General features: G+C 67.9%; 105 protein-coding genes and 23 pseudogenes (1 of these 128 cut by a window edge). 60 read left to right on the forward strand and 68 right to left on the reverse strand.

Features of this window, described 5'->3' with window-relative positions; translation table 11 throughout:
• Together EJ357_RS46855 and EJ357_RS46860 are read right to left on the reverse strand one after the other, a co-directional pair.
• Window positions 1-579: pseudogene (locus EJ357_RS46855) on the reverse strand (SDR family oxidoreductase) (its annotated part extends 156 nt beyond the left edge of the window); the annotation flags it as partial.
• A 214-nt stretch (window positions 580-793) separates the two neighbouring features.
• Window positions 794-1,621, reverse strand: a complete 828-nt coding sequence (locus EJ357_RS46860) for an alpha/beta hydrolase (protein ID WP_126398845.1) — start codon at window positions 1,619-1,621, stop codon at window positions 794-796.
• 661 nt (window positions 1,622-2,282) lie between these two features.
• Here EJ357_RS46860 and EJ357_RS46865 point away from each other — a divergent pair.
• Together EJ357_RS46865 and EJ357_RS46870 are read left to right on the forward strand one after the other, a co-directional pair.
• Window positions 2,283-3,257 (forward strand): alpha/beta hydrolase, encoded by a 975-nt coding sequence (locus EJ357_RS46865; protein WP_126398847.1) that lies wholly within the window; start codon window positions 2,283-2,285, stop codon window positions 3,255-3,257.
• Between the two features lie 84 nt (window positions 3,258-3,341).
• Window positions 3,342-3,779: a hypothetical protein gene (locus EJ357_RS46870; RefSeq protein ID WP_126398849.1), complete on the forward strand. Its 438-nt coding sequence runs from the start codon at window positions 3,342-3,344 to the stop codon at window positions 3,777-3,779.
• Window positions 3,780-3,833: 54 nt separating this feature from the next.
• Here EJ357_RS46870 and EJ357_RS46875 read toward each other — a convergent pair.
• Window positions 3,834-4,958 (reverse strand): annotated as a pseudogene (locus EJ357_RS46875) (IS630 family transposase).
• A 104-nt stretch (window positions 4,959-5,062) separates the two neighbouring features.
• Here EJ357_RS46875 and EJ357_RS46880 point away from each other — a divergent pair.
• The 3 genes from EJ357_RS46880 (at window position 5,063) to EJ357_RS46895 (ending at window position 8,804) form a co-directional block, all read left to right on the forward strand.
• Window positions 5,063-5,863 carry a phosphotransferase gene (locus EJ357_RS46880; protein WP_126398851.1) on the forward strand — a complete coding sequence of 267 codons (801 nt, stop codon included), beginning with the start codon at window positions 5,063-5,065 and terminating at the stop codon, window positions 5,861-5,863.
• A 1,455-nt stretch (window positions 5,864-7,318) separates the two neighbouring features.
• Window positions 7,319-7,936 carry a dihydrofolate reductase family protein gene (locus EJ357_RS46890; protein ID WP_126398853.1) on the forward strand — a complete coding sequence of 206 codons (618 nt, stop codon included), beginning with the start codon at window positions 7,319-7,321 and terminating at the stop codon, window positions 7,934-7,936.
• Window positions 7,937-7,940: 4 nt separating this feature from the next.
• Window positions 7,941-8,804: an alpha/beta fold hydrolase gene (locus EJ357_RS46895; RefSeq protein ID WP_126398855.1), complete on the forward strand. Its 864-nt coding sequence runs from the start codon at window positions 7,941-7,943 to the stop codon at window positions 8,802-8,804.
• 254 nt (window positions 8,805-9,058) lie between these two features.
• Here the strand turns inward: EJ357_RS46895 and EJ357_RS50020 are convergent.
• Window positions 9,059-9,256, reverse strand: a pseudogene (locus EJ357_RS50020) (transposase family protein); the annotation flags it as partial.
• A 7-nt stretch (window positions 9,257-9,263) separates the two neighbouring features.
• On the opposite strand from EJ357_RS50020, the gene EJ357_RS50025 reads away from it, so the two are divergent.
• Window positions 9,264-9,701, forward strand: a complete 438-nt coding sequence (locus tag EJ357_RS50025; RefSeq protein ID WP_267132835.1) for a DUF6000 family protein — start codon at window positions 9,264-9,266, stop codon at window positions 9,699-9,701.
• Window positions 9,640-10,164, forward strand: a pseudogene (locus tag EJ357_RS50030) (DUF5958 family protein). The gene EJ357_RS50025 and the pseudogene EJ357_RS50030 overlap by 62 nt, the downstream one beginning before the upstream one ends.
• Before the next feature lie 71 nt (window positions 10,165-10,235).
• On the opposite strand, the gene EJ357_RS46910 reads toward EJ357_RS50030, so the two are convergent.
• Window positions 10,236-10,697, reverse strand: a complete 462-nt coding sequence (locus EJ357_RS46910; protein ID WP_126398859.1) for a hypothetical protein — start codon at window positions 10,695-10,697, stop codon at window positions 10,236-10,238.
• A gap of 76 nt (window positions 10,698-10,773) precedes the next feature.
• Here EJ357_RS46910 and EJ357_RS46915 point away from each other — a divergent pair.
• Together EJ357_RS46915 and EJ357_RS46920 are read left to right on the forward strand one after the other, a co-directional pair.
• Window positions 10,774-11,047 (forward strand): annotated as a pseudogene (locus tag EJ357_RS46915) (IS481 family transposase); the annotation flags it as partial.
• A 353-nt stretch (window positions 11,048-11,400) separates the two neighbouring features.
• Window positions 11,401-14,538: an NACHT domain-containing protein gene (locus tag EJ357_RS46920; protein ID WP_407698459.1), complete on the forward strand. Its 3,138-nt coding sequence runs from the start codon at window positions 11,401-11,403 to the stop codon at window positions 14,536-14,538.
• A gap of 141 nt (window positions 14,539-14,679) precedes the next feature.
• On the opposite strand, the gene EJ357_RS48790 is transcribed toward EJ357_RS46920, so the two are convergent.
• On the reverse strand, window positions 14,680-14,826 hold the full coding sequence (locus EJ357_RS48790) for a hypothetical protein (protein ID WP_175647786.1): 147 nt from the start codon (window positions 14,824-14,826) through the stop codon (window positions 14,680-14,682).
• Between the two features lie 306 nt (window positions 14,827-15,132).
• Between EJ357_RS48790 and EJ357_RS46925 the strand changes: the two genes are divergently transcribed.
• Complete coding sequence (locus tag EJ357_RS46925; RefSeq protein WP_126398864.1) at window positions 15,133-15,624, forward strand: DUF2975 domain-containing protein; 492 nt, start codon at window positions 15,133-15,135, stop codon at window positions 15,622-15,624.
• On the forward strand, window positions 15,624-15,845 hold the full coding sequence (locus EJ357_RS46930) for a helix-turn-helix domain-containing protein (RefSeq protein WP_030724363.1): 222 nt from the start codon (window positions 15,624-15,626) through the stop codon (window positions 15,843-15,845). Before EJ357_RS46925 ends, EJ357_RS46930 begins: the two co-directional genes overlap by 1 nt.
• A 350-nt stretch (window positions 15,846-16,195) precedes the next feature.
• Here EJ357_RS46930 and EJ357_RS46935 read toward each other — a convergent pair whose 3' ends face one another.
• Window positions 16,196-16,738 (reverse strand): GNAT family N-acetyltransferase, encoded by a 543-nt coding sequence (locus tag EJ357_RS46935; protein ID WP_126398866.1) that lies wholly within the window; start codon window positions 16,736-16,738, stop codon window positions 16,196-16,198.
• 103 nt (window positions 16,739-16,841) lie between these two features.
• On the reverse strand, window positions 16,842-17,267 hold the full coding sequence (locus EJ357_RS46940; protein ID WP_126398868.1) for a MarR family winged helix-turn-helix transcriptional regulator: 426 nt from the start codon (window positions 17,265-17,267) through the stop codon (window positions 16,842-16,844).
• A 91-nt stretch (window positions 17,268-17,358) separates the two neighbouring features.
• Here EJ357_RS46940 and EJ357_RS46945 point away from each other — a divergent pair, with 91 nt between their 5' ends.
• Both EJ357_RS46945 and EJ357_RS48795 read left to right on the forward strand, forming a co-directional pair.
• Window positions 17,359-18,090, forward strand: coding sequence for an SDR family NAD(P)-dependent oxidoreductase (locus EJ357_RS46945; protein ID WP_126398870.1), 732 nt, complete (start codon window positions 17,359-17,361; stop codon window positions 18,088-18,090).
• Window positions 18,091-18,541: 451 nt separating this feature from the next.
• A complete protein-coding gene (locus EJ357_RS48795; protein WP_175647787.1) occupies window positions 18,542-18,700 on the forward strand; it encodes a hypothetical protein in 159 nt (52 codons plus the stop codon).
• Between the two features lie 11 nt (window positions 18,701-18,711).
• Here EJ357_RS48795 and EJ357_RS46955 read toward each other — a convergent pair whose 3' ends face one another.
• Window positions 18,712-19,884 (reverse strand): UDP-N-acetylglucosamine--N-acetylmuramyl-(pentapeptide) pyrophosphoryl-undecaprenol N-acetylglucosamine transferase, encoded by a 1,173-nt coding sequence (locus tag EJ357_RS46955; RefSeq protein WP_126398872.1) that lies wholly within the window; start codon window positions 19,882-19,884, stop codon window positions 18,712-18,714.
• A 326-nt stretch (window positions 19,885-20,210) separates the two neighbouring features.
• On the opposite strand from EJ357_RS46955, the gene EJ357_RS50655 reads away from it, so the two are divergent.
• The gene (locus tag EJ357_RS50655) at window positions 20,211-20,333 is read left to right on the forward strand and encodes a hypothetical protein (protein WP_323377739.1); all 123 of its coding nucleotides are present in this window, start codon (window positions 20,211-20,213) and stop codon (window positions 20,331-20,333) included.
• A 15-nt stretch (window positions 20,334-20,348) separates the two neighbouring features.
• The gene (locus EJ357_RS46960; RefSeq protein ID WP_323377741.1) at window positions 20,349-21,002 is read left to right on the forward strand and encodes a hypothetical protein; all 654 of its coding nucleotides are present in this window, start codon (window positions 20,349-20,351) and stop codon (window positions 21,000-21,002) included.
• Window positions 21,003-21,021: 19 nt separating this feature from the next.
• Here the strand turns inward: EJ357_RS46960 and phoU are convergent, their stop codons facing one another.
• The gene (gene phoU / locus EJ357_RS46965; RefSeq protein ID WP_126398874.1) at window positions 21,022-21,696 is read right to left on the reverse strand and encodes a phosphate signaling complex protein PhoU; all 675 of its coding nucleotides are present in this window, start codon (window positions 21,694-21,696) and stop codon (window positions 21,022-21,024) included.
• Between the two features lie 1,466 nt (window positions 21,697-23,162).
• On the opposite strand from phoU, the pseudogene EJ357_RS46975 reads away from it, so the two are divergent.
• Window positions 23,163-24,373: pseudogene (locus tag EJ357_RS46975) on the forward strand (RNA-guided endonuclease InsQ/TnpB family protein).
• A gap of 71 nt (window positions 24,374-24,444) precedes the next feature.
• Window positions 24,445-25,116: a formylglycine-generating enzyme family protein gene (locus tag EJ357_RS46980; protein WP_126398876.1), complete on the forward strand. Its 672-nt coding sequence runs from the start codon at window positions 24,445-24,447 to the stop codon at window positions 25,114-25,116.
• Between the two features lie 105 nt (window positions 25,117-25,221).
• On the opposite strand, the pseudogene EJ357_RS46985 reads toward EJ357_RS46980, so the two are convergent.
• Both EJ357_RS46985 and EJ357_RS46990 read right to left on the reverse strand, forming a co-directional pair.
• Window positions 25,222-26,222, reverse strand: a pseudogene (locus EJ357_RS46985) (IS481 family transposase); the annotation flags it as partial.
• 37 nt (window positions 26,223-26,259) lie between these two features.
• Complete coding sequence (locus EJ357_RS46990) at window positions 26,260-26,625, reverse strand: VOC family protein (RefSeq protein ID WP_126398878.1); 366 nt, start codon at window positions 26,623-26,625, stop codon at window positions 26,260-26,262.
• A gap of 254 nt (window positions 26,626-26,879) precedes the next feature.
• Here EJ357_RS46990 and EJ357_RS46995 point away from each other — a divergent pair, with 254 nt between their 5' ends.
• The 3 genes and pseudogenes from EJ357_RS46995 to EJ357_RS51030 all read left to right on the forward strand — a co-directional run.
• On the forward strand, window positions 26,880-28,049 hold the full coding sequence (locus EJ357_RS46995) for an IS110 family RNA-guided transposase (protein ID WP_407698541.1): 1,170 nt from the start codon (window positions 26,880-26,882) through the stop codon (window positions 28,047-28,049).
• A gap of 103 nt (window positions 28,050-28,152) precedes the next feature.
• Window positions 28,153-29,118, forward strand: a complete 966-nt coding sequence (locus EJ357_RS47000; protein ID WP_126398882.1) for a helix-turn-helix transcriptional regulator — start codon at window positions 28,153-28,155, stop codon at window positions 29,116-29,118.
• Window positions 29,119-29,187: 69 nt separating this feature from the next.
• Window positions 29,188-30,031: pseudogene (locus EJ357_RS51030) on the forward strand (winged helix-turn-helix domain-containing protein); the annotation flags it as partial.
• Window positions 30,032-30,057: 26 nt separating this feature from the next.
• Here the strand turns inward: EJ357_RS51030 and EJ357_RS47015 are convergent.
• Window positions 30,058-31,011, reverse strand: coding sequence for a LysR family transcriptional regulator (locus EJ357_RS47015; protein WP_126398886.1), 954 nt, complete (start codon window positions 31,009-31,011; stop codon window positions 30,058-30,060).
• Window positions 31,012-31,183: 172 nt separating this feature from the next.
• Here EJ357_RS47015 and EJ357_RS47020 point away from each other — a divergent pair, with 172 nt between their 5' ends.
• Complete coding sequence (locus tag EJ357_RS47020) at window positions 31,184-32,302, forward strand: PrpF domain-containing protein (RefSeq protein ID WP_126398887.1); 1,119 nt, start codon at window positions 31,184-31,186, stop codon at window positions 32,300-32,302.
• A gap of 108 nt (window positions 32,303-32,410) precedes the next feature.
• The gene (locus EJ357_RS47025) at window positions 32,411-33,664 is read left to right on the forward strand and encodes an SLC13 family permease (RefSeq protein WP_228472849.1); all 1,254 of its coding nucleotides are present in this window, start codon (window positions 32,411-32,413) and stop codon (window positions 33,662-33,664) included.
• A 290-nt stretch (window positions 33,665-33,954) separates the two neighbouring features.
• Here the strand turns inward: EJ357_RS47025 and EJ357_RS51035 are convergent.
• Window positions 33,955-34,667 (reverse strand): annotated as a pseudogene (locus EJ357_RS51035) (transposase).
• Between the two features lie 197 nt (window positions 34,668-34,864).
• Here EJ357_RS51035 and EJ357_RS47040 point away from each other — a divergent pair.
• Window positions 34,865-35,250, forward strand: a pseudogene (locus tag EJ357_RS47040) (IS630 family transposase); the annotation flags it as partial.
• 67 nt (window positions 35,251-35,317) lie between these two features.
• Window positions 35,318-36,049, forward strand: a complete 732-nt coding sequence (locus EJ357_RS47045) for a dienelactone hydrolase family protein (RefSeq protein ID WP_126398891.1) — start codon at window positions 35,318-35,320, stop codon at window positions 36,047-36,049.
• Window positions 36,050-36,256: 207 nt separating this feature from the next.
• Here the strand turns inward: EJ357_RS47045 and EJ357_RS47050 are convergent, their stop codons facing one another.
• Window positions 36,257-37,093 carry an alpha/beta fold hydrolase gene (locus tag EJ357_RS47050; protein ID WP_126398893.1) on the reverse strand — a complete coding sequence of 279 codons (837 nt, stop codon included), beginning with the start codon at window positions 37,091-37,093 and terminating at the stop codon, window positions 36,257-36,259.
• A 72-nt stretch (window positions 37,094-37,165) separates the two neighbouring features.
• Here EJ357_RS47050 and EJ357_RS47055 point away from each other — a divergent pair, with 72 nt between their 5' ends.
• Window positions 37,166-38,131 carry an ArsR/SmtB family transcription factor gene (locus tag EJ357_RS47055; protein WP_126398895.1) on the forward strand — a complete coding sequence of 322 codons (966 nt, stop codon included), beginning with the start codon at window positions 37,166-37,168 and terminating at the stop codon, window positions 38,129-38,131.
• A gap of 19 nt (window positions 38,132-38,150) precedes the next feature.
• Window positions 38,151-39,219 (forward strand): IS630 family transposase gene (locus tag EJ357_RS51040; RefSeq protein WP_456114830.1). Its coding sequence is split into 2 segments (ribosomal slippage): window positions 38,151-38,638 and window positions 38,637-39,219, totalling 1,071 coding nucleotides; the frame shifts between segments, so codons are not numbered across the junction.
• Between the two features lie 344 nt (window positions 39,220-39,563).
• On the opposite strand, the pseudogene EJ357_RS47070 reads toward EJ357_RS51040, so the two are convergent.
• From EJ357_RS47070 to EJ357_RS47080, 3 genes and pseudogenes are all read right to left on the reverse strand, one after another.
• Window positions 39,564-40,274, reverse strand: a pseudogene (locus tag EJ357_RS47070) (IS110 family transposase); the annotation flags it as partial.
• Window positions 40,275-40,925: 651 nt separating this feature from the next.
• On the reverse strand, window positions 40,926-42,215 hold the full coding sequence (locus EJ357_RS47075) for a vanadium-dependent haloperoxidase (RefSeq protein WP_126398899.1): 1,290 nt from the start codon (window positions 42,213-42,215) through the stop codon (window positions 40,926-40,928).
• A 39-nt stretch (window positions 42,216-42,254) separates the two neighbouring features.
• On the reverse strand, window positions 42,255-42,503 hold the full coding sequence (locus tag EJ357_RS47080) for a transposase domain-containing protein (RefSeq protein ID WP_126398901.1): 249 nt from the start codon (window positions 42,501-42,503) through the stop codon (window positions 42,255-42,257).
• Window positions 42,504-42,928: 425 nt separating this feature from the next.
• Here EJ357_RS47080 and EJ357_RS47085 point away from each other — a divergent pair, with 425 nt between their 5' ends.
• Window positions 42,929-44,032 (forward strand): IS630 family transposase, encoded by a 1,104-nt coding sequence (locus tag EJ357_RS47085; protein WP_228473250.1) that lies wholly within the window; start codon window positions 42,929-42,931, stop codon window positions 44,030-44,032.
• A gap of 88 nt (window positions 44,033-44,120) precedes the next feature.
• On the opposite strand, the gene EJ357_RS47090 is transcribed toward EJ357_RS47085, so the two are convergent.
• Entirely contained in the window at window positions 44,121-44,858 is a 738-nt protein-coding gene (locus tag EJ357_RS47090) for an SDR family oxidoreductase (protein WP_126398903.1), read from the reverse strand.
• 94 nt (window positions 44,859-44,952) lie between these two features.
• Between EJ357_RS47090 and EJ357_RS47095 the strand changes: the two genes are divergently transcribed.
• The gene (locus tag EJ357_RS47095; protein WP_126398905.1) at window positions 44,953-45,792 is read left to right on the forward strand and encodes a LysR family transcriptional regulator; all 840 of its coding nucleotides are present in this window, start codon (window positions 44,953-44,955) and stop codon (window positions 45,790-45,792) included.
• Between the two features lie 246 nt (window positions 45,793-46,038).
• Here the strand turns inward: EJ357_RS47095 and EJ357_RS47100 are convergent, their stop codons facing one another.
• Window positions 46,039-46,614: a TetR/AcrR family transcriptional regulator gene (locus EJ357_RS47100; protein ID WP_126398907.1), complete on the reverse strand. Its 576-nt coding sequence runs from the start codon at window positions 46,612-46,614 to the stop codon at window positions 46,039-46,041.
• A 99-nt stretch (window positions 46,615-46,713) separates the two neighbouring features.
• Here EJ357_RS47100 and EJ357_RS47105 point away from each other — a divergent pair, with 99 nt between their 5' ends.
• Window positions 46,714-47,544: an oxidoreductase gene (locus EJ357_RS47105; protein ID WP_126398909.1), complete on the forward strand. Its 831-nt coding sequence runs from the start codon at window positions 46,714-46,716 to the stop codon at window positions 47,542-47,544.
• A gap of 173 nt (window positions 47,545-47,717) precedes the next feature.
• Here EJ357_RS47105 and EJ357_RS50405 read toward each other — a convergent pair whose 3' ends face one another.
• The gene (locus EJ357_RS50405) at window positions 47,718-47,891 is read right to left on the reverse strand and encodes an IS3 family transposase (RefSeq protein WP_175647789.1); all 174 of its coding nucleotides are present in this window, start codon (window positions 47,889-47,891) and stop codon (window positions 47,718-47,720) included.
• A 103-nt stretch (window positions 47,892-47,994) separates the two neighbouring features.
• Window positions 47,995-48,846 (reverse strand): IS5 family transposase, encoded by an 852-nt coding sequence (locus EJ357_RS47115; RefSeq protein ID WP_126398546.1) that lies wholly within the window; start codon window positions 48,844-48,846, stop codon window positions 47,995-47,997.
• A gap of 740 nt (window positions 48,847-49,586) precedes the next feature.
• Here EJ357_RS47115 and EJ357_RS47120 point away from each other — a divergent pair.
• From EJ357_RS47120 to EJ357_RS47130, 3 genes are read left to right on the forward strand one after another with little or no spacing between them, the layout of a single operon-like run.
• Window positions 49,587-49,946, forward strand: a complete 360-nt coding sequence (locus EJ357_RS47120; RefSeq protein ID WP_175647790.1) for a hypothetical protein — start codon at window positions 49,587-49,589, stop codon at window positions 49,944-49,946.
• 46 nt (window positions 49,947-49,992) lie between these two features.
• The gene (fxsT, locus tag EJ357_RS47125) at window positions 49,993-52,206 is read left to right on the forward strand and encodes an FxSxx-COOH system tetratricopeptide repeat protein (RefSeq protein WP_228472854.1); all 2,214 of its coding nucleotides are present in this window, start codon (window positions 49,993-49,995) and stop codon (window positions 52,204-52,206) included.
• Window positions 52,207-52,229: 23 nt separating this feature from the next.
• Complete coding sequence (locus EJ357_RS47130; RefSeq protein ID WP_323377749.1) at window positions 52,230-52,580, forward strand: class I SAM-dependent methyltransferase; 351 nt, start codon at window positions 52,230-52,232, stop codon at window positions 52,578-52,580.
• Window positions 52,581-52,974: 394 nt separating this feature from the next.
• Here the strand turns inward: EJ357_RS47130 and EJ357_RS51045 are convergent.
• A pseudogene (locus EJ357_RS51045) lies at window positions 52,975-53,367 on the reverse strand (winged helix-turn-helix domain-containing protein); the annotation flags it as partial.
• Window positions 53,368-54,163: 796 nt separating this feature from the next.
• A pseudogene (locus tag EJ357_RS51050) lies at window positions 54,164-54,487 on the reverse strand (hypothetical protein); the annotation flags it as partial.
• Window positions 54,488-54,922: 435 nt separating this feature from the next.
• Between EJ357_RS51050 and EJ357_RS50940 the strand changes: the two are divergent.
• From EJ357_RS50940 to EJ357_RS47155, 4 genes are all read left to right on the forward strand, one after another.
• On the forward strand, window positions 54,923-55,255 hold the full coding sequence (locus EJ357_RS50940) for a DUF6415 family natural product biosynthesis protein (RefSeq protein WP_407698542.1): 333 nt from the start codon (window positions 54,923-54,925) through the stop codon (window positions 55,253-55,255).
• Window positions 55,256-55,332: 77 nt separating this feature from the next.
• Window positions 55,333-55,596, forward strand: coding sequence for a hypothetical protein (locus tag EJ357_RS47145; RefSeq protein WP_126398919.1), 264 nt, complete (start codon window positions 55,333-55,335; stop codon window positions 55,594-55,596).
• A 150-nt stretch (window positions 55,597-55,746) separates the two neighbouring features.
• Window positions 55,747-55,935, forward strand: coding sequence for a hypothetical protein (locus EJ357_RS47150; RefSeq protein ID WP_126398921.1), 189 nt, complete (start codon window positions 55,747-55,749; stop codon window positions 55,933-55,935).
• An 87-nt stretch (window positions 55,936-56,022) separates the two neighbouring features.
• A complete protein-coding gene (locus tag EJ357_RS47155; protein ID WP_407698543.1) occupies window positions 56,023-56,283 on the forward strand; it encodes a radical SAM protein in 261 nt (86 codons plus the stop codon).
• Window positions 56,284-56,289: 6 nt separating this feature from the next.
• On the opposite strand, the gene EJ357_RS47160 is transcribed toward EJ357_RS47155, so the two are convergent.
• From EJ357_RS47160 to EJ357_RS51055, 4 genes and pseudogenes are all read right to left on the reverse strand, one after another.
• Window positions 56,290-57,039, reverse strand: coding sequence for a transposase family protein (locus EJ357_RS47160; protein ID WP_126387557.1), 750 nt, complete (start codon window positions 57,037-57,039; stop codon window positions 56,290-56,292).
• Between the two features lie 182 nt (window positions 57,040-57,221).
• A complete protein-coding gene (locus EJ357_RS50660; RefSeq protein WP_175647792.1) occupies window positions 57,222-57,401 on the reverse strand; it encodes a hypothetical protein in 180 nt (59 codons plus the stop codon).
• A gap of 521 nt (window positions 57,402-57,922) precedes the next feature.
• Entirely contained in the window at window positions 57,923-58,225 is a 303-nt protein-coding gene (locus EJ357_RS47170) for a hypothetical protein (RefSeq protein ID WP_126398923.1), read from the reverse strand.
• A gap of 202 nt (window positions 58,226-58,427) precedes the next feature.
• A pseudogene (locus tag EJ357_RS51055) lies at window positions 58,428-58,593 on the reverse strand (IS701 family transposase); the annotation flags it as partial.
• 265 nt (window positions 58,594-58,858) lie between these two features.
• Here EJ357_RS51055 and EJ357_RS47175 point away from each other — a divergent pair.
• The gene (locus tag EJ357_RS47175) at window positions 58,859-59,110 is read left to right on the forward strand and encodes a hypothetical protein (RefSeq protein ID WP_126398925.1); all 252 of its coding nucleotides are present in this window, start codon (window positions 58,859-58,861) and stop codon (window positions 59,108-59,110) included.
• 613 nt (window positions 59,111-59,723) lie between these two features.
• Here EJ357_RS47175 and EJ357_RS47180 read toward each other — a convergent pair.
• Window positions 59,724-60,812 (reverse strand): amidohydrolase family protein, encoded by a 1,089-nt coding sequence (locus EJ357_RS47180; protein ID WP_126398927.1) that lies wholly within the window; start codon window positions 60,810-60,812, stop codon window positions 59,724-59,726.
• Between the two features lie 94 nt (window positions 60,813-60,906).
• On the opposite strand from EJ357_RS47180, the gene EJ357_RS47185 reads away from it, so the two are divergent.
• Window positions 60,907-61,653, forward strand: coding sequence for a TetR/AcrR family transcriptional regulator (locus EJ357_RS47185; protein ID WP_126398929.1), 747 nt, complete (start codon window positions 60,907-60,909; stop codon window positions 61,651-61,653).
• 20 nt (window positions 61,654-61,673) lie between these two features.
• Here the strand turns inward: EJ357_RS47185 and EJ357_RS50090 are convergent.
• Together EJ357_RS50090 and EJ357_RS47200 are read right to left on the reverse strand one after the other, a co-directional pair.
• Window positions 61,674-61,835, reverse strand: a pseudogene (locus EJ357_RS50090) (IS110 family transposase); the annotation flags it as partial.
• Between the two features lie 683 nt (window positions 61,836-62,518).
• Complete coding sequence (locus tag EJ357_RS47200; RefSeq protein WP_126398933.1) at window positions 62,519-62,794, reverse strand: hypothetical protein; 276 nt, start codon at window positions 62,792-62,794, stop codon at window positions 62,519-62,521.
• Between the two features lie 206 nt (window positions 62,795-63,000).
• On the opposite strand from EJ357_RS47200, the gene EJ357_RS50095 reads away from it, so the two are divergent.
• On the forward strand, window positions 63,001-63,090 hold the full coding sequence (locus EJ357_RS50095; protein WP_126398935.1) for a transposase: 90 nt from the start codon (window positions 63,001-63,003) through the stop codon (window positions 63,088-63,090).
• 8 nt (window positions 63,091-63,098) lie between these two features.
• On the opposite strand, the gene EJ357_RS47210 is transcribed toward EJ357_RS50095, so the two are convergent.
• Window positions 63,099-64,556 (reverse strand): NF041680 family putative transposase, encoded by a 1,458-nt coding sequence (locus EJ357_RS47210; protein ID WP_126400967.1) that lies wholly within the window; start codon window positions 64,554-64,556, stop codon window positions 63,099-63,101.
• A gap of 213 nt (window positions 64,557-64,769) precedes the next feature.
• On the opposite strand from EJ357_RS47210, the gene EJ357_RS47215 reads away from it, so the two are divergent.
• Window positions 64,770-65,249 carry an NUDIX hydrolase gene (locus tag EJ357_RS47215; protein WP_126398937.1) on the forward strand — a complete coding sequence of 160 codons (480 nt, stop codon included), beginning with the start codon at window positions 64,770-64,772 and terminating at the stop codon, window positions 65,247-65,249.
• 7 nt (window positions 65,250-65,256) lie between these two features.
• Here EJ357_RS47215 and EJ357_RS47220 read toward each other — a convergent pair.
• Both EJ357_RS47220 and EJ357_RS47225 read right to left on the reverse strand, forming a co-directional pair.
• A pseudogene (locus EJ357_RS47220) lies at window positions 65,257-66,135 on the reverse strand (IS5 family transposase).
• Between the two features lie 137 nt (window positions 66,136-66,272).
• Window positions 66,273-66,615 (reverse strand): annotated as a pseudogene (locus EJ357_RS47225) (IS701 family transposase); the annotation flags it as partial.
• 148 nt (window positions 66,616-66,763) lie between these two features.
• Here EJ357_RS47225 and EJ357_RS47230 point away from each other — a divergent pair.
• From EJ357_RS47230 to EJ357_RS47245, 3 genes are all read left to right on the forward strand, one after another.
• Window positions 66,764-67,459 carry a hypothetical protein gene (locus EJ357_RS47230; RefSeq protein WP_126398939.1) on the forward strand — a complete coding sequence of 232 codons (696 nt, stop codon included), beginning with the start codon at window positions 66,764-66,766 and terminating at the stop codon, window positions 67,457-67,459.
• A 321-nt stretch (window positions 67,460-67,780) separates the two neighbouring features.
• Window positions 67,781-68,176, forward strand: a complete 396-nt coding sequence (locus tag EJ357_RS47240; protein ID WP_126398941.1) for a MerR family transcriptional regulator — start codon at window positions 67,781-67,783, stop codon at window positions 68,174-68,176.
• Between the two features lie 149 nt (window positions 68,177-68,325).
• On the forward strand, window positions 68,326-69,207 hold the full coding sequence (locus EJ357_RS47245; RefSeq protein WP_228472856.1) for an NADP-dependent oxidoreductase: 882 nt from the start codon (window positions 68,326-68,328) through the stop codon (window positions 69,205-69,207).
• 623 nt (window positions 69,208-69,830) lie between these two features.
• Here EJ357_RS47245 and EJ357_RS47250 read toward each other — a convergent pair.
• Window positions 69,831-70,496 (reverse strand): TetR/AcrR family transcriptional regulator, encoded by a 666-nt coding sequence (locus EJ357_RS47250; protein WP_126398945.1) that lies wholly within the window; start codon window positions 70,494-70,496, stop codon window positions 69,831-69,833.
• Window positions 70,497-70,605: 109 nt separating this feature from the next.
• On the opposite strand from EJ357_RS47250, the gene EJ357_RS47255 reads away from it, so the two are divergent.
• The gene (locus EJ357_RS47255; protein ID WP_126398947.1) at window positions 70,606-71,526 is read left to right on the forward strand and encodes an SDR family NAD(P)-dependent oxidoreductase; all 921 of its coding nucleotides are present in this window, start codon (window positions 70,606-70,608) and stop codon (window positions 71,524-71,526) included.
• Between the two features lie 184 nt (window positions 71,527-71,710).
• Here EJ357_RS47255 and EJ357_RS47260 read toward each other — a convergent pair.
• Window positions 71,711-72,174 (reverse strand): annotated as a pseudogene (locus tag EJ357_RS47260) (IS5 family transposase); the annotation flags it as partial.
• A gap of 160 nt (window positions 72,175-72,334) precedes the next feature.
• Between EJ357_RS47260 and EJ357_RS47265 the strand changes: the two are divergent.
• The 4 genes and pseudogenes from EJ357_RS47265 (at window position 72,335) to EJ357_RS47280 (ending at window position 76,838) form a co-directional block, all read left to right on the forward strand.
• Window positions 72,335-73,119 (forward strand): annotated as a pseudogene (locus EJ357_RS47265) (hypothetical protein).
• Window positions 73,120-73,916: 797 nt separating this feature from the next.
• A complete protein-coding gene (locus tag EJ357_RS47270) occupies window positions 73,917-74,888 on the forward strand; it encodes a quinone oxidoreductase family protein (RefSeq protein WP_126398949.1) in 972 nt (323 codons plus the stop codon).
• 155 nt (window positions 74,889-75,043) lie between these two features.
• On the forward strand, window positions 75,044-76,030 hold the full coding sequence (locus tag EJ357_RS47275; RefSeq protein ID WP_126398951.1) for an IS481 family transposase: 987 nt from the start codon (window positions 75,044-75,046) through the stop codon (window positions 76,028-76,030).
• Between the two features lie 325 nt (window positions 76,031-76,355).
• Window positions 76,356-76,838 (forward strand): GNAT family N-acetyltransferase, encoded by a 483-nt coding sequence (locus tag EJ357_RS47280; RefSeq protein WP_126398953.1) that lies wholly within the window; start codon window positions 76,356-76,358, stop codon window positions 76,836-76,838.
• 45 nt (window positions 76,839-76,883) lie between these two features.
• On the opposite strand, the pseudogene EJ357_RS47285 reads toward EJ357_RS47280, so the two are convergent.
• The 3 genes and pseudogenes from EJ357_RS47285 to EJ357_RS47295 all read right to left on the reverse strand — a co-directional run bounded on the left by EJ357_RS47285 (window position 76,884) and on the right by EJ357_RS47295 (window position 78,610).
• A pseudogene (locus EJ357_RS47285) lies at window positions 76,884-77,638 on the reverse strand (transposase family protein).
• Window positions 77,639-77,756: 118 nt separating this feature from the next.
• Window positions 77,757-78,119, reverse strand: coding sequence for an alpha/beta hydrolase (locus EJ357_RS47290; RefSeq protein ID WP_126398955.1), 363 nt, complete (start codon window positions 78,117-78,119; stop codon window positions 77,757-77,759).
• A gap of 107 nt (window positions 78,120-78,226) precedes the next feature.
• On the reverse strand, window positions 78,227-78,610 hold the full coding sequence (locus EJ357_RS47295) for an alpha/beta hydrolase family protein (RefSeq protein WP_126398957.1): 384 nt from the start codon (window positions 78,608-78,610) through the stop codon (window positions 78,227-78,229).
• 353 nt (window positions 78,611-78,963) lie between these two features.
• Here EJ357_RS47295 and EJ357_RS47300 point away from each other — a divergent pair, with 353 nt between their 5' ends.
• The gene (locus EJ357_RS47300) at window positions 78,964-79,536 is read left to right on the forward strand and encodes a DUF4328 domain-containing protein (protein WP_228472857.1); all 573 of its coding nucleotides are present in this window, start codon (window positions 78,964-78,966) and stop codon (window positions 79,534-79,536) included.
• Window positions 79,537-79,882: 346 nt separating this feature from the next.
• Here the strand turns inward: EJ357_RS47300 and EJ357_RS47305 are convergent, their stop codons facing one another.
• The 3 genes from EJ357_RS47305 to EJ357_RS47315 form a co-directional block, all read right to left on the reverse strand.
• Entirely contained in the window at window positions 79,883-80,089 is a 207-nt protein-coding gene (locus tag EJ357_RS47305) for an ATP-binding protein (protein WP_228472858.1), read from the reverse strand.
• Window positions 80,090-80,160: 71 nt separating this feature from the next.
• Window positions 80,161-80,820, reverse strand: a complete 660-nt coding sequence (locus EJ357_RS47310; RefSeq protein WP_126398961.1) for an AAA family ATPase — start codon at window positions 80,818-80,820, stop codon at window positions 80,161-80,163.
• A 102-nt stretch (window positions 80,821-80,922) separates the two neighbouring features.
• Entirely contained in the window at window positions 80,923-81,234 is a 312-nt protein-coding gene (locus EJ357_RS47315; protein ID WP_267132836.1) for an ATP-binding protein, read from the reverse strand.
• 166 nt (window positions 81,235-81,400) lie between these two features.
• Here EJ357_RS47315 and EJ357_RS50100 point away from each other — a divergent pair.
• Window positions 81,401-81,523, forward strand: a pseudogene (locus EJ357_RS50100) (IS481 family transposase); the annotation flags it as partial.
• Between the two features lie 541 nt (window positions 81,524-82,064).
• Here the strand turns inward: EJ357_RS50100 and EJ357_RS47320 are convergent.
• Together EJ357_RS47320 and EJ357_RS50410 are read right to left on the reverse strand one after the other, a co-directional pair.
• Entirely contained in the window at window positions 82,065-82,703 is a 639-nt protein-coding gene (locus EJ357_RS47320) for a hypothetical protein (protein ID WP_126398965.1), read from the reverse strand.
• Window positions 82,704-83,069: 366 nt separating this feature from the next.
• Window positions 83,070-83,195, reverse strand: coding sequence for a hypothetical protein (locus EJ357_RS50410; RefSeq protein ID WP_267132837.1), 126 nt, complete (start codon window positions 83,193-83,195; stop codon window positions 83,070-83,072).
• A gap of 20 nt (window positions 83,196-83,215) precedes the next feature.
• On the opposite strand from EJ357_RS50410, the gene EJ357_RS50105 reads away from it, so the two are divergent.
• Window positions 83,216-83,542 (forward strand): hypothetical protein, encoded by a 327-nt coding sequence (locus EJ357_RS50105; protein WP_228472860.1) that lies wholly within the window; start codon window positions 83,216-83,218, stop codon window positions 83,540-83,542.
• A gap of 60 nt (window positions 83,543-83,602) precedes the next feature.
• The gene (locus EJ357_RS50110; protein WP_228473253.1) at window positions 83,603-84,187 is read left to right on the forward strand and encodes an SMI1/KNR4 family protein; all 585 of its coding nucleotides are present in this window, start codon (window positions 83,603-83,605) and stop codon (window positions 84,185-84,187) included.
• 77 nt (window positions 84,188-84,264) lie between these two features.
• Here EJ357_RS50110 and EJ357_RS47330 read toward each other — a convergent pair whose 3' ends face one another.
• The 9 genes from EJ357_RS47330 to EJ357_RS50420 form a co-directional block, all read right to left on the reverse strand.
• Window positions 84,265-84,597 (reverse strand): hypothetical protein, encoded by a 333-nt coding sequence (locus EJ357_RS47330; RefSeq protein WP_126398967.1) that lies wholly within the window; start codon window positions 84,595-84,597, stop codon window positions 84,265-84,267.
• Window positions 84,598-84,807: 210 nt separating this feature from the next.
• Window positions 84,808-84,978 (reverse strand): hypothetical protein, encoded by a 171-nt coding sequence (locus EJ357_RS48805; RefSeq protein WP_175647793.1) that lies wholly within the window; start codon window positions 84,976-84,978, stop codon window positions 84,808-84,810.
• A gap of 337 nt (window positions 84,979-85,315) precedes the next feature.
• On the reverse strand, window positions 85,316-85,726 hold the full coding sequence (locus EJ357_RS47335; RefSeq protein ID WP_126398970.1) for a MerR family transcriptional regulator: 411 nt from the start codon (window positions 85,724-85,726) through the stop codon (window positions 85,316-85,318).
• Entirely contained in the window at window positions 85,713-87,194 is a 1,482-nt protein-coding gene (locus tag EJ357_RS47340; protein WP_126398972.1) for a DHA2 family efflux MFS transporter permease subunit, read from the reverse strand. Before EJ357_RS47340 ends, EJ357_RS47335 begins: the two co-directional genes overlap by 14 nt.
• Entirely contained in the window at window positions 87,191-87,775 is a 585-nt protein-coding gene (locus EJ357_RS47345) for an NADPH-dependent FMN reductase (protein ID WP_126398974.1), read from the reverse strand. Before EJ357_RS47345 ends, EJ357_RS47340 begins: the two co-directional genes overlap by 4 nt.
• Before the next feature lie 130 nt (window positions 87,776-87,905).
• Window positions 87,906-88,835, reverse strand: a complete 930-nt coding sequence (locus EJ357_RS47350) for an IS5 family transposase (RefSeq protein ID WP_323378098.1) — start codon at window positions 88,833-88,835, stop codon at window positions 87,906-87,908.
• Window positions 88,836-88,869: 34 nt separating this feature from the next.
• Window positions 88,870-89,100, reverse strand: a complete 231-nt coding sequence (locus tag EJ357_RS47355) for a hypothetical protein (protein WP_126398978.1) — start codon at window positions 89,098-89,100, stop codon at window positions 88,870-88,872.
• A 188-nt stretch (window positions 89,101-89,288) separates the two neighbouring features.
• Window positions 89,289-89,531, reverse strand: a complete 243-nt coding sequence (locus EJ357_RS50415) for a DUF6192 family protein (protein ID WP_175647794.1) — start codon at window positions 89,529-89,531, stop codon at window positions 89,289-89,291.
• A gap of 31 nt (window positions 89,532-89,562) precedes the next feature.
• Entirely contained in the window at window positions 89,563-89,979 is a 417-nt protein-coding gene (locus EJ357_RS50420; protein ID WP_267132874.1) for a DUF6192 family protein, read from the reverse strand.
• Window positions 89,980-89,992: 13 nt separating this feature from the next.
• Here EJ357_RS50420 and EJ357_RS50945 point away from each other — a divergent pair, with 13 nt between their 5' ends.
• Window positions 89,993-90,760 (forward strand): IS701 family transposase, encoded by a 768-nt coding sequence (locus EJ357_RS50945; RefSeq protein WP_456114831.1) that lies wholly within the window; start codon window positions 89,993-89,995, stop codon window positions 90,758-90,760.
• A 228-nt stretch (window positions 90,761-90,988) separates the two neighbouring features.
• Here EJ357_RS50945 and EJ357_RS47380 read toward each other — a convergent pair whose 3' ends face one another.
• From EJ357_RS47380 to EJ357_RS47390, 3 genes are all read right to left on the reverse strand, one after another.
• Window positions 90,989-91,294: a hypothetical protein gene (locus tag EJ357_RS47380; RefSeq protein ID WP_126398984.1), complete on the reverse strand. Its 306-nt coding sequence runs from the start codon at window positions 91,292-91,294 to the stop codon at window positions 90,989-90,991.
• Between the two features lie 522 nt (window positions 91,295-91,816).
• On the reverse strand, window positions 91,817-92,524 hold the full coding sequence (locus EJ357_RS47385) for a LysE family translocator (protein WP_228472861.1): 708 nt from the start codon (window positions 92,522-92,524) through the stop codon (window positions 91,817-91,819).
• Window positions 92,525-92,550: 26 nt separating this feature from the next.
• A complete protein-coding gene (locus EJ357_RS47390; protein WP_126398986.1) occupies window positions 92,551-93,294 on the reverse strand; it encodes a metallophosphoesterase in 744 nt (247 codons plus the stop codon).
• Window positions 93,295-93,462: 168 nt separating this feature from the next.
• Here EJ357_RS47390 and EJ357_RS47395 point away from each other — a divergent pair, with 168 nt between their 5' ends.
• The gene (locus tag EJ357_RS47395; RefSeq protein WP_126398989.1) at window positions 93,463-94,089 is read left to right on the forward strand and encodes a CGNR zinc finger domain-containing protein; all 627 of its coding nucleotides are present in this window, start codon (window positions 93,463-93,465) and stop codon (window positions 94,087-94,089) included.
• Window positions 94,090-94,541: 452 nt separating this feature from the next.
• On the opposite strand, the gene EJ357_RS47400 is transcribed toward EJ357_RS47395, so the two are convergent.
• Window positions 94,542-95,183 carry a CGNR zinc finger domain-containing protein gene (locus tag EJ357_RS47400; RefSeq protein WP_228472862.1) on the reverse strand — a complete coding sequence of 214 codons (642 nt, stop codon included), beginning with the start codon at window positions 95,181-95,183 and terminating at the stop codon, window positions 94,542-94,544.
• Between EJ357_RS47400 and EJ357_RS47405 the strand changes: the two genes are divergently transcribed.
• Entirely contained in the window at window positions 95,154-96,428 is a 1,275-nt protein-coding gene (locus EJ357_RS47405) for an MFS transporter (RefSeq protein ID WP_228472863.1), read from the forward strand. The two genes, EJ357_RS47400 and EJ357_RS47405, sit on opposite strands and share 30 nt — an antisense overlap.
• A gap of 26 nt (window positions 96,429-96,454) precedes the next feature.
• Here EJ357_RS47405 and EJ357_RS47410 read toward each other — a convergent pair whose 3' ends face one another.
• Entirely contained in the window at window positions 96,455-96,964 is a 510-nt protein-coding gene (locus EJ357_RS47410; protein ID WP_126398991.1) for a transposase, read from the reverse strand.
• A 356-nt stretch (window positions 96,965-97,320) separates the two neighbouring features.
• Window positions 97,321-98,178, reverse strand: a complete 858-nt coding sequence (locus tag EJ357_RS47415; protein ID WP_126398993.1) for an alpha/beta hydrolase family protein — start codon at window positions 98,176-98,178, stop codon at window positions 97,321-97,323.
• Between the two features lie 312 nt (window positions 98,179-98,490).
• On the opposite strand from EJ357_RS47415, the pseudogene EJ357_RS47420 reads away from it, so the two are divergent.
• Both EJ357_RS47420 and EJ357_RS47425 read left to right on the forward strand, forming a co-directional pair.
• Window positions 98,491-98,913, forward strand: a pseudogene (locus tag EJ357_RS47420) (IS110 family transposase); the annotation flags it as partial.
• A gap of 215 nt (window positions 98,914-99,128) precedes the next feature.
• Window positions 99,129-99,491 carry a hypothetical protein gene (locus tag EJ357_RS47425; protein WP_126398995.1) on the forward strand — a complete coding sequence of 121 codons (363 nt, stop codon included), beginning with the start codon at window positions 99,129-99,131 and terminating at the stop codon, window positions 99,489-99,491.
• 32 nt (window positions 99,492-99,523) lie between these two features.
• On the opposite strand, the gene EJ357_RS47430 is transcribed toward EJ357_RS47425, so the two are convergent.
• The 4 genes from EJ357_RS47430 to EJ357_RS47450 all read right to left on the reverse strand — a co-directional run bounded on the left by EJ357_RS47430 (window position 99,524) and on the right by EJ357_RS47450 (window position 103,811).
• Window positions 99,524-101,116, reverse strand: coding sequence for an ISL3 family transposase (locus tag EJ357_RS47430; protein WP_228472864.1), 1,593 nt, complete (start codon window positions 101,114-101,116; stop codon window positions 99,524-99,526).
• A 218-nt stretch (window positions 101,117-101,334) separates the two neighbouring features.
• The gene (locus EJ357_RS47435; RefSeq protein WP_126398999.1) at window positions 101,335-101,766 is read right to left on the reverse strand and encodes a DUF4259 domain-containing protein; all 432 of its coding nucleotides are present in this window, start codon (window positions 101,764-101,766) and stop codon (window positions 101,335-101,337) included.
• Window positions 101,767-101,836: 70 nt separating this feature from the next.
• Entirely contained in the window at window positions 101,837-102,586 is a 750-nt protein-coding gene (locus EJ357_RS47440; RefSeq protein WP_126387557.1) for a transposase family protein, read from the reverse strand.
• Window positions 102,587-102,968: 382 nt separating this feature from the next.
• A complete protein-coding gene (locus EJ357_RS47450) occupies window positions 102,969-103,811 on the reverse strand; it encodes a helix-turn-helix transcriptional regulator (protein WP_228472865.1) in 843 nt (280 codons plus the stop codon).
• Window positions 103,812-103,914: 103 nt separating this feature from the next.
• On the opposite strand from EJ357_RS47450, the gene EJ357_RS47455 reads away from it, so the two are divergent.
• Window positions 103,915-104,625, forward strand: coding sequence for an SDR family NAD(P)-dependent oxidoreductase (locus tag EJ357_RS47455; protein WP_126387537.1), 711 nt, complete (start codon window positions 103,915-103,917; stop codon window positions 104,623-104,625).
• Window positions 104,622-105,146 (forward strand): nuclear transport factor 2 family protein, encoded by a 525-nt coding sequence (locus tag EJ357_RS47460; protein WP_126387535.1) that lies wholly within the window; start codon window positions 104,622-104,624, stop codon window positions 105,144-105,146. Before EJ357_RS47455 ends, EJ357_RS47460 begins: the two co-directional genes overlap by 4 nt.
• A 184-nt stretch (window positions 105,147-105,330) precedes the next feature.
• On the opposite strand, the gene EJ357_RS47465 is transcribed toward EJ357_RS47460, so the two are convergent.
• Both EJ357_RS47465 and EJ357_RS47470 read right to left on the reverse strand, forming a co-directional pair.
• The gene (locus tag EJ357_RS47465) at window positions 105,331-105,549 is read right to left on the reverse strand and encodes a hypothetical protein (protein ID WP_126387533.1); all 219 of its coding nucleotides are present in this window, start codon (window positions 105,547-105,549) and stop codon (window positions 105,331-105,333) included.
• 561 nt (window positions 105,550-106,110) lie between these two features.
• A complete protein-coding gene (locus EJ357_RS47470; protein WP_175647246.1) occupies window positions 106,111-106,608 on the reverse strand; it encodes a DUF6415 family natural product biosynthesis protein in 498 nt (165 codons plus the stop codon).
• Window positions 106,609-107,152: 544 nt separating this feature from the next.
• Between EJ357_RS47470 and EJ357_RS47475 the strand changes: the two are divergent.
• Window positions 107,153-108,317: pseudogene (locus tag EJ357_RS47475) on the forward strand (helix-turn-helix domain-containing protein).
• Here EJ357_RS47475 and EJ357_RS47480 read toward each other — a convergent pair.
• From EJ357_RS47480 to EJ357_RS47490, 3 genes are all read right to left on the reverse strand, one after another.
• On the reverse strand, window positions 108,298-108,960 hold the full coding sequence (locus EJ357_RS47480; protein ID WP_175647245.1) for an HAD family hydrolase: 663 nt from the start codon (window positions 108,958-108,960) through the stop codon (window positions 108,298-108,300). The pseudogene EJ357_RS47475 and the gene EJ357_RS47480 overlap by 20 nt on opposite strands.
• Before the next feature lie 112 nt (window positions 108,961-109,072).
• Window positions 109,073-109,315 (reverse strand): hypothetical protein, encoded by a 243-nt coding sequence (locus tag EJ357_RS47485; protein WP_126387531.1) that lies wholly within the window; start codon window positions 109,313-109,315, stop codon window positions 109,073-109,075.
• A gap of 26 nt (window positions 109,316-109,341) precedes the next feature.
• Window positions 109,342-110,271, reverse strand: a complete 930-nt coding sequence (locus EJ357_RS47490; protein WP_126387529.1) for a hypothetical protein — start codon at window positions 110,269-110,271, stop codon at window positions 109,342-109,344.
• Window positions 110,272-111,115: the final 844 nt, after the last annotated feature.

Consider the following 111,115-nt stretch of genomic DNA (forward strand, 5'->3'; position numbering starts at 1 on the left):
TCCGGAACCGCTCGGGCCCGGAAGACCTCGACCCTGCCGTTCAGCGGCGACCCGGTCGAGATTCGGCCCACCGCCTGTGCGACGTCGTCGCCCGCGATGGGTTGGAAGAGCACCGGGGCCAGCCGTACCGTGCCGCCGACGGTGGCGTGGCGTCGTCGGCGATGCTCCCGACGCACTCGAAGAACTGTGTCGCGTGCACGATCGAGTACGGGATCGAGGATTCTCGATCAACTGCTCCTGAGCGAGCTTCGCCTGGAAGTAGCCACTCTCGGGCAATCGCTCGGTCCCCACCACCGACAGTGCGACGTGGTGGGCGATGCCGGCTGCGGCTTCGGCGGCGAGCAGATTGCGCGCGGCGGTCTTGAAGAACCTCATCACCGCGCTGTCCTCGAAGGAGGGCGAGTTCGATACATCGATCGCCACGGATGCGCCGGCCAGCGCGTCGGTGAGCCCTTCGCGGGTGAGGGTGTTGACCCCTGGCGCCGGTGCTGCCGCCACCGTCTCGTGGCCGTGCTGGGCGAGTTGCGACACGAGTCTGGAACCGATGTTGCCGGTGCCGCCGATTACGACGATCTTCAAGGCAGAGCTTTCCGTTCGCCGGGCACCGGCCGCCGTTAAGACCGGGCAACCCTGTGGGGGTTGGCGACCCCGGCGAACTTCTTCACGTCGTCAGTTGAGGGAGTGAGGTACGGGGGGATCAACCGGGGGTGGCGCAGCCATCCCGTCTGATCGCTTCCCGCCAGGTCGCCGGGCGAACGATAAGGCGTCGTGGGTTGTCGTTGTCGGTGGTTTGTCAGCCTTGCGGGGTTCGGGCGTGGCTGGTCGCCCATTCGAGCGCGTAATCGGCCACCTGTTCCCAGCCAGGCTCGACACCGGTGAAGTGTGAGCGGTCCGGGAACTCGTAGGTCTCGGTCAGCGCCTCGGAGTTGCGGTACTTCTTCGCGTTGGAGCGGATCACCGAGGGCGGCATCAGGTGGTCCTTGCCGCCCATGATGAACAGCAGCGGCGCCCGGTCGTCCAGGTCGTAGTCGACCCAGGTCTCCTGGTGGCCTGGCTTCCAATTGGCTATCAGGCCGTAGGCCCACACCCAGCTGCCGGGCGCCGGGATGTGGAGGCGGTCGTACGCCGCGTCGGACTCCTCCCGGCTGCACGTGTTGGCGAACGCGTAGTGGAACTGCTCCTTGGTGAAGCCCACCGCGCGGTGCCGGTTGGCCGGGTTGGCGAGGATCGGGAACAGGGACTTGATCTGGGACGGCGGGTTCACCCGCACACCCTCGGGTGGCGCCGAGTCGATCGTCACGGCGGCGGCGCCCAACCCTCGGTTGACCAGGAGTTGGGTGAAGGTCCCGCCGAAGGAGTGGCCCATGATGATCGGCGGACGGTCCAGGCTCTCGACCACGTCGCTGAGATGGTCGAGGGTTTCCGGGACGGATGCCGTGGCGATGATCTCGGGCTTTTCGCGCAGCGCCTCCACCTCGATCTCGAACCCCGGGTACGTCGGCACGACCACCTCGTAGCCCTTCGCCCGGTAGTACTGCGCCCAGCGATCCCAGCTTCTGGCGGTCATCCAAAGCCCGTGGATCAGCACGATCGGCGGGGCATTGGTCGTCGGCTCGCTCATGGCCCTCCTTCCGATTGCCGGGCTGTAACAATCGTCGACCTCGAACAGCGGTCGTACAACCGCAGCGATGAAGTGGCGGCCCACCGGCGCACGCTCTGCACCGCCGCCCCTTCCGGGGGCGCCGATCGCTTCCGTGACTTCCTGGCCGTCCGCACATCGGCACGACCGGACGCCAAGTGTCGCGAAGGTCGGTTACGGTGCGTGCTGCTCGATCCCCGGCAGATGAGGGCGAAACTGAACCAATCCTGGGGCGCACGCCGGGGACCTGGACCGGTGCCCCGGACAGTCGCTTCGACAACGGGGCGTACCCAGGCTGAGCCCGTGATGGAGGCAGATCCGATGGAAGGGGCCGCCTGGCCAACGGTGTCCGGAAGACTCGCATCCGATGATCTGCCCGAGATCGCGACCGAGGTGCCGGACCGGTCTGGGCCCCGCAACCTGCCCTCCACCTGCTTCGGCCTCGGCTCGGGCGGCAGCAGCGCAATGGTGGTACGGGCCGGGGTGTGCGACTGCACGGATGCGATCATGCCTCGGAGGGGCGAGGCTGTTGCTTGTGGCAATGCTGCGCTGTCTGCCCAGTGGCGGGGCGCATTGACGCTCCGTGGTCAGGCCGTGCAGGAGTCCTCAGCATCTCTCAGCCCCAGACCTCACGGAGTTCGCCATGACCGCTCCCTCTGGCTCCATCGTTCTGGAGCCCGCCGCCCAGCAGTTCGCAGATGCCACGTCCCAGCCGCCGTTCTTGTACGAACTGGGGCCCGAGAAGGCCCGCAAGGTGCTGGACGACCTTCAAGCGGAACCGATCGAGAAGCTCGATGTCGACTCAGAGTGGGTCACTGTTCCTGCCGATGTCGGCGATGTACGTGTCCGCATCGTCCGGCCCCGCGGCGCCGCGTCGCCCCTCCCCGTGGTTCTCTATATGCATGGCGGTGGCTGGATTCTGGGCAACGCCGACACCCATGATCGACTGGTGCGCGAGCTCGCGGACGGGGCACAGGCTGCGGTCGTGTTCGTCGAGTACACCCGCTCTCCCGAGGCGCACTACCCGGTGGCGATCGAGCAGGGCTACGCCACCGCTCAGTGGATCGTCCGAGAAGGCGCTGCCCACGGCCTCGATCCGGACCGCATGGCGGTGGCGGGCGACTCGGTCGGCGGAAACATGACGGCTGCTCTCGCCTTGATGGCCAAGGAGCGCGGCGACGTCCGTTTCGTGCATCAGTCCATGTACTACCCAGTCACCGACGCCGAAATGAACACCAAGTCCTACGCCGATCTCGCCACCGGCTACTTCCTCACCGCCCAGGCCATGGAATGGTTCTGGAACGCCTACATTCCCGACCGCGCGCAGCGCAGCGAGATCACCGCCTCTCCTCTGAAGGCCGACATCGATCAGCTCGCCGGTCTACCATCGGCCTTCCTCCTTGTCGACGAGGCAGATGTCCTACGCGACGAGGGCGAGGCGTACGCGGCCAAGCTCCGCGCCGCGGGCGTAGATATCACCACCGTGCGTTACGACGGCATCACCCACGACTTCATGATGCTCAACCCTCTCAGCGACACCCATGCCACCCGTGCGGCCGTTGCCCAGGCCGTCGCAGTGCTGCGCGACGCGCTGAGAAGTAGTGCCGCTCCGTCTTGATCTGACGTTCCGTGACTCGGTCGGTGCTTCGTAGGCCGACGGTCGTTCTCCAGGGGCCAACTGCCTCACTTCGGCAGGCTCGGCATGGCATCCGATTCCATCTGGCGATCCGCAGCGCGGCAGTTGCCGCTCAGGCTCCCCGTCGGCACGTTCTTGCTCAACTCCGCGCTGTCGAAACGCAGCGCGGACCAGGCCACCGCTGAGGGACTGCAGCAGTTCGCCACCACCGCCTACCCCTTCTTGGGCAAGCTCGATGCCCAGCAGTTCGTCCGGCTGCTCTCTGCCGGGGAGACCGCCGTAGCCGCCGCACTGCTCCTTCCGGTGGTCCCTGCCGCTGTTGCCGGAGCCGCGCTGACCGCGTTCTCTGCCGGCACCCTCGGGCTATACCTGCGCGCGCCGGGCATGCGCAAGGAGGGCAGCCTGCGACCCACTGAGCAGGGAACCGCGCTGGCCAAGGATGTCTGGATGCTGGGCATCGGCATCTCCCTCATCGTCGAGGGCGTCAGCGATCACCGGTGGTAACGAGGCGGATACGGTGTCGGCCAGGGCTCTGACCGCATAGGTCCGCCAGGTTGTTCAGGCCACAGCGGCGAAGGGGCGTCCGCCCCAGCGGATGCCCTTCTCGCTTCGGATGCGGGCGCGTTCCTTGCGTTGGGCGGCGAGTACGGCGGCGTGGCGGGCGTTGGCATTGCGCCATCGAAGGTAGGCGTGCGGGGCCCGGGTCTGTGCGGGGTGGCTGTAGTGGTGGGAGTTGGCCAGGGTGAACTGCCGCAGCGGACCGAAGTGGGCGTCGATCGGGTTGGCCCAGGAGGCGTAGGTCGGCGTGAAGCACAGCTCGACTTTGTTTTTCTTCGCCCAGCGGCGGACGTCCTCTCCGGCATGGGCGGAGAGGTTGTCCAGGATGATGTGGATCGGGGCGCCGTCGGGTCGGGCGGCGCGGATCGACTTCAGCGCGGCCAGGGTGTTGGCGGTGCTCTTGCGGCGGCGGTTGACGCCCCACAACCGGTCGTCGCCGACGGAGTAGCAGCCGTGCAAGTACGTGACGCCGTGCGTGCGGCTGTAGGTCGCCGGGAGCCGGTCGGGCTTGCCCTGCTTGGCCCAGCAGGAGCCTGCGGTGGGCCGGAGGATGCCCAGGGGCCCGAACTCGTCGAAGGCGAACACCCGGTCCGGGAAATGCTCCAGCACGTGCTCGATGCGCTTGAGCTTGGCGTCGCGCTCGGGATCGGGCGACTCCGTCCAGGTCTTGGTCCGCTGGAAAGTGATGCCGCGGCGCTGGAGCGGGCAGCGTAAGGCTTCCCGGCCGATGCGGATGATACGTTCGTGCACTTTCCGCAGGTAGGAGGCGAGTTTGCGGATCGATCAGCGGGTGAAGGGCTGGCCGAGCTTGGCAGGGCGGGTCGTGGCCGTCTGGATGACGAAGTCCTCGTCGTCAGGGTCGAGCAGGCGGGGACGGCCTCCCGCCCACTGAGGGTCCAGGCAGGCCAGGCCAATCTCGTTGAATCGGTGGATCACGTCCCGGACGGTGTCCTCGTCGGCCTGGAGCAGCTGGGCGATCACCGGGACCCGGTTCCCGCCCGCCGAGGCCGGCAGCATCATCGCGCGTCGGTAGCGCACCGAACTGGTGCCGCCTCGGCGCACGATCTGCTGCAGCTTCTGTCCTTCCGGGCCGGTCAGTCGGCGTACACGGACAGGCTCGGCCACTCGCACCTCCAGCGATCGAAACGAATGTGACCGTCCATCCAACCGCCCCAGCCGCCAACTCGGCGAACCTTCCCGGTCACCGCACTAGCGATAGCGTGACCCTCATGAGGGCTGAGGGCGAGGCGCTGGTCGGCGGCATGGCGAACGCGGGGGCGGTCTTCCGCCGGGGTGCTCTGGTGGAGCGGCCGGCGCCCCGCAACGCACCCGCCCTGCACGCCTATCTCCGTGCGCTGAAGGAGCGCGGATTCGAGGCGGCGCCGACCCCTGTCGGTCTCACCGAGGATGGCCGTGAGCAGCTGTCTTTCATTCCCGGCGACGTGGCTTTGCCGCCGTTCCCGGACTGGGCGATGACGAAGACCGCCCTGGAATCGGTGGGGCGCTTGCTGCGGCGTCTGCATGAGGCCAGCGGTGCCGTCACTGTCGAGACCAGCGCCGGTTGGCCGAGGGGTCTCGCCGACCCGGAGGGAGGGACGATGCTGTGCCACAACGACGTGTGCCCGGAAAACGTCGTCTTCCGCGACGGCCGTGCCGCCGCCCTGATCGATTTCGATCAGGCGGCCCCGGGCCGTCCCCTCTGGGACGTCGCCATGACCGCCCGCTACTGGGCGCCCATGCTCGATCCCGCATCGGCAGCCGCCCTCCATCCCACCGGGCTGGATGTGCCCGCGCGGCTGCGGATCCTTGCCGACAGCTACGGCCTCTCCCCGCAGGACCGCACTGAGTTGCCTGGCGTTGTCGAGCAGGCCACCGAGGTTTGTCGGGCCTTCGTCGCCCGCCGTGTGGCTGACGGCGATCCTGTCTATCTCCAGGCGCTGACCGAGCATGGCGGATGGGAACGCTGGGACCGCATGCAGGCCTGGCTGGCCGACCGCCGCGAGACGTTCACAGCCGCCCTGCTGAACTGACCCTCCCAGACGTTCAAGTGGCGTCTGGCCGCGCGTAGCCGTAGGCGACGTCGCGGAGTTCGGCTGCTGCGAGCCCGGACGCCCGGCCAGAGCAGCCCGACCATCCAGGCCGGGCAAGCACCGCTATGCCGTCGAGCAGACGCGCGTGCATCCCTCGCATGCCGACCCATTGGCTGGCGACAACTCCGGAAGCAGGGTGCAGGAGGACCGCCTCCAGCACTTCGGTAGTCTCCGCCCCTGCGACGACGGGAGACAGACGATGGTGGAAGCTGGGCCGGCGAAGCCTGCGAGACCCTGGTCCAGGGGGATTCTGTGCGGCGTCCTCTTCGGAGGTCTGGCCTCGGTGGTCTCCCTCGTCACTATCGGGAGGGTGTGGGCTGCGTGTGATGTCGGTGTCAACGCAGCGGCCAGCAGCATGACGTTGCTGTTCCTCGCCCCTCTCATATGGATTGGCGTAGCCATTTCCTGGGTCCTCCTGTACGGCACCCTCGGCAGACGTCACCGCAGCGCAGCACTGACCACAGGGCTCATCCTCACCGTGTGCGTCACGTGGTGCCTGGTGACGCGGCTTGGCATGGTGGACTCCTACCCTGCCCCGCGATGCGCCGGAAACGTCCCGCCCTGGTGGCCGAGCTTCATCCCAACATGACCACGAGGCCACGCCGTGAGGCGAACCCGGCCCAGGCAGGAGGCGGTTGCGGCCGCTCCGCGACCGGACGTGGAGTCCAGGACGACCCATCACCTCCAGAGCGCTGATCCCACGGCTGGTGAAGCCCCGGTAGCACAGGATCGATGAGCTGACGTCCGGGCGTGCGCCAACGCCACACGGATGTCGGTGAACTGGCTGCTGTGGGGCTGTCCCTCAGCGCCCGCGGCCGTCGCCTGCAACTGAACCGCAACATCGTATGGAGCTCTACCACGAGTTGCTCGCGCCTGCTGCAACGGTGGATACCAGGTCCTGAACCTCGCACCTTGACGTCGTGGATCATGAACCCGCAGGAGGAGCTACGTCCCTCGGATGCCACGCATCTGGAAGTCACACTGAACGCCTGGCCGGAGATCGCCGCCGCCCACACCCTCTCCTACAGCTCGTGCGCCGTCGAGGGGCACGTCAACAGAATCAAGACGATCAAGCGCCAGTTGCACGGCCGAGCCTCCTTCACCTTGCTGAGAGCCCGCCACCTCCTGCAGCCGTGGCCGTCACGGAGGCACGGTCACAACCCTCCAATTGGTTGTGCCCGCGCTCCACGGCGAACGGCGTAGCCCTCACGGAAGCGCGGCCGCAACCGTTCAGCGGCCATTCCGAGCACCAAAGAGCCCTCTCTGAGGTACTCAGGGGCGATCATCCGCTGTACGTCCGCGCGCCGCCTCGCACGGCGTGCTATCGAGTTCGCCTCCGCCACACGCTTCAGGCGTGAGCGATGAGTTTGGGCGCCGGATCGGGTCTGCCCTGGCATGACTCGAATTATCGCTGACATCTCGGTCTCTCTCGACGGCTTCGTCACCGGGCCCGACCCCAGCCCGGACAACGGTCTGGGCACCGGTGGCGAGGCCCTGCACACGTGGGCGTTTTCCGACGACCCCGACGACCGCCGGGTCCTGCGTGAGGGGACCGCCCGCTCGGGCGCCGTCGTCCTCGGCCGCCACCTCTTCGACGTTGTCGACGGGCCGAAAGGCTGGGACGACACATCCGGCTACGGCGCCGGCGAGGTCGGCAAGCCAGCCTTCGTCGTCGTGACGAGTTCGCCGCCAGCGTCGGTGCGGACAACCAACCTCGACTGGACGTTCGTCACCACCGGCCTGCCCGATGCCGTCACCGCCGCGCGCGAGCGAGCCGAGGCGGCGTCGTCGGACAGCGGCAAGGACCTCGACGTCATCCTCATGGGCGGCGGCGCCACGGTCGCCTCGGCGCTCGACGCCGAGCTGGTCGACGCACTGACGCTGCACCTCGCGCCCGTCGTGCTGGGCGCCGGGACACCACTGTTCACCGGCGCGGCGCCACGCACGCTGGTGCAGCGGAGCGTGATCTCGACATCGACCGCGACGCACCTGACCTACGACCTCTTCCGGTGATGGCATGACCACGATCAACGCCAATGACATCGCCTTGGGCATCGAGTCGTTCGGTGACGACGACGCGCCACTCGTCCTGCTCGTGGGCGGGACGACGATGCTCTCCTGGCCCGACGCGTTGTGCGAGCGCCTCGCCGCCGACGGGCGCCGCGTGGTGCGCTACGACCTGCGCGACAGCGGGGAGTCGACGACGACGGATCCGGCAGCGCCCGCCTACACCTTGCGCGACCTCGCCGCCGACGCGGCGGCCCTTGCTGGCGCGCTCGGCGGGGGGCCTGCGCACCTCGCGGGGACCGGCGTCGGCGGGATGGTCGCCCAGCTGGCCGTGCTCGACCATCCTGGCGCGTTCTGCGCTCTCACCCTGGTCGGCACCCGCGCGGTTGCCCCTGGCCCGCCCGACGATGACCTCCCCGACCATGACCAGGCGACGATGAGCCGGCTGTTCGCGCGTCCGATGCCCGATTGGACCGACCGCGAGGCGGTTGCAGAGTTCGCCGCCGCCGGCGCGGAGATCCTCGGCGACGACCCCGTCGCCGCACGCGCAATCGCTGCGCGCGTCTGGGACCGCACGCCCGGCACCGCACCCACGGTCCAGATGGCCAACCAGATGGGCATGGTGTTTTCCAGGCTCGACTGCACACCCCGCTGGCGCGAGCGCCTGCCCGAGATCGAGGTCCCCACGCTCGTCGTCCACGGCCGCCGCGACCGGTTCTTCCCCGTCGGCAACGGGGAGGCGATCGCGCGCGAGATCCCCGGGGCACGGCTGCTCGTCCTCAAAGAGGCCGCCACTGCCATCCCCGATGCGGCGGTCGGCGAGGTCACCGAGGCGATGCTCACGCTCGGATACTGGCGACCAGTCCTGCGGTAGAGCACCTCCTGGCCTCCACAAACATCGCCTGCCCCTCATCTGTTACCGGCGGCTCGCCCGTTGATGTGGGCCCGCAGCAGCTCCACCGACAGATCGTGGCCGTAGTGATCGGCCAGATCCATGGGGGAGTGCCCGTCTGGATCTGCCAGCCCCGGATCAGCCCCGAAGACCAGCAGCACAGCAGTGATATGCACAGTCAACGGCTTCCCGCTCTGCAGGGAGCGGTCGCCCTCGACATCGATCGCGTGCGTCAGCAGCGTCGTGTTGCTGAAGACCTCATCGGGATCGGCCTCGCGCAGGACCTTGAGCACGCCCGGCGCAGCTGCTGCGCGCAGGCTGATCACGGTGGTTGTGTAAGCGTGGGCGGTGCCCACCGAGATACCGAAGCCGGCGGCAATCTGGGCCAGGGTGTCGTGTCGGCGCAGGTTCACCAGGCCGACCGTCGAGCGCTCCGCGTTCGTGCGGGATCTGGCTCAGTCTGCCTACGAAATCACTCCGGCGGAGCTTGGCATCCTGTTGGAGGGTGGGTGGCGCGAGCGCAAGACGGCTGCCTGGCTGGTTGCTGTGGCCCATAGGACCGAGTTCCGCGACCTCGTAGGCCGGCTTTTATCGGCCGGCGAGGGGCCATATGCGGGCGCGGCATACTGCGTCGCCCTTGCGAAGTTCGGCAGTGCAGCGGATGCCGCACTGCTCAGCGCATACCTTGATCATTACTTGTCGCGTCCCGACCTCGACTATGACCAGGCAGTCGTCCCTGGGACGCTCCTGTGCCTCGATGGGATTCTCGGCCCTGAGTACACAACACGGTTCCTAGCCCCGGGCGGCCCTGGAACCGATGGCTCGAAGTCCGCGCCGTGGTCCCTCGACCCGCAGTACTGCCGGCAGGCCGTGCAGTGACTCTGCACTTTCGTCGACGAGACCACTGAGGTCTTCGTCTCGCTGGAATGCGGGAGCTGATCATGACCGAGCGAGACGTCATCCTCAACGAACTCGCCCAAGGCCTGCGCCCGATGTCACAGGGCATCGAGTGGTTCGACACCCAGGCCCCGAGGAGCAGGCTGAGGTACTCCTGTTCCTGCGCCATCACTGCATACAAGCCCGCGCCGTCACCGAAGACGGACCAGAGCGCATCCGGCGTGCCGGGTTGCGCCCGACGCACACGCCTGCCGTTCTGGTCATCCGCGGCCCGATCGACCAGTAACTGGGGAAGATCGCCGGCCTCACCCCTGTCGATGAACGCCGCAAGGCGTTCCGGCTGTTGGTCGCGGTACTCGCGGTCGCGGACGAAAGGCGCCGCGAACGCTTCTGCTCCGGCGGATGCGGTCACTGGTGGCATGACCTGCCCGTCATCGAAGGGTGACGACGAATCCACCGCGCCGCTGTTCTCCGCCCCTGGACTTCATATGCGGCAAGACGGGCTGACGGCAGTGCTCATGCGCGCCTGCCGTCGGCGTCGGATCCGATCACCGCGCTCAGGGCCCGCAAGGCGTCGTCGTATCGGTGACGGTCGAACTGGAACGGACCGAATGCCACGTAGTCGCGGGTCTTGCGGTGCGGTTGCTCAAAGGCGTCCCAGACTACGAGGTCCGCCGTCGCGGTGATGCGGGCCATGAGCGGCCAGCATCCCCACTCGCCGCATTCACAACCGAGAACGGGTGTCTTCGGCCCCATCGCGCTAGTGGACCGTCCGAGAAAGTGCTCCTGCATCGGGCCGAACCGGAAGAACTCCGGGATCAGACCACCGTAGGCATCACCCGCAGGCTGCATGCCAGCCGCGATCTCGAACCCGTCGATCAGCTCGGTGAGCGGTGTTCGATCGATGTGGGGGACGACCACGAGCGGACCGCCGTCGCCACGGTGGTGGCAGTTGAACCCGATCTCATTGCTGATCATTCCGTGATTGTCTCAGGGACGCTGCTCCCTCCTTTCGGGCGGGCTGAGCCGAGACCTTGCGCGGCATGCCGAGGTTGATCGACATGCCGCCGGATGCGGAGTCGATCTGAGGCAGCGTCCTGCTTTCGCACGCATCGAGCGGGTGATGACCGACAATGCCTGGTCCTACCGCAAGAGCTTCGCCTGGCGGCGAACCCTGGCCGGCCTCGGCGCGAGCCGAAAGCTGACTCGCGGCTACCGGCCACAGACCAATGGCAAGGTCGAATGCTCAACCACACCCCCTGCTCGGCGAATGGGCCTGTCTACGGCCCTACGCCAACAACGACGAACGCACCGCCGCACTGGCGCACCGCGCCGAGCTGGGGCCATCCGGCCGCACGGGCGGTCGGCCCCGTCATATGCCGCATCCAGGCTGGGGTTATCTTCTGCAGGCGTCGCCCGCTGCTCGACGGTGGGCCCGGCAAGCACCGGGGGCGCGGAAGCTGCCCGGGTGGGCCGGCACCAATGCGGGCTCTACCCCGTCGTCAGAGCCCAGGCTTGGGCTGCCTTGATCGATGACCACAGGGGGGTAAGGAGCACGGCCGTAAGGTGCCCGCGCCGGCTCGATTGCGGAGCAAGTGATTCACTCCCGCGGGAGAGCCGAGTGCGGATACGGTTTTCTTCCGGACGGTGATGAAGGCTCCTCGGGGTACGGGGGCGTGGTGTGGGGCTGAGTTATCGGGATGCTGTTCGCCTGCTGGGCGGGTCGCAAGAGGGTACGGTCCAGGCATTGGACCGGCTGACGGGAGGGCTGCTGCTCGCGACCTCGGCCACGGGCATCGGTTTGCTTTCCAATCTGTTCGACGTCCGGGGCGAGTTGGCCCGGCTGAGCGCCGGTCTGGTGCGAGGGTTTGCTGAACAGGCGCGGGGGCTGGGCCGGTTCGATCGCAGCGAACGCCTGACTGCGGCCCACGCGGTGGTGGTTCTCTGCGCCTACTTCGAGGCCCTCTCCGAGACGGACCTCCCGTGCGATCCGCGGGACCTTGAGCTGACGGCTGCCGAACAGGCGAACCTGGCCGGGGGCGATACGGGGGCCTCCCGACGGCTGGGTTCTCTCGCCGCCGGCCTGCTGCAGGCCGAGGTTCCGATGCCCGTGCCGCAGCGGCCTTACGAAAAGACCTTGGAAGCCCTCTCAGAGTTCTACCGGCGCCTGTCCGGCGAGGTGACCCGGTTCGTGTCGGGCCTGGCCTTGTGGGACAGCCTCGACGACACGCGCAAAGAGCGTTTCGCGCACACCCTCTCGAACGATCTTCCTCGAGCCGCGGTCAATCGCTATGAGGAACTCTTCGGGCAACTGGCGCTGGACTGCCCGGAGGTCGCCTTCTGGGCCAATTTCGTCGATCACCAGGCCACACGGGCGCAGCTGGAGACGGTGAGCGCCTCCCTGGAGGGGCTGCAGGTGGCCCTCGGGCAGATCGCACAGCGCAGACCTGCCGATGCCTGGATCACCGGTCTGGCGCGTGCTCACGCGGCGGTGCTTGACCGGCCGATCCTCACCTCCCGCGATGCCCTGGACGGAACGAGCCTGCCGACCCTGGGGGCCGCGTACGTCAACCCGGACTTCCGGGTCTGCGAGGTGGGCCCGTCCGACCCGTTCGCCACCGAGAGCTGGTGGCAGGAGCTGCCGGTGCGCGGCGACCTGGACGCCTTCTTGCTGGGGCACCTGACGTCGCTGCAGGCCGTGCGTGCCCCGCTGATCGTGCTCGGCCAGCCCGGCTCGGGCAAGTCGGTGCTGACGCAGGTTCTGGCGGCCCGTCTGCCTCCCGCCGACTTCCTCGTCGTACGCGTCGCTCTGCGGGAAGCCGCAGCCGACGCCGACCTGCAGACCCAGATCGAGCAGGCGGTCCGTTCCTCCACCGGCGAGTCCGTGCACTGGCCCGAGCTGGTACACCGCGGCCGGCACGCGCTTGCGGTGATCATGCTGGACGGCTTCGACGAGCTGCTGCAGGCGACCGGCACCAGCCAGACGGATTACCTGCTGCGGGTGGCCGCATTCCAGGCACGCGAGGCCGGCCAGGGGCGCCCCGTCGCCGTCCTCGTCACCAGCCGCACGGCGGTCGCCGACCGGGCGCGTCCCGCACCGGGCATGATCGCTTTACGGCTGGAGCCCTTCAACGACCGCCAGGTGACACAGTGGTTGGAGGTGTGGAACACCACCAACACGGCCGGCTTCGCCGCCCGCGGCCTGCAACCCCTCGCCCCTGACACCGTACTCGCGCACCGTGCGCTGGCGTCCCAGCCGTTACTGCTGCTGATGCTGGCGCTGTACGACTCCGACCGCAACGCACTGCAACTCCGCAGCGCCGCACTGGGCCAGGCCGAGCTCTACGAACGCCTCCTCACCAGCTTCGCCGAACGGGAGGTCCGCAAGAGCGCGGCCGCGCTGACCGAGGAACAATTTGGTGAGGCGGTGGAAGAAGAACTCACCCAGTTGTCGATGGTGGCGTTTGCGATGTTCAACCGCGGCCAGCAGTGGATCGGCGCGGCCGACCTGAACACCGACCTTGCCGCCCTCGCACCGGATCTCGACAGCCGCTCCGCCCACACGGGCTTGCGCGCACACTTGACCGCCGCCCAATTGCTCTTGGGCCGGTTCTTCTTCGTCCACGAGGCGCGCGCGAGCCGCGAAGGCCGGACCTTGAGCACCTATGAATTCCTCCACGCCACCTTCGGCGAGTACCTGGTCGCCCGGCTCGCCACACAGGAACTGCACGACCTGGCCGAGTTGGTGCGCCACCCCTCACGCCGTAGCCGGCCGTCCACTTTCGACGATGCGTTCCTGTACGCGCTCCTGTCCTTCATGCCCCTGACCACACGAGCAACGGTTGTTTCCTTTCTCGTGGAACGGCTGCGAGGCTGGCCTCAGTTGCTGCGGACGCAGACGCTCACCGTCCTGCTCGGCCTGTTCCACCGTGCGCTGCTCCCACGCCACGACACCCGCTACGAGGCTTACACTCCGCAGCGCGTGACGGTGCCGGCCAGGCCGGCGACGTACTCACTCAACCTGATGCTCCTCGCGGTAGCCACGACGACTACTGAGGGCCTCAGTGGCGAGGACCTCTTCCCAGACACCGGCGAAACGGTTGCCGCCTGGCGCCGGCTGGCGCTGCTGTGGCGTTCGCAGTGTCCATCGGAGGGCTGGAGCGGTCTGATCGCCGGCGTGGCGATCGACAGGTTCTGGGATGACGGCCGTCGGCAGATCCGGGTGCGTTTGCAAGACGGTGCGCAAGCTGAGCCGTGGAGCCTGGACCCGTTCTGGACGTACGGCTTCGGGCCCGACCACGAGTACCGGCCCCGGACGGACAACCAGTGGTTCGCCTGGATCACGGACGACCATCGTGAGTTGCAGCAGCAGGCGAAGTTCCTCTGCGACGTGGCCGACGACGTCTTCGCGCATGGGCTGCAACCGTGGGCCGGTGCGTGGGACACGGCCGTCGTCAGTTTCCACGCCACCCGCGAGCACCCCGCCGCATCCGCTGCCAACGCGCTCGTCCGGCTGTGGCTGACCAGCGATCAGGACAGCACACCTGCGGATCTCACTGCCACCTTCGACCTCTGCCTCCAAGCCGCTCTCAACGGCTTCGCCCCCTTCGACACGGACACGAGACGGCGCTTTCGCCTGGTGTTCCTGCGCCGCCTCGCTGCGGATTGGGAAAGACTCGAACACGCCTGGGTGGAGCGGGCCATGCGGGCCATTCACGACGGCGGGAAAGACGCCATTGACGAAGGCGCACAGTTCCTCGATGCGGCCCGAGAGATCCTGCCCGCCCCACTGACCGCTCTATGGCCCGACCGGCAGTAGCGGAAAACTCCCGCCGTACCCGCACTGACAGCGCAGCAGTCGACGCGGGGCGCCGGACAGTTCGAGGTGCGGCTGCGCTGCTACCTGGAACTGCGCCAGCAGGTCACCCGCCGCATCGACAGAGCCATCCGCGATCTGCGCTCAGCGGCGGAGCGGACTGGCCCCGGTGCTGCCCTTGGCCGGGCTCGCCGAGCACGCCGGGACGGGGGCCTGGTCGTACTGCTCGGATCGATCCCCGGTGGACGGCGGGCCGCCGGCCACGAACTGGAGGTGGACCAGGTGCGTCACGACACTCGACCGATGGCGTGGGTCTGGCGGCGCAGCGCCACCCGCGCGCCGGGCACCCGGCCAACTGAGCCGCGCCCTGCACTGCGGGACGATGTCAGACCAGAGCCTCGGCACGGTCAGGGGCGTCCGATTTTGCCTTCACGTGAGGCCGCCTTCGACAAGATCAAGACGGTTCACGCGACCGCCACGCCATGAGGGACGGCGCCGTCCGCCATGGTGCGAACCTGCCACCACTCTCCGCCCAACCCTTGCTTCACCTATCGAATGTCGATAGATTCTCATCGTCATTCGATGGAAGGATAGGTCGTGGGAAAGCTGACAGTGCATGTGCTGCGCGCCGTGCTCGTGGTGGTGCTCGCCGGCACCGTGTTCGTACAGGCAGGGATGGTGTGGGCGTTGGTCAGCGGGAGCGACCCGGAGGACGGGTCGCTCCCGCTGACCCCTTTGCGCGTCATCACGATCCTGGGCATGGTGTCGGTCCAGGTCGCCCTGGTCTGTGTATGGCGGCTGGTGGCGATGGTGCGACGCGGAACCGTGTTCTCCCACGCCGCCTTCCGGTACGTGGACGGCGTGATCGGCGCGATCGTGGCGGCCGCCCTCGTGTGGTTCGCGGTCACGGCCCTCAATGCGCCGGGCCAGCGGGACGACCCGGGCGTCACCGTCATCATGGGCGGAATTGGCGTGGCCATCCTGGGGGTCGCGCTCATCGTGCTCGTGCTGCGGATGCTGCTCGCCCAGGCCGTCGCGCGCGACGTCGAAGCGGCGCAGATGCAGGCCGAGTTGGACGAGGTGATCTGATGCCGATCGCCGTCGACATCGACGTGATGCTGGCCAGGCGGAAGATGTCCGTGGGCGAGCTCGCGGACCGCGTAGGGATCACGCCCGCCAACCTGGCGGTACTCAAGAACGGCCGCGCCAAGGCGGTGCGCTTCGCGACACTCGCTGCGCTCTGCGAGGTGCTCGAGTGTCAGCCGGGCGACCTGCTGCGCTGGGAGGCGGAGGACGCCGCGGGCGGATGACGTGCCCTTCCAGGATCATGGACTTCTCGACGGCCCGGGAACCGAGTGGAAGACCGTGCCTGACGACGCGTCATCGCCGATCCCACCTGTCTTTCGCCCCAACTCCGCGAGCACCCCCGGGCTGTGCCCGAAGGGGATCCCGGGCCTGCTGGAGCGGCTGACCGAGGCACCCGACCTCGCGATCCGCGCGGCGTACGGCACGCTCGCTGGTGGCATGTTCGGTCGGGTCTCGGATCCGCCAACTATCGTGGACGGGTTTCGCCAAGCGCGATGAACAGAAGTGCCATGACCTGTGAGGGCTCCACGGGCGAACCGTCACCCCTTGCGAACGCTTACACCCGTTGCCGCCATCAACGGGTGGTTGTGAGGTACTGGTCCGACGACAACGCGAACACCCGTACTCGCCGACCGCAGGTGGGATTGACGGTCTCACGGACCGGATGCATCCCCAGTTTCGTCATGATCCGTTCGGAGGCGTCGTTGCCCACTTGCGTGATGCTGATGATCCGTTCCAGCCCTCGCTCTTCGAACCCGAACCGTACGGTGGCCGCAGCGGCCTCGGTGGCCAAGCCCTGCCCCCAGTGGGAACGTCCCAGCCGCCAGCCGATCTCAACCGCCGGCAGTACCTCCGGCAAGTAGTGGGGCACCGAAAGGCCGGTGAACCCGGCAAGCTCGCCACTGGACCGGATCTCCACGGCGAACAGGCCGAAGCCCTGTGACTCCCACTCGCTCTCCCATACCTGGATTCCGCTGCGAGTCTGCTGTTCGTCACGGACGCTGCCGTCACGGATCCACCGCATGACCTCGGGGTCGGCATTGACGGCAGCCATGGGCGCAACGTCTTCCTCGCGCCAGCGACGCAGGATCAAACGGGGAGTCTCAAGCGTGACCATCCAGTCATTCTGTATCGCAAATGGGCTCTCCGTCGTCGGTGGCGTCCGGAGTCCGGTCTAAACGAGGGCGAGGGTTCCGGCGCTTCATGGAGGTGCTGAGGGTTCAGGGGCGTAGTGCTGTGGTGGCGGATTGGAGGAGGCGGACGAGGCTGTCGCGTTGGACGGCGGGCCAGGAGCTGAAGCGGGTGGTCAGGGCGGTGTGGATGGCTTGCTGGAACTGGCTGGTGACCCTTTCACCTTCGGGGGTGAGGTGGACGCGGGTCATCCGGCGGTCGTCGGGGTCGGGTTGGCGGGTGAGCAGGCCGCGTCGCTGGAGCCGGTCGACGAGGCCGGTGATGTTGGTCTTGTCGCAGTGCAGCAGGGTCGCCAGCTCACCCAAGGACGGCTGCAGATGTTGGGCGAAGCACAGCATCTGCGCCTGCTGCGGGGTCAGGCCCAGCTGGCGACTCGCGGTGCTGAACTGGCCGTCGACCTCCATGAAGACGCCGATCAGCGACTCGACGAGTTCGTCATTGGATGCGGCGGCCATGCCAGGCAGTCTACTCCCTCGACAGTTGACTCCCTCCACCAAATTAGTCGATGATATGGACTATCCATAGAATCGACTAATTGGAGGGGCCATGCGTGTCGAGGAGCGGGTCGCGGTCGTCACCGGCGGATCGCGCGGCATCGGGCGGGCGATCAGCGATCGGCTTGCCGCGGCGGGAATGCGCGTCGTCATCGGCTCCCGCGACCAGGAAACAGCGGCGCGGGCCGTGGCCCAGATCAAGGAAGCGGGCGGGCAGGCCACTGCGGTCCGCGCCGACATCACCCGGCCGGAGGCGGTCAAGGAGCTGTTCGATGCATCCGAGAGCCAGTACGGCCGGGTGGATGTGTGGGTGAACAACGCGGCCACGGCAACCGCGGTGCCGCTGGCTCGCGCCACCGATGACGACTTCGACCAGTACCTGCACGCCAACGTGCGGGCCACGTTTGTGGCGCTGCGCGAGGCCGCGCAGCGCATCAGCGACCACGGCCGGATCATCTTGATCTCATCCGCGCTGACCGCGTCGCCGCTGCCCGGCATGGCGCTGCTGGCTGCCAGCAAGGCCGCCGGTGACCAGCTCGCCCGTACGCTGGCCTGGGAGGTGGGCTCCAGATCCGTCACGGTTAACAGCGTCCTGCCGGGCCTGACCCGTACCGATGTCATCGCCACCGTGCCCCCGCAGGTCATTGACGACGCCCAGGCCCGCACACCGCTGGGCCGCCTGGGTGAACCAGCCGACATCGCCGACATCGTCGCCTTCCTGGCCTCCGACGCCGGCCGATGGATCACCGGCCAGACCATCCACGCCGCCGGAGGCATGATCTGAGGAATCGGCGCCGGGCCAGGGCTGGATGGTGCAGCCCTCAACGACCTGGGCAAAGATCATCAGACCGTCCCGCAGACTGGCTACGCGATTGCGGTGACGGTCTTGTGATCGACGGGGTGGAGCGGTGCGGCGTGTCGGGGCCGGAGCTGGTGGGGTCGGTCGAGCAGGGAGCGGCGCAGGTCCTGCAGGAGCCGGAGTCCGGTGGGGGGCATGGTCAAGCCGCGCCAACCGCGGGAGGTTCGGCGAGACCCGCCGCCGCGCCAAGGTCATCGGCCGCTTCCCCGGCGAGAGCTCCTCCATCGGCATCGCCTGTCCGCGCCGACGACCTCGGCCACGCGCTCCCGCCCGTCCCCGACAGCGATCACCTGCGCCGGATCGACGGCTATCTCGTCGTAGGCGTCCTGTAGTCCCGGGGGAGGAGAGGCTCACCCGCGACAAGCCCGCCACCGGTATGCCCCCGCGGCCCGAGGCACAGCACAAACTCGTCCTCCACCCCCCAGCCCGTGACGTCCCCGGCCCGATGGGCCAGGGCGATGACGACCTGTTCAACGACTTCGACGTGCTGATCAAGGCGGGCACGGCGTTGCACGTCGGCCGCACCGGCCCGTGACTTCGCGCTGGTCAGCCGGATACGGCGGACAGGATCACGTCGACGAGCCTGTCCGCCGCATCCGGCCTCCCGTGTGCCAGGGCCCGCCGGGCCATCTCTTCCCGCCGCGCGGGATCGGCGAGGAGCGGGCCCACCGCGTCCCGGAGCCGGGCTGCGGTGACGTCACCGAGCAGGGCGACGGCGGCCCCGGCCTCTTCCAGGTGGCGGGCGTTGTGCGCCTGCTCGTTGCCTGCCGAGGAGGCAAGCGGGATGAAAACGGCCGGCTTGCCCAGTGCGGTGAGCTCGGCCAGGGTCCCGGCCCCACTTCTCGACACGACGACGTCCGCAAGCGCAAAGACGTCAGGTAGCTCGGGGCCCATGAACCCGGCGAGGTGGTACCGGCCGACCGTTGCTGCCAGCAGGGTCGCCGCATACTGCCGCAGCTCTTCGACGTTGTCCGGGCCGCACTGGTGGATCACGTTCGCCCTCTCCAACAGCCAGGACAGGGCGTCCCGCACGACGCCGTTGATCTGCTGAGACCCCTGCGCACCGCCGGTGACGTACACGGTCGGCAGCCGCCGGTCGAAGCCGTGGAGACCCAGAGCCTGCACCGCCTTGTCCGGGTGACCGGCCAGAACCTCCGGCCGGATCGGATTACCGGTGACGACCGCAGCACCGCGCACCTCCTCCGGTAGAAGAGGCACCGTCGACTCGGAGGACACCGCGATCCGCGTCGCCGAGCCGGCCAGCTTCCGATTGGCCAGACCCAGACGCACCGTCTGCTCGTGCAGCACCAGCGGACGCCGGCACATACGCGCGGCCAGCCCCGCAGGGACCGCGACGTAGCCGCCGGTGGCGAGGACTACGTCCGGCCGGAAGTCCGCGACCAGCTTCCTCGCCTGGGCCACGCCGAGAGGGACCCGGGCCATGTCCCGCATGTTCGCCGCGGACATTATCTTCAGCGGGTTGTTCGAGCGGCGGATCTTCCCCGTGGCCACCGAGGCGAACGCGATCCCCTCAGCCGGCGCGATACGCGCCTCCAAGCCCTCGGCAGTACCAATCCACAACACGTCCAGGGCCCTCCCCTCCGCAGCGAGACGCTTCTGCAGCGCGCGGATCGCAGTGAGCGCCGGATAAGTGTGACCGCCGGTGCCCCCTCCCGTAACGATGAGACGGAAGGCGTTGGCACGGTCGGGTTCTTTCATCACCCGGCGCACCCTACTGGCGTGAGGCGGGACTGCCGTGTAGCTGCAGTACCGGTCAAAAAGCAGCCCTGCACGGGGGAGGCTGAACTGCCTGACGGCTGCTGCCGCTCACCGCCGGGGTGTGGGGCGTCGCTGCGGTGAGCGTGGGTGCCGCTGCGGGCCGCCGAGCTCGCGAAAGAGGTGGTGAGTGAGTGAGCACGATGTACCGGCCCGGGACCGGTCCGTATGGCGTGGGAGGGAATCCAGCGACGGCTGTGGTAGTGAGCCGGTGGGTGCTGTCGTTGGCGGAGTGCCAATGGTGGTGGGGGAGATGATGGACAGCCGGAGTGGACAAGACTCTGGACTTCTCCGGTCTGCTGCGGATGATCGGCGAACGGTCGGCCGCTTTCCGTGCCGCGGTCGCCTCGGCGCCCAGCCTGGGCGTGGAGGTGCCGACCTGCCCCAGGTGAACGCCATTCGATCTGGTGAAGCATCTGGGGGAGGGGCGCCGTTCCTGGGCCGCTACCGTCGCCGCAGGGCCCGCCGCGGCGGGCAAGTCCGCATCGCAGGGCCGGCCGCGCCCCGGGAGCGCGAGCCGCTGCTGGCCTGGTCGGCTGCGTCGGCGCAGGAGCTGCTGGACGCTCTGCGACAGGCAGGTGCGGATCGCGGTTGCCGGACGTTGGGGTGCGTCGCAGTCGCCGCAGACCTGCGGTGCCGTCGCCCGGCACCAGCTGCAGGAGATTGCGGTGCACACCTACGATGCACAGCTCACCGTGGGCGTGCCGCGGCCGCTGCCGGTCGAGGTGGCACTCGATGGTGTGGAGGAGCTTTTGTCCACGTGCTGCGCTACGCCGAGCGCCTGGCCGCACAAGCCCACTGCCTTCGATTTCCACACAGCCGAGGGCCGCTCCTGGCGCCTCATGGTCGACGGTGCCGGCGCACGCTCCGCCCGTCTGCCCGCGCCCGGAGAGACACCCACTTCTGCCGGCGAGAGCCCGGAGGCGGCCGGCACCTGCGTCCGTGGCACGGCCGCTGAGCTGCTCTTCTTCCTGTACGACCGTACCCGGGCGGACTCCTTGCGGATCGGCGGAGACGCGGACCTGTTCGACCTGCTCCGTGCCTGGGAGCCGGATGAGTAGGACGTGACGGTGCGCCGTGTCACGCAGTGGCGGGCGGGTCGGCGGCCGCTTCGTCCGTGTGTTCGCCGGTGACGAGGTAGACCACGCGGTGGGCGATGGATACGGCGTGGTCGGCGAACCGCTCGTAGTAGCGGCCGACCAGCGTGACGTCGACGGCCGTCTCCACGCCGTGGTGCCAGCGCTCGTCCAGCAGGTGATGGAAGATCAGGCGATGCAGTTCGTCCATCCGGTCGTCGTCCCGCTCCAGCTGGAGGGCGGCGTCGATGTCGTGGGTGACGAGCACCTCGGCGGCCTGCGCCATCAGACGCTGCGCGAGCTGGCCCATCTCCAGGACGGTGCGGCGCAGGTCCCGCGGTACCGCTTGGTCGGGAAAGCGCAGCCGGGCGAGTTTGGCCACGTGCTGGGCCAGGGCACCGCAGCGCTCCAGGTCCGCACTCATGCGCAGCGACGTCACCACGATCCGCAGATCCGTGGCCACCGGCTGTTGTCGCGCCAGGACCGCGATCGCACGGTTCTCCACATCCCGCTGCAGATCGGCAACCTTGTCGTTGGCGGAGATGACACTCTCCGCCAGCTGAAGATCCGCATCGAGCAGAGCGCTGGTGGCCCGGCCCATGGCGGAACCGACCAGGTTCGCCATCTCCACCAGGCCATCACTGATCGAAGCCAGCTCTTCGTGATACGCCTCGCGCACGGGATCTCACCCTCCCAGGCCGCAGCCGGTCACCACCTGCTGCCAGACTCGCACAACCCTGCGTGCGGGGCTGGGGCAGCCCGCTGCTCTCCCGAGAGCAAGATCGCGCCGATCGGGTCGACGGACCAAGGCCGCATCCGGCGCCTGACCGTCGCCCTGGCGCCCCGCTGCGCTGCCCGGCTCTTCGATACGCAGGAGGCCGGCGCCACCGAGCTGCAGCTGAGGGACCTCGCGGCCGAAGCTCCCACAGGGCGTGTACGTCCAGGACAGCGGGCGCCGTGCTGGCCGGCTCGAGTGGCTGGGGCCTCCCGTTTCGGGCTCCGGCACAGATCTCGTAGAGCGGTCGCGGAGGGTAACCGCGGAGCTCGAGTGCATGGGGTCGCTCTCTCATGAGACCGCGTGCGCCGTACTGCCGGGCTGTGGTTACTGATGCCCAATCAGGTAGGTGCACGACCATCGCGCTCCGCGACAGTCGTGTACGACGGTGCCGGTCATACAGCCCGTCATCGCACGCCAACTGGGCTGGAGGCGACACACCGTCCAGCGGTATACCCGGCCGCCCGCTGGCAGGACATGGTCAGCGGGCGCCATACCCGCCCCAGCCGCCTCGACGTGCACCCGCCCTTTTTGCAACGACACATCGACGAGACCGACGGCACGCTCACCATCAAGGAGCTGCGCGAAGAACTCGCTGCCCGTGGCCACCGCGTGCCCTGCACCAGCCTGCGGGACTGGGCCCGCAGCCGCCTGAAACGGCCTGACTCACCGGAGCCTGCCGCCGCGACGCCGTCCGTGCGCACCGTGGATCACCCGCCACCCCGACACACTCACCGAAGACGAAACCCGCCCAGCTGAAGGCCGCTGCCGACATCTGTCCCGAGCCGGATCAACCCACGGCCTCGTACGGGCCTTCACTCGGATGCTCGCCCACCGAACCGGCGCTGACCGACCGGACTGGATCGACACCGCCCACGTCGCACAGCTCCCCGGGATCACCGGCTTCGCCCACGGGCTCGCCACCGACTTGGAAAGCGTGATCGCCCCCACTCACCGCGCACTGGAGCTCCCACGGCACCGAGGGTGCAGTGCACGGGGTGAAAAAGATCAAGAGGCAGTCGTACGGGCGAGCCGAATTCGAACCGCTCCGCACGATGATCCTGCTTCAGGAGCTGTCCCATCTCAGACGATCTGGCCGGCCTGCGGGCGGAGTCCTGACCTGCGCAACCTGTCCGGTTGGGACGCCTGGCCGCCAGGAATCCCAGTTGATCGCACCCGGGGCACGTGGCGCCGGGTGCTGTCTTCAGTCATCGAGATTCCTCCGTGGATACCCCGGCCTTCAGGCCGGGGAGGAAACGGACTCCTGCGGAGCAGGGCAGTGAAGGCCGCAACGCCGCCAGGGCGGTTCGGCGTCCGCCGACCGCTGGCCGACTTCCTTTGCCCATATGGAAGTTGATAGAAAGTGAGGCGTGATGCGGCAGGTCAAGCGGGCGTTCAAGTACCGCTTTTATCCCACCGGCGAGCAGGCAGCTGAGTTGTCGCGCACGTTCGGGTGTGTCCGTCTCGTGTACAACAGGGCGCTGGAGGAGCGCACGCGGGCCTGGTATGGCGAGCAGCGCCGGATCTCCTATGTGCAGTCGTCCGCTGCGTTGACGGAGTGGAAGAAGACCCAGGAGCTTGCTTTTCTGGCTGAGGTGTCCTCGGTTCCGCTCCAGCAGGCGCTCCGCCATCTTCAGGCAGCGTTCGGGAGCTTCTTCGCCAAGCGTGCGAAGTACCCGCGCTACAAGAGCCGGAAGAAGTCCCGCGCGTCGGCCGAGTACACCCGCAGCGCCTTCAAGTGGCGCGACGGGCGCCTGACTCTGGCGAAGATGTCCGAGCCGTTGGACATCCGCTGGTCGCGTCCGCTCCCGCAGGGTGCGCAGCCCACGACAGTGACCGTGTCCCGCGACGCCGCGGGGCGCTGGTTCGTGTCCCTGCTGTGCGAGGACACCATCGCCCCCGCCCCTACCACGGCCAACGCCGTCGGCATCGACGCGGGCGTGACGTCTCTCGTGACATTGTCCACCGGGGAGAAGATCGCCAACCCCCAGCACGAGCGCCGCGACCGCGCACGGCTGGCCCGTGCGCAGCGAGAGCTGTCCCGCAAGGTCAAGGGGTCCGCGAACCGGGAGAAGGCCCGCCGGAAGGTCGCCGAGGTGCACGCACGGATCGCCGACCGGCGCCGCGACTTCCTTCACAAGTTGTCGACTCGACTCGTCCGTGAGAACCAAACGGTCGTGATCGAGGACCTCACCGTCCGCAACCTGCTGAAGAACGGCAGGCTCGCGCGCGCCGTCTCGGATGCGGCCTGGACGAACCTGCGCATGATGCTGGAGTACAAGTGCGCCTGGTATGGGCGCGAACTCGTCGTGATCGACCGCTGGTTTCCCAGCTCGAAGCTGTGCGGGCACTGCGGCACAGTCCGGGAGAGATTGCCGCTGAACATCCGCGAATGGACGTGCGACGACTGCGGCACCGTGCATGACCGTGACGTGAACGCGGCACGCAACATCCTGGCCGCCGGGCTGGCGGCCTCTGCCTGTGGAGACGGTGTAAGACCTCAACGGGAGTCCCCCGGACGGGGCAATCGTCGGTGAAGCAGGAAACCCAGCGGGCGACCGCTGGAATCCACCGCCTTTAGGCGGGGGAGGAAGTCAATCTGCCTCGGTTCCGCCGTTGCGCCCGGGCAGGTCTCGTTAGGATTTCCAGATCATGGACGTGATGACGGGGAACGAGTTGATCGCCATCCCGCCGGGGCAGCTGACGCTGTCGGACCGGCGGACACAGCGCAGTTGGTCGGTCGAGGTTGCGCCCTACAGGCTTGCGGCGCTCCCGGTCACCCAGGCGTTGTACGCACAGATCACAGGCCGGCGGCCGAGCACCGCCCAGGGAGACCGGCTGCCCGTCGAGTCCGTCTCCTGGTGGGATGCGGCGCGGTTTTGCAACGCCCTGTCCCAGCGCGACGGATTCACGCCTGCGTACCACTTCCTGGCCGACGGCGAAGGCATCGAGTGGGACGCATCCGCCGACGGGTACCGGCTGCCGACCGAAGCGGAGTGGGAGCACGCCTGCCGTGCGGGTACGACAGGACCGCGTTACGGAAAACTCGACGAAATCGCCTGGTACCGCGGCAACTCGCACGAGCGCCTCCACGACGTGGGCGGGAAACGCCCCAACGCGTGGGGGCTCTACGACATGCTCGGCAACGTCTGGAACTGGTGCTGGGACGTCTACGACGCCGAGGTATACGGCACCTACCGGGTGCTTCGTGGCGGTGGCTGGTTCGATGAGCACTGGAGTTGCCGGGCCTCCGCGCGGCGCCGCAGCCACCCGACCTTCCAGGTCGACGACGTCGGATTCCGCATCGCACGTTCCTTCGGGTGACGAGCGGTTCAGGCCCGTCCACGGACGCAATGCCGGCCGATCAAAGGGCCTGGGGAACTGGCGCCAGCCGGGGCTGTCAGCGGGTGGTGATGGGTGCAAGGAGTGGATGTATGAGGGCTCGACGTTTGTGACGCTCTCGCGGAGGCGTGCTGCTGGCGGCTTTCCGGCGGCAGCGCTATGAGGGCGGGTAGTTGTAGTGGATGTTCCACACTGCGATCGCGGCTGACCGGGCGTCCGCGCTGGTGAACTCGCGGGCGTAGAGGACTTCCTCGGCCATGATGCGCTGGTAGCGCTCCACCTTCCCGTTGTGCCGAGGCATGTATGGCTTGGTTCTCTGATTCCGGGTGCTTGCCCGACGATGCGGGCGAAGTCGCCGGAGCGGTAGCAAGCGTCATTGTCGGTAACGACCCGGTGGATGTGGTTGATGCCGTGGGCGGTGAACCAGACCTTCGCACGGGCGAGGAAAGCAGCAGCCCTCGCGCCCGTCTCATCGCCCAGCGGTTCTGTGTAGGCGAGCCGTGAGAAACCATCGACGACGGAGTGCAGGTAGACGTAGCCACGCTTCGCCCCGGTCGACTTCGCCCGACCAGCGACCTTGGCCTGATCGCTGACCCGGCCGTGGATCCGCCACCCGCCGCTATCAGGGACCCGGCCGACCTTCTTCACCTCCAGGTGCACCAAATGTCCGGGCCAGCGGGCGGTGATCTTCCCCGGCTTCCGGTTGCTCGCACCGCCTGGGCCGATGAAGCGGCGTTCGCCGAGGCCGAGCCGGGTCAGGTGTCGGCTGACAGTTCGCCGGTTTGATCACATAACCGATTACTCACAAGTTCGTCGGTGATCCGTTGCGCTGACCACTTGAACTCGCGGCGCCAGGACTCGATCTGCTTGATGCCCCATCCTGGAGTCGCGTTCGGACTCCGGTGCGGACTCGACGACCGGTCTTGCAATCCCGCATCACCGTGTAGCCGTCAGCGATTTACCCACTTGCCGGCGCATGCGCGAGAGGTTCCCATTTCAGCGGCGACGTGGGCGATGGGACGTGTCTGGCACCGCTTCACGAGCCGCCTACGGCCCTCGACGCTCAGGGGCGCATTCGCGTGGGGCACTCGTCGTCCGCGTGCGCGCCTGCCGCAGTGCGGCCTTTCAGTCCCGCGGTGCGACGCGGATACGGTTCCCGTCAGGATCGGCTGCGAGGAAGGTCAGCCCGAACCCCGCATCATGAGGCTCGCGCAGGATCGTGACCCCCTTGGAATTCCACTGCTCAAAGGTCGCGTTGAGCTCGTCCGGTCCGCCGTCGATGGCCAGGCACACCTCACTGGTGCGCGGGACGTCCGGTGACAGATCTTCGAACTGGCCCGACCACAGAGCGAGGTCAGCGCCTGGCCCGAGGTCGAAGGTGATGTATCCCGGAGTCTCGAACGAGGGGCTCATGCCGAGGAGGTCGCCGTAGAAACGTGCTGCGGCGGGAGCGTCATTCACGTAGACGATCGACACGACGGATGTGGTCATGGCGTCCTACCTTCTTGGTGGGTTTGAACTGGTCATTCGTAAGATCGGTGGGGCCCAGGGGCTCCGGGTATGGCTGTCATGGTTGAGCCGATGAAATGGCTTAAGGAACATGGCCGCCCGGAGCCCCGCGACGACTCGACCGCCCATTGGGATTTGCGACTTGATCGCTTCGTAGGACTACGTCGGCGAGGTCGTCTGCGGGATGGACCGACGACGAGCTGACGGAGGTGACCGTGCCCCGGATCTGGGCCGGAATGGACATCGGCAAAGAGCATCACCACTGCGTGGTGATCAACGAACGGGGCGAGCGTCTGCTGTCCCGCCGGGTCCTGAACGACGAAACAGCCCTGCTGGAGCTGATCCGCGACGTCCTGGACATCGACCGGGACGTGTTGTGGGCGATCGACATCAACCACGGCGTTGCCGCCCTGGTGATCGGTCTGCTGCTCAACCACGACCAGCCGATGGCCTACCTCACCGGCCGGGCCGTCCACCACGCTTCCGGCACCTACCGGGGCGAAGGCAAGACCGACGCCAAGGACGCCCTTGTCATCGCCGACCAGGCCCGCATGCGCCGCGACCTGGGCCAGCTGCGACCCGGCGACGAGATAGCCGTCGAGCTGCGCATCCTCACCGGGCGCCGCACCGACCTGGTGGCCGACCGCACCCGGCAGATCAACCGGCTCCGCGCCCAACTGCTGGAGATCTTCCCGGCCCTGGAGCGTGCCCTGGACATGACCAACAAGGGTCCGGTGGTCGTCCTGACGGGCTACCAGACGCCGGCTGCCATCCGCCGAAGCGGTGCGAAGCGCATCGAGACCTGGTTGCGCAACCGGAAGGTCCGAGGCGCGGCAGCTCTGGCGAAGACCCTCGCTGAGGCAGCCGAGGCCCAGCACACCGCACTGCCCGGCGAGAAGCTGGCCGCCGCCATGGTGGCCCGCCTCGCCAAGGGGGTGATGGCCCTGGATGAGGAGATCAGCGAGCTCGACGCGCTCATCGAGGGCCGGTTTCGCGAGCACCCGCAGGCCGAGGTGATCCGCAGCCTGCCGGGGATGGGAAGCCTGCTCGGAGCCGAGTTCCTGGCTGCCACCGGCGGTGACATGGACGCCTTCGACAGCGCCGACCGCCTCGCCGGCTACGGCGGTGTTGCTCCCGCGCCACGGGACTCCGGACGCGTCAGCGGCAACCTTCACCGCCCCCGGCGCTACCACCGCGGCCTGCTGCGGGTCTTCTACCTCTCCGCGATGGCCAGCCTGAAATCCTGCCCGGCCTCGAAAACCTTCTACGACCGCAAGAGAGCCGAAGGCAAGGGGCACAAGCAGGCCCTGATCGCCCTCGCCCGCCGACGGGTGAACGTCCTCTGGGCAATGCTGCGTGACGGACAGCGCTACCACGAGTCACTTCCCGTCACGGCAGCAGCTTGACTTCAGCATTGGGATGTTCCTTCTCGCAGGTCGTAGGTACGCATCCGCCAGCCTGACCGGGATATGCGCCGCATCGTGTCGCAATTCCTGGAAAAATTGGTGGGTGACCCCAGATCGCTTCTTCACCCTGATGCTGCTCCTCACATCGAGGGATGCCGTGACCACACAGGAACTCGCCTCAGCGCTCGGGGTGTCCCTTCGAACCATCACCCGAGATCTGAACTGGCTCCGCGACGCCGGTCTGCCGGTGACCGCACACCGGGGCCGCCTCGGAGGCGTGACCATGCTGCCCGGGTCCGGGCTCGACCTCACGCGACTCACACCGGGCGAGCGTGATCATCTGTCGCTCACTGGGCTGGATGAGAAGCAACGCGCGGAGCTCAACGCATCAGGCGAAAGCCGGCGCGCGCTCTCCAAGATCGCCGCTACACAGCCACGTCGAGTTCATGAGCTCCTGCCGCTCACCGACGTAGTGCACGTGGACAGCCGTCCCTGGCGTCAGGCACGAGCCTCCGGCACGACTCCGGCTTCGCTTATCGGCGCATTGCGGCGAGGTCGCCGGCTACGGATCGAGTACGACAGCCCACGCGAGTCATGCCCACGCGACCTGGTCGTGGATCCCTACGGGCTGTTCGCCAAGGCCGGCATCTGGTACCTCGTCGCCGACTGTGCCCGAGTGCCACGGTTGTACCGACTCGAACGGATCACCACGTGGAAAGAAGTCGACCAGCCACGACGGATCCGCGAGAGCCAGACCCTGGCCACCGTCGCTGCGGCGCTCGTTGATCAGTGGGAACACAACCATGCGATAGAGGTCAGCGCCACCATCGACCAGACCCAGATCGAGCGAGCGCAACGGATCTTTGGCCTACGACTCATCCAGGACGACCATGAGGAATCCACCACCGGCCACAGGGTGAGGATCCGCTTCCTGCATCTGGAGGACGTGCGAGCACTGCTGCCGTTCGGGAGCGCCATCACTGTGCACGGCCCCACCGAAGCCAGGGCTCACCTCCGCGACCTCGCCACCAATCTTGCCCACCACTATGCGCCGTCACCAACGTCCTGACCCGCAACGGCTACTGAGATTTTCGGCCTAGGGCGACAGTGATCTCGCGGGTGGGTGTGTCCCTGGAGGATGCGGTATCCCGATGGGGGTGGCCTGACCGCGAAGCATCGGGCCCGGCGGGAGCCAGTGCGGTTTGAGGCTGCCGAGTATTCGCGCACGGGGTGACACCGCCGCAGGTCGCGCGGCGGTTACGGGTGTCACGCAAGTCCGCTTGTGCCTGGCATGCCCGCTGGTGGGACAGCGGTGTTGAGGCCCTGCGGAGCAAAGGGCCGTCCGAGTGTCCGTCACGGACGAAGCCGGAGTGGCGGGCCTGGATGGCGGCGGAGCTGGAGAAGGGGCCGGCCGCGCACGGCTGGACGGAGGACCAGCGCTGGACCCTGGCCCGGGTGGCCACGGTGATCGCCCGGCGCTTGCATGTGCGCTTCAGTTCGGCGCAGACCCGGCGCATTCTGCACAGGTTGGGTTTTTCGGTGCAGGCGCCGGTGCGCCGGGCCGCCGAGCGTGACGAGAAGGCCGTGGCCAGGCGGATCAAGGAGACGTGGCCGCAGGTGGAAAGACGGTGAGGGACCAGGACCCCCGGCTGCGCTTTGCCAACGAGGCAGGACAGCTGCTGCGGCCGCCGAAGGCTTGCACCTGGTCCCGCCGAGGCTGTCCGCCCCTCGTCCGGGTCCGGGCGGCCGGCTCGGGCCGTATCTCCATGGCGGGACTGGTCTGCCGCAAGGCCGGTCAGCGCACCCGGCTGGTCTTCCGGATGCTGGTCCACCACGGCCGTAAGGGTGAGAAGAAGGGCTTTCGGGAGAGAGACTTCGCCTCGTTGCTGGACTCCGCCCACCAGCAGCTCGGCGGCAACATCGTGCCGGTCTGGGACAACTACAGCCACCACGTCGACGTGCAAGGCAACTCGCGGCTTGGCTGGGGGCGCAGCTCGTGGCCGTAGCGTCAGCCCCGCCGGACCGCCCCGAGCTGGGCCCGGTGCAGGTCTGGGGCGGTGAATCGCTGCGCCACCGTGCGCAGAACGCGGGCCATCGCCTGGGCGGGTGGGGTGGCAGGGCGTGCCGCGGCGCGGGCGAGGAGGATGCGGCGGGTGGGGGCCGGGACGTCGGAGGCGAACGGCAGGAGGCGTACGTCGCTGCGTCGGCTGGTGAGGGCCAGGCGGGGTGCGAGGGCGATGCCGAGACCGGCGGCGACCATGGCCTGCGCCTCCTGGTAGTCGTGCGAGGAGTACGCGATGCGTGGCTCGAATCCCGCCTGGCGGCAGCTTCGGCGCAGGACGTCGGCGACGGGGTGGTTGTCGGCGCGGATGATCCACTCCTGGTCGGCGAGGTCACCGAGGCGCACGGAGGGATGGGTACGCAGGGGTGAGTCGGCAGGGACGACCAGCACCGTGGGGTCGTCCAGCAGGTGGGTGAGGGCGAGCGCCGGATCGTCGAGGCGGTTCCATTCGTAGTCCCAGAGCAGCCCCTGCTCCACCTCGCCGGTGTGCAGCATCTCGCGGAGCTCCGCGAGGACCCCGGCGCGCACCTCGATGCGGATTCCGGTGTGGCGGCGGCGGAAGCGGGTGAGCACGAGCGGCAGCAGGGACGCGCTCGCCGTAGGGAAGGAACCGAGCCGCAAGGTGCCCTGGTCGAGGGCCGTGAACGAGTCCAAGTCAGCTTGTGCTGCGCGCAGTTCACGGCGGATCGCCTGACCTCGCTCGGCGAGCGCGGCACCCGCCGGGGTGGGGCGGATACCACGCGGCAGCCGCTCGATGAGGGGCTGCCCTGCCTCCTGCTCCAGCAGGGACATCTGCTGGGAGGCGGCGGAGGTGGTCATGCCGAGGGCTTCCGCCGCGGCAGTGAGTGATCCGCGTTCGGTGGCCTCGGTGAGCAGCAGCAGGCGACGCACGTTGAGCATGCCGTCGACTTTAGCTGAGCTAAACCCAGGTGAAGCGAACTGCGATTGTTCCGAAGTCATGCCTCTGCGAAGGTCTCCGCAATCGCCGAGCGGTTCACGGGCCCGCAATGCGCCCGTAACCGCTGCCTCGGCCCTTTTCCCTACCTCCGTTGACCCAGGAAGAGCCTCAGACGTGCACATTCCCGCGACCCTGGTGCGTGGCGGCACAAGCAAGTGCTGGCTGTTCAACCAGGTCGAAGTCCCGACCGACCGTGGCGACCTCGAAAGGCTGCTGGTCGCCGCGTACGGCGCCACTGATCCCGTGGAGCTGGACGGTGTGGGCGGGGCGACCCCCACCACCTCGAAAGCGGCCGTGGTCAGCGCCTCACCCGAGCCCGGCGTCGACGTCGACTACCTGTTCGCCCAAGTCGGCATCGGGACGGGCTCGGTGGAGTGGACGAGCAACTGCGGCAACTGCGCCACCGGCGTCGCCCTGTACGCGGTGACCAAAGGAATGGTTCCGGTCACCGGCGACCGGACGCGCGTGGTGATGCGCAACACCAATACCGGCGCGGTCCTCGAAGGGATCGTCGAGACCCCCGGAGGCGTGGTGCAGCACTTCGGCCGCCAGACGGTACCCGGCACCCGTGCAGGCGGGGTCGCGGTCGGCCTCACCTTCCGCGACCCCGCCGGTAGCACTGCCTTACTGCTCCCCACCGGCCAGGCCGCCCAGGACCTGCGGGTCGGCGACGCCGAGCCGGTACGCGTGAGCATGGTGACCGCGGGAGCGCCAGTCGTCCTTGTCGACGCCGCCGGTGCCGGGCGTACCGGTGCCGAGTCACTGGAGCGGATGACCGCAGACGTCTCCTGGCTGCGCACCGTCCGTCATACCGCCGCACCCCTGATGGGGCTGCTCCGGCCGGGCGAGGAACCGGGCGACGCGGTGCCCAAGGTGGGCCTGGTCGGCCCGCCGGTTCCGTACACCACCACCCTCGGTGAACCGATCGGTGCCGAGGACTACGACGTGTCGGTGCGCATGCTCAGCATGAACGCCCCGCACCCCGCGATCGGCCTGACCTCTGCCGTCGCCGTCGCGGCGGCCGGGCTGCTGCAGGGGTCCGTGGTCTCCAGGATCACGGGCGGCCCGACCGACGAGTGGTTGCGCCTCGGCACGCCCGCCGGCGTCGTCGCGGTCCGCTGCACCGATGTGAGGGACGGCGTGCCGAGCCGGGTCACCGTGCAGCGCGCGGCCCGTCTGCTCGCCGACGCCCGCATCTACGTACCGGAAGCAGGCAGCCCGCAAGCCGCCTGAGCCGCGACGAACATCACCTCGGTCGGGCCGGCTCCCAGCCGTCCGCACCGGGATACTCTCGCGCCCCGCGGGGCGCGCCACCCCGTCCCCACCGCACCAAGGACAAAGATGTCTGCTGAAGTGATCTCCATAGGCGCCCTGTTGGTGATGTTCGTGGTCGGCACCGTGCTGCCGATCAACCTGGGCATCCTCGCCTTCGTCGCCACCTTCGCGGTCGGGACCGCCTCGCTCGGCCTCACCGAGGACGAGATCTTCGAGGGGTTCCCGGCGAAGCTCTTCGTCACCATCGTCGGAGTCACCTACCTGTTCTCCGTCGCGCGCCGCAACGGCACCATCGACTGGCTCGTCGCGGCCGGGGTGCGGCTGGTACGCGGCAAGGTGCAGCTCATCCCCTGGGTGCTGTTCCTGGTGGCCGCCCTGCTGACGGCGTTCGGTACGTTCACCCCGGCCGCGGTCGCGATCCTCGCACCGATCGGCATGAACTTCGCCTACCGCTACAAGCTCAACCCGCTGGTCGTCGGCATGATGGTGATCAGCGGCGGACACGCGGGGGCGTTCTCCCCGCTGGCCGTCTCCGGAGCGCTGGTGCTCGGCCTCGTCGACAAGACCGATCTGCAGGTCTCCGCCGTCGCGCTGTTCAGCGCCAGCTTCGTGATCAACCTGCTGCTCTCGATCCTCACCTACGCCCTGCTCGCCAAGCGTCCCGCCCCGCTGGTCGAGGGCGCCGCGGAGGCAGCCGACGACGAGGACCTCGATGTCTCCGGCAGGCCCGATTGGCGGCAGTGGCTCACCCTTGCTTCTCTGGTGGCCCTCGTCGTCGGCGCGCTCGGCTTCCACCTGGAGATCGGCTTCCTTGCGCTGGCTGCCGGCGCCCTGCTGGCCCTGGTGGACATGAAGCGGCAGGAGAAGGCCGTGGACGGCGTCAGCTGGTCCACCCTGCTTCTGGTCGCGGGGATGATGACGTACATCGCGATGCTGGAGAAGGCCGGCATCATCGAGGAGATCTCCGAACATGCCGCCAACCTGGGCGCCCCGCTCGTCGTCGCCCTGCTGCTGTGCTTCACCGTGGCCATCACCTCCGCCTTCGCCTCCTCCACCGCGATTCTCACAGCGATCATCCCCATCGCCGTACCGCTGCTGCTCTCCAGCCACCTCAGCGCCGCCGGACTGATCGCCGCGCTCGCCGTCTCCACGACGATCGTCGACACCTCGCCCTTCTCGACCAACGGAGCACTCGTCCTCAGCAACGCCCGTGGGGTGGACGCCCGTCGCTTCTACCGCCAGGTCATCGGCTACACCGGCGGAATCGTCGCCCTCGGCCCCGTCGTCGCCTGGGGCGCCCTGGTCCTGCCCTGGTCATAGCGCAAAAGGCCGACGACGGACAGCGGAGGGCGCCGAACTGGACCACGCACGGCGCCCTCCGTGCTGATTCTGTGTGCAGAACCAGGGGGATACAGACGCAGTCGGCGACGGGCAGCGTGTACCGAAGCGACGCTTTCGACGCAGTGCGGGTAAGGCCCTCACGCGGAGGTCAAGCGACCGCCGCTTCCGCATCGGGACTATCGCACCGGACCCCGCCCGCCGTCGCGGGCCGTCCCGCGCCTCTGCGGCCTGTCGCATGCTGGGCTACTGAGGTTTTCGGTTGGGTGACGTCATGGTGGCGTCGTGATCAGTCCGATGTCGGCGATGAACCCGTCGAGCAGGTCGGGCCGGTACTGCATCCGTTTGAGGCGGGTGCGGACGAGCCCGGCGAGGTCATTGATACTGCACGGGGCGAGGTTGCCCAGGCTCTTCTTCAAGTGCGCCCACGCCCTCGGCCGGGTTGAGGTCGGGGGTGTAGGTCGGGAAGCGGAAGGCCGTCAGCCACGGCCGTTTCCCGGTCAGTTCGCGCATGGCGGCGTCGACGTGGTGGCTGTAGTTGTCCCAGACCAGCACGATGTTGCCGCCGAGCTGCTGGTGGGCGGAGTCCAGCAACGAGGCGAAGTCTCTCTCCCGAAAGCCCTTCTTCTCACCTTTACGGCCGTGGTGGACCAGCATCCGGAAGACCAGCCGGGTGCGTTGACCGGCCTTGCGGCAGACCAGGTCCGCCATGGAGATACGGCCCGAGCCGGCCGCCCGGACCCGGGCCAGGGGCGGACAGCCTCGGCGGGACCAGGTGCACGTCTTCGGCGGCCGCAGCAGCTGCCCCACCGCTGTCCCACCAGCGGGCATGCCAGGCATAAGCGGACTTGCGTGACACCCGTAACCGCCGCGCGACCTGCGGCGGTGTCACCCCGTGCGCGAATAACTCGGCAGCCTCAAACCGCACTTGCTCCCGCCGGTCCCGCTGCTTCGCGATCAGGCCACCCCCATCGGGATACCGCATCCTCCAGGGACACACCCACCCACGAGATCACTGTCACCCTAGGCCGAAAATCTCAGTAGCCGTTGCACGTACCGGGCAAGGATCCGGTTACCCGCAAACGTTGTCCGACCTGCTCAACCTGCACACCGGGACCGCAACCGCCTGGAACGAAACCGCGGGCAACACCCGCTCCGGTTACACCGCCGAACTGTCCCAACGCGATCGCCGACGGCGAGGTCATACCTGAGGAGGGCGCGCCCGAAGTCATCTTCTGCATGGACGAGTTCGGGCCGATCAACCTGATGCCTCACCCGGGCCAGCAGTGGGCCGAACGCGGAGGCAAACACAAGGACCCCGACCGCGAACCGCGCCGCGGGCGGCGGGCGACCTACACGTCGAGATCGCCTACACCCCGACCAACAGTTTCTGGCTCAACCGCATCGAAGCCCAGTTCACCGCCCTGCGCCACTGCACCCTCGACGGTACCGACCACGCCAGCCACGAGAAACAGGGCAGCATGATCCGCCGCTACAACATCTGGCGAAACCGTTACGCCGACGACCGGCGCCTACGCGCCGTCGTGGACAAGGCCAACGTCGCCTGACTCGTGATTTGCGGCGCATCACACTAGAAAGCGCCCGCAGCAGGCATACCGAAAGGTCCGAAACGCTATGCGCTTTACCTCTGAGGCGTCGTCCGACGGCGTCTTTGAACAGCTATTTCTCCTCGGCGACATCCCTGGCGTGCTATGGACGCCACGAGGGGCCGACGGGACCCGCCCCCTGATTTTAATGGGGCACGGCGGCGGTCAGAACAAGAAGGCCCCCAGCATCGTGGACCGTGCGTGCCGTTTCGTGGCCGAATGCGGTTTCGCCGTGGTGGCGGTCGATGCGCCCAGCCACGGTGACCGGCCAGAACATGAGGAGTTCACCCGGATCGCAACCGAGTACGAGGCCCGACTTGACGCCGGTGTGGGACTGGCTCCGCTGATCGCCAGCTTCCAGGCGCTCGTCGTCCGCCAGATTGTGCCGGAATGGCAGACAGTCCTCAACGCGATCCAGAAGCTCAGTCATGTTGGCATCGGCCCAGTTGGCTACTGGGGTGTGTCGCTGGGCTGCGTGATTGGGGTCCCGCTTATTGCCGCCGAGTCCCGGGTCCGGGCGGCGGTGCTGGGCCTGGGCGGTGCTGAGGTGCCAGCCGAGACCGCCGCGCGGATTACTGTCCCGGTGGAGTTTCTCGTGCAGTGGGATGATGAGCGAGTGCCACGGACCCAGAGCCTGGCACTGTTCGACGCCTTCGCCTCAACCGAGAAGACGCTGCACGCCAACCCCGGCCAGCACGGTGAGGTCCCGGCATTCGAGATAGACAGCACGCTGCGGTTCTTCGCTCGGCACCTTGGCTGATACCTCCGCCTGTACTCCGTGACTCGCCGACCGGGATCCGTCCCGGATGGGAACGTTCAGCGCGCACTGGCCAGAGTGCCGACAAAGTTCAGGCTCGGACACGTAACCGTTCCGGTGCCAGTAAGGACATCACCAGGGCGAACGTTGCCTGACGCGGCACTAGAGATTGGATTTTTGACGGCGGAGGTTATGGCGCCGCGTGATGGCTTATCCCAGGAACGCCACGGTGGCTGCCACGAACCGGTCCGCGTCATCGAGCCACGGGAAGTGTCCGGCTCCTGGCTGGACGGCGAACTCGGCGTTCAGGAACAGCCCGGCAAATTCGGCCATCACGGGCGGAGGGGCACCCGGATCGACCTCGCCGGCGAGCACGAGCACCGGTGACTCGAGCCGGGCGAGCGCCGCGCGGGTGGCGTCCGGGGCGTAGGCGCCTTCGGCATTGAAGGCAGCCACGACCTCCATGTTCATCTGCTCGTCCTCAGCAGCCTTGTGGGCCCGAGCCGCCTCGTCCCAGCGGCCGTAGGAGAACGGCGCGATGGCCTGCCAACTGTCGGCGGTGGCCTGGCCCGCCCCGATTGCCTCCAGGGCCGCGAACGCCTCCGGGAACCACGGCTCGTCCCGGCGCGGCTGGACGGTCTCGCGCCGCAGTTCTCCGGTGATCGCGATCCCGACGGCCCGGACGCTCGGCGTGATCAGCGCGAGCCTGCCTACGTGTTCCGGATAGCGGCCCAGGTACTGCACGGCCAGATTCGCGCCGCCGGAATGTGCGAGCAGGTCCATCCGGTCCAGCCTCAGATGCTCGCGAAGGGCCTCTACGTCGTCGACGAGCCGGTCGCAGCGGCAGGAGGTGATGTCCGCAGGCATCGCGGACCGCCCGGTGCCGCGAAGGTCCAGCGTGATCAACTGTCGGTGCGCGGACAGGCCGCCGAGCTCGCCCAGGTAGGCCGACTCCTGTGGTCCGCCCGGTAGGCAGACCACAGGCAGGCCGTCCCCGACTACGCGGTAGGCGAGCTTGGTTCCGTCGTATGAGGTGAAGATTTCCATGCCGGACAGCGTGGGGGTGACGACTGGTGTCGGCCTATCGTTTAGCTACAGCTACATGATGGGGCGGCACGGATGGCGGTCGAGATCAGGTTCACCGCGGCGTCGGTCGCAAAGGTACGGTTCGCCATCTCGCCACTGGGCGAGACGGTGCTGTCGCTGCGGATCCTGTTGGGTACGGGCGGGCATGCGGTGCATCAGCCGTGGGTGCGCAGGGCGCGTCCGCTACTGGCAGGTGAGCGTGAGTTGCCGCTGCTGCGGGCGCTGATCGCTGGGGCGCTGCCGTCGTTCCTGTTCCCGGTGCCACAGGAGCGGCTGCCTTCCATGGCGACGGAGCTGGACCTGCTGCGGACCACGGAAGAGGCTTTCTTCCGGCAGGAGTACGGCGCCGTCGTGGGCGTACCAGCCGAGGAGATCCCCGGGCCGGCAGCGGTGCTGCCGCGGCTAGCGGAGGCGCTCCACCGCTGCCACGAGCTGCTGATCGCTCCGCAGTGGGGTCGGATGCGCGCGGTGCTGGAAGCCGACGTCGGTAGGCGCGCACTCACCCTGGTGGACGGTGGAGTCCAGGCGCTGTTCGCCGAGTTGCACCGGGATATCGCCTGGGACGGTGGCCAGTTGGTCGTGCACGGTCGGCGCGCCCCGCACTCGGTCTACACGGTGGACGCTGGCGCGCATGGCCTGGTCCTGCTGCCCAGCGTCTTCAACTGGCCGAACGTGGGCGTCGACAAGTCCCCGGTCACAGCCGCGTCGATCCGCTACCCGGCGGTGGGCGTCGGCCTGCTCTGGGAGCCTCCCCCTCAGGTACTGGCGGGTTTGGCCCCGGTGTTGGGCCACGCCAGGACGGCGGTGCTCGCCGCCCTGGTGGAACCCCTTACAACGGCGACCCTCGCCCGTCGGCTGGGCATCACCCCGAGCGCGGTCTCTCAACACTTGGGCGCATTGCGTGGGGCGGGCCTAGTGTCGACGCAACGCAAGGGCCGCACGGCGCTCCACCTGCGCACGGAGCGAGCGAACCACCTGTTGGGTAACTCCGCCCCGTAAGCCTCGCTGTGCCGGAGGGATGAGGTATCCCGATGGTGGTGGGCTGACGACCGAGGAACGTACTCGACGTGAGCGAGTGCGATTGGCAGCCGCTGATCTGATCGAGGCAGGCGCCAGTGACTGTCAGGTGGCCCGGAAGCTCCGGGTTACCAGGATGTCGGCGAACCGGTGGCGGCGGGCATTGGCTTCAGGCGGTCGGCAGGCTCTGGTCTCCAAGGGCCCCGGCGGCGCCCGCTGCAAGCTCGATGTGGAACAACTCCGTCTCCTGGAAGCGGCATTGGATGCCGGCCCGGCCGCTTCGGGCTGGCCCGACCAGTGCTGGACACTGGCGAGGATTGCCGAGATCGTGCGCCGCTGCTTCGGTGTCGAGTACACCCTGGCCGGGCTGGACCTGCTGCTGCACCGCATCGGCTGGAGCGTGCAGATCCCCTCCCGCAAGGCTACCGAGCGCGACGAGGCGAAGATCGCCGCCTGGAAGAGTGAGCAGTGGCCCGTCATAAAAGAGGGCAGCGGACTTGGGCGCCTGGCTCTGCTTCGAGGACGAAGCCGGCCAGGGCCTGAGGCCGCCCAAGGGCCGCACCTGGGGCCGCCGGGGCCGCACACCGGTCGTGCACGTCACCGCCCACGGCACCAAACGCGTTTCCATGGCGGGGCTGATCTGCACCAAGGTCGGCCACCGGCCTCGGCTGATCTACTGCATCCACCTCGACCGCGGTCCCGCCAAGGGCCGTCGCAAAGGCTTTACCGAGACCGACTACGCCCGCCTGCTGGATGCCGCGCACCAGCAGCTCGGCGGGCCGATCATCCTGGTATGGGACAACTTGAACACGCACGTCAGCCGCACCATGCGCGAGATGATCGCCGCCCGATTATGGCTGACCGTCTACCAGCTGCCGCCGTATGCTCCCGAGTTCAACCCTGTCGAGGGCGTCTGGTCGCACCTGAAAAGATCTCTGGCCAACCTCACCAAGCGCAGCCTCGACCAACTCACCGCGTTGGTGAAGACCCGGCTCAAACGGATGCAGTACCGCCCCCGCCTCATCGAGGGCCTCATCGCCAAGACCGGACTCAACCTCCAACCGCCGTAACCTCAGCCATTAAAGATCTCTAGCAGCGGGATGTGCTCGACACCCGCCCTGTGCTCGCGGTTGAGGATCCTCAGCCGCTCCGTAAATCCCGCAGGCGCTGACGGTCGAGCGCCGCGTCGCCCCGTCGCCACGCCCGGATCGCGGCGCGCAGCGACTCGCGCTCGGTGTGCAGCCGCCACAGGTTCCCCCGGACCTGCCATGCCCGGTGGCCGTCACCATGCGGGAAGAACGTGACCCTCCAAGACGGCATCCGCTGACCCCCGAATTGCACTGGCCGGCAGCGGAAATGGACGCCGTCCCGCTGCATGGCGCTCGGCGGGAGCCCTTGTCGGTGTGCCATTCGGTGAGATCATGGCGGTGAGCTGGTCGTACTGGTCCAGATACAGACGGACCAGGAACGCGTGGTGCTCGCGGAAGCGCCCGGTGAGAGCCTCGGTCAGTTCGGGGATCTTGTTGCGGAGCTTCCGCTTGGCCAGCTCCGCCAGTATTTGCGGGTCGCGTTCGCCGGCGGTGAGGGCCTCGAGCATGGCACGGCCGGAGACGCCCATGATGTCGGAGGCGACCGCGGAGAGCTTGATGCCGGTGTCTTCCAGCAGTTTCTCCAGGCGCTGGACCACCCGGCCGCGTTCCCGGGTGACGGTGGTGCGGGCCCGGGTCAGATCCCGCAGCTCGCGCACCGGCTGGGGCGGGACGAAGGAGGGCCGGACCAGGCCATGGGCGCCGAGCTGGGCCAGCCAGGCGGCGTCCGAGACGTCGGTCTTGCGGCCGGGCAGGTTCTGGACCTGCCGGGCGTTGACCAGGATCACGTTCAAGTCCTCGGCCAGCACGTAGTAGTAGGGCTTCCAGTAGTCCGAGGTCGCCTCGATCACCACCAGCGTCACCAGCGCGGCGAGCAGATGGTCCCGCAGGGCGAGTACCGCGTTCGTCGTTGACGCCCAGGTGGTCGTCTCGGTGGTGAACGCCCCCCGGCGCTTCGCGCTCGGCGTCCGGACGCACGCCTTGGCGTACTTCTTGCTGATGTCCACACCCGCGCAGCGTTCATGCAGCACGTCCACGGCCCGCTCCTTCCACCGGTGAAGGGCCAAAAGGAACGCCGTCCCGGGAGGGCCGGGGTGGATCAGGGATTCTGACGCACGTGCTCACAGCAACACTCCACGGTTCCCGTGGTCGGCCCTCAGCACCATGCTGACCAGCGAGCTGCACAGCATCACAGAGGCATCGGTTTCGGCCGGAACGACCCCTTCACGATCCCGAAAGGTGCTCGCGCCCAGCAGGGCCCACAGAAGCACCTCCGGCGCGCGCCCGGATTTACCGTGCCCCCGGCGCGCGCCGAAGACGCGCTGGACTGCTGACCAGCAATGTCGGTTACTTAGCGTGTTACCGCAGGTGGCGGGGGTTGGGGAGCGGGTCTGCTGGGGTTCTAGCTCTGTGAACTCTGCCCCGATTTGGGTGGTTGTCCGGCGGAAGCCCCACGCGGCAACGGAGTTCCCCATAGACAGGAGATTGACCAAGATCCTTCTGTCGCACGAGGAACTCCGTTGGATGCTCAGTGTCGCACCCTGCCCGCAACAACCAGGCAGCATGACCGGGTACGGTGACGGCCCGGCCGTAAGCGGTATCTGTCGGCTTCGAGGCGGCTGGCCAGGGCGCCGGTGTCGGTGCTGTCCCGAGCTGTCCTCCCGGCGGTGGTGGAAGGGGCGGCCGCGTCAGCGCCGCTGGAAGGCGCGGTTCAGGACGTCGAGGGTGACCGTCAGCCCGAGCCGGTGCCCGTGCTCGGAGGCGAAGCGGTAATGCACGCCGGCCCAGATTCGCGCCTCCAGGAGTTCGGCTGTCGCCGCCTGAAGGCTGTCGTAGTGGCGGGTCGTGCCGGAGGCGGGGCTGTACGCGGCGAACGTGAGGTCGTCACGGCCGAAGTACGACCCCAGGGCCGTCATGACCGCCGTGGTGAAGCAGGCGTGGCCCGACGGGTACTCCGGCGACGGGGCGGTGACCCGCAGTGGTGTCCAGTCCGGGTCGGGATCGGTGGCCGCGTTGCCGTCGGTGCCGGCGAGCGGAATGGCGGTCACTGGGCGCCAGAAGTTCCAGTGCGCCTTGGCCTTGTAGCAGGCGATCAGGGTGTCGGCGGAGGCCACGTACACCATGGCGAGCAGCCGGGCCGTCCGGAGGCTGCTGAGGTGGTGCGCGCCGGCGAGTTGCCGGGTGATCGACCATTCGACCATCCGGGGGTCGTCCCACCAGATCGCCGCCTCGGTCTGGTCCTCGGTGCGGACGGTGCTGGTGGCCGCGCCGAGGCTCTTGACCTCGTTCAGGTCGCGGGCCCAGGCGGCGCCGGTCAGGGCCGGCGGGGGCTTGACCCGGTAGGCGCCGGCATCGGGGACGACGAACGGCTTCAGGTTCGGCACCCAGGCGCCGACGCCGACGTAGCCGGGCGGGGTGAGCCGGTATTCGCCCGGCTCGGTGCCGACGGTCCACCGCGCGGTGGGGTCGAAGCCGTCGTCACGGCGGCTCTCGGTCATCGCCGCGGCAGCGGCCCTGCCGACGGCCACCCCGCCGTCCTCGGTGCGGCCGTCGGGGATCGCGGCCAGCGCCTCGTCGTACCGGGCGTTCAGCGACTCGGCCTGCCCGGGGAAGAGCCACAGCAGCGTGTCGTGGGCGGCCGCGGCGACCGCCGCGGCGGTGGAGTCCCCGGGGCGGCTGCGGGGCGCGCTGACCAGGGGCTCGTACGGACGGCCGGCGACGGCGTTGACCGCGTCGTACACGGCGCCCTGCACGATGGCGAAGCTGCGGGTGCTGGTGGTGGGCGACTGCTTGGCGGTGTCGTAGATGGCGGTCTGGGCGTGGATGTTCCAGGCGATGACGGGATTGCCTGGGGCGGTCTCCACGCCGCTGTGTGCCTCGGCGGTGGTGGCCGTCAGTGGGACGGTCAGGGCGAGTGCGGTGAGGGCCGCGATACGGCGTAACCCTCTGAGTGATCCGGCGGGCGGGCGTTGTGTCACGAGACCCCCATGGGCTTGTCGGTGACAGATTGTCCGAGCCTATAGGGAGGGGTTCAGTTTTGTCGTTACATCGACAATCGTCGACAACTCAGCGCTGTTCCCTGGCGAGTTGGGGACGTCCAGGACGGTTCCGTCCCAGGCTGTCAGCCGCAGACCGAAGGCGAAGGCGCCCCGGTCGGCGTCCCTGGCCAGGTGGCCGCACTGCCCCTCGAACAGCAACTGCAGCGCCTTGGACCCAAGGCGTTGTCGGGCCCGGGTCAGCGCCGCGCTGGTGGGAAGCTTCTGCATCCCTCAGCCTGGCAGGTGCCGCAACTGCTCCGTAAGCATTCGCAGTACGGCCCGGTAACCCGGAGGTCCGGCACTGTCCGCGCTGCTGAACAGGTACAGCGCCAGGGCGAAATACGTACGTGTTCGCCGAAGCGCAGCTCAGCGGGGACGGGTCGCGCAGAGGATGACTGGTCTCCGGCCAGGAAATGGTGGTTGTTGCGGGCAGGGTGCGACACAGAGCATCCAACGGAGTTCCTCGTGCGACAGAAGGATCTTGGTCGATCTCCTGTCTATGGGGAACTCCGTTGCCGCGTGGGGCTTTCGCCGGACAACCACCTAAATCGGGGCAGAGCTCACAGAGCTGGTGGCTCGTCTCGCAGCGTTGGCCGGGTAATCGACGTGTTGTCCGGCGGTCGGCAGAGTGTCTCCAGGTCCTGATCTTGGAGGTGGGCGTGGGGCGTCGGCCGAGTGTGTTCGTCCGGGCGGTCAGCATGGAGGAGGGCCGCAGGCTGCAGCGGATCAGCCGGTCGTCGAAGGATCCGATACGGCTGCGGCGGGCGATCGTGGTGCTGATGTCGGCCCAGGGCCAGACGGTCAAGGACATCACTTCGCTGATGCAGGTCGGCGAGGACTACGTCCGCGACGTGATCCACGCCTTCAACGAGCGGGGGTTCGATGCTCTGGACCCAAAATGGAGCGGGGGACGCCGACCGGTGATCAGTGAGCGGGTGCGTGAGCACATCCGTCTGATCGCCCGGACGTCCCCCGCCGACTGGGGCGTCACCGGCTTTGCCACGTGGAGCCTGTCCAAGCTCGCCGAGCATCTCATCGACCGGCACGTGGTCCCCCGGATCAGCCGGGAGACGCTGCGGCGCATCCTGCGCGAGGGCAAGGTCTGCTGGCAGACCACGACCACCTGGAAGGCCTCCACCGACCCGGACTTCATCGCCAAGATGCACCGGATCCTGGCGTTATACGACGCCCCGCCGGCCGACGGGCGGGTGATCTGCGTCGATGAGTTCGGCCCGCTCAACCTGATGCCACGCAAGGGCAAGGCCTGGCGTCCGGCCGGCAGACCCCGTCGGCTGCGGGCCACCTACAACCGCTACGGCGGCGTGATGCACATGCTCGCCGCCCTCGACCTGGTCACCGGCAAGATCTCCTACCGGATCCGCACACGCAAACGGTGGCGCGAGTTTCTCGGCCTGCTCAAGACCCTGCGGCAACGCTGGCCCGAGCAGAAGCTATACGTGGTGCTGGACAACTTCTCCCCGCACAAGCACGCCGAAGTCCGCACCTGGGCCGCCGACCACGACGTCGAACTGGTCTTCCTGCCGACCTACGGCTCCTGGCTGAACTGGATCGAGTCCGAGTTCGCCGCCCTGCGCTACTTCGCCCTCAACGGCACCGACCACCGCACCCACGCTGAACAGAACGCCGCCATCGCCGCCTACATCCGCTGGCGCAACGCCCACGCCGAACCGAAGACCCGTTTCGCGCCCGAGTCACCGATCCGCCGGTGGACCGATGACCCGGCCAATGCTGCGTGACCATGCCCAGCGACAGCGCTCTTTGCTGGATACACGTGGCGGACGGGCGGCCACGGCCAGATCGACGAGGAACGCATCCAAGGTCAGGTCACCAGGGTACGACGCCGCTGTCGTCGAACAGTTGGCCGGTCGGGCCGTCGTCCGGCAGGGTCGCCAGCCGGATGGCGATCGCCGCGCCCTGCTCGGGGGTCTGTGTGCCGCTGAATCCGTTGAGGTCGGTGGCCACGTAACCGGGGCAGGCGTTGTTGATCAGTATCTTGGTGCCGCTCAACTCCTTGGCGTACTGGATGGTGACGGCGTTGAGGTAGGTCTTCGTCGGCGCGTAGGCCCCGCTGATCCCCCCGAGGTCCACGCCGGGCGTGGTCTGCAGTGTCAGGGAGCCGACGTGGCTGGACTGGTTGACGATCCGCGGGTGCGCCGAGCGCAGCAGCAGGGGAAGCATCGCGTTGGTGACCCTGATGACGCCGAGGACGTTGGTCTCCAGCAGTCGCCGCACGGTCTCCAGGTCGATGGTCGTCGGTTCCTCCGGCCAGCCGCCGGCAACGCCGGCGTTGTTGACCAGTACGTCCAGCCGTCCTGCCCGCTCCTCGATCAGTTGGACTGCGGCGGCCACGCTCCCGTCGTCGGTCACGTCCAAGGGCACGCCGAACGCGTCAACACCAGCCGCACGCAGCTTCGCCACAGCGTCCTTCCGGCGCTGCTCGTCCCGGGCGCCGACACCGACACTCCAGCCCCGCGCACCCAGCCCGGCCGCGATCTCATACCCGATTCCCTTGTTCGCGCCAGTGATCAGCGCGGTCGTCTTCTCGCTCATGAAAACGAGCATGCCTGCGCTGCAGCCGGACGCCAACACCACCTCGGTACTGCAGCGATACCCGGGCGGTATCGATCTCAGCCGTCTGCCGTCCTAGCCTGTACTCATGGAAATACGCGAGCTGCGGTACTTCGTCGCCGTCGCCGAGGAGTTGCACTTCGGCAAGGCTGCCCAGCGCCTTGGGATAGCCCAGCCGCCACTGTCCCGCGCGATCACCCAGCTCGAGCGGCGGCTCGGAACCGCACTGCTGGAACGCAACAGCCGCAAGGTCACGCTCACCGAGGCCGGAACCGTGCTGCTGGCCGAAGGACGCGAGATCCTCAGTGCAGTGACCGCGGCTGAGCGGCGTACCCAACGGGCTTCCACGGCACACCCCAGCCTCGTCCTCGCCGTCAAATCCGGCACCGGTGGCGAGCTGCTGACGAAACTGCTCGACGCCTACGCCGCGGAACCCGGCGCAGCCACCGTCGATCTGCTGATCTGCGAGGCGCACCAGCACCGGCAGCTGCTGCAGGAGGGACAAGCCGACGTGGCTCTGCTGCACCTGCCCTTCGACTCAGCAGCCGGGCTCGACACCGAAACCCTGTACACCGAGGGACAGGTCGCGATCCTGCCGGCCTCACACCCGCTCGCCATCCGCTCCCAGATCCGGATGGCCGACGTCACCACACTGCCGGAGCTCCCGATGGCCCGCTGGCCCGGTCCCGGCGGCAGCTACCCGGAAGGACCGGGCGCGGAGATACGGAACCTGACACAGCTCTTCCAGCTGATCGCGCTCGGCCGTACCACCGTGGTCATTCCCGAGTCCGCCGGCACCGACCTGCGCCGGGACCTCGCCGCGGTGCCGGTCCTGGACGCTCCGCCTGTGACAACGGTGATCGCCTGGCCGCCGCACAGCCGCCTTCGTGCAGTTGCTGACCTGGTCCGCGTTGCAACACTCCTTTGAACTCGGATGAGCAGGGCGGCCACCCGACGACAGCCTCGATCAAGCGGGCGACGTCCCACGACCAACGCCAAGCAGGTCCTGGAGACAGTCCGCTGACCGCCGGGCGGCACATCGATTACCCGGCCAACGCTGCGAGACGAGCCACTAGAGCCCCTACAGACTCAGAGCCGCATCAGGTTCCGATATTCCGGGAGCCTTCACGAGATCCGACCGCACCGTGCAGTCCGTTGCCCGAGGCCCCTTGCGTCAGTTCCCTGCTTCCCGGGCGCGGGTGGTCAAGCCGGGCATGACAAGGGCGAGCCAGCGGGTGCGGGCCGCCGGTGGCTGGTCGGTGGGCGCGGTGGAGAAGAGCAGATAGATGTCGCTGACGGTGACGTCATCGTGGATGTCACCGTCAGCCTGGCCGGCCCGGATGATGGCGGCGACAGCGGCACTGGCGCGATCCTCATCAGCGCGGTCACCCGGCTCCGCGCCCAGGGTCTGGGCGGCGGCCTTGACTGCGCGGTCGGTCACGGACGCCTCGACGACGCGGCCGAGGAAGGCGGCCAGCTCGTCCAGCGCGCGGGCGCCGGCCTCGACACGGCCGAGAGCGGTCTCGGCGTCGTCGGCGACGCGGGCCACATATGCGGCGACAACGGCCGCGACCAGGTCGGTCTTGGTGGGGAAGTGCCGGTAGAGGGTGCCCACGGCCACGCCCGCCGCGGCGGCGATCTCGTCCATGCCGACCTCGGGGCCGTGCTCGGTGATCTGCTCGCCGGCGGCCGTCAGGATCTTCTTCCGGTTGCGGACTGCGTCGGCGCGCGGTGCTCGGGTCTGGGCCATGGGCTCTCCTGCGGTGGGCGTCTCGGCTTGCTTTAACGTGAACCAGGGTTCATGATGGATAGTGAACCGAAGTTCATCTTACTCCGACAGGAAGTCCCCATGACCGCCAAGACCGCTCTCGTCACCGGCGCCTCCTCCGGCATCGGTGAGGCCACCGCCCTCAAGCTCCAGTCCCTGGGATACACCGTCTACGGCGCCGCTCGCCGCACCGACCGCCTGCAGAAGCTGGCCGACCGCGGCATCCGCCCGCTGGCCATGGACGTCACCGACGACGACTCCATGCGAGCCGGCATCGACCGCATTGTCGCCGAGACCGGCCGCATCGACGTGCTGGTCAACAACGCCGGCTACGGCTCCTACGGCGCCATCGAGGACGTCCCGATGGAGGAGGCCCGCCGCCAGTTCGAGGTCAACGTCTTCGGCGCCATGCGCCTGGCGCAGCTCGCTCTGCCGCACATGCGCGCCCAGCACACGGGCACGATCGTGAACATCACCTCGATGGGCGGCAAGATCTACACCCCGCTCGGCGGCTGGTACCACGGCACCAAGTTCGCCCTCGAAGCCCTCAGCGACTGCCTGCGCCTGGAGGCCAAGCCCTTCGGCATCGACGTCGTCGTCATCGAGCCCGGCGGCATCGCCACCGAATGGGGTGCCATCGCCGCCGACCAGCTGGAAAAGTCCTCCGCCGACGGCGCCTACGGCAAGCAGGCCGACGCCGTCGCCTCCTCTCTGCGCTCCGAGGCCAACGCCAAGCGCAACTCCCCGCCCCAGGTCATCGCCGACGCGATCGGCAAGGCCGTCACCACCCGCCGCCCCAGGACCCGCTACGCCACCGGCTTCGGCGCCCGCCCCCTCATCGCGCTGCGCCGCGTCGTGTCCGACCGGACCTTCGACACCGTCATCTCCCGCGCCGTCGGGCTGCCCCGCTGAACTGCCCGGGCACTCGCAACGCGCAAGGCGCTGTCGGATCTCGTGATGTGTTCGAATTTCGCAACCGCCCAGACGCCTCCCGAACTCGACTACCAGTGCTGTCGCTCGGGCTCTGGTCCGATTTCTGTGACCTGGGGGCCAGCCGACCAGGTTCGGCGGGCGGGCGCCGACGGCTAGGGGACAGTGGTGCGACTCCGCTGACCTCTGGTAATGCCTTCTAGACCCAGCTCGGCCATCAGCCGCTCGACCGTGCAGCGGGCCACGACGATCCCCTTACGCTTGAGCGCGTGGGTGATCCGGCGAGCACCATAGGTGCCGCCCGACTCGGCATGGACCTCCTCGATCAACGGCTTGAGCTTCGCCCACCGCGGCGACGCTGCGTGGCAGCGGGGCGCAGTCAACCGCCCCAGGAACGTTAAGCACCACGCTTAGAGGGCATCTGATCAATGTTCAGGTCGCTCTGCCCGGTTCGCCGGTTTCGATTCGCCAGGTTGGTGTGGATTCTCCGGTGAGCTCGCGGCTAGTTTTGTTAGCCATGGCCCAGTGGACCATTGTGCGGGATCGCTGGGGCAGTGCTTCGTAGTCCCTGACGAGGCGCCGGTGCTGCATCAGCCAGCCGAACGTCCGCTCGATCACCCAGCGTTTCGCCTGGGGTTGGAATCCTTTCGTGGTGGGCCGTTTCACGACCTCGACGTCGATTCCCCTTGCGGCTCCGTACTGGAAGACGCTGTTCTGGTATCCGCCGTCGGCCCAGACCTTCGTCACGCTGGGATGCGAGGCGGCGAGCTCGTCGAGCAGGTGTTTTCCGCCGGTGGAGTCGTGAACCGAGGCGGCCGTGACGATGACGGCCAGGACCAGGCCGAGCGTGTCCGTGGCCACGTGACGCTTACGCCCTTTGATTTTCTTGCCGGCGTCGATGCCCTGACTGGCCTCAGCGACGTTCGCGGAGGTTTTCACGCTCTGCGCATCGATCACGGCAGCCGACGGGGCTGCAGGCCGGCCCTGCGCACGGCGGGCCTTGTCGCGCAGCAGATCGTGCACCCGCTGCGTAGTGCCGTCCACTTCCCACTTCGCGTAGTAGTCGTAGACGGTCTTGTACGGAGGGAAGTCGTGCGGCAGGTACTCCCAGGGGATACCCGTGCGGTTGACGTAGAGGATGGCGTTCACGATCTCCCGCAGATCATGCACCCGTGCCGCGGTTCCCGGACCGGTGCGAGCGGCCCGCCATGCCACGAACACGGGCTCGATCAACGTCCAGCGGGCATCCGAGACGTCACTGCGATAAGGGCGTCGAGAACTCACGAGTCACGCAACGACCCACCGTCGCCACAGTCACTGCGAACACCCCAAAACACCTGCAAACCAGATCAGTTGCCCTCTTAGAGGCTCCGCCCATACCTGTAAGGATGACGACGCCGCCGTGCAAGCGCCGTGCGCAGCTCGTGCCCTTCCCAACGGTCCTGAAAGGCCTGCGCACCAGAGGGGACGACACCCACCTGGTGCGGCCAGTCCGCAGGCTGTCGCGGTAGGCGGTGCTGCACGACGGTGAACTCGTCGGCGTGCATGATTCCGCTGACGGCCACACCTTCGTGAGAGGCATACGCATTGCCGCTGCCGATAACTGCCATCGCCTCGTCGGCGTTCTCACGCCTCTGCTGGTATCGCTTGCTATGCCACTGCACGGAACCTCCTCGGCCGCGTCCGCTCATATGTGAGGGCAGTCCGCTGCAGCGGATACCGCTCGCCGCGTAGGGCCGCGACGACTCCGAGGACGATGTGCGTGATCTTCCACCGCCGCGGCATGTCCCTCCTTCAGGTCATGCCTGCCTTCTCGACCTGGCCATCACGACTACTGGCGTGTCAGTCACCTCTTCGCGCCAAAGATGTGCTCAGACCTTGTCGGCGAGCAGGTCGTCGACAACGAGTCTCGAACAGGTACCTCGTCTGCCTGCCCGGGCGTCTTTCTCGGATTCGGGGGCATGCGCGGAGCGGATACGAGACAGTGGCCGAACCGGTTCGTCAGCACGGAGGGGAGCGCTGTGATGACGCAGGGGTGGAAGATCACGATCATCTTGGTGGCGTTGGCTGCCGTCGTGTCGACGCCACTGGTGTGGCTGACCAACGGTCCCGACGCCGGGCAGTTGGTCGGGGCCGCGGTGCAGGCGGCGGCCGGGATCTCGGCGTTCGTGTGGGCGCTGTTCCAGCATCCGGCCGAACGCCCGCGCGACGAGGCCGTCGACACCGGTGCGGCGCGAGCGGGGGACAGCGGGACGGCCTCCACCGGCATCAAGCGGCCTGGCGGTCGCGGACGGTGGACGGCCAAGGTGAAGAAGACCGGGAACTCCACCGCCAATGGACCTGGCAGCAAGGCCAGTTCCGGCATCGACTACAGCGAGAACTGACCAACACCGCGGGTGAGGTGGGATGTTCTGGCGCAGGCGCGGGCACATGGGTGCTGAGCGGGCCGTGGAGGTGCGCGATACGGGGGATGCGAGCGCCAGCAGCGGCGGGATCGCCAACACCGGCTATCTGGAGATCGGCACGGTCACGGTGCAGCAGCGCGGCCCGCAGGAGCCAGCGCCCTGGCCGCATCAGATCGGTGTCATCCCGCCACCCGCCCGATCATTCCGGCCGCGCGCCGAAGCGGACCGCCTCAGGGCCGCGATCGACCGCGGCGGGGGCCAGGCAGCGCTGTGCCAGGTGCTGACCGGAATGGGCGGCGTCGGCAAGACCCAGCTCGCCGCCGACTACGCCCGCACCGCCTGGAACAACACCAGCGACACCGGCGGCCTGGACGTGCTGGTGTGGGCCAACGCTGGCACCCGCGACGCGCTGATCTCGGCCTACGCCCAGGCCGCCGTCGAACTGTGCCGGGCCGACCGCCACGACCTTGAAGAGGCCGCCCAACGGTTCCTGGCCTGGCTCACCCCCAAAGCCGCAGCCCCGCCCTGCCGATGGCTGATCGTCCTCGACGACCTCACCACCCCGGCCGACCTACGCGGCCTGCGGCCACCGCCCAGCCCCACCGGCCACACCCTGATCACCACACGCTGCCGCGACGACGCCCTCGGCACGGACGACCGCCACACCATCCCCGTCGGCCTGTTCGACGAAGCCGAAGCCATCGCCTACCTCACCACCGCCCTCACCACACCTGACGCCCGCCAGTCCGCTGGCGAACTGGCCGCACTCGCCTCAGACCTTGGACACCTGCCGCTCGCTCTGTCCCAGGCCGCCACCTACATCAACGACACCCGCAGGAGTGTCACCGCCTACCGCGCCCTCCTGGCCGACCGCACCCGCACCCTGGCCAAGGCTGTCCCGGAGCTGGACGCATTGCCCGACGACCAGCCCGAGCCGCTGTCCGCAGCATGGTCGCTGTCCATCGACCGCGCCGACGCCCTCCGCCCCGCTGGCTTGGCCCGTCCCGTCCTCCAGCTCAGCGCCCTCCTCGCCCCGGACGGCATCCCGCACACGGTGCTAACCAACCAGCCCGCCCTGGACTACCTCACCCGACACCGCACTCCCGGCACACAGGCACCCGAAGAGCCCTCCCCGGTTCAGGCAGACGAAGCCGAGCTCGCCCTGACGGTGTTGCACCGACTCAGCCTCATCGACTACGTCCCGGCCACCCCGTACCAAGCCGTGCGTGTCCATCAGCTCGTCCAGCGCGCCACCAGTGACGCCCTCACCCCCGATCAGCACTGGCAGACCTCCCAGAGCGCGGCCGATGCTCTGGCAGCCGCCTGGCCCGACATGGAGCGGGACACCGCCCTCGCGCAGGCTCTGCGTACCAACACCGCTGCCCTCGCCGCCTGCGCTGGCGAAGCCCTGTATCACCCCGACGCACACGAAGTGCTGTACCGCAACGGCCGCAGCATCGGAGAATCCGGCCAAGCCACCGCTGCGCGCGCCTACTTCGACCACCTCGCGGCCACCACGACGCGCCGCTTCGGTCCCGACCACCCCGACACCCTCGACGCCCGGCACCACTTGGCCCGGTGGCGGGGGGAAGCCGGGGATCCGGCGGGTGCCGCGCAAGGCTTCGCCGAACTGGTGCCCGACCGCATTCGAATCCTCGGACGCGACCACCCGGACACCCTCATGACCCGCCTCAACCAGCACCGGTGGCACGGAGAGGCAGGAGACCCCGCGGCTGCCGCCGAGGGTTTCGCCGCACTGCTGCCGGACCTACTGCGCATCCTGGGACCCGGCCATTCCCACACCCGCGCCGCCCGGCACAACCTGGCGTACTGGCAAGGCCGGATGGGAGATCCCGCCAAAGCCGTGACCAGTTTCGCGGAACTGGCGCGGGATCTGACGCGCGCGCTGGGACACCACGACCCTCAAACCCTTGCAATCCGGCACAATCACGCCTACTGGCTGGCGGAGGCGGGAGAGCTGGACGGGGCCGTGGCTGCTTTCACCGAGCTCGTACCGGACCGGATACGCGTCCTCGGACCCGACAGCCCTCATACGTTCGCGACTCGACACAACCTGGCGCACTGGAAGGGTAGGGCGGGAGACCTACAAGGCGCCGTGACCGGCTTTGCCGAACTCCTGCAGGACCGGATCCGCGTGCTGGGCCCCGACCATCCCCTGACCCGCTCGACCGAAGCCGACCTGGCTTACTGGCAGAACCAAGCGAATCATCCACGCTGACCTCCAGCCCGCTGTCATGCGCGATGCTGGCGGGGTTCGCCGAGCTCGTGCGGATGGCCGGTCTGGGGCCGGTCGCGGACCTGGGATGTGGCCCCGGCCGTGTGACGATGCACCTGGCCGGGTTGGGAGTGTCCGTCTTCGGCGTCGCTCTGTCGCCGAAGATGATCGAGCTGGCCTGGCACGCCTATTTGACCTTGCGGTTCACCGCGGGCTCGATGACCGCGCTGGAGATGAGAGACGACGAGCTCGGCGACATCCCTGCCTGGTACTCCACGCACCACACGCCCCAGGAGTGGCTGCTGGAGGTGTTCGCCGAGTGCCAGCGCACGCTCGCCCGGGCGGCTACCTGCTCTGGGAGACTATGTCGGCGATGAACGGCTGCAGCCGACCCAGGGCTATGGCCGGCCGGTGTCCTACGAGTCGTATGGACCGCATGGTCGCCCTGCTGGAGCAGGCCGAACTCGTCGTCACTGCGATTCAGCGGAAGACGCTGGGGTCGAGTAGCTCGGTAACGCGGATCAGTCGGGAAGGCTCCTGAGCGTTCCCGGCGGCGCAGCGGGCCTCATTGACGGGCTGTACGACGCGCGACGTCCGTGAGGTGAACAGTCATCGATGTGGACGGCCTGGCGAGGGCGGGCCGCGTGCATTGATCGGAGACTGACTACGAAGTGTGACTCCGACTGGGCAGCCTCCTGACGGCACTTGACGGAAGGCGGCAAGGGCGCCGGCCACAGCAGCGGCAAGAGCGACGACGGCGCCGAAGGCGGCCTGGTGGCTGAAGCCGTGCCGGTGCAGCATTTGCGCGATGGCCGACAGCGTCATGCTCTTGTGGAACCGACGCCCGATCAGCGTCTTGATCCGCGCCAGCGTCCAGGTGTGGTCAGGCCAGCCGTGCGCCACCGGCCCCTTGGCCAACTCCTGCTCGAGCACCGCGAACAGGGCCTCACTCAGCTTGGGCCTGGATGCCGGCCCCTTCGACTCCAGGGCGGGTGTTCCACCCTGCTCGCATGCCTGGTGCCACCGCTGTACCGAACGCATACTGACACGTAACTGCCTCGCGATGGCGGCATTGTCGTGTCCCACGGCGAACAACTCGGCCGCCTGCATCCGGATGTGCTCGCGAAAGCCCCGTCGCTCCGCGGTCAGCCCGCCCGGCCGCATACGCCCAGGCCTCCCGGGTGTGGAGCATGGCCTGCACTCTTGCCCCGGCGGCCTTCCTGGCGCCCTTGTGCGCGAGGTGGATGAGTTCGAGGGCGTCCTGCGGGCGATCCCGGTAGAGCATCTGTCGGGCCATGCCTGCCAGCACGTTTGCGCCGAACGCGGCGTCGCCTCCGGCATGAGCCGCGCGCAGCGCCAGCATGTAGTACTTCTGCGCTCGCCTCTGGAGCCCCGAGTCCCAGGTCATCGTTGCGGCTGTGCCGCCGAGATAGGCCATCACCCGGAACAGGCCGCGCTCGATGTCTGATTCTTGGTGTTCTTCGAGATGACCGGCAACCTCGTTGAGCTGCCCGACCACAGCCTTTCGTCGAAGACCTCCGCCGAACTGGTGGTCCCAAGCACGGAAGGCACGGGCCGTGGTTTCGAGTTCCCCGACTTCCCGTTTCCCGAGGCGGCCCCGGGGGCGCTCCCGCTCAGGTGCTGACCCGCGCTCGACGAGCCAGCCTTCCAGGGGATCGAGCAGGGCTGCCGGGGCTGCCCCGGATAGGGCGGCGCCTGCAAGGGCGCGCGTGGCTGCGCGACGGTCCATCACGAGATCGCTCCTGGTCAGGTCTGCGGCCAGGCCTACGGTGGCTACGGGTTCCCAGGGGGCGTCATCGGAAGTCCGTGTGGCTGGCGGCGTTGGCGGATCTGGGGAGTTGGGCTGTCTCTCCCAGGGCCGGTCGGCGAGCCCGACCATGCGCCCGGGGATGCGCAGCCCGTCAGCGATGCGGCAGATCACTTCGAAGCTGGTGACCTGCTGCTGCCCACTGATGATCTTGGAGACCTTACCGGGAGTGAGTTGGCAGGCCGCCGCAATGCGGTTCTGCGACAGGCCGCCCCACTTCTTGATGAGTGAGAAGGCCGCGGAGAAGTCGTGCTCTGCCAGGGCTCGCGTCACGTCGTCTCGTTCGAGGACCTCGGGGGCGAGCGGGCCGGGGGTGGTGGCGTCCATGGGGCCAACTCCCGGTGTGATCGTATGCGCTTCAACGCGCCGCTCCGAACAAGGAACGAGTGTATTACCGCCTCGGTAACCCCTGCCGGTCATCCCCGAGTTGCACGCCAGCGACGAACCTCGATGCATGACAGATCAGACCCCGGCGACCGCGCGAACGGCCCCGGCGGGTGGCCAATGCTCAAACCGGAGAGGGAGCGTCGACATGCCGAAGATTGCGGCCCTCTGCACGGTCAAGGGTCAAGATGACGATCCGCGTATACACCGTGACGCGAGAAGGCATCATCACCGCGGACAGCGGAACCGAGAAGGTGCGGGACTCGGAATGGAAGCCGCCCGCGCAGGACTCGTACCCGGCATGCAAGTGCCCGCGGTGCCAGTCTGGACAGGCGGTGGCCCGGTGAAGGCCACACGCGACGAGACCGAGGACCAGGTCGTCGGCAGCGGCTCGATGTGTTCCGCTGCCACCTGGTTCCTCGCCCAGGACGCGCCATCAACCTACGCGGTCATCCAGGGCTTTGAGACCGACTTCGCGGCTTCCTGGACCAACTGCTGATCCCTCAGATCGCCGAGCTCGGCAGCGGCCGCCCCCAGGACGACGGGCCCGTGGTGGCGGCCCGGGCCGGTGTCGGCGAGGCCCGCCGACGCCGGGCGTTGCCGGCGCGGCCTGGCCTGCTCGGCGAGTTCGAGCGTGTGAAGCGGCTGGCCCGGTCCGTAGTTGTCTTGTGCGACCACTGCGACACGCTCGCAGGCATCAGGGTGTGCCTTGCCTGTGACGTGCGGATCAAGGACGCAGCTGAGGCTGTGCCGTCCGAGAAGGTCAGTCCCTCCGGCGGAGCGCTCAGATCGGGCTACGTCCATGCCGAGTGCGCCAACGAGGTGCGCCGCGCTCGATGAGAGGCGCCGCCCAGAACGCCCGTCCCGCCGGAGGAACGGAAGCCTCCGGCGGGACGGGTCCCATGAGGAGAACGCCGATGGCAACCGACGACGTCGCTACCACACTGGGCGCTGCCCGGGAGTGGACAGCGCCCGCGCCGCCCGCGACGGGACTGCCGAAGCTCCACCAGCTCAGCATGAAACAGCAGATAGCCATCTGCTGCGCACGCTGCGCCCAGTACCTCGGAGCGAGCGGCCGCCAGTGGGGCGACCTCCACCACCGCGTCCACGACCGCACTTTCGTCTTCAAGCTGTGGGTCTGCGAGAGCGGCTGCCGGCCATTCCAGGGCGGCCCTGCATGAACGACCGCCCGGCGCCGGAGGCCAAGAGCCCGGCGCCGGGCGGTACAGATCCCGCTCCGCCCCGGGCCGACCGGCGGTTCCCCTCCGGGGCGGAGCGGTCCCCGCACGCACATACCGCCGCCAGCACGACGCTCAGGAAGGACAGCAACTGTGCAACGGGAGTGGGTCACCGGAGCCTGCTGGCTCGGCTGCGAGCGCGCCGACCTGCCGGTGATCTACCTCGGACCGGTCCAGTGGGACGGCCAGCACGCCCCGTTCTACGCGTGCGAGCCGTGTCTCGACCGCCTCAAGGCGCAGGCGTTCGCGTACTTCATGGACCGGCGACCAGCCATCGCCTGACGTACGTCATATCAAGGAGGGACAACGATAACTATCGCTCCCGAGGCACCCGCAACACCCGCACCCCCGACGTTCCTTGAGCTGGAGATCACCCAGCGCTGCCAGCTCACATGCTCGTCGCACTGCTACGCCCAGGCCGGGCCCACCAAGGGGCACGGCACCATGACCGGTGACGACTGGCGGCGTGTCATCGACGAGGCCGCCGCCATCGGCGTAGAGAAGGTGCAGTTCATCGGCGGCGAGCCGACCCTGTACCCCGAGTTCCCCGACCTCGTCCGGCACGCCCTTGGCACCGGGCTCTCCGTCCAGGTCTACAGCAATCTCTACCGGGTCCGGCTCGAACACTGAGCTTCTTCAGCGTTGCAACTCCAGTGTGAGGACGGCCTTGGCGATTGACGTCATGCGGTTGGGGCTGCAGCGGGACCTGCGGAAGATCCGCCAGGACTTCAGGCGGGCGACTCCGCGTTCGACGGGTGCGCGCGCTGCGGCCAGGGCACGGTTGCGAGTCTTCTCGGTGGGAGTCAGTTTCTTCAGGGGCCTGCGTTTGATGCCCGTAGTCAGCCACGGACCGGCGCCCTGGTAGGCGAGATCGGCCACGATCGGAACGCCCTGGCGCTCGCAGATCCGGATGATCCGGTGGGTGCGGGCAGCGGTCAGGTCGTGGGTGCGGCCCGGCAGGGCGGGCGAGAGCCACAACAGCCGGCCGCCGGGATCGGTGACGACCTGCACGTTCACGCCGTGGCGCCGGTGTTTGTGGGAGTAGTCGGCCCGGCCGTCGCCGACCCGGTCGCACTCGGCGAGAGTGCCGTCGAGCAGGACGAAGTCGGGATCATGCTCGCGCAGCGTCTTCAGCAGACCCGGTGCACGGGCGGCGAGGAGGTCGACGACTGCGCTGGTGTAGGCATGCACGGTGGACTCGCTGATCCCGAACCCGGCAGCGATCTTCGCCAGAGTGATGTGCTCGCGCAGGTACACCAGTGCCACCATCGCTCGCTGGGACGGACGGAGCTTGCAGCGCCGGTCGCCCTCACGGGTGACGATCAACATGGTGACCCACTCCACGAGTGCATGCGGCAGGTCAAGTGCGGCAGGATGGACGACCAACGAGGCCCCCGAGCAACGTGATTGAGACGTCAGACATCTCGATCAACAGCCCGGGGGCCTCGCTCGTTGCGCTGCACGGGCCGTCACCCGATCGGTGGCCACATCGAAGAAGCTCACTGGACGTTGTTTGAGCACCCACGCGTCAGCCTCGCCATCTCGTACTACAGCGACCAGGCCGCCGATCACGAGCGCGTGACCGACAGAAAGGGTTCCCACGCCGCCACCGTGCGAACATCATCGAGGCCCTGCGCCGGGGCATCCATGTACAGGTGGGCATCGTAGACGTGCACGACGGTCAGCGCGTCGACGAGGCGCGCGCCGACCTCGAAGCGCTCGGCGTGACCGTCGTCAACACCGACCATGTGCGTGGCGTCGGCAACGCGTCGAAAGTCCTGACTCCGTCCACGTCTGAGCTGTGCGGCAACTGCACCCGCGGCCGTGCTGCGATCATGCCGGTCGGTCAGGTAACCCCCTGCGTGCTAGACCCGGGAGCGCTCGCCACTCACCGAACGAGGTCGGCGAGGGGGACGCCGATGGCGTCGGCAAAGCATGTCAGGGTGGCGATGGTCATGTGCGCATTCGCCTGGTGCGCACACCCAGAGATTGCGCGCTTGGGCTGGGTAGTGGTGTGCAGTCGGACTAGCGTTCCCGCATGGCATTCATCGACATACTTGTACTAATCGTGCCGACCTTTGCCATCATCGGCGCCTTGGCTGTTGCGGCATGGATCACGAAACGCTGGCCGTCGTGATAGCAGATCGTTGCCAGTAACCATTCGGCGTGCCGGTGGGCCCGGCCTGCGCAGATACGGAATAGAGGCCGATCATCCCGATTCTCACGCGGACTGAGCCCAGAACCGACAGAAACTCGCCGGGCGGGGGCTCTAGAAGGCGCTGTTGTTGCAGCCCATGGTCGAGCCAATGTGCTTGCTCTGCCCACCGGCGTTGCCCTCGCCGTTGAGCGCGTTGCCCAGCAGCCCATTGAGGATGCCAACCTGGCCGAGGATGTCGAGGTTCAGGTCGTGCGACTTACAGTTGGAGCTCTGCAGGACGCTGTAGCTGTCCCCGCCCTTCTTACCCTTGTCGCCGTGCCCGTCGAGGCCCTGGGCGGCGGCGGTGCCGGTGCTCAGGAGTCCGACGCTGCCGAGGGCGACGACCACGGCGGCAGCCTTGCGAAGCTTGTGCATCTGTCATCTCCGATGGAGTGAGGTGGGGTGCGATCCGTGAGAGACCGTCTCCGTACGGTCATCGGAGATTAAAATCAGAATTTTCAATACATCTCGGTGACACACCGGGGTTCCTGATCACGTGGCGGTGCGATTCAGGCAAACGGTCGGATTCGATGTCCTTCGGCAACTACCGCTAGTTCGTTAAACCTGGCGGTAGAGATCAAGGCCGTGCCTGGTGGTGACCGCGTCGAACAGGGCCTGGAAATTGGGCGGGCGGGTCCTTGTCGGTCCAGGCTTGCCACCAGCGTCGGAGCGTGATGACCGGGGTGAGCCAGGACCGGACCGAGCGTAAGGCCCTGGGCCAGCAGGGAAGTTGGGGCGGGGCCCACTCGCAGCCGTCCGCATCTGGACGCAACGCTGACCAGGGAGACAGTCCTTAAAGCCAATGCCGTGACTCTGTTGGTGATCTTGGGCTTCAGGTGATCGCGAATCCCGCTGTGGTGCAGAGGGTCCGCAAACGGCGCCACGCCTACGCCGTCGGCTGCACAGCGGAAGTTGCCGCAGTCTGAAGTTCACGATCACGGCTCTCTCAGCCTCTCCTCCGCACAAGACTCGATCCGCGGGCACACCCGGTATCTGGGAGGGCAGGGGATGGACACGACCACGGCCGTGATCACTATCGGCTCGATCATCACCGTCAAGGCTCTCGCGCTGTGGGGGCTCTGGCTGCGCCTGCGCTGGCGGGCGCACCGCGAGCAGTGCCGACACGACTACCTTCTCGGTATCGCGGAGAAGGCGGCCGCCGGCAGCCGGGTAGAACTCGACGACCAAGACCGTGACGGCCGCCGGCTGAGGGTGAGCATCTCCCGCGATAGGGGGCAAAGGGAGGATGCCGCAGCGTGAGTACCCACGAACCAGAGGACAGCACTGCACACCCCGCCGTCGCACCGGCCACACCGGATCGGCCGGTCCTGCGGCACGACTTACGGCATGCGAAGGACGCGGCGTTCAGCGCCTTCTACCGCGCCCCCCGTACCGGCTCCGGCAGTGGGACGGCATGACTCCGGTCGACGCGCCCGACGGACAGACCGAGTCACCAAGTCCTGCGCGGTAGCCACTGCAGAACCGGCACTGGACTGGCAGGTAGCCATGTCCGCCGACGCCGCTCCGCGCGCGAAGGTGCTCTATCACATGTGCAGCAGCTGCATGGTGGAATCGGTGAGACTGGCCACCCTGCCGATGATGAGCCGTAGGGTCCATAGTCCAGGCGCAGGTCCCGGCGAGCCGACATGTCGTCAGGTCCTGTGAGGTCCGTGAACCACGACCCGGACTCCTGCCCGCCGCCGCCCAACCCCGTTCGGTGTGATCCGCGCTACCGCGGGCATGGACGATCACCGCGACAGCCAAGGCACCCCCAAGAGCCCTTCAGGGTCACGGGCACTGCCCTGCCCCGCAGCCAGCCCGCGCTGGAGCAGGCCTTCCGCCCGCTGGCCTGCTTCGGGCCGGACACCCGGTGTTATCGCTGACCGCCCGAAGTGCTGTCGGTGCGGTCGTCCGCGGATCGGCTGCTGCCCTGCGTGATGGCGGTGTGCCCGGTCAGCCGCTCCCAGTTGCCGGAGGCGATGGCGGCCTTTTCCTCCTCGGTGAACGGTGCTTGCTCCAGGAACGACCGGGCGACTGAGCGGCTGGTGTCGAGGAAGGGGAAGCCGCCGGGCCGCGTTCCGAAGGTGTAGGGGTAGTCGGTGGAGTACAGCATCCGCTCGGTTCCAACGACCTCAGCTGTCCACCGCAGGTAGCGCTCGCTGACCGTGCCGCTGCCCGCCACCCAGAAGTTCTGGCGGAAGTAGTCGGCCAGAGGCCGCTCCAGCTTCGCCATCTCTTGTAGGACACCGATGTGGTCGAGGTAGAATAGGACGACCTCGCCCCAGTGCCCCGCGATCACCTGCAGTCCGGGGTGGCGGTCGAACACCCCGGAGAAGATCATCCTCAGGTACTGCACGCCCAGGTCGTAGTACCAGCCCAGGCCGGCGGTCGCGAGCGCGCGGCCGACTCCGTTGGGCAGATCCGAGTAGTACGCCTCTTGGACCGCGCTCACAGGGGTCTGCGGGTGGAAGTGCAGCGGTACCCGGAGCCGTTCGGCGGTGGCGTAGAGGACGTCGAACTCCGGTGCGTCGGCCAGCTGGTCACCGGTGCGCCCGTACAGCATTGCGCCGCGGAAGCCGAGTCGGGTGACCGCGCGCTCCAACTCCGCGGCGGCGGCTTCGGGTGCCGGCGTCGGGACGGCCGCGAGCGCCTGGAATCGGTCGGGGTGGGCGTCGACGACCTCGGCGAGCGCGTCGTTCGCCTCGCGCGCCACGCTCACCGCGTCCGCCGCGGTCAGATTCTGCACGCCGGGTGTGGCCAGCGACAGCACGGCGACGTCCACGCCTTGATCGTCCATGTCGGCCAGGCGGCGGTCGCCGACGTCGCGCAGCCGCTGCGCTATCGGCTCGTCGCCGTAGCCGAGTTGCGGGATCTGCGGCACCCCAGCCCGCGTCCAGGCATCGAGCAGGACCGGCAGGGCCACGTGCTCCTCGAGGCCTACGATGCGCAGCTTCTCAGGCATGGTGCGCTCCTCTCCTCTCGCCGTTTCCAGTGATATGCACATCACGATAACATCGATAGCATCAATGGAATCAAGTGGTTGCTATCATTGATTCATGTCTGAGGGAGCGAAGACCGACGCCATTCACGTCGCAGCGTCGGAGACTGCAGCCGACGTCCGTGAGGTCACCCGGCAGCGGGTGGTTGAGGCAGCGGCGGACCTGCTCGCGCGCGAGGGTCGCGACGCGGTGACCACCCGGGCGGTCGCGGCGGCCGCCGGGACGCAGCCCCCTGCGATCTATCGCTTGTTCGGCGACAAGGACGGGCTCCTCGAGGCAGTGGTGGAGCACGGCCACGCCACCTTCCTCGCGACGAAGCACAGGGACACCCGCCCTCAGGACCCGGTGGAAGATCTGCGTGCGGGCTGGGACCTCGCCGTCGAGTTCGGGCTCGCCAACCCCGAGCTGTACGCGCTGATGTACAGCGACCCCCGACGCGCCATGGCATCGGCTGCCTTCCAGGCCGGCATGCAGATCCTGCTGGGGCGCATCCGCCGCCTCGCCGCCGGCGGCTGGCTTCGCGTCGACGAGACGCTCGCGGCCGCTCTCATCCACGCGACCGCGCGCGGCGCCGTGCTCACCTGGCTGTCGCTACCCGAGGACCAACGCGACCCGGCCCTGCTCACCACGCTGCGCGAATCCATGGTCGCCGCCGTCACCCACGAGAGACCCGTGGTGCAAGACGCGGGCCTCGCCGACGCCGTCCGAACCCTGCAGGCCCTCCTGCCCGGCCAGACAACGCTCAGCAGCGCGGAACAACACCTCCTCAGCGAATGGCTCGACCGCCTTGCCGCGGACGGCTGACTGATTCCACGTGGCGCCTGTCAAACCGCGAGAGCAACGGGCGGCGTGGGTTCGTAGCATCGTCCGTCGCGAAGGAGGGCCCAGACAACGTCGACGCGACCGCGGGCAAGAGCGAGCACGGCTTGGAAGTGGAGCTTGCCCTCTGCGCGTTTGCGTTCATGGAACCGGCGGGACTCCTCACAGTGCCGGACACGGAGTCGGCCCAGACGATGGTGATCTCGGGGTGCATCAGCCGCAGCCGGAACAGGACCTCCTTTGCCACCGGGAGTTGCTGTTCCGTCTCGCACTGTTGGCCCCGGAGATCGCCGTCGTCTGGGCCGGCTCCGCCACGCCAAGAACGGTCTGATCCCCTGGGCGAAGAAGTACCTCGACATCACCCTCAAGACGGTCCGGCGCCCGCCGGAGGCAAAGGGCTTCGTCGTGCTACCGCGCAGGTGGACCGTGGAACGGGGCTGGTCATGGATCATGAGGGCCCGCCGTCACTGCCGCGACCACGAACGTCTGCCCGAGATGAGCGAGTCGCTGATCACCTGGCGGCCATCACGTTGATGACACGGCGGCTGACCCGCCGCGGGAACCGTCTCGGCGAACGCCGTGACGTCGCGCACGGCTACGCGATGCCGGAAGCCGCCTGACCTTGATTGGCAGGTGAGGGATCGGGAGGATCAGCGGATGTGTGAGCTGATCTACCTATCCGAGCGTAAGCTGCGCCAGTTTCAGCCTCGCAAAGACCCAGGTGGCTGGTAAGGCGGCGAGTCACCGAGGTGGGAGCCTCTGCCCCGATGAATCTCGGTGAGCTGCAACTCACGCTTTCCGAGGGGGCGTCGTCCCAGCGACCCGACCTAGCTAGGCCGTCTCTTTCGGATCATGCGTAGTCAGCGTCGTCCTCCGCGCGCACCCAGGCCAGCTGCGCGTCGCTCAGCGGGGGGTCGAACCCTTCTGGGAACATCAGCATGAGTGGCTGCGGCCACATGCTCTCTGGCCCGTGCTCTTGGCAGTGCAGGGCGATGAGATGCGGCCCTTCCCCGCAGGACTCGTGCCAGTAGTGGCGGTCGTGGGCCTGGCAGAAGTACCCGTACCTTGGGCAGTCGTCCTCATCGCTGGGCTCGTAGAAGCTGGGATCCCGGACAATCTGAGTCACCGGCTCCGGCCGATTGAACCGGGGGCTGGGCCGGGGATCACGCCACAGGAGTCGGGGAGGGAGCACGCGCCCATCCTGCACCGAGGCCGACTCATTCGGATCACCGGGTCGGTCTGGTCATGGCGTTGACTGATGTGCAGTGGGTCGCGGATTGAATTCCGGACCGGACTCCGCAACGTGGCGGGCGGTGGCGTGATCACCGGCAGATGATCGAGGCGATCGCGTGGAAGTACCGCACAGGCTCGCCCTGGGGTGACATGCCCTCCGAGTTCGGTTCGTGGAAGGGCGTCTACTAGCTTGATCTTTAACCTGTGCGGCGGGGGCGTGGGGTCGTTGACTTCTTGGTTCGCTGTTTCGCGGTGTCTGGTTTGCGGACTGTGTGCACGTCGTAGCGCGGGGTGGGCCGGGTGTTTTTGCGGCCGGGTGGTCGTCCTGGGCCAGGGCGGGAGGGTTTCGGTGCTCTGGCGGGGCAGGCGGCCTGTGGGCGCAGGTGGCGAAAGTCGCGGCGGACGCGGGCCGGGGTGAGCCTGTTCCGCGGGCTCGGCTTCTCCCACGGCCGACGCAGGTCAGCCGCCAGCGGTCGGGCCAGCCGCAGCTGGGTGTAGACGGAGAGGATCAGCCAGGTCCACCGGTCAGCCGCCTCAGGAGTGCGGACCTTCGGGCAGGTCCAGCCCAGCGTCTGCTTGAACAGCCGGAACGTGTGCTCGATGTCGAAGCGCCGCAAGAAGACCTGCCAGAGCAGGTCGACCTGAGTGTCGGTGGCATCGGTGCCCGACCACCACAACCACACCGGCTTCGGTGTCGCACCGCTGGGCAGGTATTCGACCTGCAGACGGATCACAGTGCCCTCGATGACCGGCAGAGCGCCCAACTGGGAGACCCACGCAGAGCGGTGAGTCAACCTGGGGTGGAGCCGGTCCCAGGCTCTGGCGGTGGCCGTGCCATACAGCCGGGTCTCGGTCACGGTCGCCGCATCAGGAGTGTTCCAGGTGGCCGAGTCGCCGAAGACGAACTCGCCGCCATGACGGGGCGGGCGGCCGAGGGTGCCCGGCTCGCGGGGCGGGGCCGCCCGGCGTAGGACCCGGTCCGAACGCATCCGGCCCAGCACCTGCACCGGCAAGTCCCCCAGCAGGTGGGCCAGGCGGGGCACGTCGTATCCGGCGTCCACCACGATGAGGACGTCCGGATCGTCGTCCTTCCACTGCCCGGCCTCGATCAGCCGCTCGATGAGCTCGCGCATCTGCCGCGCGGTGACGGTGGCGGCGTCGTCCCCCGGCACGAGACGCAGGGCGTCCAGCGGCGCGGTCCAGGAACTGCGTCCTGCTTCCAGCGCACAGATCACCGAGTAGGGCCAGCCGGGGACGGGGATGTGCTGGTCCTTGCCGCGTCCGTAGGTGTGGCACAGAATCCGCTGCGGTGAGGTGTGTGCGTCGGGCCGCAGCCAGCAGGTGATGTCGGCGGCCAGGACCAGCCGGCCGTCCGCCGCCCGTGGCAGTGGCACCGTGGCCAGGGCCCGCCGGAGCCGGGCGAGGTCCACCCGGCCCGCGGCCAGGGCGTCATAGAGCCCGCCGTGTCCGCGGCGATGCTCGCCGACCAGTGAGAGTTCTACCAGCGAGCGGACCGGGCCGTTGGCACACAGCACGGCGTCGGCCACCTCGAACAGCGCGTCCGAACGCCTGGTGAGGCAGGAGTAGAAATCGCCCCGGAAGCGTGACAGTTCCGCGAATGGGTCCTGCCGGACAGCATGGTGCAACACACCCATCCCCACGGCCTTCGTGCTGATCACGTGTATTCCTTGGTCGGAGCACATGGTCAGCCGAAGGCCGCCTGCCTGTACGGCAGTTACCAACCCGAGTGATCAAGTACGAGACGCCGTTCGAGACCACAGGTTAAAGATCAAGCTAGAGCGTGTTTGAGATATCGATCAACGCGGCTCAGGTCTTGATCGACATTTCGAGCACCGCATAGCGTCAGGATGGTGGAAACAACGCACCGGCCCGCCGCCCGGGTCATCTGTCTGGACGCTGCCCATCGCCTGCTTCTTTTGCACTGGCGTGATCCGTTCGACGGGACGTGGCTCTGGGAGCCACCCGGTGGCGGTATCGAGTCTGGCGAGACGCCGCTGGTGGCGGCACGACGAGAACTGGCCGAGGAAACCGGACTCGACCCGGCTGCGGTGCTTGACCGGTCGGTGCTCGTCGACCGTGATGTTCAGTGGAACGGCAAGCGGTACATCGGGACGGAGCACTTCTTCGTTGCGCAGTTCGCCGACGAGCAACCATCGCTCGTCCGGACCGGCTTGCTCCCCGATGAGCAGGTCAACCTGGACACGCATGTCTGGATCGAATGGTCGGATCTGAGCTCGCTGCCAGACCCGGTTGAGCCGCCACAGTTGCTGGCCGTGCTCGGCACCCTGGTGCCAGACGGTCCGTGGCGTCATCGGGATCGTGCATGACAGGCGGTCACAGCGCCTGCCGTATGAGGGTGAGTTGGACGGTCGACTCGTAGCGGACAGCGAGCTTGTCGTACCTGGTCGCGACGCCTCGTGCCTGCTTCAGAAGGCCGATCCGGCACTCGACTTTGTGTCTGCGCTTGTACATTTCGCGGTCGAATCCAGGCGGACGGCCGCCGAGGGAACCACGCCGGACCCGGTGCCCGGCCTGGTCCTGCTTCTCTGGGATGGTGTGCGCGATCCCGCGTTTGCGCAGGTAGGAGCGGATCTGACGGGAGGAGTACGCCCGGTCGGCAAGTACATGTTCTGGCCGAGTGCGGGGGCGCCCACCGCCGATCCGGGGGGACACGGATTCGGTCCATCACCTGCTCGAGGACGGGTGCGTCGCCCCGCTGGCCGGCGGTGATGACGGCTGCGAGGACGTGGAAGGAGGCGTCGACGGCGAGGTGAATCTTGGTGGTCAGCCCGCCGCGGGAGCGCCCCAGGCCGTGGTCGTCCGGCTTGGCCGCGAGGCCGTTCGGACGCGTCCGGCCCGGATCGTCAGCCCCTTTTTGCGGGCCCCGGCGGCATGCTGGTGGGCCCGGCAAACAGTGGAGTCGACCGAGACTTCCCACTCGATGACCCCCTCGGCATCCGCCTTGACCTGCAACTTCTTCAGGACACGGGTCGAGGTCCCATCGATCTGCCAGCGTCGGAACACCGCATACGCGGTCTCCCAGGGGCCGTACCGCTCGGGCACGTCCCGCCAAGGCGAGCCGGTCCGGGCCCGTCACCAGATCCCGTCGAACACCTGCCGCCGATCCCTCGGAGGCCGGCCCATCTTCGGTATCGGCGGCAAGACCGCTTCCAGCCGCTTCCACTGCGCATCCGTCAGATCGCCACGAGACATCTGAAGATCGTTTCATGACCTTGATCAACATCTCAAACACGTCCTAGGACTCCGTTGGGTCCGTCTCGATCTCGGCGTTGTGTGTGACCTGCTGGGCAGGGGCTGTTGGCATGTGGTGCAGATGCCGGTCCAGCACCTCAGGATGTTCTGGAAGGTGTCGAGGACCTGGTAGAGGGTAAGTCCGGTGCGGGCACTCTTGGGGCCAGGCGCTGTTCGGTCAGGAACGCGTGGGCGGCGGTCACGAGGGTCACGTGATGGTGCCAGCCCGGCCAGGAACGACCCTCGAAGTGGTCAAGTCCCAGGCCATGCTTGAGTTCGCGATAGTCGTACTCGATGCGCCAGCGGACCTTGGCCAGACGCACCAGGTCGGCGATGGGGGTGTCGTCGGGCAGGTTGGACAGCCAGTAATCGGTCGGCGCCTCGGCATCGGCGGGGCCACTCGATCAGCAGCCAGCAGTCGGGCAGGACCCCGTCCCACCAGCCCTGTTGAGCTGAGGCAGCGGCCTTGAATCGATCTTCAGGTGGCTTCCCGGTAGGCGGCCGGGCCCCGGTCCCGGTCCTGCAGGTCACCACTCTGTTGGCCAACGCTTAGCATGCCTTCGTGACGCGGCCTTGGACGATGCACAAGATGGCGGACGAGCTCGCCGAGTTGCTCAGGATGGTCCCTGCCGGTGTCGAGGGTGGCGACCTGACGTTCGCACAGGGAGACCTGCACTCCACACTGTCGATCTGGAAGGACCGCCACGACCGGTCGGTCTTCGGATGGATGGTCCACACGTACGACACCGGCCTGCGTGACCGGATGGAGAGCTTCGGCGGAATGAGCATCCGGATCGACCACCCCACGCCATCCGGCGACGCGAATCCAACCAACATCCCCACGGGCGCTTGCTATGGCTGGCCGGCGAGTGGCACTCCACTCGCACCGGAGGTCACTGCCGCCGTCACTCAGTACGGGCCTCTCTCCTTGTGCTTCGTGCGCGACCGCCACGACCTGGGCCTGCTCCTGCTGGCAGATGCCCACGTTCACCGAGGCAGCGTCTGGTCCTTCGCGCCGACCAACAACGAGCCAGCCCGGCTTGCGCAGGCGCTCCTGTTGGCCAGGCATTCCGGAGATCAGGATCTGGAACGGGCGGCTGTGGCCAAGTTGCGGAACAGAGGCGAGGAGCCGGTAGCTCCCCGGCCCGACTACCTTTTCCGGCACGCCGTCGCCGACTGGGCCAAGCAGTACTCCAAGGCCACGGGGATCGACCTCAGCGACTTGGCCCCGCTCAAACGGAAACGCCCCCGGTATCCCGAGGTCCCGGAACCTCAGGGCTCCTGAGGCCGATGCTTCCTGACGCAGCGGATGATCTCGATGTGGCTGGTGTGATCACGTCGTCTGAGCCGTGTTGGATAACCCCGTTTACAGGGCTGAGCCCGCAAAGCTTCAACAAGCTCGTCGCGGCTCTGCGCAGAGAAGACGCCGACCTAGCGCGGCGGGGAAGGCCCTGTCGGCGTACTGAGGAAAGTGCTCAGGCGCGTACAGACGAACGTGTTCAGTCGTGGGACCGGGACGACAGCCCTGCGGCCGTGGGGGTGTCCGCGAACGTCCATGACTCGCCGGCGGTCTGAACCCGGAGCACGCGGGCGTAAGCTCTCAGAAATGCGGATCGGCGAGCTGTCCAAGCGCACGGGAGTGAGTCCGCGCTCACTGCGGTACTACGAAGAGCAGGGCCTGCTGACCAGCTCACGCTCCGACGCGGGGCAGCGTCACTATTCCGATGCTGCGGTCCAGCGCGTGTCGCTCATCCGGCAGTTGTTCGACGCGGGTATGTCCAGCAGGGTGATCGCGACTGTGTTGCCGTGTGTGGACGTCCCGGGTGACCTGGGTGTCGCCGAGGAGACGTTCACGGCGATGATGCGCGAGCGCGACCGGATCGACGCCGACATCGCGCACCTGATCGAGACCCGGGATGCACTCGACGTGCTGATCAGGGCCAACAGCCGGCACCGGGCGGAGCTGTCCATGGCCCCGGAACCGGTGGCACAGTCGGCCTGATGCTGTGATCTGCATCTCAGCCTCTTGCCCCTTACATCAATGTCAGAAGTGAGGATGGCGACAGCGCCCGGAACCACCGGGGTCGGTCACACGAGAGGCAGCAGAAGATGGGGCAGGCGTGGGGTTTTGGCAGGTATGGCGGGCCCGAGGTGCAGGAGTTCTTCGATCGTCCCGATCCCGTCCCCGGTCGCGGCGAGGTGCTGATCCAGGTCACCGTGGCCAGCGTTAATCCCCTCGACTACCTTCTGCGCTCGGGTCTGGTCGACGGGCTCGACGGCGGGCGTCCGTTTCCCCGCGTGCTGGGCATGGAGGCAGCCGGAATCGTTCTCGCTCGGGGTGAGGATGTCGAAGGGCTCGAGGTGGGTGACGCGGTCTTCGGCTTCGCACTCACCGGTGGCGGCACCTACGCCGAGACGACGGTGCTGTCTGCGCCGAACACCGCGCGCATCCCGGAGGGTCTGTCCGCGACCGTGGCGGCAACGCTGCCAGTGGCCGGGACGACCGCGGTGGATGTGCTCGACCAGCTCGACCTCCCGGCCGGTGCCACGGTCCTGGTCAACGGGGTCGGGGGCGGTGTCGGCCTCGCCGTCGCCCGGCTGGCCATTGGGCGCGAGCTGCGTGTGATCGGCACCGGGAGTACCGCCAAACGCGAGCACGCCGAGGCCATCGGGGTGCGGTTCATCGACTACGCCGCCGAGGACGTCGTCACCACGGCGCGCGAGCTGGTCCCGGACGGCTTCGACGGGATCGTCGACCTGGTCGGAGGCACCTCGCTGCGGACGGTCGCTCCACTGGCCCGGGATCCCCGCAACGTCATCGCCGTGGGTGATATGTCTGTGCCCGATCTCGGTGGGCGTTTCGTCGAACGTCGTCTCGACCGCGAGAACCTGGAGTGGTCCGCCCGGCTGGCCCTCGACGGAGTCCTCGTGCCCGTGATCACCCAGGTTCATCCGCTCTCCGACGCCCCGGCCGCCCTCGCCACCGTCGAGAACGGTCACACCTCGGGCAAGGTTGTCATCAAGGTGGCATGAGAAGTGCCCGGCCGCCCGACACCGCCGACCGTCCATTGCGGACTGACGAGAGCCCGTGGTCAGCGCATCATCAATGCTGATGGCGAAGTCGCGGCACAGGAAGCCGGAGAACGTGCGCAAGTAATTTCACCCGTCGGCGGAGGCAATCGCTGAGGTGACCAGCCTGCTCGCGCCCGGCGACAGCCGACGCTGAGAGCCCGTCAGTACAGTCCGGGGACGCTGCTGGAGGAGTGGCCGGGCGCCAGCCACTTGTGCAGCGCGAACCCCCGGTACATCTGTGGGCCGACGACCGTGTGCCACTCCCCGATGGCCGCCCGGTCCAGGGCGTTGTTGCAGCGGTGTGGCCCGTGGGGGTCCGGCTGCCGAGAGGTCTCATCGCTCGGCGACGGGTGGGCCGTCGGCGGGGTGGGTGCCCGTCGGGCGGAATGGCGGCGAGCCAGCGGCCGATCTTGCGGCGGTTGGCGTGGGCGAGTTGGAAGGCCAGCCGGAGGGTCTGGGCGGCGATGCCGCGGATACGTCGGGTGCCGGGGGAAGGGTCGGCGGCCCGAGCTTGGGCACCCCGGCCTCTGCACCGTCCGAGCGCGAGAGGTGCAGAGGTTTCGGCCCGTTCAGTGCAACGCTGGTCAGCGGCGGGGTAGCACGCCCAGGAGGGTTGCGGTCAGGGCCTGCTTCAAATAGTCCTTCAGATCCAAGTGGAAGCGGGCCAGGTCGGGCTCGGCCTCGTAGGCCGCCTGCAGGCTGGGCGGGGGCGTGCTGTACGCCGACAGCGCGCCGGCCATGACCATGGTCTGCAGGCTGAACAGTGTCGCGTTCTCGCCCAGCTCCGGCAGGTACTTGCGAAGCAGGGCGGTCATGGTGGTCAGGCGGTCCAGGGAGGCGCGCTTGTAGCGTGCTACGACCTCGACGGAGACGTTGTGTTCCAGGACGCTGCCCTGTGCGCCGAAGAGCTCGCACAGCACCATTCGGCCGGACAGCGAGCGGCTGAGGATCTCGGCCACCGCTGCCGCTCGCTCGGGCATGGGGAGGTCTTCGTCGATGCCGGCGGCCAGCTCCCCTGCCAGCTCCGTCAGCCACTCCCGCAAATACCGGTCGAGCAGCTCCAGCAGCACCGCCTCGCGAGACTCGAAGTAGCGCAGCACGTTCGGCTTCGCCAGGCCTACCCGGCGGCTGAGCTCGTTCAGGGTGACCGCGGCCACAGGCATCTCGTCGAGCATCGCCGACGCCATGTCGAGGATCGCCCGTCGCCGGATCTCCCGCTGCTCTTCGGTTCGCGCCCGCTGGAAAGTCACGATCACCAGTCTAGATTAGGTACCTGCGGTACGTTGACAACATACCGAAGGTACTTTAACGTCGACGGCACAAGATACCTTCGGTACGTTAGCTAACTGGGAGCCTGACATGGGCAAGAAGTGGACAACGGCGAACATTCCGGACCAGCGCGGGCGGGTGGTCGTGGTGACCGGGGCCAACACCGGACTGGGCTACGAGACCGCCAAGGTGCTAGCCGAGCACGGGGCGTCCGTGGTGCTCGCCGTGCGCAACGTCGAGAAGGGCATGCAGGCCGCGGCCCGCATGCCCGGCGACGTGACCGTGCAGGCGCTGGACCTGACCTCGCTCGACTCCGTGCGGACCGCGGCGGCGGCGCTGCACTCCCGGCTCGACCGGATCGACCTGCTGATCAACAACGCCGGCGTGATGTACACCCCGAAGCAGACCACCGCCGACGGCTTCGAGATGCAGTTCGGCACCAACCACCTCGGCCACTTCGCGCTCACCGGGCTGCTGCTTGACCTGATGCTGCCGGTGCCCGGCTCGCGCGTGGTGACGGTCAGCAGCGTCGGCCACCGGATCCGGGCCGCGATTCACTTCGACGACCTGCAGTGGGAGCGGTCGTACAGCCGGGTCGGCGCCTACGGCCAGTCCAAGCTGGCCAACCTGATGTTCACGTACGAGCTGCAGCGTCGGCTCGCCACCCACGGCACCACCATCGCGGTGGCCGCGCACCCCGGCATGTCCAACACCGAGCTCGCCCGCAACACCCCCGCCGCGCTCCGTCTGCCCGTCACCTGGCTCGCGCCGCTGATCACCCAGACGGCGGCCATGGGCGCCCTGCCCACCCTGCGCGCCGCCACCGACCCCGGCGCGCTCGGCGGCCAGTACTACGGTCCTGGCGGGCGCAACGAGATCAAGGGCCACCCCCGGCTGGTCACCTCCAGCCCGGCGTCGTACGAGGTGGCCGTCCAGCAGCGGCTGTGGGCCGTCTCCGAAGACCTCACCGGCGTGAAGTTCCCCTACGCGTCTCCTGGTCACTCCGGCTAGGTCATTCAGGCCGTCCCTGCGGACCCTGTTGTCGCGCCAGTTGGGGACCCCTCGTCATTGGGCCACCACTGCTTGCCCCAGTCGCAGAACCAGACCGTTCCACTCCCGCCGGGCCAGATCATCAGATCGGACCAGGGTCGGTGTCCGGTGGCTGCCGGGGGCCCCGCCTGCCTCCGGCCCCCCGCACCCACCGGAAGGTGCCCAGACCGGTGCCGTGCAGTTGTCCACGTTCGGCGATCGCCGGCCGGATCCCGCGCTGCCGCAGGAGCCGGCGGTACTTGTCGCGGTCGTAGCCGCGGTCCGCGAAGAGCATGTCGGGCCGCCTGCGCGGCCGGCCGACGACTCCGGCCACGGCCGGGATCTTGTCCAACAGCGGCAGAAGTTGCGTGACGTCGTTACGGTTTCCGCCGGTCAACGACACCGCGAGCGGGATCCCCTGCCCGTCGGTGATGAGGTGGTGCTTGCTGCCCGGACGTGCGCGGTCGACCGGGCTGGGGCCGCTTTTGGGCCCCTGCGTGCGGCCCGGACGTGGGAGGAGTCGATCACCGCCCGCGACCAGTCCAGCTGGTTCTTCGACCGCAGCCTGTTCAGCAGGAGTTGGTGGAGCTTGTCCCAGACGCCCGCCTCGTTCCAGGCCGCCAGCCGGCGCCCCTCCCCAGACAGGGGAACCGAAGAAATGAGGTTCGCGGGCTGAGGGAATGCTGGGAGCGGGCTCACTGTCCGATAGACCACTGGGAATTGGCGAACCTTTGTGCGAACCCAGCCCGCCTGGCTGTGTAATCTCCTCTCACATCACAGGGGAGGGATCATGCGAGGTAGAGCGGCCACAACGGCCTGGATCCTGGCGAGTGGGGCGGCGGCTATGACGCTGCTGTCCGCGACGGGAGCTCATGCGGAGGGCAGGGGGGACATCCGGGTCACCAAGACGGTCGTAACCGGGGGAACAACGTCATCATTGGCACGTCGGCGCGCGTCACCTATCCGATCGCCATCACGATCCGGGATGACTCCGGGGTCAAGGGCTTGTCGGACGTCAGTGTGTTCAACAAGACGAACGGGTGGGGCTTCAGCGACTGGGTGGACACCCGGTGCGAGAAGAAGAGTTCCACCACGTCGGTGTGCACGGCCACGATGACGATCGCCCCGGGCTGGCTCCCGGGCAGCGTGCCCGGGGATGTCAACCGCACCGCGGGTGTCTGGCAGGTCAATGCCACCGTTAAGGCCAACGACGGTGACTACTGGATCTCCGACCACATCGCCGAGTTCAAGATGAAGCGCGCTTCCAAGCTCACGACAGACGCCGCGCCCGAGCCGATGGCCAAGGGCGCCACGCTCACCGTCTCCGGCAAGCTGTCCCGGGCCAACTGGGAGGACCTGAAGTACCACGGTTACGCCGGGCAGGACGTGAAGCTTCAGTTCAAGCAGGCAGGTACCGCCCACTACAGCACGGTCAAGACAGTGAAGACGGGCGACGTCGGGCAGCTGAGCACCAAGGTCACCGCCACCTCGGCGGGAAGCTGGCGCTGGTACTTCCCCGGCACAACGACGACCGCGCGAGTCGTGTCGGCCGGGGACGCCGTGCCCCTGAAATAGCACCCCGCTCAGAAGTTCTGCGCCCAGGACCGCTGACCCTGACAGGGCGACAGGCGCCGACGCCGCACGACATCGCCGGGCGCTGGCGGCCTGCTCCCGGGAACAGGGCACCGATCAGGGACGGTGATTCAAACGGCACCGGGCGGCGGAGGAACTGACCCGCGAGGTCGGTTCCTCCGCCGCCTCACTGGCACGCGCCGGACCGTGCTCCATCCGTTCGTCGGCCACCTGTGCAAGCCTCCCAGACGCCGCTGCGCTCAGGCATGCGGCCAAAACGTTCATAGCTGTGCTCACGCTCGCGGCCGCCGTGACCGCCGCCCTTGCCGCAGTGTGCTCTTGATGAACCGAGACATCACGACGCGACCTCGGTACCCGGGCACAGTCCGCGCCGCGGGCGTGCGCACGGTCAGCTCCACGGAGGCGTCGGGGCCGAGCCGTACGGCCACCGTTCTACGGGGTTGACCAGCCAGGCCAGGCCGGCATCAGCCGTCATAGGGCCACCGACGGAATTGACTGACCTGCAGGAACGTGGCTTCCGCCAGGCGTCGATCCCGCGCAGCTGTGTCCGCGATCCCGGGTGATGACCGCTAACGGGAGCCAGCTGCGGGGCGAGCGCAGGCAGAGCCGTGATGCCCGCCCGACCGTCGACCGCGTTTCGTCACCTGGGCAAGCCCATTCCGTCGGTGGCACCCTTCTCCCACGTGGGCAACGAGACGGCTACGACACCTCCCCGCGAGCGGGAATCGGATCGCCACGACCGAAGTTGGTGAGGGAAGTTAGCCGTTTCAGGAGGGGTCATGCGAGCGATTCAGGTTTCCGAAGTGGGCGGTCCCGAGGTGCTGCGACTGGTCGACATTGATCAACCGATGCCGGGCCCGGGCCAGGCGGTCGTGGAAGTCGCCGCGTCCGGCGTCAACTTCCTCGACGTATACCACCGCCAGGGCCGGTACACCCTCCCGCTGCCCTTCACCCCGGGCACTGAGGGCGCGGGCACGGTCCTCGAGGTTGGGCCCGGCGTCACCCACGTCGCAGTGGGAGACCGGGTCGGCTGGGTGGAGATTCCCGGCACCTATGCCGAGCAGGCCGTCGTGGACTCCTCCCGGCTCGTGCCCCTGCCCGACGGCGTCGACTTCGAGGCCGCCGCCGCCGTGCTGCTGCAGGGCATGACGGCGCACTACCTCGTCAAGGACGCCTACCCAGTCCAGCCAGGCGACACGGCGCTCGTGCACGCTGCTGCCGGCGGCATGGGGCTTGTGCTGACCCAGCTCATCACCCATCTCGGCGGCAGAGTGATCGGCACAACCTCGACACCGGAGAAGGCCCAGCTGGCGCGGCGCGCCGGGGCCGCCGAGGTGATCCTCTACTCTGCAGTGGACGATCTCGCGGCCGAGGTGAAGCGGCTCCATGGCGGCCAGGGCCTGCCTGTCGTCTTCGACGGCGTCGGCAAGGACACCTTCGATGCGAGCCTCGCCAGCCTGCGAACCCGCGGCCACCTGGTGCTCTTCGGCGCCGCGAGTGGTGCAGTGCCGCCCTTCGACCCCATCCGGCTCGCCCAGGGCGGTTCGCTGACCCTGATCCGGCCAAGTCTCGGGCACTTCATCGCCGATCGGTCCGAGCTGCTCCGGCGCGCCGCCGACGTGCTTGAATTGGTGCGCACCAAGGCGCTTGAGACCACCGTGACGGCCCGCTACCCGCTCGCCGAGGTCGCCCAAGCTCACCGCGATCTGGAGGCTCGGCGTACCACCGGCAAGCTACTCGTCATCCCCTAGGGCCACCGACGGAATTGACTGACCTGCAGGAACGTGGCTTCCGCCAGGCGTCGATCCCGCGCAGCTGTGTCCGCGATCCCGGGTGATGACCGCTACCTATAAAACTGCCGGACGTTGTTGACACTCGCGGTCTCCGACCACTATGGAGATCTGCCATGCCCCCTTCGCTGCAACAGCAGCAGGACCGCCAAGCCCATCATCGCCTGGCGGTCCTGCGCCACGCCGAGGAAGTCACAGGGAACGTCTCGCTGACCTGCCGCTACTACGGCATCAGCCGCACCTGCTTCTACAAGTGGCTGCGCCGGTACCAGGACGAGGGCCTGGAGGGCCTGCGGGATCGCTCCAGCAAGCCTCACAACTGCCCCCATGCCACCGAGGCTGATGTCGTCAACAAGATCGTCTACCTGCGGCGGCATTACCACTTCGGCCCGATGAAGATCAAGATGTACCTCGAGCGGTACCACGACATCGACATCGCTTGCTCCGCCGCCTACCGCATCCTCATGAAGCTCGGGATCAACCGACTGCCGGCCTCTCAGCGCTACAAACGGCACGACAAGCGCTACACCCGTTACGAGAAGCAGCTGCCCGGCAACCGAGTCCAGATCGACGTCAAATTCATCGAACCGATCGGCCTACCGGAGCAGACCCCAGCCGTGGTGCCGGTAACCGGAACTCTGCCCAAGCGGCGGCGGCGAGCGAAGTACTACCAGTTCACCGCCATCGATGACTGCACACGGCTGCGGGTGCTGCGGATCTATCCGCGGTGCGACCAGAAGACCGCCGTCCAGTTCCTCGACTACGTGCTGGAGCGCCTGCCGTTCCGCGTCGAGGTGATCCAGACCGACAACGGAGCGGAGTTCCAGTCCACCTTCCACTGGAACGTCCTCGACAAGGGCATCGCCCACACCTACATCAAACCGGCATCACCTCACCTCAACGGCAAGGTCGAACGCTCTCATCGCATCGACGCCGAGGAGTTCTACCGCATGCTCGACGGCGTCGTCATCGATGACACCGGCGTCTTCAACGACAAGCTCCGAGAGTGGGAGGACTACTACAACTACCATCGCCCCCACGGCGCCCTTGGCGGGCAGACGCCCTACGAACGCCTCAAGCAGAAGACCCGGACCTCGGTGTAATCAAGCTCCGGCAGATGCACACCTGTGGGTTCCCTGCTACAGCGAGTGGTCCCGTCACACCATCGTGATCATCAACGGTGCTGTTCACCGTCGTAACCGATGACGCCGTTCTCGAGGCCCGCCACCCGTACCTCGTCGAGCCAAAGGGTGGTCGGTTCACAGCGGGGTCGCCTAGTCAGAACGGCGCGCGCGGAGCGAAGAAGTCCCAGTCCTTATCGCGGAATTCCCGCTGCAGGAGGGCAACCTCCCACAGCTCCTGTGACGCGCGATCCTCCTTGTAGAGGTCCCATAATCGCCGAAGTGCGTTGAGCTAGCGTCACGCGGTATGAGTGATCAACAGCATGAGGTCATCGTCCGCCCTGCCCGGGCAGCCGACCTGGGTGGGCTGGTTGCGTGCAGCAGCGCTCTGTTTGCAGAAGATGCAGGGAAGAGGGATCCGAGCGTCAACGTGGGTTGGCCTCGCGAGTTCGGACCTGAACGCTTCGCCGCCGGCATAGACGACCCCTTCAGGGTCCTTCTTGTTGCAGACTGCGGCGGGCAGGTCGTGGGACACCTTGCTGGGGCCGTGGCTGAGGGATCTGCTATGAGGCCGGCGAGGGTAGCGACGCTCGTGAGCATGTATGTGCAGCCAGATCACCGCCGTGGCGGGCTCGGAGCACGCTTGGTCGGGCAGTTCACGGCCTGGGCGAAGGAAGTGGGGGCCGAACAGGCCGAGGTGACCGCGTACTCCAGCAACGCTGATGCGATCCGCTTCTACGAACGGAACGGTTTCGCGAGTCAGTCAGTGACATTGCGGACCTCTTTGTGAGATCAGGCGGCAGCCAGGGACTTTGTCAAGGAGCCTTTGCCAACCTCACGCTGAGCAGTTCAGGTGGAGTGCCAGGACGGCTTGAACGATGCGCGTGGTGCTGCAGCGGAGTTTCCGCAGCAGGCGCCACGTCTTGAGGGTGGCCATCGCCCGTTCTCCGAGCGCCCGTATGCGGGCATGCGCGCCGTTGACGGCCTGTTGGCCAGCGGAGAGGTTGCGGTGCCAGCCGCGGAAGGGCACCCGCACGGTGCCGCCTGTGCCTTGGTATCCCTTGTCCGCCCAGCAGGCCAGGTCGGCCTCGGCGAGGGTATCGATGATGCCGTGGGTGCGGGCGGCCTTGATGTCGTGGACGGCGCCGGGCAGGGCGGGCGAGGCCCACAGCAGCCGGCCGAACGGGTCGGTGAGGACCTGCACGTTCATGCCGTGCTTCTTGTGTTTCCCCGAGTAGAAGGGCCGGTCGGCGGCGATCCGGTCGATCGGCAGCAGCGTCCCGTCCAGGATGACGAACGCCTTGCGCCGCGCCGCCCGCACCTCCTCCGCGAGGTCCGGTGCCAGGGTGGCCAGCACCTCCACGGCTTCGGCGACGTACCGGTAGACGGTGCTGAGCCGACCTTGAATCTGACGGCGACCTGCGCGTACCTGTGCCCGCTGCGCAGGTGCGCCAGCACCAGAAGGGCTTGCCGGCCGACAGGGAGCCGACGCCAGCGCGTGCCGCGCTCGGCGCGGTGCGCGGCCAGGCGGGCCGTCAGGAACCGCAGGTGGGACGTGGACAGGTCGAGCGCGGACGGGTAGACGAGCACACGAAGCTCCTGGCGCAGACGAGTGATCTTGGTCGTGAACTCGTCTACCAGGAGCTTCGCCGTCCTGTCTGCCCAGCTGGCCGGCACAGAACGGAGGGTGGACGGCATTCAGCGCACGTCAGCGTCCCGGCCGTCGTAGATGCCTGTCGAAGAAGGCTGCTGCGGCTGCGGCAACACGGTCTCGTGTCGGGATGTCCTGCGGATCGTCGTTGACGAAGGTGTAGTGGCCGGTGTCCGCACCGGCCGAGAAGCCGGTTGCCGCCGGGATGGCGGCCGTGTAGCGATGGGCGTTTGTCGTCGGCGGGGCCGTAGTGTCCGCATCCGCCCAGCACACGGCGACGGGTTGTGTGATTGCCGAGAGGCTTGCCTCTGCGAGCAGCGGGCCGAGCGAGGGTGCCAGGAGGAAGGCCGCGTTGATGCGGGGATCAGTGTGGTTTTCGGCCGCCTCAGTCACCCATGTCTGGGCCTGTTCGGGCGGCATCCGTTCGCGCAACTCCGCGTCCAGGCCCGGGTACTCCGGCGTCGGTGGGCTCTCGATCTCGCCGGTGAGGAGCGCGGCGTACGCGTCGGGTGCGACCCGGGCTCCGACTACCGCGGCGGCCGTGTAGCCGCCGATCGAGAATCCTGCCGCACCCGTCCCAGCTTCTCGGTCGCGGAGATGTGATCCAGGGCGAAGGACAGGTCCCGCGGCCTGTCCCACCAGGCGGCGAACGCCTCGGCGTGGTAGCCGTCGACGTAGTTATGCCCGTGGTGGTCGATGCCTGCGGCCAGCATGCCGGCCTCGGCAAGCGCCCCCGCGAGCCGGGACAGGTCGATGGCGGCTCCGCCGGTGCCATGCGAGAACAGCACCAGCGGAGTCTTGTCGGTCACCTTCGCCGGTCGCCACATGTGGACACGGACGGGCCGAGCACCGCTACCGCTCCAGGACCGCCGGGCAGGATCCGTCAGTTCGAGGACTTCCGTAGCCTTCATGAGCGCCGATCTTATGCAGCTCACGTCGTGATCGGACGTCGGTCCTGATTCACCGACGCGGCGGGACCGCTGCTGACGCGTCGCTCATGGTGCAGGTTGAAAACGGCTCATGGACGGGATGTATGTGATCGGCGTATCGTGCCTCGGCCGCGCACTGTTCCGCGGACCGTTTCTCTTCTCGTCCGTGGGGGCCTACAGCCATGTCTGCATCCAATGATCTGCGTCCGCGCCCGCTGCTGCCTGCTGGGGCCCCCGTGTCGTCGCTCGGCCTCCTGGTCGCCGCCGTCGGAGGGCTCGCTCTGGTTGCCCTCTGTGACGTGTTCAGCCTTTTCGCCGGCTTTAGGCTCCGAGCGGTGATCGACGCGGACGGCGGCTTTGTCGCGGCTCCGCAGCAGGAACTGGACGCCGCTGCCTCGCTGTACGAGACGGCCGGAAGGTACCAGGTCACCGTATACCTGCCCGCCGCGATCATATTCGTCATCTGGTTTTTCCGTATGCGCCGCAACACCGGGCTGATGGCACCGGACCAGTTCCGCAACGGACCCGGTTGGGCCATTGGTGCCTGGCTCATTCCGCTGGTGAACCTCTGGATGCCATACCGCATCGCCCTCGACATGTGGGGTGCCGCCACTCCGCTACCGGCCGAGGGTGAGCGGTACCGGGCGCGGACGTGGCCAGTGAACCTGTGGTGGGGTCTGTTCGTCTTCAGCGTCCTGTTCAATCGGTACGCCGGGACGAAGTACAAGAACGCCGAAACTCTGACGGAGATCAAGAACGCGGTGGTGCAGTACATGGCGGCCGACGTGCTGCACATTGTCGCCGCGGCTGCCGCCGTCCACTTCACCGTCAGGCTGACTGCCATGCAGCGGCTCAAAGCGACTGAGGGGCCGTTCCGGCCTGCGGTCGCCAAGGAGACGTCGGCCTAGCGACTCTCCCCTCGCTGGCGTGGCCGTGCCAGAGCGCTCGAGCGCTCTGGCACATCGCTCCGCCCAGCTTCCGCGTGCAGTGATCCGCCCCGCGGATCGGTACGGCCCGCCGGACGGGTTACCGCAGGCCGGTGTTCGTGGTTCGCGGCCCCGCGGTCGGTGAGGTGGAGGAGGTCTTCGTGGAGCGAGGCGTAGGCGCTCGTCAGACGGCACAGGACCCGGCTTCGTCATCGCATCCTCCTGCCAACCCAGTTGCGCGTCGCCAAGTGGTGCGAGCATACGAGGGCGGTCACCGAGTCAGAAGGCACCTGCGTGTTCGCGGGAGCGGCCCTGCGCTGGGGTGGGATCACTGCTCCTGCTCCAGCCGTGCCGCGACTTCGGCGACCCGGCTCTGCACCGAACTGGTCAGCAGACGGCTCAACTCCTGGTACTCGGCCACTTCTTCATCCGAGACGCTACCGGCATACACCCTGCGCTCCAACGCAATCGGCCGCCACCGGCGGTCCTCGGCACGGCTGGAGTAGGGCGTGTCCAGACTGAACAGCTTCGACATAACCGTCGTTCGCACTGCTGTAGACCGCCCTGCGGTAGAGGTCTTCATCCACCACGCCGGGCGGCTCGTCCTCACCCGGACCCGGCAGACGGATCAGCGCAGACTCGTCGGCGGCCCGACAGTCGGTAGGGGCTGTGGCTGGTGACGATGAACTGGACGTTGGGGAAGTGATCGCGTAGCACGTCTCCAATCTGCTGCTGCCACGTCACATGCAGGTGCGCGTCGACCTCGTCGATCAGCACGACATCCGGCTGCAGGATGACGACGCGACCGCTGTCATCCTCGTGTGCCTTCAACTGGCCGTACGCCGCATGCCTCTGCCGCGTGACGTCCAGGACCAGGGCGGCCACGGTCCGGTAGCCGTCGCCCAGCTCACGCAGCGGGAAGCTGTGGCCGTCGCCGGCGGACACCCAGAGCCCATCGGCCGACACGCCGTTGACCCGCAGCCCATCCGGCAGGAGGCCATCACTGAGCAGGTTCAGCACGATGTCGAGCAAACGTGCGGCGGAGCCCGGTTGCGGGCCGTCCTCCGGCATCTCCTGCCGTGACCGGTGGCGCAGGCCAATCAGCCACCCCACGCAGTCGCCCACAACGGCGTCCTCGTGGAAGAGCGTGGACAGGTGGTGGCCGGCCGCGAGCTCATCCTGGGCGTATCCGCCGGCCAGATGCCCCGACAACCGTCGAAAGGCCCGTACCCGGCACAGAACCACACCGAGGCCGCAGGCGACCATGGCCCGCGTGCGATGGCATGCACTTCGGCGTGGATGCCCCCGCGGCCAACAAGCTGGCCGGCCGCCGGCCCCACCCCGGTCTCGCCGGCGGGGCTTTCCACGTCAGGGCCCCAGCCGGAGATCTGCCGGCACGGCCACGGCCGTCTCCAGCTGCAAGAACTCATCGGCCTGCGGGTCGACACGGACATCAACCACAACCCGGCCGTTGGGCGCGCTCCGGGTGACCATGCCCGTCGAAGCCGCATGCAGGGCTACTGCGGTTTCCGGCCCACACAGCGCGAGAGCGATCGCCCGCAACAGCGTCGACTTGCCCGAGCCGTTGCGGCCGGCTAGAACCGTCCAGCCGCCGCGCCCCGGCAGCCGCACGTCTACAGCACGCCTGCCGCTGAAGCCCTTGATGTCGGTGAGTCGCACCCGTGTGACGTACACCCTGCCCTGTCTCCGTCCCTGTCCCTTGGCCCACCGAACGCGCGCAGGTATCCGACCGCTCACCCTTTTACAAGACGGGGTGCCTCCCCGGTCTGTGCCCCGTCCGCTCGTGGGCGCGGCGCGCTGGTTCGGCGAGCTCATCAACCGCGCGGCCGAACGCCAGGCGCCGTTTCCTGACTGGCCGGACTGGTACAACCACCATCGACCCCACCCCGGAATTACCGGCCAAACCCCAGCCAGCCGCGTCACCAACGTGTCCCAGCAGCACACCTAGTCAAGGGTGATCAGCCGAGTACGGCGGGGGAGTGGGCGTTGCGCAGCAGCAGTTTCGGCTTGCCGGAGCCATCGGTGGGAACCGTGTCTCCAACGAGGTCAACTGGCCATCGAAGCCCCGTGGTTGACGAGTGGTCAGCACACTCGTTCGGGCAGCGACGAAACGCCACCTGCCGCACGTCCAACATTCATTGAGGAGCCGCCACTCTCGGCAGCGTCGGTGTTCCCGACCGGTTCGGCAATGCTGCTGCAGTTCACGTCGTTGAGCCGTCCGTCCAGCAGGCTTTCGAGCCGACGAAGCCGAAGGGAAGACGGTCCTGTGGGCCACGCAGACGGATGAGAACGAGGTGCTGACCCTACGGTCCTGACGGCAGCGAGGTCTGGATGGTGCTCAACCAGTTCGCCGGATTTCGAGCTGTTGGAAGAGCCGTACGACGAAGGCGGAGCTCCCGGTCTTGGAGGCTCCGCCTTCGCGTTGTTGTGTGTATGGCCCGGTGCCAGCTGTTGCGTGCGAGAAGTGCCGGGCTCGCGTCATCGCACACTCAGGCCCTGAAGATCAGCAGGGTGATGAGGTAGAGGACACCGGTTCCAGCACTGGCCCCCACGACCTGGGACATGCGGGCGTAGTACATGCGGATGATCTCGTCGGGTGTCAACCGGGTCTGGCGTTTGATGCGGGTGTTGCTCGCCGATGCGCGCAGGTCGATCTGCGGGTCGGGGCCGTCGACCAGGATGACGTAGGTCAGTGTCTGGCCTTGGTGAAGGGGAGTTGCGGGGGCCAGGCTGACGGCGTTGGCCTGGGGGGTGGCGGCCAGTACGCGCTGGGAGGTGGGTCTTGACGTCTGGTTGAGGACGGCGACCACGTCGGCTGTAGACGTGATCTCTATGGGCTGGCCGTTGAACTGTGCGGTTTCCAGGTCCTTGTTGCCGGCGTTGGACAGGTCGATCTCCACCACGTGCGGGTTGCTCAGCGTTGTGCTGCCATGCGTGATGGTCAAGGCGCCGTGTGCGGCGGTGTGTGTGAGCGGGCTGACCCGTGCCGACCACTCGATGCGCCGTCGCGGCCAGACAGCTCGGTAGCCGAGCCATCCGATGAAGAGGGCGGTCGGGAGGGCGAGCATGGCACCCACTGCGCCCAGGGCAGTCCAGAAGGTCTCGCTCGGCGCCGCGATGTTCGTCATGGCAGATCGTTATATCTGCTAATGCGCCGGGAACCAGCGGCAACCGCCTCAGTGAGACCTGCCGTTGACGTCATTGGTACCGGAACGAGGGGGCTGAGCCCTGACGTTGATGCCTAACCGTGCTTCGGCTCAGGAGCTGGAGAAGACCACCTGCACCCGGGCCAGCCATCACTTCGCCCTGCGCCACCGCACCAGTACCGTCGAATCCTCCAGCATCCGCGTCGACCAGCGCCCCGCTGCCGCGTCCCAGCTGGCATGCCGACACGGCGCAGTGCACCACGGCAGCCGCGCTGGCCGGACGCTGGCTTGCGGCAACACCGACGGCGATCGCATCCACCCTCCTACTCCTACGGCGTCATGCCCCAACTAAATGGTTGCGCCGTAGTGCACTGCGACGCCGCTTCGCCCGCCCTGCAGCTCGATGGCCAGCAGCGTCACCGCGTAGCTTTCGGTGACCACTTGGGCGACGTCGTCCCGAGCCGCGCGCAGCATCTCCGCGGGCGTCCTACTGTGTGAGCGGCAGCGTTCTCCATCCGACCAGCAAGGAGCAGCAGGCCGTGATCGTCGAGATCCCCCAGCACGTGCGTGACACCGCCACCCAGCTCGGGGCCGGCGTCCCCTACGCCCTGAAGGTCCTGGCCGGCCAGCTGGCCGACGACCCGGACATGGGCCGGCCCTCGGGGACGCCCGGCATTCTCACCGTGATGGTCGACGGCGATCTGTTCGAGGACTGCCCCGACCTGGCTATCGGCTACATCCCTGGGCCTGACCGGATCGAGATCCGGTACGTGAACCTGGCCGCCTCCTCTGCCGAACTCGCCGCGGACGCCCAGGACTAGGAGGAGCCCCCTGGTTACGACGAGGTCACAGGACGGGAGATCTCCGACGCCTGGCAGCGCATCACCCGCTGGCTTCAGGGCAATGCCCCCGACTCCCACGCTGCGCTTCGCGCAGGCGCGAGCCTTGCCGCCATCACTGCACTGGAAGGCGACCTCGGCATCCGGATACCCGCAGACCTGCGCGCCCTGTCGCGTTTGACCGCAGGCGACAAGGGGGTCGACGGCGGGGGATGTCTGCCCGGCAACCAGGCGCTGATGAGCCTGCACGAGGTAGCCGACTTCTACCGGGAGCAGTTGGACTCCCAGGCCCACCAGGACACCCTCAACGCCCGCCGTCCGGAGTACGACCGGATCACCGTGTGGAAGCCAGCCTGGATTCCTGTGGTCCCCTACGGCCCGGCTGACCGCACCTCGGGCCTGTACGTGGACGCCGCGACCGGCTACCTGGGCCGTTGGTCCCGCTACAACGAAGGGTCCGGGGACGAGCGCGACACGCTGGTCACCTATCTGGAAGACGTCGCCGACATGCTCGAGGCCCCGGCGCTGGCCACGCGGGACAAGCCCGGCCTGGTCGGTGGGGCGCTGGTGTGGGGCAGCAGGCTCGACTCCGTGCAGGAAGAGCGGTGGCAGCCCCTGACCGGCTGACCACACCGGAGAAAAAAGGGGGCCGGCCCGGCGGGTCGGCCCTCCTTCATACTTCACCTGCTGAGGCGCCGGCTATGTCAGCTGATCTTGCGCCAGGTGCAGGTCGTCGCGGCCGACGTGCAATGCTCGAACCCCGGAAGGTTCACGAAGAACCCGTCACCGTCCAGCATCCGCCACGACGGAGCCGGGAACCCGCTGAACGCCCGCTGATTCTGCACGCTCGGGATCGCCGCACGCCCGCACCGCTCCGTCCCGCTCGGTCCGTTCGTCGCCGTGCGGGTGTCGGCGAGGATGCCGAAGTTCGCCGAACCGTCGCCCATCTTGTCGGCGAACAGCTGGGTGCACTTGCTGCCCGACGTCACCAGGTTCACGCTGTTGGGGAAGCCGCCGGACTCGTGCGTCGAGGCCATCGCGAACTCGTCACAGTCAACCGACCCCACCGACGCGTCGGACCGGTGCACAGTCCAGGTGCTGTCACACACACGGGTACGGCTGTTGTCCGACGTCCACGTACCGCCAGCGCTGTTCTTCACCGGCGTGTCCGGTCCCAGGTAATGCATCAGCGAGTCCCACCGCCTGGAACCGGCGTGATCGGGCATCACCTGCTGCATGTACCAGTATTACGCGCCGGCGGCCGGGCACAAGTTCGTGTCCACCGTCCAGTCCAGCTTGAAGAACGGCAGCACACAGCCCGGCGCCGAGCCCTTGACGATGTCGTCGCAGCGCGGTGCAAGCTCCCGCACCTCATCAATTCCGGAGGTCCCGAAGCTCGCCGTGTCGCTGGCGTCCACGGTCGCGGTCAGAAGCTGTGCCAGAACCCATGATCTGTGACGTTCTGTAATTCTGGCCTGGATGACTATTGAACTTGCATGTGTGATGTCGGCTTGGTCGCGATCATCCGTCCGTGGTCGGGCTGGCGTCCACGAGGCTGCCGTGGGTGCATACGGTGCGGCCGGTAGCTGAGGACGAAGGCGTCGGCGGTCTCGTCGACCGGTTGGGCACGGGGCCGGGCGACGCCGATCTGGCTGGGACTGTTACCCATCACGGGGGAAGGCCCTCCGGCCTCGTACCGTGCGTGCGGCCCAGTGAGGCTGGCTGACGGCACGTTGGGTCATGAAGGCAGGAATATCAAGGCTGTGGCTGGGGTGCTGCCGCGTTCGAGTATAGGAATTCGAGCGTGGCCAGTTCGTTCACAGTCGTCTGAAGCTGGCCGATGCGGGCTCGGCCGATCCGGACGAGTTCTTCCCCCGCGGCGACCCACCGGTCAAGATCGGGTGAAAGAGGCGGGATATCGGCGAGGATGTCGGCGCTCTGTTTGAGGGTGATTCCCACGCGTTGGGCAGCGAGTGCGAGTTTGATCCGGCAGATTGCGTCGACGGTGAAGCGGCGGGCGTTGCCGCTGTTCCGGGCACCGGTGATCACGCCGTAGCGCTCGTAGAAGCGGACGGCGTTGGCAGTCACCCCCGCGGCCCTGGCGACCTGTCCGACCGTCAGTGAGGCATGGTTCGGTTCGCGGCCGGAGTACTCAGTGGTGGTCATGCCTTTGCCCCGCCTTCGCTGATGAGTTCTGCTGGTCTAGTATCACGAGGGTGCGGCGGGGGGAGCGCAAGCATACGGCCAGGGCAAGCGACATCACCATGAGAGCCGCCGCTTGGGTCAACCGCTGGGAGTCCACGATGGTGGCCGCGTCCGCGGCTCTGTCCGCCGCTCCGGCGCTGGCCAGAGCCGAGAGCGACCCGCCGCCGGTCATCGTAGAGGTCAGCACCGTGAACAGCGCGCTGACCGCTGCGGTGCCCATGCCGTTCGCGATCGTGCTCACCAGGGACAGGAGCGCTGAGGCTGAGGCCAGGTCAGGGCCGTTGAGATCGCGGCTGGAACTGGACATCGTCGGCATCATGATCGCGCCGGTGCCCGCTCCTTGGAGGAATGCGAGCAGCCCGAGCACCAGGTAGGGAGTGTCCGGCCGGAGAATGAGCGCCTGCACAAGACCGGCGCCGATCGCGAGACCGAGCCCGGTGCCGACGACCTGCCGGGGACCAAGCCGTTCCAGGTATCGGGCAGCGAACTGCAGACTGATCCCCATACCGACCGCACCGGGAACCATCAACGCGGCCGTGACCGATGCGCTGTCCGAGCGCAGGATCTGCACATAGGCAGGCGTCAGCACGACCGTGCCGAAGTAGGGTGCCGCGTACAGAGCGAGGACCGCGGCGCCCCGGCCGAACGTCGGATTCCGCAGAAGACCGATGCGCAGGAGCGGTTTCGGACGTGTCAGCGCCCGAGCTGAGAACACGGCCACCAGCACCGCGCCGAAGGCGGCCGTGGCGATCCGAACCCAGGCCGGGCCGCCTTGGGCGTTGATGCCGTAGGCCACCGCGACGATGCCCGGAACCAGCAGCATCGCTCCCAGCAGGTCAAGCCGGCTCCGTTGTCCGTGCGCGGTATCGCCCGGTAGCCAGGCCAGCGTGCCGACCGTGGCCAAGAGCGCCAGCGGCACGGTGATGAAGAACGACGGCCGCCACGACCCAGTGTCCAGGAGCAACGCGCCGAGTATTGGGCCCAGGATCGGCCCGATCAGCAGCGGCAGGCCGGTGATCGCCATCATCCGGCTTCGGCGCTCAGGCGCCACTGCGCCGAAGCCGATCGCCATCCCGAGGGGCGTCATCAGACCACCGCCAAGGCCCTGAGCCGCTCGCGCGGCGATCAGCCAGCCCAGGCTGCCGGACGCCCCGGCAGCGGCGGAGGCGACCGCGAAACCGGCCAGCGCCCCCAGGTACATGCGACGGGCGCCCCAGCGTGCAGCAAGACCGGCAGCCAGCGGCATCGTCGCGACCACCGCGAGCGTGTACGAGGTGATGATCCATTGTGCGGAGGTCAACGACGCGTCGAACGTCACCATCAGCTGAGGCAGCGCCACGGCGACGATCGTGGCATCCAGTACCGCCATTAACCCGCCGAACGCCACCACGATCGCGGCGCGCGCTTCCGCCCTGGTCAGCTTGCTCATGCCCGAGCGGCCAGATCCGAGACCCGGAGGGAGCGCAACGCCCGCGCCCACGTGCGCAACTCGTTCATCGTCGCGTGCAGCGCCCGCACGGTACCCGGCGGAGGAACAAAACTGCCATCGGCGTCGAGATGCTCCCACGCCATCGGCAGCAGAACTGACTCCCGGACAGTGGTGGCACGCAACTCCGGAAACACCGTCCGCAACTGCTCGATGGCCCTGACGCCGCCGGAACCGCCGTATCCGACGAACGCGACCGGCTTGTACGCCCACTCGGTGAAATGCCAGTCGATCACATTCTTCACCGACGCTGGAAAACTGTGGTTGTACTCCGGCGTGAGAAATACGAACCCGTCGGCGTCCGCGAGCCGGCCCGCGATCGGGGATGCGGCTGCACCACCCGGCTGCATCTCATGCATCGGCAGCGAGACCGAGGCAAGGTCAATCATGTCGAGGTCGATCCAGTCGATCGCGGTGAGCTCACGCTTCAACCACGCGGCGAGAGGGTCAGCCAGTCTTGTCCTACGCACACTCCCGATCACCACGGCGATCCGGAGCCTGCCATTGAGGTCGTCTTCCGTCATGGCATCGACGCTAAATATTCGCCTATAGGTGAACTCAACCTGAGGCGAAGGCCCGTGGGTCGCGGCTGCCACCTCAGGGACCGAGATAAATCTCAGCGGCACTTCCTGCACACAGTTGATTGCAACCCGGCTAGGACAGGACAGCCGGAGCGAGGCGAATAGCGCGCGGTTGGAGTGTCCGAAGGCGGATGGGTTTGGGCTCGTCGTCCATCGCGGCCGGTTCGACGGGATGCGGTGCGGCACGCCGCGGCCGGGGCGGCCGGGTGAGACGGCGCACCATGACGGTGATGAAGGTCCACATGATGTGGGCCTCGCTGTGGGAGATGAGCCGCTCGTAGTCTCGGACGTTTCTGCGTGCCCTCATGATCCACGAAGTCGCCCGCTCGACCCTCCACCGCTTGGCCAGCACGGCGAATCCATCCTGGTCCTTGCATGGGGGCACCGTCTTGAGGGTGATGCCGAGGAAGGTGTGGGACCAGTCGACGAGGGTTCCGCCGTAGGCGGAGTCCGCCCAGGCGACAGCGAGTTCGGGATGGGTCAGACGCAGACGGAAAAGCTGGTCACGGGCCGGGATGCTGTCGTGCGGCGAGGCAGGAGTGACCATGACAGCCAGAGCCATGCCGCGCATGTCGACTGCCAGGTGCCGCTTCCGCCCGTTGATCAACTTCCCACCGTCAAAGCCGCGGGTGTCCTGGCCCACCGTCTCCGCGCCCTTGACGGACTGGGAGTCCAGGATCACCGCCACGGTGCGGGGATTGAGACCGTCGTGGACACGGACCTGTTCGTGCAGCTCAGCGTGGATGCGGGCCAGGTCCCCGCTCGCCCGCCAGCGCTGAAAATACCCATAGACCGTGCGCCAGGGGATGCCGAAGTCGACGGGAACGGCCCTCCACTTGATCCCGTTGTCATTGACATAACGGATGGCGTCCACCACGTTGCGGCGCGGATGGGCCTCGGGGCGCCCGCCCGCGGGCAGACGGCAGGCCGGGACGGGCAGCAGCGGTTCGAGGACGGCCCATTCGGCGTCGGTCATGTCGGTGGGGTAGCGCCGCTCACGCACGGCCGCCGGCCGTGTCTCGTTCGTGCAGTTCATCTCAGCGCTCCATGCGGGTGAGGACTTCGAGGGTGGCCTTGACCCCTCCGAGCTGTTCCAGGACCAGCCGGGCCCACTCGTCCTTCGGGGTCTTCTTGGTGTGCGGGGCGACGATCCCGGTGATGAAGTTCGTGATCCGGTGCAGCTCAGCCTCGAAGACCGCGCGTTCGTAAGCGATCCACACCTCGGGCTCCTCGGACAGCTGAAAGCCCGTCTTCCGGTTGAAGGTCACTGGCGGAAGTCCTTCCTTGACCGCGATACTCCGCAGGAACTTAAGGCCCGTCCAGACCTGCGCGGGAGTGCGTTTGCTGGCTTTGACCAGCTGTTTCAGGTGGAGCCCGGCAGGACGTGCCTCTTCCAAGGCCTTGCGTACGGCTTCTCCATGGACATGAGCGGGGTGCCCCGCCCGCCGCTTCATGACTACTGGCCCCGCAGCAGCTCGGCCAGTGCCTCATCCAGGTCCACCCTCCCGGTGGACACCGCGGTTTCGATCCAGTCCGCCGTCGCCCTGATCTTCTCTACTTGCCTTGTCACCAGGGCGAGTTGGGACTCGGAGAACTCCCGGCCCCGCAGCCGCGGAACCAGCCGGCTCGCCCCGGCCACGAAGCCCTGGCAGACGCCGATCAAGTCGGTGAACTCCATGGCCCGGTGGAACCCGCGCACGATCGCGACGGGATCAACGACGCCGTCCTCGTCAGCGTCGTTCTCCTCCCCCCCACTCCTCCTCACCGCCTTCCTCGGCGAGGTCGGCCTGGTCGAACTGAGCCTGGTTGACCAGCTCACGGGCCTGCCGGTCCCGCATGGCGCGGAAAGCCACCTCCGGCCGGTGCAGCAGGTCACATGCCGCCTGCGCGGCCATCTGCTCGTCCAGCGCGAGGTCGCGGATGGCCTCGACTTTCTCCTCCACCGTCGCGGGCGTGGCGGTCGACCAGCCTGCCGCCCGCTTCGCCGCGTCCCCGCTCCACTCGCGGCGGCCCGTCCGCTCGTTCGCCGGCGGGTGCTGGATCAACTCGTACGCGTCCGGTGCCGAGGCCAGGATCCGGTGGACCTCGAAGGAGACGCCCTCCTGGCGCTGGTCCTTCGTTCGGCCATCGCGCGGCCACCCACCGATACGTCCGCACCGTGTGGAAGGACAGCCCTATCTGTTCGGCGAACCCGTCCACGACCTGTTCAACGGCCTGCCGCGGCAGAAGTGGAAGCGCCGTTCGTGCGGCACCGGGGCTCACGGCCTGCGGATCTACGACTGGGCTCGCGTCGAGGTGCGGCCCTGGCCTCGGCCCGATCGCCGCCGCTGGGTCATCGCCCGCCGCAGCGTCAGCCGGCCCGGGGAGATCTCCTACTACATCGCCTACTGCCCCACCGAGACCACCCTCGACGACCTGATCCGCATCGCGGGCAGCAGATGGGCCATCGAGGAATGCTTCCAGAACGCGAAGCAGGAATGCGGCCTGGACGATTACCAGGTCCGCCGCTATCCCGGCTGGCACCGCCACATGACCCTGGCCATGGCCGCCCACGCCTGCTTGACCATCCTGCGAGCCCGCCAGCTGGACACCGACAAAGCAGAAACGGATCCTCCCAGCTTCGAGGTGGCCAGGCGGCTGTCCCGCCAGGTCCGCGACGGCGACACCGTCGCCCGGCTCGGCGGCGACGAGTTCGTGATCCTCGCCGACGGGCTCGGCCGGGCCGATGCCCAGGACCTCGCCGTCCGACTGCGCAACGAGATCATCCGGCCGATCCGTGCCGAGGGGAAGGCCATGCGCGTGGGGGCCAAAATCGGTATCAGCTGGGCCCACTGCGGCACGACCGCGGACGAAGTACTCAGCAGCGCGACCGACCGCGGGTACCTGGAAGATCAATCTCGCTCTCATCACCACCGGCAGGTGAGCTAGCGAGCCGCTCAAGGAAGCGCAGGTCTTCAGAGTAGCTGTCCCTGCCCAGCCCGGCCCCGGCCGACTTCGCGCAGGAGACGCTCGACTTCGGCTGAATGGACTCTGCGCGACGAGGTCCATTGCCCTGGTGTGACGACAGACCGACATCACGCATTCAAGTTCAGTAGAGCCAGTAAGTGAGCGTTGAGGGGGCAGGCAGCGCGTGGTCGCGCTGCCTGCCCCCTCAACTCACGCCGGCCAGAACTGCACTAGGAACCGTTCCATGCCTGCAGGCACCTCCTGCTGCGCGAGCTCCCGTACACGCTCCTGGCCGGTTACGCATGCTCGCACCCGCCACAGCGTGTCCGGGGTTCCCAGCTCCACGACCGACTCGCTCGTGCCGCCATACGACCACAGGGCCACCTCCCCGGACTGGCAGAACCACTGGGCATCCGCAGATGCCTCCCAGGCCTCCCGCTCGTCCTTCGGCGGCTCCTGGTCCCAGACCTCTGCCGTGAAGGCGGCGTGGTGCGTGCGCCCCCGCTCCTGAAACACAGACGTCGATCACGGGGCACAAGGAGTTCATCCTCAGCGGGCTCAGGGCTCTCTCCGGGCTCCTCCTCCGCGTCCTCCGCCCAAAGAGCGTAGAACTCGACATACATCTCGAGTTCCTGACGCTTCAGCATCGGCATGCCCATTCCCTTCCCACGCCCAACGGTCGATCATTTCCGCCAACACTATTCGAGATCGTGGCTGGAGTTGTCGGCATGCCCCATGGTGCTCGACGCGATGGTTGAGCGATGCACAACCAGGGCTGGAGTTTTCTCAGGTTGCGGGCTTGATCAAGTCGAGTGCGTGATTGGGGTGACCGGTATTGATCGGCCGCCGCGGCGTGGTTGGGCCAGCCGACGAGCTCGGCTAGGGCCCACCGATTTCCAAGCGGCACGCTATGCCCGCAGGAACGAAGTCCATAAGAACCTGGCCGGAAGCTTCCCGGTCGCCTCGGTGGTGTTCAGCCCGGACGGACCCTGGCCACCGGCAGCGAGGACGGCACGGGGCTGCGCGGCCCTCAGACCGCTACCGGAACTCCAATTGTGGTCCGCCTTGATGTCGTTCCCGGTGGCCAGACCATGGGCTCGTGCAGTTGGTGCACGGACGAGGGGTTACGTTGCGAGGGTTCGGATCCCGAGGGCGAGAAACACCACTGCTGTGATTTTGGCGGTCGTGCGTTTGAAGCGGGGCTTTTGCAGGGTGCGTGAGGTGCGCCGGATGAGGACGGTCCAGGCAAGGAGCCAGAGCGTCGTCAGCAGCGCGTGGGCGCTTGCCAGGGTGAGGATCTGACTGCTGAAGGAGCGGTCGTCTTGGATGAACTGGGGTGCCAGGGTCAGGTAGATGGAGGCCGCCTTGGGTGTTGAGGGCGTTGCCGAGCAGGGCTTGGGTGTAGACGGAGTTCGGCTGCACTGGCAGTCGCCGACGGGCGGGAGTGCGTGCCTTTCCCAGGGCGGAGCGCCATGTCCACAGGCCCAGGCCGATGAGGTAGGCGGCACCGATGGCCTTGACGGCTGTGAACGCCTGGCTGGAGCGCATGATCAGGGCGGACAGGCCGATCATGGCGAGGGTGGCGTGGAGGTACAGGCCGGTGACCGTGCCGAGGACAACCGGAAGAGCCTGGCGGCGGCCGGTGTCGATGACATGTTGAATCAGAAGGGTCAGGCTGGCCCCGGGGGTGGCGACGAGAGGCAGGAGTGCCGCCAGGAACCCGAGAACGGCGTAGGGGTGGACCACGTTTCCTCCGAGTCGGGCGGGCGGGATCAGAGCACGACGCGGTAGTGGGTGGTCAGGCGCCGGTCGTCGCCCAGGATGTGGAAGGCGAGACCGGGCGGCTGGTCGCGGTCTGCAGGGCGGTCGCCTTCCCAGGGCATGCGCAGAGTCCAGGTGAAGGCAGGCCCGACGATCAGCGGGCGGGCGGCAAACGTCGAGGCGGCCGCGGTATGGGCGTGTCCGGTGAGGACGGCGACGACCTGCGGGTGCGCGTCCAACAGCGCGGCCAGTTGTCCGGGCTGTTCAAGCATGCAGGAGTCGGGCAGCGGGTGATGGAGTCCGACGGGTGGCTGGTGGAAGGCGATCAAAGCCGGGGTGTCCCGCGGCAGTGCGGTGAGTTGGGTGTCGATCCAGTCCAGCGTCTGTGCGTCGAGGCGTCCCTCGTCGCGGCCGGGGATTGTGGAGTCGCACATCAGGATGGCGGTGTCGTTGATGTGGTGGATCCGGTTGACGGGCCTGTGATCGGGTGTCTCGCCGAGCAGGGCCTTGCGGTAGGCCGGACGTGCATCGTGGTTGCCGGGGCAGGTGAGTACGGGGAAAGGGGCCGTCAGGATGCGTGCCGCTTCCTCGTATTCGGCTTCCTCGCCGTGATCGGCGATGTCTCCGGTGACCAGGACCGCATCGACCGGGCGAGGCAGGGCCCGCAGGTAGTCCATAACGCGGTTTGCGCGCGCGGTGGCCCTCTCACTGCCGTCCAGGTGCAGGTCGCTGATCTGGGCAAGCAGCACCGTCATTTGGCTGTCCCCTCCCATGGCGGCGGCTCCGGCCGCCGGTTCACCGCGAGGCGTGGCCCATCACCCCGCCTCGACGCCTAACGGAATTCTCCGTTTTACCGTTAGGGACTCTAGAGTGTGCGCGGGAATGTGATCAAGTGGTCAGGCAGGGCCAGGGAAGGAGGCACTATGGAGCGCTGGCTGGCACTGGAGCTGGTGAGCACGATCCGCCACGACGGTGATGGCGGCGTCACTGACGACCTCACCACGACACCCGGAACAACACGGTGGCTCCAAGCGCAGGCCGATCTGCTGGCCGGCCATCTTCCGGCCGGAGAGCTCACGGCAGACGAGAGCCTCAGGTTGGAGATCATCGAGTTGCGCCGGTCAGTGCGGGCACTGTTCGCTCGCGCGGTCAGCCCCGCTCCCCCCAGCTCGGCGGACGCCCAACGACTGATGCCGGCCGATCAGGCATTGGACCACCTCAACACGGTTGCCGCCCGTGAACCGGTCGTCCCACAGTTGGACTGGCTTCCGGCAGGCGCCCCCGCAGCCCGCCTGCTGTCGGCGGAGAAGGCGCCGAAGGTACGCCTCATGGCGGCCCTGGCGCGCGCCGCCATCGACTTCCTGAGCGGCCCGCAGCGCGAGCAGCTGCGCGCCTGCACCGCACCCCGCTGCGTGCGCTACTTCGTCAAAAGCCACGGGCGGCAGGAATGGTGCAAGCCGTCATGCGGAAACCGTGCCCGAGCAGCCCGCCACTACCAGCGTCAGCGCAGGGCAACCGAAAGCAATTCCGCCCAGGACACCAGGGCCTGAGCGGCGCACAAACGGCTCTCGCGATGGCGCATTCAAGACCAACTACAGCTGACAGCAGGCCGGTTCGACAACTCACCCCTGGGCGCCCTCCCGTAGCCCGTGGGACCGACACGAACGCCCACCTCAACGGGACACCAGATCCCACGCCGATCCAACTCAAAGAGACGCGACCAGCACGGGACACACCTTCGCGCGAACAAGCAGGGCATCGAAGGCATCGTCGCCAAGCAGGCCACCTCCGTGTGCAGGACCACCGGTCGGATCTGGAAGAAGATCAGACATGCCGAGACCGTTGAAGCCGAGATCGTCGGCTGCACCGGTCCGGCCGCGCGGCCGCGGACACTCGCGGTCCGCCTCCCTGACGGACGTGTCGCGCTCACTCAGTCCCTGAGAAGCTGTGAGTGAACCCTGGGCGTGAGCCGGCCCATTCCTCTGTGGCAAAGAAGGGTTGGCTAGTTCTTGGGTGCCTTGCGTGCTCTGAAGGCTGCGGCTTTGACTCGGCTTCGGCAGGCTGCGGAACAGAAGTGGCGGACCGCGTTGCGGGAGGCGTCGACGTACACACGGTCGCAGTGTGGGGCAGTGCAGACGCCGAGGCGTCCGGCGAGGTTGCTGCCGATTGCCAGAGCGAGGGCGGTGACACATCCGGCACTCCAGCCCACGGAGAGACTGTCGTCGGAACCGTGGAAGTGGACTTGCCAGGGCTCGCCGTCGACGCAGTCGAGTTGAGGTCGGGCGCCGGTCGTCCGCAGCAGTACGTTCACGAGCTGAGCAGCGTGGTCGATGTGGCCGCTGTCGACGGCCTCAAACACCGCCCGCATCTGCTGGGCGGTGTGCGCGAGATAGGCGGCGTGGTCTGACTCGACGGTGGAGCGATGCGATGAGGGCGGCAGCGCCTCATGTACCGCCTGTGGGAGCTGGTCCCCGTGAGGAGCGGTGTAGGGGCGGCCCTGCCGGGCGCCGTCGGTCAACGTATTCACGAGGGAGACGGCCGCGTCGAGCAGCGTCACCACGTGACCATCGAACATCACTTGACCGGTCACTCCTTCGGGCTCTAGCGTGCATGCGTGACTGACGATAGCCGTTTCGTCGGTCACGCACGAGGGGGCTTCGTGGGGTCTGCGCAAGACGGGAAGCACTTGCCGCGCGCGGTGCGATTGCTGATCGTGGCGCGGGCGGTGAACCGGCTGGGGGCGTTCTCCCTGTCGTTCCTTGCTGTGCTGACCACGACGAATTTCGGCGCCAGTGCCTCCGTCGCCGGGTACATCAGCGCCGCCTTCGGGCTCGCCACGATTCCTTCCCGTCTGGTCGGCGGTCGCCTGGCAGACCGAATCGGCCCACGCCGCACGATCATGATCGGGCTGACCGGGTGCGCGGTGGCGCAACTCGGCCTCGCCTCGGCCAGCGGCCTCGTGTCCGCAGCCTGCTTCGCGGTACTGCTGGGGCTGGTCTACGAGATCTACGAGCCACCCAGTCAGGCGATGATCGCGGACGTTGTGGCGCCGAGCGAACACGTACGCGCCTACAGCCTGTTGAACGCGGCGCTGGCCGTGGCTGGCATGGGCGCGGGCCTTCTGGCGGCCGGGCTGGGGCGCTGGGACCTGCGCTGGCTCTTCGTGGTCGATGCCCTCACCTGCCTGTTCTGCGCCCTGGCCGTGCGCCTGGTCCTGCCCGCAGACCAGCCCGCGGCGACAATGGAAACCGGGCAGCCGGGCGCCGCCGCGCCCTGGCGCGATCGCTCGTTGCTGGTGATGCTCGCGGCGGGGACGCTGTTCGCGGCGATCTATCTACAGATCATGACGATGCTGCCGCTGTCTCTGGAACTGAGGGGAATGCAACCCGCAGACGCCGGACTGCTGTTCACCACGTCCGCTCTCACCATCACTGCCGGACAGCCGCTACTACGGCTCAGGCGGCTCGCCGATCTGTCGGCACCTGCCGCCCTCGCCGGCGGCTATCTCCTGCTGGCCCTTGGCCTGGCCGGGTACGCACTCGCTCACAACCTGGTTACCCACATCTCGGCAACCATCGTCTGGAGCGTGGGCGATCTCCTCCTCCTGGGCCGGGCGTACGCATTCGTCGCCAGCCTGGCCCCCGCCGGCGGAAAGGGACGCTACCTGGCGGTCTACGGCACCAGCTGGGGTATCGGCGGGATCATCGCCCCGCTCGCCGGCACACAGCTGCTCGAGAGAGCCGGACCTACCGGCTTGTGGTGCGCCATGTCCCTGGCCTGCCTGATTCTCGCGGCCGCGCAGCCTGCCTGGATCCTCACCAGCAACAACAGCCGAGCACACGACGAGACGCCTGCTCACGATCAGGCCGCTCCATCTGCCACCAATTGATTTCGGATTGTCCACCACGCGCCGCTTCAGCGCAGCGGTGTCGGAGCGAGCCGAATCACATCCGATCGGGTACGAATGCGCACCGGTCGAGGTGCTGGGTCTTCCGATGGCGGGGTGGCATGACGCTTCCGGATCGGTTTGGTCAGCCGTCGGGTCGTCAGCGTGATCAGGGTCCATGAGATGTGCGCCTCGCTGTGCTGGGGAAGCTGCTCGTAGTCCCTGATGTTTCGACGAGCCCTCATGATCCAGCTGATCGCCCGCTCGACGCCCCACCCTTTCGGCAGCACCACAAAGCCCTTCTGCCCCTTCGGTCTCGCCACGGTCTGCAGAGTCAGGGCGAGGAAGGTGTTGGACCAGTCGACGAGACCGCTGTATGCGGAGTCGGCCCAGGCCAAGGTCACTTCGGGATGCGCGAGGCGTAGCCGGAAGAACAGATCACGGCCGAGCGGCCCGTCGTTGATCCCTGCGGTAGTGACCATGGCGAACAGCGGCAAGCCGCTCACATCGACTGCGATGTGCCGCTTCCTCCCGTTGATCTAATGGGCGGTAGCTGAGCTCGTTGAAACACCTTCTCGATGTCGATCGCCGGCGTCAGCACGACGTCCTCCGTTGCTCCGGCCTCTGAGCCCTCAAAGAAGACTGACGTGTGCTGGCGCTCGCCGTCGGTATCGAGAGAGATCACTTGATCACCGATGATGATCGTGGTCCAAGCCCCCTGCGGGGACTACCTCTTACGTGCTCGGGAGCTACCAGCTCCGATCAAGACCGAGGGCCCCGCAGGTCGCTGGGGTCATGAACGGCTAATCGGATGTCGGGCCACTGAGGCTTTTCCAATCTCAGTTTGAGCAGGTCAAGTGAAGGGCGAGGACGGCCTGCACGAGTGCGGGGTGCGTCAGTGTGCCGGTCTTCGTAGGTGCCTGTCGAAGAAGGCTGCTGCGGCTGCGGCCACTCGGTCTCGTGTTGGGGTGTCCTGCGTATCGTCGTTGACGAAGGTGTAGTGGCCGGTGTCTGCGCCGGCCGAGTAGCCCGTCGCCGTCGGGATGGCAGCGCTGTAGCGATGGGCGTTTGTCGCCGGTGGGGCTGTGGCGTCCGCGTCCGCCCACCACACGGCGACGGGCTGCTTGATTGCCGAAAGGCTTGCCTCGTCGAGCAGCGGGCCGAGAGAGGGTGCGAGCAGGAAGGCGGCGTCGATGCGGGAATCAGTGTGGTCGGCGGCCGACTCGGTCACCCATGCCTGGAGCTGCTCGGGCGGGATCCGCTCGCGCAACTCGGCGTCCAGGCCCGGGTACTCGGGCGTCGGTGGGGCCTCGATCTCGCCGCTGAGCAGTGCCGCGTACGCGTCGTCGGCAACGCGGGCTCCGAGCAGTGCGGCAGCCGTGTAGCCGCCGATTGAGAATCCTCCCGCACCCACCCGTCCTTGCGTCATAGTTGCAGAGATGTGATCCAGAGCGAAGGACAGGTCCCGCGGCCTGTCCCACCAAGCGGCGAATGCCTCGGCGTGGTAGCCGTCGACGTAGTTGTGGCCGTGGTGGTCGATGCCTGCGGCCAAGATGCCAGCCTCGGCCAGCGCCCCTGCGAGCCAGGCTAGGTCGACGGCGGCTCCACCGGTGCCATGCGAGAGCAGCACCAGCGGTGTTCTGTCGGTCAGTTTGGCCGGTCGCCACAGGTGGACACGGACGGGACGAGCGGCGTTGCCGCTCCAGGCCCGTCGGGCGGAATCCGTCAGTTCAAGGACTTCCGTAGCCTCCATGAGCGCCGATCTTACGCAGACACGCCGTGATCGGACGTCGATCCTGATTCACCGACGCGACCACCGTCGCGGACAATGGGGCTGGGGTTCCTCGAGCGCATGAAGGGGGGACACCCCCACGGCGAGGCCCCTGGCTGAGCGTGTGACCTTGGTCGAGCGCGTGTTCACCTGCGACTTTGTCATCCTGCAGCCCAACGAGACGCTCACAATGCAGGTTGAAAACAGCTCACTGAGCCCTTCCATGAGAGAGACGCATGCCCTGCACGGCTGTGACCAGCCACAACACAGGGTCGATGGGAAAGCGTGAGGCGAGTGAGAGCGTTCTGCGGCATCGACTGGGCCAGCGACCACCACGACATAGCCGTCGTCGACGCAACGGGTTCGCTGCTGGCTCGCGCTCGCATAGGGCTCGACCAGCTGCTTCAGATACTCGCCGAGTACGACGATAGTCCGCAGAATCCCATCCCGGTGGCCATTGAGACCTCCCGCGGTCTTCTGGTCGCCTGCCTGCGGGCGACGGGCCGCCCCGTCTACGCCATCAATCCGATGGCCGCCGCCCGGTATCGGGACCGTCACACGGTCTCCCGGAAGAAGTCCGATCACTTGGACGCAATGGTGCTGGCGAACATTCTCCGCACCGATGCAGCCGCTCATCGCATGCTTCCCGCCGACTCGGAAGTGGCCCAGGCCGTCGCGGTTCTTGCCCGTGCCCAGCAGGACGCCGTCTGGGATCGAACCCATGGCTTCGTAACTGACTTGCGGGTTCTGGCACAGATCTTGGGGAGCGGTCGCGGAGCGTCGCATCGGTGTTCGATCTTCGGATCGGTGATTTCCTGCGCTCGAGGTCGATGGCCCGTGACATCATCAGGCCGGTGAGCGGACGCGTTGTACGAACCCAGGCCGAGCGCCTCAGCGGATACCGCCGCGTCCTTGAGGCAAGGAGTCCGGACGTGACCGCTGAGCGTCTGCGCTCGCTTGCGGTCGACGAGATTCGATCGGTTCGGCTGTGGACGGCGCGCAGTCCTCTGGCACCGCCTGATGCGTTGGATCGGCTCGCGCGGGACGTAGATCCGTCGGTTCAGTGGAATGCGTTGATCAACCCAAACCTGCCGGACACTGCACTGCGCTGGCTCGCGGATGTGGAGGCGAAGAAGGCGGGCACGAGATGGTTCATTCTTCGCGAACGCATCGTTCATCACCCTAACGTCTCGGAGGCTCTGCGGGCGGAGCTCGTGGCAGCCGGAGCCTGCAGTTGCCCGCAGTCGTGCGGCCGGGACGTCTATGCGCGGCAGACTTCGACGGTGATCGAGTAAGACCGCCCAGCCCGTATCAGCAAGTTGTGGGGCTACTGGAGCAGGATCATCTTGCGGAGCAGTTCGAATCCGGCTCGGCCGTAGAGCTGTCGCTTGATCTTCTTGATGCGGTTGACGGCGCCTTCAATGCTGCCGGAGCTCCAGTCGAGGGTGAGGCCAGCGGTCACGGCATCGAGGTCTCGGTATAGGTGAAGTGCGAAGCCGGTGAGACCTGGCAGCTGGCTGGCGTCGACTGCGTGGATCCAGGTGGGCAGTGTGGCGCCGCGGCGGTTGGTGAGGATTTCACCGAAGTCGCGGACGTGTGCGGCGGCACGGTCCAGTTCGGGGCAGCGGGCCAGGACCTCTTTGAGGCTGGCCCGGTCTTCCTCGGTCAGGGTCGTGGGGTGTCGGGTGAGCCAGCTGGTTACCTGCCGCACCGACGGCGGCCGCGGCGGCGCGTCGGCCGGAGCCCTGCGGAAGGTGGCGATGTGGGCGCGGACCATCTGGTAGGTGACGGGCGCGTTGTCGGCAACGAGTTCTCGGTGGAGGTGGGTGACGCTGGTGCATCCCTCGGCGAATCGTCGCTCCAGGTAGGGCTTGTAGGGGTCCAGTCTGCTGGGCCGAGACTGGCTCTCTCGGATGGTGTCCTGCCAGCGTGCGGCGTTCGCGTACCGGAGCACGGTGTTGAGACCCCAGCCCAGGTGCCGGGCGATCGCCCGGCGTGAGTGACCTTGGGCCAGCAGCTCGTGGACCAGGGCATGTGCCGCCTTCTTCCGCTCGGCTCGTCGGCCGACGGGCTCCGATTCATCCGGTGACCGACCGGGGGCTGGACGGGTCGCGCCTGGCAGCGTGCCGGCGGGCGAAGGATTGTGCAGACAGTCGCGGTGGGCGGCGACGCATGTCTCCACAGCGCGGCCGAGGCACTGCCATAGGTGGAACCGGTCGGCGACCTGCAGAGCCTTGGGGGCACCGCGCCGGGCCCCCTCGGCATAGGCGCCCGCCCGGTCCCGGCAGATGATCTCCACGCCGGGATGGCTGACCAGCCAGCCGACCAGCGGGCCGGCCTCGCGGGTTGGGAGCACATCGACCACGCGATGGTCTTCGACGCTGGTCAAGACGGTGGAGTAGCTCTGGCCGCGACGGATCGCGAAATCGTCGACGCCCAGTACACGCGGCGTGCTGAACCCTGGATCGGGCAGCGCCATGACCCTGCGTAACAAGGTCATCCGTCCCGCGCCGAAGCCCAGCCGGGCAGCCAGCCGAGCCCCGGCCCGTCCGGCCAGCGCAAGCCCTACCCGTTCCAGGGCGTGGTTGAGCCGCGTGGTGAACCGTGCGTGCGGAGCGGCCAGCCGAGAGAACGGCTCGGCGAACGTCCGACGCGGGCAGTCCGCCGTTCCACAGATGAAGCGCCGGACCGTCAGCCGGATCACGAAGCCCTGCTCAGCGAGGGGTAGATCCCTCAGCCTGCGCTGATACCGGTCGTGGACCCGGTCCGAAAAGCGACTGCAGTCCGGACACACAGAGCCAGCCGCGCGGCCTCTCGCCACCACCTCGACCGTGCCGAACGCAGCAGTCACCGCCTCGACATCCACATCATCGATCCCCTCGAACACCAGCGAGTCCCAGAACGGCGCATCGGTCTGCATGACCAGCACCATCACCGTCCACAAGCGACCGCAGCAGCGACCAGCAAGCACCTGAGGGAGCGTCACTTCCGACTGTCCAAGGACAAGGCGTACGCGGTCTCACGCAAACCCCTCCCCTCGCAATCGAACATTGGGGTAACGCTCCGCAACCGCTCCCCAAGATCTGTGCCAGAGCCAGAACGGGCTCTGGCTCAGGGTTTGTGGCAGGTGACGCTCTGTCACTTCTCGGCATCGAACAGCGGGATGGACGGTGATGGCGGAGCAAGAACTGCGCGAAGTCGGTTGAGGTTGGCTCGCCACTGCTTCCAGTCTTCCGGGTCGACCCAGTTTGAGGCTGCTCTGGCCTGGTCGCTGATGATGCGAGCGAGAGCCGTGTCCGCGAGCGTCCGGAGATCGTCAGGGAAGGCGGGCATGGGCTCTTCAGGGCCGTAAGGTGTGTCGATTGGGGCGCCGCCAGGGCATTGCGCCGCAATCAGTGCGGCTGCGGCCACCACTTCTTGTCCTTCGGCGAGCCAGCCCGTGGCATCGATGGTGCGCGTCAGGACGCCACGGATCAGTGCCTCGCGTTCCTCGGGTTTCGCGTCGTCGAGATCGCCGGCGAAGTCCGCGGCCGAGTCGTTGTCGAAGGGGCCAGTGTCCCAGATGCCCATGTTGATCTCCTCGTGTAGTTGCCGCCCGGATCTTCGCATCAGCCGCTGACATTTCGATCACTGAGCTTCTTCAGCGTTGCAACTCCAGTGTGAGGACGGCCTTGGCGATTGACGTCATGCGGTTGGGGCTGCAGCGGGACCTGCGGAAGATCCGCCAGGACTTCAGGCGGGCGACTCCGCGTTCGACGGGTGCGCGCGCTGCGGCCAGGGCACGGTTGCGAGTCTTCTCGGTGGGAGTCAGTTTCTTCAGGGGCCTGCGTTTGATGCCCGTAGTCAGCCACGGACCGGCGCCCTGGTAGGCGAGATCGGCCACGATCGGAACGCCCTGGCGCTCGCAGATCCGGATGATCCGGTGGGTGCGGGCAGCGGTCAGGTCGTGGGTGCGGCCCGGCAGGGCGGGCGAGAGCCACAACAGCCGGCCGCCGGGATCGGTGACGACCTGCACGTTCACGCCGTGGCGCCGGTGTTTGTGGGAGTAGTCGGCCCGGCCGTCGCCGACCCGGTCGCACTCGGCGAGAGTGCCGTCGAGCAGGACGAAGTCGGGATCATGCTCGCGCAGCGTCTTCAGCAGACCCGGTGCACGGGCGGCGAGGAGGTCGACGACTGCGCTGGTGTAGGCATGCACGGTGGACTCGCTGATCCCGAACCCGGCAGCGATCTTCGCCAGAGTGATGTGCTCGCGCAGGTACACCAGTGCCACCATCGCTCGCTGGGACGGACGGAGCTTGCAGCGCCGGTCGCCCTCACGGGTGACGATCAACATGGTGACCCACTCCACGAGTGCATGCGGCAGGTCAAGTGCGGCAGGATGGACGACCAACGAGGCCCCCGAGCAACGTGATTGAGACGTCAGACATCTCGATCAACAGCCCGGGGGCCTCGCTCGTTGCGCTGCACGGGCCGTCACCCGATCGGTGGCCACATCGAAGAAGCTCACTGTGCGAGCAGGACGCGCTTCCGCAGAAGGACGAAGCCAGCACGCCCGAACATCTGGCGCTTGAGCATCTTGATCCGGTTGACATGCCCCCGACCGCGCCCGAGCTCCAGGGCAGGGTCAATCCGGCGATGACAGCCCCAAGGTCGGCGGCCGACGAGGCGCACGGCCGGGTACTTGGTGTGGCTGGAGGTGCTGTGCTGGTCTCCCGGTTTGAGGGAGTGGTGGGTTTGGGTGTGGGGGTGTTGAGCCTTGGCGGTGGGGTGTGTCAGGTCAGGGTTTGGGTGCCGATGGCTGCGAGCAGGGCGAGTTGTTCGGCTGTGGTGGTTGCCGGTGGTGCGGAGCAGATGGCGATACGTAGATCGTTTCCGGGGATGGTGAGTGTGTCGCAGTCGACGGTGACGGGGCCGAGGTCGGGGTGGTGGACGGTCTTGCTGTCTGTGGTGTGGAACCCGACGGTGTGGGAGTCCCACAGGTCCTCGAAGCGTTCGCTGGTGCTGCGCAGGCTGGTGATCAGTGCTGTGAGGTGGGTGTCTTTGGGGTAGCGGGCGGCGCAGGAGCGCAGGTCGCAGACGAGGGCTGTTTCGAGCCGGTTCTGTTGGTCGGGGGTGTGGGTGACGCGGGTGGGCAGGTGGGTGAAGTGCCGCCAGGCGATGTTGCGGTCTTTGCCGCGCCAGGGCGAGGGGTCGCCCATGAGGGCGGCCCACAGGGGGTTGCAGGAGATGAGGTTCCAGGCGGCATCGTGCACGCTGAGCGGGTTGCCGTTCAGCTGGTCGAGCAGGCGCTGGACGCTGGGCGGGATGTGTGGGGAGATGTGGCCGGTGGTGGGTGGTGCCTGGCCGGCGAGGAGGTAGAGGTGGTCGCGTTCGGTCTCGGTCAGGCGCAGGGCGCGGGCGAGGGAGGCCAGGACCTGCCCGGAGGGTGAGGTGGCGCGGCCTCGTTCCAGGCGGACGACGTAGTCGACGGAGAGTCCGGCGAGCTGGGCGAGCTCTTCGCGTCGCAGTCCGGGGGCGCGGCGGACGCCCCCGAGGGGCAGGCCCAGGTCTTTGGGGCTGGTGCGGTCACGCCAGTGGCGAAGGGCCTGGCCAAGCGCTGCGGGTTCGTCGTTCACGCATCCATTGTCCGCCGGGCAGGGTGCGACAGCCTGGTACTGGCCGACCCCCCGCTGAGGAGAGCTCTCCCTGTGTGTTGCTGCAGCGCGCAGGCTCGGTGGCATGACAACAATCACCGTGATCACCGGGGCCACCAAGGGGCTCGGTTTCGAAACGGCCCGTCGCCTGATCGAGCAGGGCCACACCGTCTATGCCGGCGCCCGCGACGCCCACCGCGGCGAGCAGGCCGCGAAGGCCCTCGGGGCCCGCCCGCTGCTGATCGACATCACCGACGAGGCGTCGGTCGATGCGGCCGCACAGAGGGTGCGCGCCGAGGCGGGCCGCGTGGATGTGCTGGTCAACAATGCGGGCATCGCCGGGCCGGCCGCGCCGGCCGGTGAGCTGACCGCCGCCGATCTGCAGCAGGTCTTCGACACCAACGTCTTCGGGGCTGTGCGCACCACCCGCGCTTTTCTGCCCTTGCTGCAGGCCGCGGCCCGTCCCGCGGTCGTGAACGTCTCCAGCAGCCTGGGCTCGCTGGCGATCAACGCCGGCCCGGCCGCCCACACCGATATCCTTCAGGCGTGGGCGCCGCTGCTGGCCTACAACTCCTCCAAAGCCGCGCTGAACATGCTGACCGCGGTCTACGCACAAGCGTTCCCGCACATCAGTGTGGTCTCGGTCGACCCCGGATTCACCGCGACCGACCTCAACGGCCACCAGGGCACCCAGAGCGTGGAGGACGGCGCGGCGGTGATCGCCGCGGCCGCCACCGCCGGCCCCGGCGCGCCCAGCCCTGCCTTCCTCGGCGCCACCGGCCCCGTGCCCTGGTGACCTCTGCACCCTTCCCGCTCCCGCGGCTGCAGACCGCGGCCGTGCCCCACCACCACGAAAGAATGATCATGAACGGCATGCACCAGAAGTCCCTCGAGACCGCCCAGGCGTTCATCACCGCGTTCGAAAACCGCGACCCGGCCGCAGTGGCGGACCTGCTGTCCAAGGAGGCGACCTTCGTCATCCCGCTGTCGATCGCGGGCACCCCCGAGCCCTGGTACGTCTTCGACAGCCCCGCCGCCGTCCTCGCCTACGTCGAGTCGGTCGCGGCGAAGTTCGACCACGTCGCCTTCCTGGACAAGGTCTGGACGGTCAGCGAGGACGCCCGCTCGGTGTTCCTCCAGGCCAACGGCGACATCCTGTCCAGCGCGGAGAAGCTCGTCTACAACAACGTCTACATCTTCCGCATCGACGTCGCCGACGGCCAGATCATCAAGGTGTGGGAGTACGCCAACCCGGTCGCCTACGCCAACCTCGGCATCGCCGACTCCGAGGCCGAAGCAGCCGCCCAAGACCGCTGATCTGCAGACCCGGCAGCCTCAGAGGCGCCCCCCGGCAGACCGCAGCGGTCCGCCGGGGGCGCGCCGGCCGGGATCCCGCCCCCTGCCGGGCCTGGTCGAGTCGGGGGTCTCGGATCGGCGTCCGGCAGGGACGGGGGGCCCGGGGCTGTGGTGGCCTGGGGGCCGGGGGTGGGCTGATGTGGAGTCAGCCTTGAGGGGGTGGACCGCAGGCGTTGTTGCGGGCGGCTGCGCGCAGTGCGCGGCGTGCTCTGAGGATGAGGTCGAGGACGGCGTCGTGCGGGCAGAGGCCGTTGCGGTGGCAGGGTGGGGTGACCCAGTGGGTTCCGGGGGGTGTGGTGCGGTCGAGGGCGGGGACGCCGAGGTAGCTGCCGGTGGCAAGGAGTGGCGTGTCGTTGGCCCCCACCAGGGCATGCCGCGTCCGTGGGCGACGAGGACGTAGTAGGCGGGCCCGGTGGTGAGGTGGTCGTGGATGACCGGACCGTCGAGCGCCTCGCGCACCGTTTCTGTGATCAGGCCGGGGACGTCGCTGCCGGCGGCGGCGTGGATGAGAGCGCCGGGGATGCGGATGGCGGCGAAGCGCCGCCCCAGCGGCAGCAGGGCCACACCCTGGTCGGTCCACTCGGCGCGTGCTCGTGTCGGCACGTCGTGAGCGGTGGCGAGCCACTGCCGGATCATCTCGGGGGCGTCCGGTGCCCGGTCGCTGCGCCGTGGCAGGCTGGGCGGCCTGACGGGCGGGGGATCGGCGTGGGTGTTCATGGCGGTCTCCGGTGGGGCGGGCGCCGGGCGGTGGCGGCCCGCGGCGGCTCGTGGCGGCTCGTGTGAGGTGGTGGCGGGGAGGGGAAGGGCACCGAAGGTGCCTGCGGTTGGCCCTTGTCGGAGGCGCGCCCCGGGGCCCGGTTTGCCCAGGGCTTGAGTGTTCGGGGGCGGTGATGGTGGGGGCGCGGCCTTGGCAGGGCGGGGGTTATTAGTGGCGGCGGACGGCGTGGGCGCATCGGGTGTGGAGGCTGCCCGCCCGGGTGGCTGAGTCGCTGGGCCTGACGAGGCCGTAGGGGAGCGTTTCTTCGTCGTCGCGCAGGGGCTGGTCGCAGGCCAGGCACATCACGGCGTCGGTCAGGGCTTCGTAGTGGTCGCACAGGGCCGCCAGGGTGCGGGCGAGCTTGCGCGCGTGGGTGAGGGCACCGTGCTCGCCCTGCGCGGCGGTGGCGCGGAGTTTGCCGCGGGCCTCGCCGACGCAGGCGAGGGCGCAGTAGCGGGGCACGTCGTCCTCGTCCCGGGCGTGTGCGGCGCGTTCGACCTCCGGGATGATCAGCTGCAGGTGCCCGCGCAGCAGGCTGTCTGATACGGGCAGCTCGTCGCGGGCGGGCGGCGGCGCATCGCGGCCGAGGAGCTGGCTGATGCTGTGGCGCATCGTGTCGATGTCCACCGGCTGGGTGGCTGGCGTTGTGTTCAGGGTGCGGTTCATTGCGCAACTCCTGCAGGGGGATGCGTAACGCTGTGGTGCGCCCCTGGGTCTGCTCGATGCCCGTGGTCCTGATCCGTTAGATCTCGAGGCGAGGAGCAAGCCTGCTGCCGGCCGAGGGGGCGGCCAGTTGGGCCTGTTCCCATGCATGACCAGTTGTCGGCAGTGTGGGCATGCATGGGTAACAGGGCAGCCGGTGTTCTGCTGCCTGCGGCTGCTCCGGTGCCTTCGCCGTCGGACGCTGCGAGGACGAGACGCCGCCTTCGACCAGCCCATGCTGTGCGTTGATGATGACGCCGGGGCGCGCGGGCGTGCGGAGCGGTGGTCGAGAGACGGGTGGTCGGCATCGTGCGGCTCCTCGGCGTCGCCTGAGGCGATCTAAAGGTGGCTATCACCCTGGCCCTCGAGCAACAGCAAACCGAGGACTTCAAGAGGTCTTCTTATGGCCCTGAAAAGGACTTTGGGGGCTGCGCGGAGGCGACGGGTGGTCAAGTGGAGGGCTTTCGGCAACACTTGCATCGGTGCTCGATGCGGAGGTGAGGCACAGGTGCGCCCGGCAGGCAGCACCCGGCTCAAGTCCGCCCGTGTGGCGGCCGGTTATCACTCGCAACAGGCCCTCGCGGACGCCTTGCAGGTGGGGGTGCGTCAGGTCCGCAGATGGGAGTCCGACACTCCGCCGTGGCCGCAGCCAGAGATGGCTCAGGCCCTCACCCGCCTACTCGGCCAGGACCTTCAGTCTTTGGGATTCACTCCGCCGGATGGGCCGCACCCCGAACGCGCCCGGCACAGCGCTTTCGCCGGAGCGGTCACGGGCGGGGGTCTGCCGGCCGTACCGAGGCAGGCGCTCTCCTTGCAACCGGCCACCGCGGCAGAGGACTTCACGGCCGTCACCCGTTCCCACCGCCGCCTGTACTGGTCCGTCGCCCCCGCCACTCTCCACCCCGCTGCGCTCGCCCATGCCGCCCTGGGATGCGCTCTGCTCCTGGAGACAGCCGGCCAGACCCGGCAGCGCATCGCGGCCGCCCTCGGCGAGACATGGCTGGTGGCCGCGCGTATCGAGTTCTTCGACCTCCGCGACGCCGACCGCGCCCGGCAGACCCTCGTGCGCGCCCTGCAGGCAGCAGGCGAAGCGGACGCGCCTTTGCTCGGCGCTGCGATCCTTGCGCACTCCGCTTTCATCCCGGCCTGGGCAGGGGAGCGGGACGCGGCCCTGGAGCGGATCACCGCCGCCCGCACCTACGCCCGCCGAGGCCCTGCCTGCGCCAACCTCCTGGCCTGGCTGGACGCGGTCGAAGCCGAATGCGAGACACGCTGCGGCCACACACGCACGGCCCTCCAGCTCATTCAGCACGCCGAGGGCATTCTCGCCGCCGGCAGCAGGCAACACCCAGCTCATCGCAGGCCACCTGCCCCAGGCTAGAGAGACGCTGCAGCACGTTCTCGACGCCCTCAAACCCAGCGACGACAAACAACGCACCGTCGTCCTCGGCGACCTGGCCGCAGTCGAGGCTGCCGCCGGCCAACTCGAACAGGCCTGCCAGTACGCCCTGCGCGCCCTCGATCACCTCGAGCGCACCTGGTACGCGATGGGCATGGACCGCGTACGAGAAGTCCGCCGCATGCTCATCGCGCACCAGCACCAGCCCTGCGTACGCGGACTCGACGACCGCCTCTACGGCTGGTCGACCGCCATCAGCGCGCTGAGCCGTTGAACTGCGCAATCAGACCCGACAACTCCAGCAGGCTCTCCACGCGGAACGTCGGCAGCTTCTGCGCTTCCTCACTGCGCCACTGGACCGTCGCCCACGGACCGCGCCGCACCAGCGCCGTATGCATCCCCGCCTGGTGAGCCGGGCGGATGTCGTTGTCGACGCGGTCCCCGACGTACAGCATCTCCTCGGCCTCGACCGGCACCACCTTTGCCACCCGCTCAAAAAACGCAGGCGCCGGCTTGGAAGCCCCCCAGTCGTCGGAGGTGCCGATCAGATCCACATCCTGGCCGAACAGCCCTCGCAAGATCCGCCCGGCCCGCACCGTCTGGTTCCCGGCAACCCCCAGCCACAGACCATCCGCACGCAGAGCAGCCAGAGCATCGCGGACGTCCGGATACAGATCGTCCTCGCCGAACGTCTCGGGCCGTCCGGCCTGCGCACGCCGCTCCCGCTCCGCATCAAGGTCGAAGCCGGGCCGAAACTCCTGGAACGTTTCGTGGTAGTCGCGGCCCTGGGCGATGACCGCCCCGAACATCGCGTGAAAGGTGTGCCGGGGCACCCCGAGCCAGTCCGCCCACGTGCTGTACTCGGTCGTCTCATCCACGAGGCACTCGCCGACATCGAAGACCACAGCGCGAATCATGCTGGCAGCGTACCCATGGTCCTTGTTCGGTGGGCGAGGTGGCCTCGACGGGTGTGCTGGGCGTGGGCTGAGGACAATGGCCCCTGTCCGGCTGCGGGTTCTCGCGCGGTGGTCAGAGGCGGGGTGTGTCGTCGACGCCGATGAGAAGGATGTGGTGGCCGACGGGCTCGGTGATGCCGGCGGTGACCTTTTCGATGTCCAGGCGGATGCGTCCGGTGTGCTCGTTGTTGTGCTGGAGGTCGTGTTCCAGTTGGTCGTCGATGCGGTCGATGGCGGCCTCGGCTGCGGGGTAGTCGGGCAGGCCGCGGGCGAGGAGCTGACAGGTGGTGGTATCGCGGATCTGGAAGCTGGCCATCGGTTCGGCTTTCGGGAGGGGCGCGATCAGGTGGTGGGTTCGGTGAGCTGGGTGCGCGCGGTGTTCACTGCGCGGGACCACACGTCGGGGCTGCCTCCGTGTTCGCGGGCGAGGGAGGCGGCAAGGCCCCGGACGTCGCCGCGCTCGCGCAGGGCGGTCAGGGCGATCTCCACTCGCCGGCCGGCGGGGGAGGGGGAGGGCGTGGCCTCGGGGTGGTGTTTGCGGGCGTTGCGTACGACGTACTCCCAGGACCTCTGCGGACCGCCGTACTGCGCGCTGAGCTCTGCGGCCAGGCCGGGGTGGTAGCCGTCGCGCTCGATCGCCTGGGCGGCGTACTGCGCGGCCAGCTGTGTGGCGGTGAGCGGCTCGATGCCCCCGCGGGCGCTCAGCTCGGAGGCGAGGGCCTCCTCGAGGGCGGAGCGGCGGCCGACAGGCGCCTCGGGCTGCGGCCCCGGACGGCGGCCGGCCTTGCCGAGCTTGTCCCCGGTGCGCTTGCCGTCGAAAGCTTGCAGGTCGCCGACGCGGAAGGCCTGGATCATGCGGCCGGTGGGGCCCTCGACCTCGCCGGCGGGGGCCGGGAAGTAGCCGGGGTTCGCCTGCTGGTACTTGCGGATCACCGAGGCCCCGCTGAAGTTCAGCAGCTCGGCGGCCTTGTTGATGGAGACGACATCCTCAGGGTCGAGCTCGTACAGTTCGGGGTCGGCCTTGAGGACCTTGCTCGCCTTCTCCGCCTGGAACCATGTGTAGAAGCTCCGGAACTGCTGCTCGTCGTAGAAGTCGGTCCCCTCGATCCGCTCCTTTTCCGGGTGACGGTGCTCCTGCGGCTGCTCGTCGCGCACCTTGTACCAGCGGGCCGCGGAGCCGCCGCTGGCGCCGGTGTACTCGCGGATCCAGTCCCGGTTGACCAGGGCGCGGCCGCCGACGACGCGGCGCTGCGGGTTCAGGGCCTTGGTCATTGCACTCTCCGCTTCTGGCCGCGGCCCTATACTTGGGGCCTGCTCCTCTTTGTCCCTGCGGCGCTCACGCACCGGCGGGCGAGTCGAGTTGGTGATGGTGGTCGGCGGGACGTTCGGCCGGGGTTGCCGCTCTGGGCCGACACCCTCATAGGGGATGCTTTCCGCCGCCCACCGCTTTGCCGCCATTTCGCGTAATCAATATGACGCTCTTGGTGGGTTGCTGTCAATCTCGTGGGCGCCTCGAGTGACGTGACCGGCTTCTGCGCTAGGCGGCGCGCTGCCGTTCGAAGGCGGGCACATGCTTGTTCCGGACGTGGAACGGGGTGCGGTGGCCCTCGGTTCCTCCACGAAGCGCCGGAAGTTGCATCAGATGGGCGGTGGCGATGTTCGTGATGCCGTCTACGGCATCAGCACCTCAACCGCCCCCTGGCTGGCCAGGGGATCATTCAAGGCTTCAAATGCTGCTGAAGCAGCCCGTCGAGGCGACCCGGACAGGTGATTCCCGGTGGGCCGCAGGTCAAGGCGGATCGGCTCTCTGGCGAGCGCCGTATGCGGTTTGGCAGGCGGGCGGAGATGATCCGCAGGGCGTACAGGTCTTCCCGGAGCCGACGGTAGACGCGGCGGCGGGGGTGTCGCCGGGTGCAGCGCAGGTAGCCAGGATGGACCGATGCCGGGCCCCGGGGCAGGGAACTGGGGTGCAAGCGCCCACTGATTCGGCACAACCCCTGGACTGTCCAGGAGACCCTGCCCTCATTCCGCGGCAGGTTCCTTCACCGCGGCCGGATCGCCTGACCGGGAATTCGCGTTCGGCCGGCGCCGTGCAAGACCGAAACGGCAACGGCTG

The sequence above is a fragment of the Streptomyces cyaneochromogenes genome, from assembly GCF_003963535.1.
Classification (GTDB): Bacteria; Actinomycetota; Actinomycetes; order Streptomycetales; family Streptomycetaceae; genus Streptomyces; species Streptomyces shaanxiensis.

What these genes read in the sequence shown, in the direction of transcription:
- EJ357_RS47105 (WP_126398909.1), top strand. Translation starts at nt 46,714, where the DNA reads ATGACCGCCAAGACCGCTCTCGTCACCGGCGCCTCCTCCGGCATCGGT.
- EJ357_RS47345 (WP_126398974.1), bottom strand. Translation starts at nt 87,775, where the DNA reads ATGACGGAAGACGACCTCAATGGCAGGCTCCGGATCGCCGTGGTGATC.
- EJ357_RS46945 (WP_126398870.1), top strand. Translation starts at nt 17,359, where the DNA reads ATGCGTGTCGAGGAGCGGGTCGCGGTCGTCACCGGCGGATCGCGCGGC.
- EJ357_RS47180 (WP_126398927.1), bottom strand. Translation starts at nt 60,812, where the DNA reads ATGCCTGAGAAGCTGCGCATCGTAGGCCTCGAGGAGCACGTGGCCCTG.
- EJ357_RS47275 (WP_126398951.1), top strand. Translation starts at nt 75,044, where the DNA reads ATGCCCCCTTCGCTGCAACAGCAGCAGGACCGCCAAGCCCATCATCGC.
- EJ357_RS46880 (WP_126398851.1), top strand. Translation starts at nt 5,063, where the DNA reads ATGAGGGCTGAGGGCGAGGCGCTGGTCGGCGGCATGGCGAACGCGGGG.
- EJ357_RS47170 (WP_126398923.1), bottom strand. Translation starts at nt 58,225, where the DNA reads ATGCACAAGCTTCGCAAGGCTGCCGCCGTGGTCGTCGCCCTCGGCAGC.
- EJ357_RS46930 (WP_030724363.1), top strand. Translation starts at nt 15,624, where the DNA reads ATGCCGATCGCCGTCGACATCGACGTGATGCTGGCCAGGCGGAAGATG.
- EJ357_RS46865 (WP_126398847.1), top strand. Translation starts at nt 2,283, where the DNA reads ATGACCGCTCCCTCTGGCTCCATCGTTCTGGAGCCCGCCGCCCAGCAG.
- EJ357_RS46935 (WP_126398866.1), bottom strand. Translation starts at nt 16,738, where the DNA reads ATGGTCACGCTTGAGACTCCCCGTTTGATCCTGCGTCGCTGGCGCGAG.
- EJ357_RS47055 (WP_126398895.1), top strand. Translation starts at nt 37,166, where the DNA reads ATGGCGGTCGAGATCAGGTTCACCGCGGCGTCGGTCGCAAAGGTACGG.
- EJ357_RS47305 (WP_228472858.1), bottom strand. Translation starts at nt 80,089, where the DNA reads ATGTCGAAGCTGTTCAGTCTGGACACGCCCTACTCCAGCCGTGCCGAG.
- EJ357_RS47080 (WP_126398901.1), bottom strand. Translation starts at nt 42,503, where the DNA reads ATGCAGAAGCTTCCCACCAGCGCGGCGCTGACCCGGGCCCGACAACGC.
- EJ357_RS47215 (WP_126398937.1), top strand. Translation starts at nt 64,770, where the DNA reads ATGGTGGAAACAACGCACCGGCCCGCCGCCCGGGTCATCTGTCTGGAC.
- EJ357_RS47470 (WP_175647246.1), bottom strand. Translation starts at nt 106,608, where the DNA reads ATGAACCGCACCCTGAACACAACGCCAGCCACCCAGCCGGTGGACATC.
- EJ357_RS47480 (WP_175647245.1), bottom strand. Translation starts at nt 108,960, where the DNA reads ATGATTCGCGCTGTGGTCTTCGATGTCGGCGAGTGCCTCGTGGATGAG.
- EJ357_RS47335 (WP_126398970.1), bottom strand. Translation starts at nt 85,726, where the DNA reads ATGACCACCACTGAGTACTCCGGCCGCGAACCGAACCATGCCTCACTG.
- EJ357_RS46860 (WP_126398845.1), bottom strand. Translation starts at nt 1,621, where the DNA reads ATGAGCGAGCCGACGACCAATGCCCCGCCGATCGTGCTGATCCACGGG.
- EJ357_RS47430 (WP_228472864.1), bottom strand. Translation starts at nt 101,116, where the DNA reads ATGCAGACCGATGCGCCGTTCTGGGACTCGCTGGTGTTCGAGGGGATC.
- EJ357_RS47390 (WP_126398986.1), bottom strand. Translation starts at nt 93,294, where the DNA reads ATGACGGTGCTGCTTGCCCAGATCAGCGACCTGCACCTGGACGGCAGT.
- EJ357_RS47435 (WP_126398999.1), bottom strand. Translation starts at nt 101,766, where the DNA reads ATGGGCATCTGGGACACTGGCCCCTTCGACAACGACTCGGCCGCGGAC.
- EJ357_RS47395 (WP_126398989.1), top strand. Translation starts at nt 93,463, where the DNA reads ATGGAGCGCTGGCTGGCACTGGAGCTGGTGAGCACGATCCGCCACGAC.
- EJ357_RS46955 (WP_126398872.1), bottom strand. Translation starts at nt 19,884, where the DNA reads ATGAAAGAACCCGACCGTGCCAACGCCTTCCGTCTCATCGTTACGGGA.
- EJ357_RS47270 (WP_126398949.1), top strand. Translation starts at nt 73,917, where the DNA reads ATGCGAGCGATTCAGGTTTCCGAAGTGGGCGGTCCCGAGGTGCTGCGA.
- EJ357_RS50660 (WP_175647792.1), bottom strand. Translation starts at nt 57,401, where the DNA reads ATGGTCGGTGTTGACGACGGTCACGCCGAGCGCTTCGAGGTCGGCGCG.
- EJ357_RS47095 (WP_126398905.1), top strand. Translation starts at nt 44,953, where the DNA reads ATGGAAATACGCGAGCTGCGGTACTTCGTCGCCGTCGCCGAGGAGTTG.
- EJ357_RS47330 (WP_126398967.1), bottom strand. Translation starts at nt 84,597, where the DNA reads ATGGCCTCGACGCACGAGTCCGGCGGCTTCCCCAACAGCGTGAACCTG.
- EJ357_RS47340 (WP_126398972.1), bottom strand. Translation starts at nt 87,194, where the DNA reads ATGAGCAAGCTGACCAGGGCGGAAGCGCGCGCCGCGATCGTGGTGGCG.
- EJ357_RS46870 (WP_126398849.1), top strand. Translation starts at nt 3,342, where the DNA reads ATGGCATCCGATTCCATCTGGCGATCCGCAGCGCGGCAGTTGCCGCTC.
- EJ357_RS47415 (WP_126398993.1), bottom strand. Translation starts at nt 98,178, where the DNA reads ATGGAGGCTACGGAAGTCCTTGAACTGACGGATTCCGCCCGACGGGCC.
- EJ357_RS47050 (WP_126398893.1), bottom strand. Translation starts at nt 37,093, where the DNA reads ATGGAAATCTTCACCTCATACGACGGAACCAAGCTCGCCTACCGCGTA.
- EJ357_RS47145 (WP_126398919.1), top strand. Translation starts at nt 55,333, where the DNA reads ATGGCAACCGACGACGTCGCTACCACACTGGGCGCTGCCCGGGAGTGG.
- EJ357_RS46990 (WP_126398878.1), bottom strand. Translation starts at nt 26,625, where the DNA reads ATGACCACATCCGTCGTGTCGATCGTCTACGTGAATGACGCTCCCGCC.
- EJ357_RS47240 (WP_126398941.1), top strand. Translation starts at nt 67,781, where the DNA reads ATGCGGATCGGCGAGCTGTCCAAGCGCACGGGAGTGAGTCCGCGCTCA.
- EJ357_RS46980 (WP_126398876.1), top strand. Translation starts at nt 24,445, where the DNA reads ATGGACGTGATGACGGGGAACGAGTTGATCGCCATCCCGCCGGGGCAG.
- EJ357_RS48795 (WP_175647787.1), top strand. Translation starts at nt 18,542, where the DNA reads ATGCCCCCGCGGCCCGAGGCACAGCACAAACTCGTCCTCCACCCCCCA.
- EJ357_RS47295 (WP_126398957.1), bottom strand. Translation starts at nt 78,610, where the DNA reads ATGAAGGCTACGGAAGTCCTCGAACTGACGGATCCTGCCCGGCGGTCC.
- EJ357_RS47320 (WP_126398965.1), bottom strand. Translation starts at nt 82,703, where the DNA reads ATGACGAACATCGCGGCGCCGAGCGAGACCTTCTGGACTGCCCTGGGC.
- EJ357_RS47210 (WP_126400967.1), bottom strand. Translation starts at nt 64,556, where the DNA reads ATGGGTGTGTTGCACCATGCTGTCCGGCAGGACCCATTCGCGGAACTG.
- EJ357_RS47455 (WP_126387537.1), top strand. Translation starts at nt 103,915, where the DNA reads ATGACAACAATCACCGTGATCACCGGGGCCACCAAGGGGCTCGGTTTC.
- EJ357_RS47230 (WP_126398939.1), top strand. Translation starts at nt 66,764, where the DNA reads ATGGCGGACGAGCTCGCCGAGTTGCTCAGGATGGTCCCTGCCGGTGTC.
- EJ357_RS46895 (WP_126398855.1), top strand. Translation starts at nt 7,941, where the DNA reads ATGACCACGATCAACGCCAATGACATCGCCTTGGGCATCGAGTCGTTC.
- EJ357_RS47280 (WP_126398953.1), top strand. Translation starts at nt 76,356, where the DNA reads ATGAGTGATCAACAGCATGAGGTCATCGTCCGCCCTGCCCGGGCAGCC.
- EJ357_RS47255 (WP_126398947.1), top strand. Translation starts at nt 70,606, where the DNA reads ATGGGCAAGAAGTGGACAACGGCGAACATTCCGGACCAGCGCGGGCGG.
- EJ357_RS46910 (WP_126398859.1), bottom strand. Translation starts at nt 10,697, where the DNA reads ATGATCAGCAATGAGATCGGGTTCAACTGCCACCACCGTGGCGACGGC.
- EJ357_RS47185 (WP_126398929.1), top strand. Translation starts at nt 60,907, where the DNA reads ATGTCTGAGGGAGCGAAGACCGACGCCATTCACGTCGCAGCGTCGGAG.
- EJ357_RS47025 (WP_228472849.1), top strand. Translation starts at nt 32,411, where the DNA reads ATGTCTGCTGAAGTGATCTCCATAGGCGCCCTGTTGGTGATGTTCGTG.
- EJ357_RS47175 (WP_126398925.1), top strand. Translation starts at nt 58,859, where the DNA reads ATGGACACGACCACGGCCGTGATCACTATCGGCTCGATCATCACCGTC.
- EJ357_RS50410 (WP_267132837.1), bottom strand. Translation starts at nt 83,195, where the DNA reads ATGCTGCGCGCGGCTCGGGACGACGTCGCCCAAGTGGTCACCGAAAGC.
- EJ357_RS46995 (WP_407698541.1), top strand. Translation starts at nt 26,880, where the DNA reads ATGGACATCGGCAAAGAGCATCACCACTGCGTGGTGATCAACGAACGG.
- EJ357_RS47045 (WP_126398891.1), top strand. Translation starts at nt 35,318, where the DNA reads ATGCGCTTTACCTCTGAGGCGTCGTCCGACGGCGTCTTTGAACAGCTA.
- EJ357_RS47100 (WP_126398907.1), bottom strand. Translation starts at nt 46,614, where the DNA reads ATGGCCCAGACCCGAGCACCGCGCGCCGACGCAGTCCGCAACCGGAAG.
- EJ357_RS47120 (WP_175647790.1), top strand. Translation starts at nt 49,587, where the DNA reads ATGACGCAGGGGTGGAAGATCACGATCATCTTGGTGGCGTTGGCTGCC.
- EJ357_RS46890 (WP_126398853.1), top strand. Translation starts at nt 7,319, where the DNA reads ATGACTCGAATTATCGCTGACATCTCGGTCTCTCTCGACGGCTTCGTC.
- EJ357_RS47290 (WP_126398955.1), bottom strand. Translation starts at nt 78,119, where the DNA reads ATGCCGCCCGAACAGGCCCAGACATGGGTGACTGAGGCGGCCGAAAAC.
- EJ357_RS47310 (WP_126398961.1), bottom strand. Translation starts at nt 80,820, where the DNA reads ATGGTCGCCTGCGGCCTCGGTGTGGTTCTGTGCCGGGTACGGGCCTTT.
- EJ357_RS47490 (WP_126387529.1), bottom strand. Translation starts at nt 110,271, where the DNA reads ATGACCAAGGCCCTGAACCCGCAGCGCCGCGTCGTCGGCGGCCGCGCC.
- EJ357_RS47015 (WP_126398886.1), bottom strand. Translation starts at nt 31,011, where the DNA reads ATGCTCAACGTGCGTCGCCTGCTGCTGCTCACCGAGGCCACCGAACGC.
- EJ357_RS50095 (WP_126398935.1), top strand. Translation starts at nt 63,001, where the DNA reads ATGATCGAGGCGATCGCGTGGAAGTACCGCACAGGCTCGCCCTGGGGT.
- EJ357_RS47090 (WP_126398903.1), bottom strand. Translation starts at nt 44,858, where the DNA reads ATGCTCGTTTTCATGAGCGAGAAGACGACCGCGCTGATCACTGGCGCG.
- fxsT (WP_228472854.1), top strand. Translation starts at nt 49,993, where the DNA reads ATGGGTGCTGAGCGGGCCGTGGAGGTGCGCGATACGGGGGATGCGAGC.
- EJ357_RS47485 (WP_126387531.1), bottom strand. Translation starts at nt 109,315, where the DNA reads ATGGCCAGCTTCCAGATCCGCGATACCACCACCTGTCAGCTCCTCGCC.
- EJ357_RS46940 (WP_126398868.1), bottom strand. Translation starts at nt 17,267, where the DNA reads ATGGCCGCCGCATCCAATGACGAACTCGTCGAGTCGCTGATCGGCGTC.
- EJ357_RS47130 (WP_323377749.1), top strand. Translation starts at nt 52,230, where the DNA reads ATGCTGGCGGGGTTCGCCGAGCTCGTGCGGATGGCCGGTCTGGGGCCG.